This is a genomic window from Vibrio sp. Vb1026 (assembly GCF_033338745.1).
Taxonomy (GTDB): Bacteria; Pseudomonadota; Gammaproteobacteria; order Enterobacterales; family Vibrionaceae; genus Vibrio; species Vibrio alginolyticus.
In genome coordinates this window covers 646,999-762,341 of sequence record NZ_JAWOTH010000001.1, presented here as the reverse complement: position 1 = coordinate 762,341, position 115,343 = coordinate 646,999, and the positions used below count along the sequence as shown (strand labels likewise).

Sequence of the window (115,343 nt, the reverse complement as noted above, 5' to 3'; positions counted from 1 at the left end):
TCTAATAAATGATTGAGATTGTTTTGCACGCTTTCACGAGCTAAATACAAAACCTCTCCAATAACCAAGGGAATAGGCAGAAGAAAAATGATGGCTTTTTTAAAAATCGCCTTATTCAGCATATAAAAGTAACCTTTTATAAAACCGATTTACTGAGATGGTACCTCGATTCCGATACCCGCTAGCAACTCACGTTTTTTAACATTATTTGTTTGGATTAACTCAGTATGCGAAACGCTGAGTAATACCGCAAACTAAACAATGTCTTATTCACTCCTGTTCCAATTTAGTATCAAGCGCCTCAAACCTGAGACTTTAATTCGACACCATGTTATGTCTATCGGTACTTGCGAAATTCTTTACCTGTCTGTTTCTCATCATGTAAGAATTACCCATTAAAATTATTTTTCTTTTCTCAGTGATTAAGAATTATATTTGTCGTAACTCCTACAACACGTTACAACACTCTCATGACGACAAACAAAGCTAATGCTAACCAGGTAAACGAAAAATCACTGCAGTTGTTAATGCAAGTTGCAGTTAGTCCGTTCCCAGTTTCGGCGAAAACGCTAAGCGAGCAATTGAACGTTCCTTTAAGCAGCCTTTACCGACACTTAAAACTGCTTAAAGAGTGGAATTTGATCGAAGAAAGCGTTCACGACAAGACATTTGTCGTTGGTCCGGCGGCATTATTACTCATGCACAGCTATGAGACCGCGCAACATGGGCTCGACATGGTCGAAACCATACTGGCTAGGTTGGTACAACAAACCGGGGAAATGGCCGCTTATATGGTACCAGCGGGTTATCGTGCGCTTTGTGTCAGACAGAAAGAAAGTATGCAGGCGCTGCGTTGCAGCTTCGTCCAGGGTCAAAGTCAACCTCTGCTGCGCGGTGCCTCATCTAAAGTGATGCTCGCTTTTATGCCTCAAAGTCGATGCGAGAAAATCTTGAGATACTTTAATCAAGATCACCGACGCGACGAGTGGGAAAAAGAGCTCACAACCATCCGTAAACACGGATATGCCGTCAGTACTTCTGAGATTGACCCTGGTGTTTCAGGTATTAGCGCACCGGTAATGAAAGGAAGCAAACTGATTGGCGCAGTCTCGGTGATGGCTCCGGCCCACCGAGTCGAAAAGGATAAGCAGCGCATTATTTTACATGTACTGCAAGCGGCAAGGGCACTACCACCAGAAAGGTAATTCATCATGTTAAGCTTTTTCAAACGCTATAAACTCCACCACACCGTGAAACAGCCGCAGCATTACCCTTTTTCTTTTATGACAGTGTGTGAGTATTTGCCACCCATGTCTAAGGGCGCGTTTGAATTAGCTGATCAAAGTTTGGAAAATGCTAGTGATTGGCTTTACCAACAACATGATCACGAAACTGCTGAAAACTATGGGCACTTCAACCACGACAAACTGGAGAATGGCGAGTTTCAGGAAGCGTTAAGTCTTTCGCTTTCTCGTCACTCAATTCCGGTTTTAGTCACTAACTGTACCGAGGCAATCTTGTCCATGTTACCTGTGGTCGTATCCTATCGAGACGAAGTGGGTGTCGTAAATATCGGGCATAACATGAACTTGAAACCGACACTTGAGCCACGCTTAGGCTCTGCATTCCATTTTGCTCTTTCTCGCTATCAAAACGTACGATTGTTTTTTGCTGGCGTCAGTGAGCAAGAGACGAAGCAGGAAACGTGGGAATACGCGGAAGATCAAGGTTGTGATTGGGTGACCGAGAAAGAGTTTTCTTTTCGTCATCGCAATAACGTTAAGCAACAGATCGGCAATTACCTAGACCACTGCGACCAAATAATCATTAGCATCGACCTTGGATCTCTAAAAACCAAAAACAGCCTTGATGGCGCGTCAGAAATCGATATCCAAATGGTTCTACGCACGATTAGGCAATGTTTGGTTGCAGGTAAAGTGCGAGCAATTCAGCTCGTTGGCGATCGAGATTGTCTGGTGTATTCGAGACAAACGAAAGCCATACTAGAAGAGTTATATCAGATGGCCCCACTCATCGTTCACGCTGCCTAGCGTTATAAACATTCAGAATCAGGATCGCGTCCTTCCTGATTCTGAACCAACATGCTTACTTATTATCCTTAACTAACAAATAGTTACACATATAAATCGACACACATCACACTTACCTCTTGAACTAACCTGACACTTACGTTGTAATAAGGCCGCTAAACTTTGGTATGACATACGAAATAAAAAATAACCAAAGTTCAATAACTAAGCGGCTTCAAAACAAAAAAGTACCGCAGCTATTCCAATTTCAGTGAGCATTTGCTCACGCTCGCTTGATGCCATCTTGTTCCACTCATTAGGACATTTGATGATGCGTCTTTGCAGTATTTTCACTGCGGTTCTTTTTTTACCGCTAACCTCACACGCCACCACTTATGACGTAAAAGATCTATCTGAGTTAGGTCAACTTTGCTCACACAAGAGTTTTAGTATCGAAAGCGATGGCACGACTTATCGCTGTACAGGGAAACTAGTCCTACCCGCTGGTGATAAAATTGTCTCCTCATTACCGGAAAAAGAGATAACGTTAAAAGCAGATTATGGAATTGTGTTAGAGGGGAATAATACGATTGGTGAACCCAATAAACGTATCTCTCTACACGCCCTCGCTACCGGATTAACGGTTAACAATGAGAAAGCATCAAACCTCGACGATTACCAAAACAAACACACTGTCATCTATGGTGATCTTCTATCGGCTTATCCAACAAAGCTGCATAACGTTCTCATAGACGGGAATATTAAGCTAACAGGTTCGACACTTCACATTGATGGAACGTACAACACCATTATTGGTGACATTTTGACTCACAGCACGACCAATATATTTAATACAAACATCTGTGGTAAGGTCGAATCACAAGGCGAAACACTACACCTAAAAACAAACCATCCTTTACAAGACCATTTTGTCGTCGGTGATGTTTCTGCGCACAACTCTCTGATTATAAAAGATATGTCGATCTATGGTACGGCTGAATCTGTAGGATCGTCAGCTACATTAAGTGGCTCATTCTATAGTTCCACCGCAGCAATTAAATACTTCCAAACATTGAACTTCAACAACGCTCCAAATCAGCCTAGTCAAGTTTGTGGTGAAATCCAACAAACGCCAGGAAGTGCACAAACGAAAGCACAAGACAACAAATACACGCAATACTGTGGATTGGGCGAGGCTGATTGTCACTACTCTTCCCAAGTCTGTCCAATCACCCCTCAAGATGTTCCGAATTGCAGCATGCAGCCTCCATCGGAGAACGACTTAAACCTCAGCGTCACACCATCGGACGACATGGCACTGATGTGCGGCGACGATCTTCCGCAATTTACAGCAACAACAACCAATAATGGAGAAGTTGTAAGCGCAGAAGTCAGTGCTGTCCTATCACACCCTGACTTGTTCACTTTAGAGGTGGTTAAAGGTCAGCAGACATTAGGAGCCAACCAATTTATATCAGACGATAATGGTGAACTTGTTGTTCGAGTGGTTCCGAATAATATTGATACGATCTCGTTAGATACCAACTACACACTAACTTTCACTATGGCAGAAGACACGAGCAAGCATCAAACTGTTCGCTTTATGTTTACGCCATTTATGTTTGAGGCCTACTCAAAGACAAAAAGCACCGCTTTAAATGAAATACGCGTTATTGCAGGTAAGCCAGAAAACGTGCATACGCGATTACTTGCTTGTGCCATCACCGGCGAACCTGTAGTAGCAAGCAACTACAATGGTACGCCTAAAGTTTTTCATCCATTGGTTCAACCATTAGGAGGAAGTGAAGGAAACTTTAGCTATTCAGCAGAATTTGAAGATGGCTTGTCTGAACATGGCCTTATCACGAACGAATCCGGCATATTTGAAGTGACATTGTCCGATCATTTTGAATGTGAGGGATTTGAAGAGTGCCCAGAAGAAGGCAAAGTGGAAGTGAAAGGAACATTTAATGTGCACTCGCGACCATGGACACTGGCTATCTGTGACAACCAACGTGCTTTGCCTTCTGGTACCTCTGAACAAGGAGAAGGGTTTCTTGCTGCCGGAGAACTTTTCTCTCTAACGGTGAAACCAATCATTTGGCAACCTGACGGCTCTATAAGTGGGTCTGTTGAATCAGCACGCTATTGTGATGCTTCTATCACCCGTAATTTTACGCTTGATGACGCTCCAGCAGCATCGGTTGTCTTGTCGAGTGAGCAACATACGCCATCAGAGACAGCGAACCAAACCTCAAAATTGCTAAAAAGTAGTGACTCACTGGCTCAGGCGCATAATTCAGCCAAGAATGATCAATTCGTCTTTAATGGATTATATTGGGAAGAAGTCGGGAGCTTGAGAGTAAAAGCAAACCTAGAAAGTAAATATCTAGGTATGACTGTAAACGAAGGCTATCGTTACGTTGGTCGTTTTTACCCAAAATATTTTCAAGTGCAAGACCAAGAATGGCACAACCCACATGGCCAAACTTTTGCTTACATGAATCAACCTTTTGAGAAAGTCACTTACGATGTTGTCGCACTCAATGCGCATAAGGAAAACGTGAAGAATTACGTCCACTTTTCGTCTAACCTTCAACAACATTTCGATTTAGGCGAGCTAAGCTCATACTCCGATCGGTTTTTGCCGCCTAAGCCTAAGAAGGTAGAATGGAAACCACTGGGTAACGCGAGTGTTGGAACGTTTGTGATCGAGAAGCCGTCGACCAATGCGACTTGTAACAATAGCCCATGTTGGAAAAAGAACACGACAGATAAACAATACCCTGATGGCCCATTTAATAAAGGGACTAACAGTGACAGCAGCAAAATAGGTATAGTCACGACTAAAGCCGTTGATGAGGTAAACTTCTTCGACGATAGCGAAGTGCTCACAAAACAACCAGACATTCGATTCGGTCGTTTGAACTTTCAAGATGTAGGTGGCAACCAAGGCATGGTGATCAAAGTGCCACTTGATGTGGAAATTTGGCAAAACGGTCGATTTACGACTAACTTCGATGACAGCTCAACAACGGCGAATGGTGAATATTACTTCAGCACGCCAATTTGGTCTCATGCGCCAGCAAACAACGCCCTGCTTTCTGGCGTTGGAACGATGAGTATTGGCAGAATGACCGATATCGTTGCAAGCCAAATTGACTCAGCGCGAGAGCAAATACAATTCCACCTAGATTTAGACAGCTCAGGCAATCGCATCCCTTGGCTGAAATACGACTGGGATAACACGACAAGTGAAGAGGAAAATCCACCTGTTACAGTTACGTTTGGTATTCACCGAGGAAACGATCGCATTATTTATCGTGGTGAACCCAATATGCTTGGCCTAAATTAACGCGAAACGGCAAACAAAAAGAGCCCCTCAATTGAGGGGCTCTTTTCATCACAAACTGATGTAATTTACTTTGCGCCACGACGCGCTTTCAGGCGCTTCACCATAGCAAGACGACGCTCTGCCGACCCTTGGTCTGTTGCCGACTGGTTCGGATTATTACGACGACCTTGACGATTCTTGAATGCTGGTTTTGAGTGCAGCTTTTCAATGTAAGATTCACGCTGTTTTGGTTCATAGCCAGCAAGCTCAATACGGCGAATTCGCTGCTGGATTAGATTTTCAACCTGAACAACCGTGAGTTCTTCATCTCGATTTACAAATGAAACGGCATGACCTTGTTTACCTGCACGGCCTGTACGACCAATTCGGTGAACGTAATCTTCCGCTAGGAAAGGCATGTCATAGTTCACAACGTGAGGTAAATCTTCAATATCTAGACCTCGAGCAGCGACATCGGTAGCCACCATGACACGTGCTTTACCGGACTTGAACTCTTCTAACGCACGACGACGAGCACTTTGAGCACGGTCACCATGACAAACCACCGCTTTGATACCATCAAGTTTCAGCTCTTTTACCACTTCGTTTGCGGTCTCTTTGTAGTTCACAAATACCAACACTTGTTTCCAGTTCTTACGACCAATCAGCTCCGAAAGCAGTTCCGTTTTTCGCTCTTGATCAACTGGATACAACACGTGAGCAACTGTCTGTGCTGTCGTATTCGCTCGCTCAACTTCAATACGCTTAGGCTTACGCAGGATATCTTTTGCTAACAGATTTAGTTGGCTCGAAGTCGTTGCAGAAAACATCATAATTTGCGGATCAGTATCCACATCTAGCATGATCTTACGAACTGCATGAATAAAGCCCATATCCAAGATACGGTCTGCTTCATCAAACACCAAAAACTCTAAGTGTGCCACCGAGACATTACCTTGTTCGATGTGTTCTTCCAATCGACCAGGTGTAGCCACAAGGATATCAACACCATTTTCCAGTGCCGCAACCTGAGAAGACATTTTACGGCCACCGAAAATCGCCGCCACCGACAGATTGGTGTACTTCGTGTAAGCTTTGATGTTGTCAGCAATTTGTTCAGCAAGCTCGCGAGTTGGAGCCAAGATAAGTGCACGAGCAGTCTTACGAGAAGCGCTACGGTTACTGTCTAACAACTGCTGAATCATAGGCAGAGAAAACGCAGCCGTTTTACCAGTACCTGTTTGTGCTGTAGCGAAAATATCATGGCCTTTGCGAGCCATTGGAATCGCCTTCTGTTGAATTGGCGTTAACTTTTCATAACCGCATTCTGCCAGTGCTTTAACCACTTCTGGCGCAAAACCTTGAGATGAAAATGACATTGAGCGTATTCCTTAAACAAACCACTAAAAATAGCTTTAAAAATTTAGCCGTGCACTATACCCGAATTTGAGTGATTTATCTCACTTTTCTCATTGAAACGCTACAAAAGCAAAAACGGCGAACACAGACAGATTGCTGGCTCACCGTTTCCGTTTAACATTTGTTCGATTTAACGCTTGATGCCAGACAACTGAAGGAGAATTTGCTCAAGTTCATCCCATGGCAACAGCTGAGAATCTATCACTTCTAATCGTGATTCAAACCCTTCTAAGCTGATTTCATTCACCGACACGACTCGGTTGGCAACATTAAACGCGTAACACCCCTGATCCGTGTTGACCACCGCTTTAACACGTTCAGCCGTTAAGTCCGAAAGCATTGAGAAGAGTTTATCAAAATCAAACGTGTACTCTGCCCCAAACAACCACCCGCAACTAAAATACCCTTGCCCTTTGTTCTCTTTACGCACAAAGGCTTCACCTGGCGGCAACTGGAATTGAGGCTCTTGGTGAGCATGGTCATGATGATGTGACTCGATATGGGAAGGAGCGCTGCCGTAAACCCGTTCGATATCCAAGACTTCTATCGGTAACTCACCATCATGAATAAGCTTACTGAATACTTTTGAGGGAGATTGGTCCGTCACCCAGTCATTAAACACATCAATGTCGTGACTGGTACAAAGGTCAACCTTACTGCCTATAACCACATCTGCGCTGTCTAACTGGTCCACGAAATTTTGGTTAGAAAGGTATTTTTCATCACTTAAGTTACGCGGATCAACCAGAGCGATCGTCGCTTTTAGATCAACGTAAGGTTCATACTGCTGTGAGGTAAGCGTCGCGATAACCTGTTTTGGATGACCAAGGCCTGTCGGCTCAATCAATAAACGGTCCGGTTTTTGGCGCAGTAACGCGGTAATACCGACCGACATTGGCACGCCCGCCGTACAACACATACAGCCACCCGGCACTTCTTTAATCAGCGCACCTTGGTCGGTCATCAATGCACCGTCGATGCCAATCTCACCAAATTCATTGACCAAAACCGCCCAGTTTTCGTTTTCCGGTTTGTTCTTCAGTAGATTTAAAATCGTGGTCGTTTTACCGACACCCAAAAATCCGGTCAGTATGTTGGTTGGTACTCGATTTGACATGCTTATCTCCGACACGTTAGTGCATTAATGCTCCAGCAAAGTATACGGAGAATGTGACTCGCTTCAACGCTTTTTATCGCACGCATCAAGCTCATTGCGTGATGCGTTGGAACACATTTTTCGAGCTTGTTTGGGTTGACTTATCAACTCCGAACGCTTCATATCAGACAGGTATCTACTGGTATAAATAACGCAAGTAAAAAACGCGATAATAGCGACTACAATGGGAAGAACTCCGAGTGTGTTTTCGAATTTAAGCGCAGCGATAGCCAATGCGAAAACAACGACAGAGATAAGTGCGATAGACTTACTTTTGTTGCTTTTCATGATAACTCGCCTTTCGTAAGGGTAGCCCCTAATACCTCCTGTATTAGGGGAGTGCCAGTTTGAACAACATCCAACCTGACTATTCAATGCTACTCCTTTCGCTACTTGTGAAATTTGACAAAGCTAACATTTATTACAACATCAAACGATGAACTTATTACTAGCTTTCAGACACTTAGTGGACTGTAAAGCACTTACTAGCAAATCGACCCGCCGCTGACCAATATGTCGTTTTCATTGGCAATACAAACTTGCGCCACCAGCCTTAGCCCTTCGACTATCATCTCCAGAGACATGGAAGGCTGACTGCCATCTACTGCTTGTTCTGGCAATAATGGGATATGAACAAACCCATGACGAATAGGTTTGTCTTTTAGATAATGTTGGATGCCATAAAAAAGGTGGTTACATACAAATGTTCCGGCACTGTTGGAAATCTGGCTAGGTATCCCCTGCTTTTGCAGCGTTTGAACAATACGCTTTATCGGCAGTGTCGAGAAGTAAGCATCAGGAGCATCAGCCACCACGGGTTCATCAATCGGCTGATGACCAGCGTTATCTGGAATACGAAAATCATCGACATTAATTGCGACACGCTCTGGGGTTATCGCGCTACGCCCGGCCGCTTGCCCTACAGTAATCACACAGTCTGGCTGGTGCGCTTCTATTGCTTCAATAACGACTTTCACCGAGTCATATCGAACTACGGGGACTGGGCAAGTAACTATCACACCGCCTTTTATGGCCGCAGCCTCTAATTGCTTGACCGCTTCTAAGGCGGGGTTAATGGCTTCACCACCAAAAGGTTCAAAACCGGTAATCAGGACTTTCTTCATAACAGCCTTTAGGAAAAGAGTTTTACAAATTATTGCACTCCCCTTCACCCCATCCAATAGCAAAAGTATTGATGAGATAAACCAGACAACATTATGTGACTCATGTCTAACCAGAGAGTGTTTTCTGCCTCATTGAATCTAGGCAAGTTCCGGACGATCGAGACTAACTTATTGATGATTAGTGGCAGGGCAAGGTTCTCTCATTACATGACGCACGTAGAAGCTTGGTTTCCACGCTTAACTTAGGTAGAGTACGCGACCGCAATGCAATTCGAAGAGATTGAATACAATGAATATTGATAACCATGTAATCGAAACGATTGAAGAGTTAGAGGCATTTCTGCATTTAGTAGAAAGCGGCGCTCTTGGCCTTGAAGGTGTCACTGGCGTTGCGCTAGCCACCTCTAATACCGATGGTCGTCCATTTGTTGCCGTATTAGGAGAAAAGCACCAATTGCTCCTCGGTCGCTGGGTTTCGCAGCACGTATATGACAATGGTAAAGACATCGTTCGTAACGGCCCAACCAGAAAACACTAAGCGCTCGACGCCACCTATAACATCACGCCGTCTTATACACCAAGCGTATGCTTTGAAAGCAATGCGCTTGGTGTACTCAAAAAATAAAAAAGAAAAGGCTAGCCTTTATTAATTTTGTCGGTATACTGCACACCAGCTCTTACGGAAAGAGCTATTAATGTAATTAAAGATCAAAGTTTCTCTCAGTTCCACATCGAATTCCTCGTTTACGTTCCTGCGACAAAATAGTTATCTCTAAAATCATATAGTAGCACTTGATATTAGCTAAAAATTCAATATTTAAAACAATCAAATATAGAGGTATCTATGTCTAATAAATTAACTGGTTCAGTAAAATGGTTCAACGAAACTAAAGGTTTTGGTTTTATTTCTCAAGACAATGGCGGTGATGACGTATTCGTTCACTTCCGTTCTATTGTTTCTGAAGGCTTCAAAACTCTTACTGAAGGCCAAAAAGTATCGTTCGTTGTTGAACAAGGTAACAAAGGTTTACAAGCTGCTGAAGTAACTGCACTGTAATTCTTTGTGTGGCATCAACGTTGTTGGTGCCACAATCCCCTTCCACTTATTGCCGCCCTTACTATTCTCTATCTAAGTTTATATACCCAAATCACTTATCTCTCCCACACCATCATTAATCACTTTCAATAAAGTCACTTTGGTATACATCTTTAGGTAATCACACGGCGTACCTTGCAATTCCAGTTTGGAACTAAATTAATCTCATTCATATCTGAATCACTTCGCCTCATGCTTTGCTCATAAAAATAAAGTTTATAAAATAAAAGCGATTGGCGAATATAAGAGAAAAAATGAAATTAAATATATCTGCTCAATCAATAAATTCTAATAACTACGAGCACATAATCCCTAGCTGAGACGTTGAGTTAGAGGAACCGAATCGAAGGTCTCATTCCTTTATCAAGTTTCCAAAATGGTGAGTTCGAATTTGATGCAGTCAAACAAAAAATTTCCAGCCAGAGCGCCACGTTTACTTTAGGGACCAAAGTGCACGTGTTGGTTAAAGACGCCGATTCGAGACAAAGAAAGATCATGTTCAACTTAAAAGACGCGGAACACGCGGTAGGTTAGCCTGTTTTAGGTTACTTTCTAATCCATTAATCAAAAATAAAAAATAAGCTTTTAATACCGCAATTAACTTGTGACATTTCGCTGACATCGACTCATTCTAAAACCCTAATATCTGACAAAGGAAACGAATCTAATTTTTGTTTCCAGACACCATCGCAGAGTGTATTTCCAGCACTCTGTTTGCCTCGAGAGGTTCTTATGACAGCCTAGGATCTCTCGAGGCTTTTTTGCACCTATTCAAACCACCTGATTCTACATCCCAACTATTATCCCCTACCCAAGCTGTACTTCTTAACTAGTTCACTAGATCGACAATTGTTATTTAAGCAACTGATCACACAACCTCTTCCAAATTTTGGGTATAAAAGTAGCAATACTTTCGTTAACTAGGATGTAAATAATGAAAAACTCGTTTGATCTCACTATGCCCAACGAAGAAGGATACTTTGGTGAATACGGTGGTAGCTTTGTTCCACCTGAGCTTGAACAAATCATGCATGACATCAACGCAGCTTATGAGGAATGCAGAAAAGATCCTGAATTTAAAGCGGAACTCGCTCGCCTGTATAAGCACTTTGTTGGACGACCTAGCCCAATCTTCCATGCGGAAAACTTGTCTAAAAAATACGGAGCAGACATCTACCTAAAGCGCGAAGACTTAAACCATACTGGCGCACATAAAATTAACCACTGCTTAGGAGAAGCCATTCTCGCTAAAAAGATGGGTAAGAAGAAACTAATTGCAGAAACTGGCGCAGGACAACACGGTGTTGCGCTTGCTACAGCCGCGGCATTGGTTGGCTTGAAATGCGACATTTACATGGGTGAAGTTGATATCGCCAAAGAACATCCGAATGTCGTCCGCATGAGAATCCTTGGTGCTAATGTCATTCCTGCCACTCATGGGCGCAAAACCCTCAAAGAAGCGGTAGATTCTGCATTCGAAGCTTATCTGAAAGATCCTGATACACAGCTTTATGCGATAGGCTCTGTCGTTGGCCCTCACCCATTCCCTAAAATGGTACGAGATTTCCAATCAATTATCGGTAACGAAGCACGAGTTCAATTCAAAGAAATGACCGGCAAGTTACCCAATAATCTCGTCGCATGCGTTGGAGGTGGTTCTAACGCGATGGGGCTATTTACTGCTTTCTTAGAGGATAAACAAGTCGCCATTCACGGCGTTGAACCTGCGGGCCGCTCTTTGCAAAAGGTTGGCGAGCATGCTGCAACACTCACACTCGGTGAGCCAGGTATCATGCACGGATTTAAGTCTTACATGCTTAAAGATGCACAAGGTGAACCTCAGGAAGTGTACTCTGTAGCAAGTGGCTTGGATTACCCATCGGTTGGACCTCAGCATAGTTACTTAAAAGACATTGGCCGTGTCAATTACAGCTCAATCAGTGATGACGAAGCGATTGATGCCTTCTTTGAGCTGTCTCGTGAAGAGGGAATAATCCCTGCTATTGAATCCTCACACGCTGTCGCTTACGCAATTAAACTCGCGCAGCAAGGAGAAACCGGCTCGATTTTGATCAACTTATCAGGCCGTGGTGACAAAGACATTGATTTTGTCGTTGAACACTACGGCGCAAAATACGGCATTGAATCACTCATATAGCCTAGCTCCGTAGCCTAACCCTATATACAAAAAGCTACCTGGTACTAGGTAGCTTTTTGTTTGTGTCTTGTATTTTAAGAAGCAAGTCCTTTTATTCACCAATCCCACTATGCCTTAAAAGCATAATTCGATTAACCGATAAGAGCTGGAATGCCTGGAAGCTGACCAACAATAGCAAGGGAGCCTGCACAAACGATAAACGCAGTGCCAGGAATCAGATATTTATCTTTGCGCGATAGTTCGTTAGCACGCTCATGGTCGCCGATAAGCCCGAGATTATCCAGCAGCATAGTGATTGCCCAACCGAAGACTGGATTAACGAATGCACAGGCAAAAATACAGATACCTGCACTGAGTGAATCTTTATGCTTATGGATCATCTGCATACCCGCTTCAAGGAGTGGTAAGAATACACCCACAATCAAAGCAACGCGCAGAACAGGTTCCCACATTGCTAGATCCATTGGGTAGCCAATTACCGCTGCCGCAATACACATGAAACCCGTCAACAGAGCGCCACCTGGAATAGGACGCTTGGCAATTGCGGCAGGAATCATGTACGTTCCCCAAGAAGAGGCTAGGTTTCCGCCTCCTAAGAGTGAGCCAACCCCCTGACGAACAGATGCTCCGACCATCGTGTCATCGACATCCATGAGTACACCTTTCGCTTCTTTTGGGTAGTTAAGTTCTTGAAACACACGATGGCCGAGATAATCAGGGGACCACATAGCGACTGCCAGTAGAGCAAATGGAGTCACGGCAATAAAGTGCTCTAGGGTTGGCCAGCCTAGCTGCCAGCCTGTATCTTCCCCCCACCAGTAGAATGGACTGAAATTAGGCAGGCCCGGCTCTGTGGTAAAAGCAAACTCAGCGCCCATCAAATAAGCAACAATACCCGCGAGTGCAGAGCACAATGGGATAGCGAGCCAACGTTTATTGATCTTGGCTAAGTAAGCGTAAACCATAACGGTTAGGCCTATGACCACAAACGAAATGTAACCTTGGTCCGTACTTGCAGCCCACGCTTCCGTCTTATTAATTTGCCCGAGCAACCCAACAGCACCAAGGTAGATCAACAACCCTCCTCGAACCCCGATACCAGTCAGAGTCATGAGTTTAGAGCCACCTTTGGTTAAAGCGAGAATTAAACCAAAAACACATACCATCAAACCTAGCGCGAGAGGGTGCCCTCCTGCAGCTGCGATCATAGGAATCAGCGGTATCATTGGGCCATGGGTTCCCGCTAAGTTTGCATTCGGGTTTAGGATGGCAGAAAACAGGATGACGAACAGGGCTCCAGCGATAAGTAATTCGTAACGCACGTTTTCTGCAATGAATTCCGGAGATAAACCAAACTGAGCAGCAAAAGCGGAAACCATGGCAGTGACCATCACCACTTTACCAATGGTTGCTGCTAATGCAGGTACCCAGTCTTCGATTTCAATACTGTAATCACGTGAGGGCAAATGAATTCCCCAGCGACGGAAACTCATGACGGTTAAATCATGATTTAGAAAGTCTTCTCGGTTTTCAAATTCATGCGGTTTTTTGCGCACATCCCTGTAAAAAGTCTTACTTTTGTCAGACATTGAGTCATCCTTTTATGTTTCAACGTTGAACTACGTCAACTAGAGTTTCGCTTGGTAGACAGGCCTTCGACCAATACGAGACAACACCCACATCAAACTTCTAGGCCATACTAAGAAAGCGGCATGAACCAATTTTGATTTTGAGCTTATTAAGCATGTGTTGCTATGGGTAGGAATATTAGACATTAGTAAAAGAACAACAAAAATCTCACTTATTACACAATAATTTAACATCGAGCTAGGACGCTTGAACTTTTATGAGTCATTTTTGAGCAGAGAGCCAAGTAGAGCGGCCAATTCCGATTTATACTTTCAAGGTAGAGAGCACTGTGCTCGCATCCATCGCAAAGTAACTATAGATATCTCTGCATTGTATACTTTGTTAAACTCCGCCCTTTAATGAGTAAGGCCCTTAAAAATGATGACTGACGAAGAGAGAATCGAGCTGCAACAGAACAATCCACTGCACGGGTTAAAGCTAGAGACTATGTTGCAAGAGTTAGTAGATTTTTACGGCTGGGACATTCTAGATACAGCAATGCGTTTTAATTGCTTTAACACTAAGCCTTCGATTGCAAGTAGCGTGAAGTATTTAAAGAAAACCGAATGGGCGAGAGAAAAATTAGAAAACTTTTACCTTTATCGCTTTAAGCGTATGCCACGCGCGAGCGAAGAAGAATACAACTTACCACCAAGAGCTCGTACCTTCCCTCATGGCCTTGAACCTAAAGAGCCAATGCCGCTAACCGTTGACTCTATTCTTAAGTCACAAGCTAAAGCAGCGTCTGCATTTAAAAAGCGTTCACCTCGCGGACGCCCTGCTCATCGCCAATAACACTATCTTGAAAAGCAATAGAGCCCTACTGGTAGCTCCAGCAGGGCTCTATTGTTCTTAAAGGAATGGCTAGAAGCGAAGACTCAAGCTAGTGAGCATTCCCTTTCTCCAGCAACTCCCGTAAGTAAACTCACATGTAGTTTACGTTTTCTATTGATTACGCTTTTTCTTCTTTTTACCTGTACCTGCTGGCTTTGCACGCGGCTTCATCGGTAAAAAGTAGGCTTCACTTTGGTCGTCTTCCACTTCAAAGCCCTCTACCTGCTCACGTTCAAGTTGGAACTTATTTTTCTTTTCTATCACTTTGAAATGGTGATAGTCATCGTAATCGATAAGAGATAGCCCTAGACCCACTTCACCAGCACGACCACTACGCCCGATTCGATGCATATAGTCAGCAGGACTACGCGGAAGATCGAAGTTAATCACCACTGGCAGCTTTTCAATATCAAGGCCACGAGCAGCGATATCGGTGGCAATAAGAACTTGAATCTCGCCAGACTTAAAACCGTCAAGTACACGAGTACGAGCGCCCTGCCCTTTATCACCATGGAAAACTTCAGCAGTAATACCGCGTTTTGACAGTTTTTGAGCTAAATGGTTACAGGCATTCTTAGCATTCACAAAAATCAAAGTCTGTCGCCACTGATGCTGTTTGATTAAGTGCGCGAGTACCGCCGTTTTCTCACCTTTATTTACACTAAACACGCGTTGCACCAAAGTGCTGGCCTCTGCGCTCTGCAACTGAACTTCAACAGGGTCGCGGAGCAAGTGCTGAGACAGCGTCGTGACTTTATCAGGGAAAGTAGCAGAAAATAGCAGCGTCTGTTTCTTCTCTGGCAGTAACGCAAGAATCTTATTGAGTTCTTCGGTAAATCCGAGGCTCAACATACGGTCAGCTTCATCGAGCACGAGCGTTTTTACTTGGTCCAACTTAATCGCGTTACTGGATACCAGATCAAGTAATCGACCCGGCGTAGCTACGATAATGTCACAGCCACCGCGAAGTGCCAGCATTTGTGGGTTCACCGACACACCACCAAATACGGCAACCGTTTTGATCTTATCTCTAAGATGGTATGAGTAAGATTTGACGTTGTATGCCACCTGTGATGCCAACTCACGAGTTGGAACTAAAATCAGGTGAGAAACGAAGTTACCACGGCGATTGTTTGATCCGTCTTGCTGAACAATTTTTTGCAGGATTGGCAGCGAAAAAGCAGCGGTTTTACCAGAACCCGTATTGGCACCACCAATAATATCTTTCCCTTCAAGGATATCAGGAATAGCACGGGATTGAATGGGTGTCGGTTGGCTGTATTCTAACGCTTCTAGTCGCTCGACTAATGTTGGAATCAGGCCAAGATCGGCAAATGTCGCTTGCTGTGTTTTATCTGTCATTACAAAGAGTGGCTCAGTGCTAGTAAAGGCCGTGTATCTTATGCTATTTCGCGTCTGGATGTTAGAGATAATGGCCCAAACAGAAGATTGGTGAAAGAAGCACTATAGGGTTCAGGAACTTCCTTTCACTAACATGAGTTAATGGTTTCGATAACCAATACTCTACGACCAAGATGGTAGCGTTCGCGACGAATCTATTATCCACTTCGAAATTGATTTCAGCTCATTTGAGGCAGAAAGAAGCTAGAAGCACTTGCTTATGTTGGGTGAGTAAATGTATGTAAAAGCCTCAGTACATAAAAACGTACCTAATTTAGGTAAGCTCTGGCAACTATATGCCACGACTCGAAAAGTAACGCGTGGGTGAATCGCCATAGACCCGACGAAACATCGCAATAAAGTTACTGGGTGTCGAATAACCTAAAGCATGTGCAATATCTCCCACCGATTCCCCTCGAGCTATCATTTCTAATGAATGTATTAGCAGTACTTGTTGCCGCCATTCACTAAAACTCATGTTTAACTCACTTCGAATCAATCCCAGCACTCTCTTGGACAAAACCTTCTTAGTTCTATCACTTAAATTAGAGAAATACGGATAACTTTTGGTATCAGAAAGTCGCTTCTTTATATATCCAGTCCGGCTGGGCAGATCAAAAGCCTTTGATGTTAATTTTTAAAGCAAACATCAAAGGGTAAATAGTAATTCATAGGCCCTTTAAGAGTGCACGAATTATTCGATCGCGAAATATACGTAAGATAAACCATGTTATCGCTATCGTCGCTGATACCACAACCAAACTGTCTACAGCCATCACGATGTAGAATAAGCAGCCGACAATAACACCAATCAGCATCGCTACGTTAAATGGAAAAGCGTTACATTTAACTATACCGGATGAGCCTTCTCTTAGCTCTACCTTTAGTCCTTGCAAGTAAAAGAAGAGTAAAGCGCACCCACCGAAAAGACCCAATATTGCTATAATCATTATAACTCCGAAGGATTGATTAGGCCTCTGAGGATCAGTTCTTTTCTCGCATCTTTCATGCCTTTGGTTTGCATTGCATTAAAACCAATAATCATTATCACAAAAGCGCCAAGCATTCGCCCTGACTCACCTACAAGTCGCTTTCTTAATCCCAATTCTTTCGCTGTCTCTAGCACCTTATTCGAACTAGCGATACTCGTTAGACCTTTGGTCACTGTTGTTTTCATTCCTTCATTAAAAACAGAATATGCGCCAGCGGCTAACACTCCGACTGAAATCGTTGGAACATCAAAGCCAAGGCTACTGAGTAAGTCAGAGATTTTCTTGTTTGAATTATAATAACTTTTTAACTCAGAATCACTTAGTGACCAGCAGAACCAGTATGGATTTGCGACAATTTGGCCTATCATTCCATAGAGTTTAGACTTCAAGCGATTGTTCTTTAAATTCAACACACTACTCGTTACTTTTCTTTGGTCGGGCTTCGATAAATGTCTGTACAACACAATACCAGACAAAAGGCTTAACGATTGATTTTCGCGATGTAAATCATTTCTATATGGTTCTAGACCCATGAGAACAATGAAGAACTTTAACGGCTCTTGATTGTGTTGCCGGTGGGTGTATCTGGAAGATGTGACGCTTAAAGAGTCCATGCCTAAAAGTCCTTTGTTAATTTCAATACACAAACCATTACATAATAATAAGTAGGCGTTTCTTGTGTAAAATGTTATTAGCTTCTAGTGTATTGGCATCTAGCACTATATTAAAAGTGAGACCTAGTAAGCCCTGAGAGCGGTATCCACTTTTAGATTACAAAAGCTGATGCAAATTTATGAAGTTGCGTCGTTGACTGTAACTTGGCGAAAATCATTTTGGGGCACTTTTGCGTTGGAAAGTACTCAACATGAAGGCTCTCGACAAAGATGAATCAACTCGATGCTGCCCAAAAGACGTCTAAGCGAGTTTCAGATTTCAAGTAACTTTTGAGACTTTGAGCACAACTTCGAGCACTTTATGTATATCGGTGTGTTCAATCCTAATAGAGCATTGAATAGTTAGATATTGAGCAATCCATGTGAACTATGAAACTTAAGTTAACCGTTTGATTTGCTCTCTTACGATATCTAAAGCTGATTGCAATTGTAATCGGCTTAATGGACCTGCAAGTGATATCCTCACTGCTGCCGGCACTTCATACCGACCCACAGCAAACATTTCCGCTTCCCTCACTCTGACACCATGTTTCAACAACGACTGGTTAAAGTGATATCCTGTTAATGGCTCAGGCAAAGGTAGCCACACATTGTAACCAGGAACACCAATCTGGATTTCGGGAAATACTGCCTTCCAGATCCGATGACGTGCACTGAGTTCCATCGCTATCTCTTTGTCCACGGCTTGCATAGCTCCGCTAGTTAACCAACGACAAACAAGGTCGATTATCAAAGGGCTAACATACATACAACTGGCTCGTAGCGCACGTTGCAGTAAATCTTTGAACGACAAAGGCAGAATGATGAAACCCAGCCGCAATCCACCTGCAAAGTACTTAGAAAAACTGCCCACGTATAAGGTAATATCTGGAGCAATAGCAACTAAGGGACTCTTTCGATTAGACGGCGGGCAGTAGAGAACATCGTCCTCAATAATCAACACATTGTAACGACGACATATCTCTATGATTTTTAGTCTTCGGCTATCCGTTAACTGAGCTCCGGTCGGGTTCTGTATTCCCGGCGTAAGATAAAGCAGTTTTGGGCGATGCCTCTTACAGTGCAAAGCCAGATCTTCTGGATCTAATCCATGTTCATCGACTTTTACTGGCACTAGCTTTCGTTCAGATTGCTGACATGCATAGATGAACTCTGGATAACACAGCCCTTCAGCAAGAATTGTATCTTTAGGGCGGCTCAGAGATTGAATAATCAACGAGATCCCGTGTTGCCCTCCATGAGTCCACACTAGACGCCGTGCATCAATATCGATATTGAATTTGGTCATCAGCCATTGTCGAAGAGTCTCGTTATGACCCTGAATGCCATCAGCGGAGTAGTAATCCAGCACGGCTGCCTGCGCAATTTCCTCGTGTGATAGCTCTTTCAACGCATTCGCAAGAAATTTCGGCTGCGATAATAGCAAAGGTCGGCAACGTGCCAGATCAATGCCTTTTTCTTCCAATACCGGATGATAAAAGTGGTTCAGTTCAGTTTCTCTGTTACGTACATAAGTACCGCTTCCTACTTTTGGTTCCGTTAAGCCCCTCCGCTCTAGCTCCCTATATGCCCTCGTCACCGTTCCAACCGTCACACCTAAGCGATAAGATAAAATACGCTGAGGAGGTAATTTAGTGTCTGGTTCGAGTTCACCACTCTCTATCACCTCTGCAATCGCTTCAGCCAGTGCCATAAACTTAGGTCCGGAACGACCCGATATATCAGGGACTAACATTGTCTCTCTCCGAAGGGGTACAATTAACTCTTGTATTCAGGATAAATAAGGCCTGACGAAAATGAAATCAAAGAATTGTCACCATGACGCATTAACTGTAGGTCTCTCTCACTTCATCCCTTTATTCTTGGCTTATCAGCACTAACTTGAGAAGAAAAGAAATGACAACATTATGGGACCTAACTCCAGCGATGAGTTTATTTGCGTTTGTCACCGCCATAACACCCGGCCCAAACAACTTATTGCTCGCCAACTCAGGGGCACAATTTGGTATAAGGAAATCATGGCGACACCTAATTGGTATCCGTATTGGCGTAATAGGGTTAATTCTGCTTTGTGCATGTGGTGTCGGTGTTGCCCTACAAACTCATCCAAGTTGGTATCTCGCTATAAAATACATCGGTCTGGTTTACATGTTCTGGCTGATGATTAAGCTGCTATGTACTAACCCTTTCGCAGGCAAACCCACTAAAAGCAAACCAATCAACGTAACTCAGGCTACGTTGTTTCAACTGGGTAATATGAAGGCTTGGATGGCATCACTTGCTTTGGTCACAAGTTATAGTCTCCCTTCTAACTATTGGTTCTCTGTTACATTGATTACTTTCGTGTTTACGACATTCGGACTGCTTGCAAATATTACTTGGGTCTGGGTTGGTAAAAAAATTCGTATTTATCTCAATACCGTATTAAGACAGCGCGTGTTCAACATCAGCCTAGCGACGATAACATTCATATCATTGTTACCAGTTTTGGGGCACTCTGCCTGAATGGCAAAGAGCAGAGTTTTGTATGTATAAAATTGCCAATTATCTAAATTCGCATTTCGAGGCGTAACACACTTTGGGGCAAAAAAGAGTCAGCCTAACGGTCTGGCTCTTTTGAATGAAAAAATAGTCTGGTGGGAGAACTTGTAAGGCTGTGGCAGGTTACACTCACTTACTCCTTAGGCAGGTGACCAGTTTCCTTCGCAAGCTTTTGCATCGCCTCGGCAAACGTTGTTGTCCCGCCTTTAGCTTTAACCTGTATTACCTTATATCCCAACTTTTCCAACGCTTGGCGCTCTGCCAAAACAGCTTTGTCATCTTGCTGGCTACCTTGAGCTGGCTGATGAATGTAACATCCCTCTAATTTACCATCTTCGACCAATTGGTGGTGTTTCAGTGCATCGATATCAAAATTCATAATAAGTCTTTTCATTAAGAGTGGGAGTTTCTGTGGCTAGTTACATACGCTTCAAAGGCTTCACGACACTATCTAAGCCTTCAATTTTGAGCGCTAAACATAGCTTGAGCAAATCCCCTAGCTCGCCGCTTGGCCAGCCCTTTTTATCAAACCACAGTAAGTATTCTTCAGGCAGGTCGATTAACACTCGCCCTGCATATTTCCCAAATGGCATTTGCATTCTAGCGAGTTTAATGAGGTTTTCTTTTTCTAACATAAGTGACAGAGAGTTAAGGTAACTCGTCCAAGGGTAACACTGGTTCTCCCTCCTCACCAGCAAATCGCAGTCACGTTTATTTTTGGCGGCCTTGACTCGCTTTATGCTAGAGTACGCGGCATAAAAAATGAGAACGAGAAAGCAATGAAGTCACCTTGTCGAGCTGCATGTAAAAATAACGCCGGAATATGCTCTGGTTGTCACCGAACGATGGATGAAATCATCCAATGGAAAGACAAAACCGATCTCCAACGAGATGCGATTATCGAACAAATCGCAGGAGAAGATTCAACGCACAGTTGTCCTGAGTGCGGGACTCAAGCCCATTGTGATATCGCCGCAGGCAAAGAGACATGCTGGTGCTTTACTATAGAAACCCGTGATTTACCCAAGCCAAGCGCCAACCAGCTGTGTTTGTGCCGAAAATGTCTAGAAAAAAAGCCAGTCGCGTAATACGACTGGCTTACTGATCATCGTTTTCTGACTGGTGTTTATTTAGCGGTTAAAGCGGACGCTTCAAACTTAATGCCTTCCCACCCTGTCACCATAAAATTACGAATATTCTGGTGATCGCTGTTCTCTGGATACTGCAATACATCTTCACGATAAAAACGGCCAAAGCAGGCTAGCGTCGCTTCTTTGTCTAGGTTGTTTAGCAAACCGAAAGCGAAGATCTTACACGAACCGTTGTTCTCGCCTGCATTGTTTTGTGTCTCACCATTTACAAAAGCGGTTGGCTCAAACGTATAGTTATCTTCGATCACCGCCATCGTTGCTTCAAATTCGACCTGCTCTGGTGACGCTGCCAATAAATCTAAAAACGATTTTAATTCCATTATTCCTCTATCCCTATTTCATCATATTGATGACACATTAGTTTCATAAAAAGCCAATATAAGAGTCATCAATCATACATATATTCAGAGCCTTACCAAATCACACGTCATTCAGCGCTCTATCATTCCAGTTGCGGAAATGGACAGCAGCATAAAACCCATGCTGATTGACAACCTATCGGATTGATAAGGAGATATCATGATCACCCCTTTAAAGGCAATCGGTGCACTCGCATTGTCATCACTTGCCATCGCGTGTTCATCACAACCCGAAGATACCGTGGCTTCATTCGCTACACAATGCAAACCTACCACTGCACCCGTTACTGGGGAAACTTCAATTCAAGGGTTAACGTTTATCGGGACATCCGTTGCTGATGCTCCATTCGATACATCGGCAGCTGAAATCGTCAGTTATGACGCCTGTACAGATAAGCTCTATGTGGTTAATGCTCAAGAAAAACGTGTCGATGTAAGGTCTATGGATGACAACGGCGTACCAACGCAAAGCGCATTCATCGATCTCAACAGCGCTGGCGAAGCAGCGGGCATTGAAATTGGCGCAGCAAACAGTGTCGCTGTATTCAATGGTTTGGTAGCTGTTGCGATTGAAAACAGTAATAAACAAGCGAATGGTATTGTTGGCTTGTACCGCTCCGACGATTTGTCATTAGTCACGACTTTCCCAACAGGCGCATTGCCAGACATGGTTGGCTTCTCAAAAGATGGCCGATACATCGCAACCGCTAATGAAGGAGAACCAAACAGCGATTACAGCATTGACCCTGAAGGTAGTATCACTTTGATCGATCTGAGCCTTGGTGTTACTCAAGCAGAAGTGACACAAATTGGCTTTAACGAATTTGATGGTTCACGAAAAGCAGAGCTCCCAATGAATGTGCGTATTTCGGGGCCAAACGCCACCGTCGCACAAGATCTAGAGCCTGAATACCTCACTTTTGCAGATAACGGTAAAATCTATGTCGCGCTACAAGAAAATAACGCCATGGCAATCGTCAATCCAGAGAGCAAATCGGTAGAAAAAATTGTTGGCTTAGGTGAGAAGTCTTGGTCGGGCGCTAAACTCGATGCATCCAACAAAGACAAAATCATTGGGAACTTGAAAAGCTACCCACAACTGGTTGGCTTATTTATGCCTGACACTATCGACAGCTACTCAGTGAATGGGAGTACTTACATCGTATCTGCAAATGAAGGCGACGGGCGTGAGTACGGATTCAAAACCACTCAAGAACTGTGCGACAAAGCTGGCTTTATGTGGGATGAAGACGATTACCTCGGTACAGATGAATATACATCTGAGCAAGGAACCTGTTTAAGCCATATTGATGAAGTGCGCGGTAAGAAGCTGAAAGTAGCAGCAGAACACCCATTGGCAGAGGCACTAAAAGACAACAAACAACTCGCGCGTTTAAAAGTGATTAAGCCGGAACAAACGCTTTCTGCACAAGAGAATGTTCAATCATTTGGCGCGCGTTCATTCTCGATTTGGGATGAAAACGGCAAGTTGGTCTTCGATAGTGGTGACGATTTCGCGACTATCGCGCTGCTGAATGAAGGCAAGAACTTCAACAGCACCAACGATAACAATAATAGTGGCAATGACCGAAGTGATGATAAAGGTATTGAGCCAGAGGCGATTGAAGTAGCACAAATTAACGGTCGCCATTACGCGTTTATCGGCTTGGAGCGTCAAGGCGGTATCATGATTTATGACATCACAGACCCGAAACAAGCGCAGTTTATGCATTACGTAAACCGCCGTGATTACAATCAGCCAGTATGTACAGAAGTCGAAGATGGCGAATGCATGAACGACACATACAATCCAAAAGCAGGCGATTTAGGTCCAGAATCCATTAATTACTTTACCCGTAATGGTGGTCATTTTATCGCCGTTGGCAATGAGGTATCGGGCACGACATCCGTCTTCCGAATCAATCTATAAGGTAATGTAAAAGTCATTTAGAACCAAAACGCCCGACGTAAGCCGGGCGTTTTTTTGTATGAGGTAATGTCCTACTCTGCCGATGCTAGCGCGTCACACTTTGATGCGCAGATAAAATCGTTTTTATGCAGACCTTTGATAGAGTGACTCCACCACGTTACGGTAACCTTACCCCATTCCAACAAAATAGAGGGATGGTGGAACTCATCTTCTGCCAGTTCCGCGATTTTGTTACTGAAAGCCCATGCTTGTTTGAAGTTCTTAAATTTATACACCTTTTCTAGTTGAGGTATATCTTCTCTTTCAATGATCTGCCAATCAGACAATTGCAGAAGCAGAGACTGTTGCTCTTCTTTGCTTAGTGCAATGGCATCGATACTACAAGCTTCGCATTTTTGTTCATTCAACATGAGCAGGTTCCTTTGGTTCAAAAAGTGGAGGAAGCAGTCCAGCTTCAATCGCTAGATCGGCTTGTTTCAATAAATTTAACTGACTGATTTTAAAAAGCTGAGAAAAGTCATCAATCACGTAGTACTTCGGTTGCATGATGTCGATACGATAAGGCGTTCTCAGCACTGTTTGTAATTCAAATGGGTCGCGAATTGCTACATCACTCTCTAATGCGTAGAGGGTTTCGCCAGGAGATGAAAGAATACCACCACCGTAAATTTTGGTTTTGTCCCCTTCTTTCACCAAGCCAAACTCTACGGTAAACCAGTAGAGGCGAGCGAGATAGGCTCTTTGTTTTGGGGTAGCGGCTTGCCCTAGTTGACCATAATGCTCGGTAAATGCAGCAAAGTCTGGGTTGGTTAACATCGCGCAATGACCAAATATTTCATGGAAGAAATCCGGCTCTTGCAAGTAATCGAACTCTTCTCTGGTACGCAAGAATGTGGCGACGGGAAAGCGCTTATTACCGAGTAGATTAAAAAATCGGTCGAAGTCAATAAGCGCAGGAACGGGCTCCACTTGCCAACCTGTTGTCTCCATCAGGACACGATTAATTTCTGGCAATTGAGGAACGCGGTCTTGAGGTAAATCAAGCAGCGTTAAACCGTGTAAATAAGCCTTACAAGCTCTGTTTTGGATCACACCCATTTGTCGTGTTACCAAATCTCGCCAAATGGCGTCTTCTTCACGGCTCCATTCAACCCTGCCTTCCTGGTTTACGGGTTTAGAACGATACTGGGTCATGGCTCATCTCCATTAACAAATCCTTTACATTAAGCCTATCTGTAGTCTTAAGAGCTTCCAATCCCTGCGCGATTTTCTCAGCATCATCCCGATGTAACATATTGTTTACAACTCATCGTAACTGCATGATTTTTATGACACGATATAATCTCTGGCTTGTTTGACTTTATCGTGTATTCCTCTCAAACTAAAACCTGTTATCACTTTGTTATAGAGGGACCTATGCGCGAGAGCAGCAAAGTATGGCAACCGAGCGAAAGTCGTATCGAAGAAGCCAACATTACACAGTTTATTGAACACATTAATCGACAAGGAAATACCCTTGAAAGCTTCGCTGATCTGCATCAATGGTCACTCGATCATGTAGAAAAATTTTGGCAGGAAGTTTGGCTATTCTGCGACGTCATTGGCACTCAGGGAGAGACCATAAAAGAGCGAGCAGAAAGTCGCTGGCAGCAACCTGTTGAAAATAGGGATATAAAATGGTTCCCAAACGCGCAAATTAACTACGCCGAAAATTTGCTAACCTACGCGTGTCACCAACCCGATGATCTCGCGATTTGGTTTGAAAATGAACGTGAAGAAAAACAGACCTACACCTGGAAACAATTGTGCGAAGAAGTTTCGAGTGTGCAGCAATGGTTGAAAGAATGTGGAATTAAGCAAGGTGATGTCGTCGCTGGTTATTTACCTCACCTACCTCAAACGGTAATAGCTATGCTAGCAACCACCAGTTTAGGGGCGACCTGGACTTCCACCTCACCTGATTTTGGCGTCGAAAGCGTTTTGGAGCGCTTTGGTCAAGTGAAACCCAAAATCCTGTTTACTTGTGATGGCTATACATTCAATGGCAAAACTTTCGATATGTCTAAGAAAAACCAGCATATTGCGGATCATCTTGATGGTCTTAAACAAGTTTGCCAAATTAGCTACCTTAAACCACACATTTTTGAATGCGATGTCTGCACCCAAGATTGGCAAAACGTCCTGAATCAATACACACCCGAAGCGCTGACTTTTACTCGTGTGAATTTTAACGATCCGCTATTTGTGCTTTATTCTTCAGGCACAACAGGCAAACCGAAATGCATCGTTCATTCCGTCGGCGGAACGGTGCTTAATCACTTGAAAGAGCATCAACTGCATTGCGATATTCAACCGAACGAACGCGTGTTTTATTACACGACCTGCGGTTGGATGATGTGGAACTGGCACGTTTCTTCACTCGCGAGCGGTGCATGTTTGGTGATTTTTGATGGTAGCCCTGTTTACCCCACTCATGATGTGCTCTGGGACCTCGCAGAACGAGCCGAAGTGACGCTGTTTGGAACCTCAGCAAAATACCTAGAGGCGCTGGAAAAAGCATCTTTTTCTCCGCAGAAAAGTGATGCATTTCCAAGTCTGAAAACCATTTGCTCAACGGGCTCTGTTCTGTATCCAGAACAGTTTGATTATGTCTATCAGCACATTAAAGAAGATGTACACCTCGCCTCGATTTCTGGCGGAACAGACATTTGTGGCTGCTTTGTATTAGGCAACCCTATTTCTCCCGTTTATCGGGGAGAGTGCCAATCAGCAGGGTTAGGGGTCGATGTCCGAGTCTTTAACCCACAAGGTAATAGCGTAATGGGAGCGCGCGGTGAGTTGGTTTGTGCCAATTCATTACCCAACTTCCCTGCTGGCTTTTGGAACGACACCGGTGAGAGATATCATCGTGCTTATTGGGATAAATTCGACAATATTTGGCACCACGGCGATGATGTTGAACAGACACGCGTTGGGGGATACGTATTTTATGGTCGAAGTGATACCACGTTGAATCCTGGTGGCGTAAGAATCGGCACGGCCGAAATCTATCAGCAAGTGAACTGTATAGACGGTATTCTAGATTCGATCGCAGTAGGAAAAGAAGTCGATCGCAACGAACAAATATGGCTGTTTGTCCAATTAGTCAAAGGGGTAGAGCTCAATGACGAGATGATCGCTTCCATCAAAGCACAGCTAAAGTCTGCATGTTCTCCAAGGCATGTACCTAGTGCAATTTACGCAATAAGCGATATACCTAAGACACGCTCAGGAAAGCTGGTCGAGTTAGCCGTTAAGCAAGTCGTTAACAACCGAAGCGTCGAAAATTTAGGCGCAATAGCCAACCCTGAAGTGCTGGAGGAGATACGCAGGATAGTCGTCTCAAAATAACCTCCGAAGACTAAGTTGTTCGAGTATGTCCTTGCCTGCACCACGACGCTTGTTTAGAGCAAGTGAAGTTACATATATCCTCAGCAGATAAGAAAAAAGCGAGCTTGTTAGCTCGCTTTTGTCATTTTTTGTTCTTTATTCAGCGGTATTAGCGACGACCAAGCCCCATTAATACCGACATTGTTTTACCATCAGATGTAATGTCAAAAACGTGTTGCGATTCAACTTCAGTAAAACCCGCTTCTTTCAGTGCACGCTCAGACTTCGCAAGGGTAAAACCGTCTTGTTCACATTCTGCAATCCAATCAAAATGAACAAAATAGCCGCCGTGGTTAAGTAGAGAATGCGAGATCGTTAATGACGCGTCTAAGTCTTCCACAAACGCTAAAACTGATGATGCAACCACCAAGTCGAACTGTCCACGAAAGGCCGGATGCTGAGCGACTAAGCCGCGAGATAATGCATCTACCACAGGTTCTACGTTGACGAGCTCTTTTTTATCGAGTTCCTCAATCATGGCTTCCGATGCGTCTAATGCTACGATGTCTTTAACCATCGGTGACAATCGTTGACTTAACTGCCCTGTTCCGCATCCAAAATCTAGTACTTTAATGCCATCAAGCTGAGTTAGCTGTTGTAACTGCTCAAACACCGACTGCGCAAATTGCTCTGTTGCTGGATTTGATTCCCAGTTTTTTGCTAAGCCGTCCCAATCTTGTGCCATCGTGGCCTCCATGTTCACTTTTTGTAACCCACATAGATTACCGCAAAACCGTTAAAAGACCATAGACTTATCTGGCGGATTCGCGTTTTTTTCGATAATCTTTCATGGCTTTGGGAGCGCATCTGCATAATACCCAAATTATTTGAATTCATTTATTGGTTGTGTCAAATCATGAACTTAACTCAAGTAGAAGCCTTCTGCACCATCGCTGAGTGTGGTTCTGTTTCTGAAGCGGCAAGGCAACTCGACTGCAATCGTACCAAACTCAGTATGTCGATTAAGGCATTAGAGAAAGATCTCGACGTTGAATTGTTTAACCGAACTGGCAACCAGCTCACCCTCTCTGAAGCTGGGAAAGCCATTTACAAAGATTGCGAACACCTACTTATCATCGCACAACGGGTCAGAAAGACCTGCGCTCAAATCTCGGAAGGGTTTAACGCGGAAGTTTGGGTAGCACGTGACGACTCCTTACCTGATGATCTCTGGCAAGAATTATCTCATACATTGAATAACCGCTTTCCTTCAACAACCTTCAACTTAATCTTGGCATCCAGTGGCGACTTAGCCAACTTGGTCAGTACCCACCAAGTAGATTTTGCTTTCGGCGTTGATTATGAGCGAGTAGACGATCCTCGTATCGTATATAACCCATTAGGCAAGATACGTATGATGTCAGTATGCAGTGTAGAACACCGCCTAAGTAAGATGCGCCGTGTCTCAGACGAAGATCTACGTAGTCAGATGCAAGCACTAATGGTGTACCTAAATGAGAAAGACAACCCTGAACTGCAACCTTTCTCGACTCGATATATTGGTTTTTCGAGTTTTGACTACATGCTGAACACCATCTTAGAAGAAGACGCTTGGGGCGTGCTTCCAGAACCATTAATCCGCCATTACCTTCGTCAGCAGAAGCTAGCCGTTATCAAACACACATACGGATTGACGCAAGAAGACTACTGTATGTTTTCACCTAACGGCCATACTGAGCATCCAGCAATGATGTGGTTAGCAGATAAATTGAGCGAGTATTTATTTGACTTCTAAACATTTTATCAGTGAGCGTCAATTTTACTGACACCAAAAAATCACAGTAAGCCATTGTTTTATAGGAATATAAATAAAAACGCAATTTTTTAGATTAGTTACTGGTCACTTTGTGGTTGCCTAAATTACCTTATGAGCGAAGAATAGTAAGGTATTAAAATTCAAAGGCATCTTTTATGTGTGACAGGACAAGCAAAAACGAAAACCGTATTCTAACCATTTCAGCCCTTTTGGCATCTGGGTTCGCTGCTGGTGGTATGGTACTTGGCTTGCTTGTAGGATCAATTGTCATCGTGTTTGACGGTGTTTACTCTTTGGTCAGCTTACTGTTAACTTTATTGTCACTGGCCGCTTCTTACTATATTAACAAGCCTTCAAAATCTGTATTCCCATTTGGAAAAGCGGTCTTAGAACCAATCGTTATTGCGATAAAAGCAGCCGTCATTTTAGTGGTTGTAAGCTTCTCTCTCTACTCTGCGATATCAGCATTGATGTCTGGAGGTCGCGAGGTCGATGCTTCTATTGCGACCTTATTCGGCATCGTGAATGTTATCGGTTGTGGTTACGCTTGGTGGTTTATGGCGAAACGCAGCCGCCGCTTCTCATCAGGCTTGATTGAAGCGGAGAAAAAACAGTGGCAAATGGATACTTTGTTGAGTGTGGCGGTGACCGTAGGATTTATCTCGGCTTGGGCTGTTTCACTAACGCCATTCTCTGAGTATGCGGTATATGCCGACCCCATGATGATGGTTTTAATGGGCTTTTACTTCCTCAAAGTACCGTTCGATATGCTAGTAGGTGCCCTACGTGAACTACTAATGATGACACCAAGCAAAGAGCTGTGTCAGAGCGTTGGCAAAGATGTTCTTGAGATTGAAAAAGTGACTGAGCATCAATTGAAACTGGCTGGCGTAACGAAGGTGGGCCAAGAGCTACGAGTAAATGTGGACGTACATATTGATGACGACACATTGGAGCTTGATACACTAGAGCACACTCGTAAGCAGCTTATCAAGCGACTGTCGAAGCACAGATTCAAGCTTCAACTACACTTGAACGTCGCTTATTAGAGCGCCACCAAAGAGCCGTTAAAACTCAATAAAAAGCTCCCAATCTCGGGAGCTTTTTTAATTTTTTCGATTTAGTTTCTTCGTATTCGAATACAGCTCGCAAGGGAGATCTGTTCGTTGCTCACTTAAATTCTCTGATCTCGTTGGTAACTTACCCAGCCGCTTCGCGCTTCTCTTTGGTGACTAACCAACACATCAGCGAGCCCACCGTTACCATCACAACGCCCTGCCAAAAGCTATGGCTCAGAGTTACGCCAAGAATAATGGAAGAAAATAAAGCGGAAAAAATGGGTGTGAAGTAAGACAAGGTGGCGAGAAAAACCATATTGCCGCCAACGATCGCGATATTCCATAAACCATAACCACCAGCCATTAAAGCCGCAGAGGCCACTAAGTACCCCATCGCTTCCCAACTGAATGTCATTGGTGGCTCATCCGTAAACGCGTATTTGACCCAAAGCGAAACAGCTGTTGCAATGAAAAACAGGGTAATCGCATTATGTTTAGATTGCTGCCTTTGGGTTAAGTTGCAATAAAAAGCCCATATAACCGCGCCAGCGAAAGCCATAAAATACACCAGAGGGTTACTACTAACATTGGACATGATCTGAGTTATGGATAAGCCATTCTCACCGCTCACAGTCCAAGCAACCCCAACAAACGCCAGCGTAACTGCGGGATAAAGCAACCAGTTTGTTTTTTTATTGCTGCCAAGGACCGCAAATAAAACCGTCAGTGCGGGCCAAAGGTAATTGACAATCGACACCTCAATTGCCTGCGCGCGCGAGTTGGAATATCCCAAAGATAGAGCGAGAAATATTTCATAACAGACGAACATCGCACCACCAAGCGCAAGATACTTGGGAGAAAAGTAAGACAACTTTGGAATACCGACCACGATAAGAAGGAAAACAGAGCTAAGAGAGTACAACATGGCTGCCCCGCCTACAGGACCTAAACTCTCCGTAACCAACCTCGCGATGCCAAGCAGACAACTCCAAGAGAGAATCGCGATACAACCATAAAGTGTGAAACGAAATTGCACTGATTTCATGTGACCTACCACTCACGAATGCCAAAGGAAACGTCAGCTTAACTCAAAAATGATCAGGTTCAACGTACTGTTTTATAAAAATCAGTATAAAAATCATTCTATTAAGCCGTTGGAGTTGATATGAAACATTTTCTGCCCTCTAGTGTTATGCTTACACCCTTTGTTGTGCGCTACTATGATGAAGATGACAACGAGAGTGAAAACGTTGAAACACATTCGGGAACGCATGGTCTAGATAGTGAAGAACAATCTAAGGAACGTTCAGAGTAAAGGAATCCAATCATGAAAAAAGTCGCAGTCATTTTAAGTGGTTCAGGCGTTTACGACGGCTCTGAGATCCACGAAGCCGTATTGGCGCTCTACGCCATCGAGAAAGCAGGTGCAACTTGGCACTGCTTTGCACCTAACATTGACCAACTCCACGTCATCAACCACCTAACTGGTGACGAAATGGATGAAACACGCAACGTCTTGATCGAATCAGCTCGTATCGCTCGCGGTAACATTGACGATGTCGCCAAACTTAACGTTGATGAATACGATGCCCTACTGCTTCCAGGTGGATTTGGTGCCGCGAAAAACTTAACCGACTTCGCCGTTTCGGGTGCGGAGTGTTCGATTAATACTCACGTTGCCCAAGCGTGTCGTGCATTCGCTCAAGCGGGCAAACCTGCAGGTTATTTATGCATCGCACCAACTATTATCCCTATGATTTACGATCAAGGTGTAAAAGGCACAATTGGTAACGATGAAGCCACTGCAGCAGCATTCGGTCATATGGGGGGGGAGCACGTCAATTGTCAGGTGGATGAAATCCATTTCGATGAAAAACACAACGTACTTTCAACACCAGCTTATATGTTAGCGGAGAATATCTCACAAGCCGCATCAGGCATTGAAAAACTAGTAGATAAGTTAGTTAAAATCGCCTAAATCGAAAACGTTTGCTTAAAACACACCATACGAATCCCCATTGATAGACTACATATTAATGGGGATTTTTTATACTTTAGTCGAATTGAGAGATAAACCGTACGAATCTTGTTATTTTTGCCAATCGTTTGCGTGATAAATGAGATATTTCAGCTACGTTAAGTAGGTGTTGCACCATCTCACTGTGCAACAAGACTGTCATCACACTTTCAGCCCTCAAGATACCCCTAAGGGGTTAAACTTGTCCTAGATCAATCTAAATCAAGAACGGGGTATGCAAGAGTAAATGACAGATTAAGAAAGATTATTAAAAATAACGACGGAGCAATCCAATATGACAAGTGCATTTTTTATCCCTACCGTAAACCTAATGGGCGCTGGTTGTCTGAAAGACGCAGCAGACAGCATCCAATCTCAAGGCTTTAAAAAAGGTTTGATTGTTACGGATAAGATTCTTAACCAAATCGGTGTAGTAAAGCAGGTTCAAGATCTACTAACAGAACGCGACGTAGCAACTGTTGTGTTCGATGGCACTCAACCAAACCCTACTATCAGCAACGTTAACGACGGCTTAGCACTTCTTACTGATAACGAATGTGACTTCGTTATCTCTCTAGGCGGCGGTTCACCACACGACTGTGCGAAAGGTATCGCGCTTGTGGCTTCTAACGGCGGCAAAATTGCAGATTACGAAGGCGTAGACCAGTCTGCAAAACCAATGATGCCACTTATCGCAATCAACACGACTGCGGGTACTGCATCTGAAATGACGCGTTTCTGCATCATCACTGACGAAGAGCGTCACATCAAGATGGCTATCGTTGATAAGCACACAACACCGCTTATCTCAGTAAACGATCCAGAGCTAATGCTAGCTAAACCTGCTTCGCTAACTGCGGCAACAGGTATGGATGCCCTAACTCACGCGATTGAAGCTTACGTATCTATCGCGGCAACACCAATCACTGATGCGGTAGCAATCAAAGCGATTGAGCTTATCCAAGCGTACCTACGCACAGCAGTGAAAAACGGTGAAGATCTAGAAGCTCGTGAACAAATGGCATACGCACAGTTCATGGCGGGTATGGCGTTCAACAACGCGTCTCTAGGTTACGTACACGCAATGGCACACCAACTTGGTGGTTTCTACGACCTTCCACACGGTGTTTGTAACGCGATTCTTCTACCTCACGTACAGCGCTACAACGCGCAAGTATGTCCTGAGCGTCTACGTGATGTAGCGAAAGCAATGGGCGTAAACGTAGAAGGCATGTCTGCTGAAGCAGGTGCAGCGGCAGCAATCGACGCTATCGTTACTCTAGCGAAAGATGTGGGTATCCCAGCAGGTATTAAAGAGCTTGGTGCGAAACTAGAAGACATCCCAACACTAGCAGACAACGCACTGAAAGACGCTTGTGGTTTCACTAACCCTAAACAAGCAACTCACGAAGAAATCTCTAAGATCTTCGAAGAAGCGATGTAATCTCGCTACATAAACAATTCTCTAGCCTTAATTCAATCCCCGATCTCGTATCGGGGATTTTTTACATTCTTATACAATCCATGCTCTGCAAAACGTTCTCTTTTAGTGTTAGCTTTTAAGCATTAATACGATTCATATTGGAAGGAACCATGAGAACGATTGCTGCTGCCCTACTCGCTTGTTTATCCTTTTCTGCCAACGCTGCCGAATACCGCGCTAACGAAGTGGCGAATGGATTTCAGATCCCTTGGGGGATCGAGTTCTTAGATAGCCAACGCGTAATCGTCAATGAAAAGAACGGTACGGTTTCGTTGCTAGATATCACCACAGGCAAACCTCAAAAGCTGTTTAACGTTCCCGATGTGAATACCAGTGGGCAAGCTGGCTTATTGGATGTCGCGCTCGCATCGAATGCCGATACGCAAAATCCGCAACTCTTCTTTACCTACAGCAAGCGCACGAGCAAAGGCAATACGGTGGCGTTAGCGACGGCGCAATTGCAAAACAATCAGCTTGTGGGCTGGAAAGATCTCTTTGTTGCTGATGCCATCACTGACACAGGGCGTCACTACGGCAGTCGAATTTCATTTATTGACGACAAAGTTTACTTCTCAATCGGTGACCGTGGCGAACGTGATAATGGGCAAGACACTCAAACCCATGCTGGCAGTATTCTGTGCCTTAACCTTGATGGTTCGGTTCCACAAGACAACCCATTTAAACCTTCCGAAGCTCGTCCTGAGATATGGAGTTACGGGCACCGCAACCCACAAGGCATGTTTTACGACGAAGTAACAAAACAGCTATGGTCGATTGAACATGGACCACGCGGCGGCGATGAAATTAATCTAATCAAGAAAGGCGCGAACTACGGCTGGGCTAAAGTCTCTCATGGTAAAGAATATTGGGGACCGTTGGACGTTGGTGAAGCTAAGTCGTTACCGGGAATGGAAGATCCAAAGTTGGTATACATTCCTTCTATCGCACCCAGCAATATGATTTTGTACCGTGGCGATAAATACCCAGAATTGGACGGAAAAATCCTCGCCGGAGCCTTGAAACTGGCGCACATCAATGTGGTCTCTATTGAGAATGGCAAGCTCACCGAATCAAAAAGATTGATGGAGAATCTTGGTGAGCGAGTAAGAGATATAACCATCAGCCCCGATGGTTATATCTACTTTTCTACCGACAGCGGCAAAATCTTTCGTCTTGAGGAAAGGTAATCAAACACTAAAATCGTTAAGACTATTTAATTTGTGACGTACTAGTGATTTATTTTCGTACAATCTAAGCAGAAGAATCTAAACTTAACAATAACCTTTTGTTTTTTAAAACGATAGTTCGGTTAAGTTGTACGAGGTCATTATGATTCCATTCCCTTTACAGCTCGATAAAATTAAAGCCGTGGTGTTTGATTTAGACAACACCTTGGTGAGTTCTGATATGAACTTCGGCGAATTGCGACAACAGCTTGGCTGTCCGCATAGTGAAGATCTATTGGATTTTGTCGACGCACTTGAGCATCCTCACCATCGAGAGCACGCTCATAATGTGATATTTGATTACGAGATTTCTGATGCTGAGCAGTCTGCTCCAATGATTGGCTGCCATGAATTGCTAGCCCACTTGCATCAATATGAAATCAAAACCGCTATCGTGACGCGCAACTGCCAAATCGCCACGCAGCGCAAACTAGAGCACAACCAAATCTCTGTGGAGCGAGTCATCACTCGTGAATGCTTCCCGCCCAAGCCAGACCCTTTGTCTTTGCAGGTGTTGGCGAAAGAGTGGCGTTTGATGCCGGATGAAGTCCTTTATGTCGGCGATTACCTTTACGACTTACAGGCAGCGTATAACGCACAGATGCCCTCTTGCCTTGTTCATCACGGTAATCAAGAAACCTTCAATGATTCAGCCTCGTTGGCGCTTAATGAACTCAGTGATTTATTGAGCCGTTTCGAATCCTTACCACGCAAATAAAGCACACACATAAAACACGCACACAAAAAAAGGGGCACCAACGTGCCCCTTATGACTTATTCCCGATTGTTTCATGCGTTCCCAAGGATTGCTTGGGTGATGCGCTGCTTAGCCTTGTAGGTAAGCGTTAAGCATCCACATTAATTTTTCTTGCTCACGGATGTAGTCACCCATCAATGCCGCTGTACCTTCGTCATCTGCTTCACCCGCGTTTTGTAGAATCTCACGTTGTTTTAGAAGTAGAACGCTAAAGCCTTGAACCAGACCTTGTACACACTCCTCACCAGAAGTCGCGTTTTGATGTTCTTTAATTTCACTTGCTTCCAAGTAGTTGCTGAATGCGTGTGCTGGCGTATGACCCAAAGTTAGAATACGCTCTGCAAGCTCATCGATTTTTGTTTGTAGATCAGTGTAGATCTCTTCAAATTTTACGTGCAGTTCGAAGAATTGCGCACCTTTAATGTTCCAGTGGTAACCGCGAGAGTTCATGTACAACACTTGGTAATGCGCTAGCAGTTGATTTAGCTGTTGAGCTAGTTGTGCTGATTGTTCGCTGTCTAGACCAATTAGGCTTACTTGTTTGTTCATAATCTTGCTCCTAGGAGGATGATACCAATCGTAGTAACGAACGATTCTCTTACCGGGATTGGTATAAAGTTTAAAAATTCTTTTGCAGTATTTGCTGCCGATGGAGTCATATTACGACTCTGACTCGGTGAAGAAAATTTGGTTTTAACTATGATTTAAATAGCCAAATCCAATGAGCAAGTAGACGAATATCGGCGTATCATCCAACAAAAAGCCCCAACCCTTTTTGTGTAAAAAGAATTGGGGCTTTTTTTACTATTTGGTTAACGTTCAAAAGTCGATGAACAGACGTAAACCTTATCTACGCCGTTTTAAAAGTTGCCATCTGTTGATTCAGCTCGGTAACTTGCTCTTTTACTTGCAATGATGTCTCTGATGCACGTTGGCTGTTATTTGAAACCTCATCCACTGATTGAGTTATATCGGACATCAATCCAGTGATCGAGTTGGTCGCATGAGATTGCTGCTCTGCCGCTGCCGCAAGCTCTGCCATTTGTTCATTCAAAGAACCAATTTGCTCGGTCGTGACAAGCAAACGAGTTACCGCTTTTTCAATGTGCTCAGCGCCCTGTTCCGCAAGTGATTGGCTGTGTTCTATCTCCTCAACCACCGAATTGGTCGAGCGTTGAATCGCATTGATGATGCCGTTGATTTCTGTCGTCGATTGAGTAGTGCGCGTCGCTAACATACGTACTTCGTCCGCCACAACCGCAAAGCCTCGCCCTTGGTCGCCCGCACGCGCTGCTTCTATCGCGGCATTCAATGCCAGTAAGTTAGTTTGCTCTGCCAAGCCTTCAATCACTTCCGTAACTCGGCCAATGGCTTCGCTCTCTTTGCTTAACTGCGTCACTTGCGTACTCGCGGTTTCAATGCTGCCGTGCAAACTTTCCATAGTGACTTTGTTTTGCTCTAAAGCATCACGACCTTGTTCAATTTCGCCTTTTGAATCAGAAAGCTTCTGCACTGATTGGTTGGCTTGATCTAGGGTGTTACGCGCGGCTAAAGCGATTTCATCCAATTGGCTTCCCATTTCAACAATGCTGGTCTGTTGCTGTTCTACATTCGATGAAGTGACTTGCGCCGATTCCAACAAAGCCCCCATACTGGTATCTACTTGGTGCGCTTTCTCACTCACCCCTGCCACGATGCTCGCTAACGATTGGTTCATGCGGTTAATCGAATCGGTAAGGTCTGCCAATTCATCTTTCCCAACAACAGTTAACGGAGGCTGAGAAACGTCCCCTGAAGCGATCGTCTTTGCACGCTCCGATAAGTTTTTCACTCGGCGACCAATGGTGTTGCCCATGTATTTTGAAATCGCTACTGCGGCAAACAAAACCAATGCCGCGGCAATCAGCATGGTGGTGAGTACGTTTTTGATCGACTGATTAATGCCCTGTCCACTTTGATCTGCACGACTTTGCTGAGCCAATACGATCGTTTCTAAGCTTTGGTCTAGTGCATCCGCTGCTGGCAACAGTTCATTCGCCATTAACAAGTTTGATTCGTTCCACTCTGGCGATTGACGCAATGCAATTACCTGCTCTGCTAAAGGAAAGTACAGTTGCTGCATTTCTTTAAACAGTGACCACAAAGATTGGTCGTTATCAGTAAGCCTGTCGAGTTTGCTATCGATTTCCGCCACAGATTGATTGTGGTATTTAATCAAGTCGTGGTATTTGTCTAGGTGATCTTGCTGCCCGTATAACAGGAAATCTCGCAGTGCAGACAGTGCATTGGCGAGCGAGGTATAGCTGTCGGCATAAACTTTGAACAGACGTTTTCTGTTTCCACCGAATGGGTTTCCTGACTCTTCGTTGATTAAGCTTTGAAGCTGGTCAAGTGCCACTTCTGCAATGGGTGCCGCTTCGTTAATAAAGAGGTTGTGTGCGGGTAAGTTCTCATCACTGTGGCTAAGTTCAATCAGCTTGTTTAGAGAAACTTTTACCGCGTCCCACTGGGTTTGAATCGCTTGAAAATCCTGTTCAGAGATCAGAGCCTGCAACGTTGGAAGCGACTCGTCTGTAGATGCCATGATATTGCGTACGTCCTCACTCAGACGTGCGCTCGCCTCTTCATCGCCACCTAGCAACATGTAGGCTCGAATAGAAGACAGCGACGCTTGAACGGACTGTTGGATACCGCGACTGGTGTCGACGGTCGGTAAATCGGATTTAAGTAACGAAGAGGCGTATTGCTCTACGGTAGTGACGTTGCGATACGTGAATACCGCTGATGCCATAAAAAGTACGGCTAGCAGCACAAAACTGAGCTGCAACTTCCCTGATATCGTAAGGTTCATCCATAAACTCCTGACAACGATGAGCCTTAAATATAACGATGTTTAAAAAAATGTTAAATACTGGTATCAAAAGTTACTAAGAAAACCATGTAAATCACTATTTTAAGCCGATAAATAGGGCTTATTTGAAGTATGGTATGCGCTCACTACGTAAAATCAGATAATTAACGTAAGTTGTTTCTAAGCAGTCTTGATCCCACAACGAAAGAATCCGCTTAGTGGCGAAGTAGTAATCTTTATTACGCAGTAGCACACCCACCGTGCGGCTGAGCTGCTTAAAGCGCTGTTGCTCATTAGCAGAGATGTAATTGTCTTCATTTTGAATGATCGGCGCCAATCCATCGGCAAACCAATTGTTCAGAATTTCACGCATCTCTAGTTCTGACTCCGGCACATCCATACACGACAACTCACGATGCAGTGGCGGCGGTACTATGTACTTTGACGCTTTTGGCGAACTGACATAACGGTACATGTCGCTCCTCCTTGTAAATGACTCTTATACCCAAGTGACTTCAAGATGCAGGATTCAGAGCGTTGTCATTGATTCGGGGTCAAGGAAAACAACGCAGCGTAATAGTCAGCTCTTTCCAAGTTGTTTGACACAGAAGCCGAGTCAATGACACGCTCCCGAAGGGCGAGCTGTCTTGGTTTGTATACTTTGTTGTCGATTCTTGATTTAGACCCACTAGACCTTTAAATCGCCGCCGCGTCTACAAACCAAGCCATTCTCGCTGAACCTAACATCTCGAGGTTACTTGGGTATAAACTAGCTAAGAATACTTTTTTCAATTTCCAAGTTTTTTTCTAGAGCTCATAGAAAGAAGACCAACAAAAAAGCCATGCAAGTAGAACCTGCATGGCTTTGGTCCGGGCAGCAATGACACTGCCCTCGTCTATGACTAGTTACATTGAGCTTTGATCGAAATCGTTGCCTTGGTCAGTACCCGTTTGAGTATCCGAGTCGAAGCTGCCAGAGTCATCCGTGAAGTCAACACCTTGATCTTGACCTCCTGCACTTGTCCAGTCGCTGCCGCCAGATTCCATACCCGCCATATCTGGTTGCTGATCTTGAGCAGAACCTTGCATGGTGTATTGATCATCGACTTCAACTTCAACTGTGCCACTCGCACCTTCTACTGCGCTGCCCAATTCGTCGTAACCTTGGAATTGGATTTCGCTCGTACCTTCGTAACCTTCTGGTAAGTCAACCGATACTGGTTGGTTCAGGTTGCCACTTAATGTGAAGCTGCCATCGCCATTATCCAGTGCGTTGCTTACTGATGCACCATCAGGTAGACCGGACATTTCTGCATAATCCACCGATTCGTTACCACTGACCTCATCTGGAACCGAGATAGAAATGGTATCGCCTGGTGCTGCAGTCACATCAGCTGCGCTCTCCTCTTCACTGTCTGCACCGTTTGCTGCTTGCTCTTCAGGCTGTTGCGCTTCGCCAACTTGCTGCTCTGATGATGCTTGAGCAGTTTGAATTTGTGGCTCGTCACTTTGCGCTGAATCGTCCGCAACTTGGATGCTCAGATTCTGAGTCGATACTTCACCGTTGTCGTTGACCTGAACATCCATAGCCAAATTGCCATCGAAGTCATCGTTCGGCCAGTATGTCCACTCTTCGTCACCTGATTTCGCGAAGAAACCAGCATCGTTCGCATCGGCGACATCCAACACTTCTGCAGAAGGGCTAATGCCAAGCTCATCAATCAACTGTGCTTCCGTTAGTGTTAGTGAACCATCATCAGCCAATGCGTAGCCTTCGCTGGTTGTGGTTTCACCTTCACCTTGGATGTCGACATTAAAGAAGCTCTCAATGCGGTTTTCACCGTCAGTTGCAATGAAGCCAACTTGAACATCTCCGGTGTAGCCTTCTGCTGGTGTGAATTGGTAGTTACCTTGGTTATCGGTCTCTATCACACCTTGACCTTCCATTAGGCTCACTGACTCAATGCTCAAGCTGTCGCCTTCTGCATCGCTCAAGGTCGATAGCATGTCGTCATTGGTGAACGACAAGGTGCCATCCGCTGCCATTTCTGTGGTAGAAATGCTGTCGATTTCTGGTGAAACATTCTCTTGTGGTGCGTCTTCTTTCACGACCACGCCTGTTTGCTCATCATGAAGCACACCGTCTTTATCAATCACGTAAGCGATATCCGCTTCACCCGTAAAGCCTGGTGCTGGATTGAATGTCCATGTGCCATCACCGTTATCGACAATCTCACCTTGGCTGCGATCAGCTAGGTGAACGAATTTCACTTCATCACCCGCGTCAGCGTCTACGTTCTCTGCCAATCCGATTAGGTCATCAGCGGTTAGGATAACGGGCTCACCCGCTAGGGTTTCGAAGTCACCTGAATCGATGCCATCTTCGAACTCTTCTGGCTCGTCACCGTAATCCACCGTTGTTGCGGTCACGGTTACGAAGAACTCGCCATTAAAGTCAGCCGGAGGCGTCATTTGCAGGTCTGAGATATCCCACTCGTTCAAGTCGATGTATTGACCCGGTTCCGTGATGGTAATGGTGTTCACACCATCCGTAACTTCGAAGCCAACAGGGAAACCAGTCATCACTAGGTTACTTAGCGTTTCTGAATCGTCGATTAGACCGACATTCAAGCCTAAGTGACCCGTTTCGTCCTCACCGAAGACTAACGGACCATCATGGTCGGTTGTGATGACTGCGCCATCCGCAACAGGGCGAACAAACACTGGTACATCAAGTACTGTTTCAAACTCACCGTCACTTACCACAACTTGCAAGTCAGAAACCCCTGCAAAATCGCCAGTCGGTGTGAATGTCCAAGTACCGTCACCGTTGTCCGTTACCTCACCACCATCTTCACCTTCTGCGGTGATAATGCGTGATACGACTAGGTTTTCAGTATCGATGTCGCCGAACAAGTTCATCAGGTCGCCAGCGTCGAAGGTGAATGCGCCATCTTCGTCGGTTGCCATAAACGCATTACCCACATTGAATGGAGCATCATTGACTGGAATAACATCCACATTCAACGAGCCTTCAACCACTTCTTCACCATCCGTCGCGGTGTAGCCCAGTTCCACCAAACCATTGAAGTCTTGAGTGGTCACCAAGTGGTACATACCATCTGGCTGCTGAGTTAATGTCGCGTTTGCAGGAGCACGAACCGTGATGCTTTCTACGCTGATTTCGTCACCATCAAGATCCGTGACTTGATCAGCGATGTAAGCTGGGTCAATCACCATGACCACATCTTCTTCGCCTTGCATCTGGATGGTTGGCGCTTCTGGTGCATCGTTAACCGCTTCGATGTTTAGATTGCCTTCAACCGGCGTCACTAAATCACCATCGCTGACACCGAACGACATTGGCACATCACCATTGAAGTTCTCAGCCGGAGTGAATGACCAAGTGCCATCACCGTTGTCTAGCAAGTCACCGTATTGCTCATCAATCACTAGGTCGACAGCAGACAGTTCGTCGTAGGTGTTGTCGATGTCTGTTGCGTTAGCAAGCAACATGTCCTGCGTAATAAGAATGGTGGTATCTTCGGTGCCAGCAATATTCACTGGCGTTGATTGCGGCGCATCGTTAACTGGGTTCACCGTTAGGTCAACGCCCACTTCCACGCTCTCACCATCGTTATCAATCAAGTCGAAGCTTAAGTCGATATCGCCATTGAAGTTCGCATCAGGCGTAATCGTAAAGCTACCATCTTGGTTCTCAACAACGGTTGCATTGGCAACCGCGGTTAAGTTCACCGCTTCTAGATTATCGCTGTCTACGTCACCCGCTTGAGCCAGTAACTGCTCTTGACTCAATGTGATTGAACCGTCTTCATCGACGCTGTATGCCAAATCGCCAGATACCGGAGCATCGTTGACTGGCAATACATCAATGTTCGCGTTGGTTGTCGCAGTTGCACCGTCTTCATCAGCCACTACTACGTCTAGGCTTACGCCACCGTTGAAGTTTTCATTTGGTGCGAAGCTATAAGTGCCATCGTCATTCGCCGTTAGAATGCCGTCGCTACCACTGTAAGAGACGCTTTCTAGGCTCACGTCGCCTTCCACATCGCTTGATTGCGCTAGCAGTTGCTCTTCCGTGAAGATAATGACTTCGTCTTCATTGACAGAGTAACTTGTCGCACCTGCGATTGGTGGATCGTTCACCTCAAGAACGGTAATACCCGCAGTGGTTGAGTCTGCCGCACCCTCTTCATCGACAACTACAACGTCTAGGCTAACCTCGCCATTGAAGTTCTCGTTTGGAGAGAAGGTATACGTACCATCGCCATTGTCTTGGAAGACGCCATCATTGCCACTGTAAGTCACACTACTGATGTCTACGTCGCCTTCAATATCCGACGAATTAGCCAGTAGTTGCTCGTCACTGATGGTGATCGAGTTGTCTTCATGTACGGTGTAAGACGTGCTGCCCGCCACAGGTGGATCGTTCTCCGGCGTCACACTCACATCGATATTCGCGGTCACGGTATCCGTGCCATCAGAAACATCGAAGGTAAAGTTCACATCACCATTGAAGTTCTCGTTTGGAGCAAAGCTGTAGGTCCCATCACCGTTATCGGTTAGGACACCATCAGCGCCAGTGTAAGTGACACCTTCTACCGATAGGTCATCACCATCGATATCCGTTGCGCCATCAAGCAGATCTTGGTCAGTGAAGGTCAACACACCATCTTCACCAATAGTGAACGCTTGATCTTCTGGCTGCGGTAAGTCATTAACTGGGTTAACCGTTAGGTCAGCCGTTGCAACGATAGTATCGCTGCCATCGTTGATATCGAACGTGATATCAATGTCGCCATTGAAGTTCGCGTCAGGCGTAATGGTAAAGCTACCATCGTCATTAGCCGTAACCGTCGCATCACCGTCAACCACTAGGTTAGAAGCGGTTAGTGCATCACCTTCTACATCCGTTGCTTGTGCCAACAATTGTTCTTGGCTTAGCGTGATTGAGTTGTCTTCGTCGACACTGTAAGCCAAGTCACCCGATACTGGAGCATCATTGATTGGCAGAACATCAATGTTTGCCGTCGTCGAAGCGGTCGCACCATCTTCGTCCACGACTACAACATCAAGATTCACTTCACCATTGAAGTTTTGGTTTGGTGCAAAGCTGAACGTACCATCACCATTGTCGGTAAAGATACCTTCGCTGCCACTGTAGCTCACGCTATCTAGTGCTACCTCACCTTCAATATCGGAAGAGTTTGCCAACAACTGTTCTGCACTGATGGTGATGACTTCATCTTCATCAATGGTGTAACTGGTTGTGCCTGCGATTGGCGGATCGTTCACCTCAAGTACCGTGATACCTGCGGTAGTTGAATCCGTCGCGCCATCTTCGTCGATTACAACAACATCTAGGCTCACTTCGCCATTGAAGTTCTCGTTTGGCGAGAAGGTGTACGTGCCATCACCGTTGATTTCCAGCACACCATCGTTACCGCTATAGCTCACGCTATCAATCGATACATCACCTTCAATATCCGATGAGTTCGCTAGTAGCTGTTCATCACTGATGGTGATCGAGTTATCTTCATGCACTGTGTAAGACGTGCTGCCTGCCACTGGTGGATCATTCTCTGGCGTCACACTCACATCGATATTCGCGGTCACGGTGTCCGTGCCATCGGAAACATCGAAGGTAAAGTTTACGTCGCCATTGAAGTTTTCGTTCGGTGCGAAGCTGTATGTGCCATCGCCATTGTCAGTAAGAACACCGTCCGCGCCAGTGTATGTGACACCTTCTACCGATAGGTCATCGCCATCGATATCGGTTGCACCATCCAACAGGTCTTGATCAGTAAAGGTCAACACGCCATCTTCACCAATGGTGAACGCTTGATCTTCTGGCTGTGGTAGGTCGTTAACTGGATTAACCGTTAGATCTGCCGTCGCGACCAAGGTGTCAGAACCATCACTGATATCAAACGTGATATCAATGTCGCCATTGAAGTTCGCGTCGGGCGTAATGGTAAAGCTACCATCGTCATTAGCCGTAACCGTCGCATCACCGTCAACCACTAGGTTAGAAGCGGTTAGTGCATCACCTTCTACATCCGTTGCTTGTGCCAACAATTGTTCTTGGCTTAGCGTGATTGAGTTGTCTTCGTCGACACTGTAAGCCAAGTCACCCGATACTGGAGCATCATTGATTGGCAGAACATCAATGTTTGCCGTCGTCGAAGCGGTCGCACCATCTTCGTCCACGACTACAACATCAAGATTCACTTCACCATTGAAGTTTTGGTTTGGTGCAAAGCTGAACGTACCATCACCATTGTCGGTAAAGATACCTTCGCTGCCACTGTAGCTTACGCTATCTAGTGCTACCTCACCTTCAATATCGGAAGAGTTTGCCAACAACTGTTCTGCACTGATGGTAATGACTTCATCTTCATCAATGGTGTAACTGGTTACGCCTGCGATTGGTGGATCGTTCACTTCAAGAACGGTAATTCCCGCTGTTGTTGTATCAACCGCGCCGTCCTCGTCAACCACGACAACATCAAGGCTAACATCGCCTGTAAAGTTTTCGTTTGGTGAGAAGGTGTAAGTACCATCGCCATTAATTTCGAGCACACCGTCGTTGCCACTGTAACTCACGCTACTGATCGCAACATCACCCTCGATATCAGACGAATTAGCCAGTAGTTGCTCATCACTGATGGTGATCGAGTTGTCTTCATGCACTGTGTAAGACGTGCTGCCCGCAACTGGCGGATCGTTCTCTGGCGTCACACTCACATCAATGTTGGCAGAGGTTGTATCCGTACCGTCTGACACATCGAAAGTGAAGTTCACATCGCCATTGAAGTTCTCATTCGGTGCGAAGCTATATGTGCCATCGCCATTGTCAGTTAGGACACCGTCCGCGCCAGTGTAAGTCACACCTTCAACAGTTAGGTTGTCACCTTCTACATCCGTCGCACCTGTTAACAAGTCCGCATCAGTGAAGGTAAGAAGACCGTCCTCACCCACTGTGAACGCTTGATCTTGTGGTTCAGGCGCATCATTAACTGGTGTTACTGATAAGTCGAGACCAGCCGCAACCACTTCTTCCCCGTCAGTCACATCGTAGGTGAACTCGATATCACCGTAGAAGTTCTCGCTCGGTGTAATGGTGAAGCTGCCATCCTCGTTCATTTCGACCGTTGCATTTTCATCATTGGTACTCAGGTTGATTGCACTTAGATCGTCACCATCGATATCAACAGCGTGTTCAAGTAACTGCTCTTGAGTCAGCGTAATGCTGTTGTCTTCGGCAGTGACTGCGCTGATGTCACCCGTCACTTCTGGCGCATCATTAGTTGGCGAGATATGAATCGTCACATCTTGCGTCGCTGTCGCCGTTGTACCGGTATCTACATCCGTAGAGGTTGCATTCACGGTTAGCGTCACATCGCCGTTGAAGTCCGCAGAAGGGATAAACTCTAGTCCTTCTAGCTCGCCTGGTTGTAGTGACCAAGTACCATCACCATTATCAACACCCGCTGATAGCGAGCTGCCTTCTGGCACATCTTCAATCAAGATAGCGAGGTTTTCTGAACCATCGGTATCGGTTAACGCTGCATCGATATCAAGCGGCACTGGTGTATCTTCGGTACCAATAATTTGGTAATCCGCATCCGCTACCGTGATTTCGATGTTGTCGATACCAAATGATTCATCCCAAACGTCTTGATTCAAGGTTGAACCGAAGCCGAGTTGTAGTTCGCCATCCTCGACAGGAACCGTCAGATTGATTTGGTGAGCTTGGTCATTCCAGCCACTGAAGCCTTCACGTTGAGAGGCTCCGTGGATCACTTCACCCACTTCGTTACCGTCTGAGTCGTAAAGCGTTGTCGTGCCATCTTGAGTACGGAACGCTGAGTTCTCTAACGTCGTTAGCTGTTCGCCGCCGACAAAGATTTGGAACGACTCGCCATCCCAAGAATCGATTTCGTAGAAGCTAAACGAGATGTTCACTTCATTGACATCGCTTGGGATCTCGTAGGTTTTGCTGACCGCTTCATCACCGCCAGTGCCACCAATACGACCCAGCATATCGCCCGTTTCGAAGCCTTGAGAGCTTTCAGTGTTCGCGTTCCAACCGTTCGAGCCAGACTCGAAGTTATCAGAGGCAATCACCAAGTCCGAAGCAATCGACAACTCTGGCATATCAACCACAGATTGAACATCAATGTTCGCTTCAGCAGGAACCGTTGCAGTGCCATCGTTGACGTCAAACGTCACGTTCACGTTGCCATCGAAGTTTTCGTTTGGTGCGAAGTTGTACGTGCCGTCACCGTTGTCGACTAACGTACCGCTGTCAGAAGCAACGTTTTCAACCGTTAGGTTATCACCATCGATATCACCTGCATTTTGCAGCAATTGCTCTTCGGTGAAGGTGAAGCTTGTGTCTTCTTGCGTAACAAACTGTGGCTGACCAACCGTTGGCAAGTCATTCACTGGGTTCACAGTCAGATCGGCAGTGGCTTGAATGGTGGCATCGCCGTCCTTAATGTTGAAGCTCAGATCAATGTCGCCATTGAAGTCCGCATCTGGTGTGATAGTGAAGCTGCCGTCATCGTTAGCAACAACGGTCGCATTGCCGTCAACAGTGAGGTTCGCTGCGGTTAGGTCATCGCCATCTACGTCGCCTGCTTGCGCAAGAAGCTGCTCTTGGCTGAGAGTGATAGAACCGTCTTCATCCACGCTGTAAGCCAAATCACCTGATACTGGAGCATCGTTGACTGGCAATACATCAATGTTTGCATTGGTTGCTACCGTTGAACCATCTTCATCGGTCACGACAACATCTAGGCTGACATCACCGTTGAAGTTTTCGTTTGGCGCGAAGCTGAATGTGCCATCGCCGTTGTCAGTAAAGATACCGTCAGAGCCGCTGTAGCTAACGCTATCAATCGCGACGTCACCCTCAACGTCAGAAGCATTCGCCAATAGCTGCTCAGAGCTGATGGTGATGACTTCGTCTTCGTTCACTGAGTAGCTGGTCGCGCCGGCGATTGGTGGATCGTTCACCTCAAGTACCGTGATACCTGCGGTGGTTGAATCCGTAGCTCCGTCTTCGTCTACCACGACAACATCTAGGCTGACTTCACCATTGAAGTTCTCGTTTGGCGAGAAGGTGTAAGTACCATCGCCATTGTCTTGGAACACGCCATCTGCGCCACTGTAGCTCACGCTATCAACCGAAACATCGCCTTCAATATCCGACGAATTCGCTAGTAACTGCTCATCGCTGATGGTGATCGAATTGTCTTCATGCACCGTGTAAGACGTGCTGCCTGCTACTGGTGGATCGTTCTCTGGCGTCACGCTTACATCGATATTTGCGGTCACGGTATCCGTGCCATCAGAAACATCGAAGGTAAAGTTCACATCGCCATTGAAGTTTTCGTTTGGCGCGAAGCTGTAAGTGCCATCACCATTGTCGGTTAGAACACCATCAGCGCCTGTGTAGCTCACGCCTTCAACCGATAGGTCATCGCCATCGATATCTGTTGCGCCATCAAGCAGATCCTCATCAGTGAACAACAAGACGCCATCTTCACCAATGGTGAACGCTTGATCTTCTGGCTGTGGTAGGTCGTTAACTGGATTAACCGTCAGGTCAGCTGTTGCAACAATAGCGTCGGTGCCGTCGTTGATGTCGAACGTGATATCAATGTCGCCATTGAAGTTCGCATCAGGCGTGATGGTGAAGCTGCCATCATCGTTTGCCGTGACCGTTGCATCACCGTCAACCACTAGGTTAGTCGCGGTTAGCGCGTCACCTTCTACATCCGATGCTTGAGCAAGAAGCTGTTCTTGGCTTAGCGTAATTGAATTGTCTTCATCGACACTGTAAGCCAAGTTGCCCGATACTGGCGCATCGTTGATTGGCAATACATCGATGTTTGCGTTAGTTGCCGCAGTTGCACCGTCTTCATCAACAACCACAACATCTAGGCTGACATCGCCATCGAAGTTGGCGTTTGGTGCGAAGCTGAATGTACCGTCACCGTTATCGGTAAAGATACCGTCGGAGCCGCTGTAGCTGACGCTATCAATCGCAACTTCACCTTCAACATCAGAAGCGTTCGCCAATAGCTGTTCAGAGCTAATGGTGATGACTTCGTCTTCGTTCACTGAGTAGCTGGTCGCACCTGCGATTGGTGGATCGTTCACCTCAAGTACTGTAATACCTGCGGTAGTTGAATCCGTCGCACCGTCTTCATCGACCACGACAACATCTAGGCTCACTTCACCATTGAAGTTCTCGTTTGGCGAGAAGGTGTACGTACCGTCACCATTGTCTTGGAACACACCATCTGTGCCGCTGTAGCTGACGCTATCAATCGCCACTTCGCCTTCTATATCAGACGAGTTAGCCAACAGCTGTTCGTTACTAATGGTGATCGAATTGTCTTCATGCACCGTGTAAGATGTGCTACCTGCCACCGGTGGATCGTTCTCTGGCGTAACACTCACATCGATATTCGCGGTCACGGTATCCGTGCCATCAGAAACATCGAAGGTGAAGTTCACGTCGCCATTGAAGTTTTCGTTTGGAGCGAAGCTGTATGTGCCGTCACCGTTGTCGGTTAGGACACCGTCCGCGCCAGTGTAAGTGACGCCCTCAACAGATAAGTCATCCCCTTCAATATCGGTAGCGCCTGTTAGGAGATCCGCATCAGTAAAGGTCAGCACACCATCTTCACCAATGGTGAACGCTTGATCTTGTGGTTCAGGCGCATCGTTAACTGGTGACACCAATAACTCAAGGTTGGTTGAGACAACATCATCGCCGTCAGACACATCGAACGTAAAGGTGATGTCACCATTAAAGTCCGCATCTGGCGTTAAGGTGTAAGTACCGTCACCATTGTCTGTGATGGTGATGTTTTCATCATCCGTTGCCAAGTTCAGTGCTGTCAGTTGGTCTCCATCCAAGTCACGCGCATTAGCGAGCAAATCTTCTCGCGTGATTAGGATTGAACCATCTTCTTCAACCACAGCAGAAACAGGCAATGCTTCAGGCGTATGTTCAATGTGAGCACCCGTTGCATTGACGTAGATGGTTTGAGAAACGGTTTCAGAATCATTATTTGATAGCTCTGTCGCCGTTGCCGTTACATTGATTTCTAGCTGTTGGTTAAAGTCTTCTGGCAATTGAATCTGTAGCTCTTGTTCAATTGCTGTGGTTGGAAGCGTTACAGAACCATCTGGACCGACTGTTACTTCACCACTGTAGATCTGGCTGTTCACTTCACCTACATCAATGGTGAAGTTGAAGTCACTATAATCGGCATCGCCGCCACCGTAGAGATCTTCAAAGCCGTAAACCAGTTCACCGTCTTCGTTCACAGTAGTTCGAGTATGTTCAATGCCATCTTGGTTGAGCTCTGAGCTTGTGCCGCCATGGAAGACTGCATCACCAAATTGGCTTTGAATCACGGTTTCAGAACCATCAGCACCCACAAACACGAGTTGTGGGTCAACTGTATCCATGTTCGCAGGAGAGCCATCTGCTGCACGGAACTCGTACTGACCATCTTGCATGGACGCAAAGTCATTGAAGTTATGACCGTTAGGAATCAAGAATAGGTTGAAGCTTTCCCCTTCCGAGATTTGGAAGCTGAACTGATCTTGTCCCGGAATGAGGTCACCGCCTCCGCCAACTTGAGAGGCGTTTTCGTACACCACTTCAACGCCCGTGATATTGCCGTCTTCATCAACTTTGTAATAGCCAGCTGCGTTTTGGTAACCCGCGGTTTCACCTTCAAAGGTAACCGTGATTTCAGTATCATTGAAACTGGTGATACCGTTGTCTTGATCGTTAAGTACCCCTTCGTTGTCGTAGCTGATCACCGAACCTTCTGGAACACCATCAACGGTCACAGTCAGCGTTTCTGACAAGTCTTGGTCAACCAATGCTGCGGCGATGTTCACTTCAACAATACCGCCTGGCTCAACCAAGATCGCTTGGTCATCCACGTTTCGACCGTCGCCATCAGTGATGACTAGGTCTGGCGCATCTGCTACGGCTTCGACATGGACATTAATGTCTTGCTCAACTTCATCCGTACCGTCAGAAACCGTAAAGCTGAACTGTAAGTCACCACTGAAGTGCTCTTCTGGTACGAAGCTAAATGTACCGTCACCGTTGTCCGTTACAGTACCTTCATCACCCGAGTAGTTAATGCTCGTAACAGTTAGGTCATCACCATCAATATCAATCGCGCCACTTAGCAGATCTTCTTGCGTGAACAGGATGCTGCCATCCTCTTCAATGTGGTACATGCCAGGCGCAACAATTGGAATGTCATTGACTGGGTTCACCGTCAATGTCATTTCATTGGCAACACTCAATTCACCGTCGCTCACTTCATAAGTAAACTCGATGTCTCCGTTGAAGTTCTGTGAAGGCGTAACGGTAAAGGTGCCGTCGCCGTTATCCACGATAGAGGCATTAGGATCATTGGTTTCTAGTGCCGTTGCGTATAGGTCATCACCATCTTGATCGCTGGCATTTTCAAGCAGCATTTCTTGTGTCACGAGAATAGAGCCATCCTCGTCCACGTCTGCCACGATTGGCGCTGCTTCTGGTGCGTCGTTGACGAACTCAACTTTCAAGTCGATGTTTGCCGCCACCACATCGGTGCCATCACTCACATCAAACGTGAGGTCAACATTACCAAAGAAGCCCTGCTCTGGCGTTAACGTGTAGGTGCCACCGCCATTGTCTGTCACTTGAACCGTATCGCTTAAGCTCGTCACGTTCACAACAGATAAGTCATCGCCTTCGATGTCCGTCGCTTGAGCCAGCAGCTCTGCTTCAGTAACCGTGATGGCTTCGCCGTCTTCTGTGGTGAAGGACAAATCAGGTACATCTGGCAGGTCGTTCACTGGGTTAACGGTGAGGTTTAGATCCGCAGCGACGGTTTCAATCGCGTCAGTTACGTCATAAGTAAATTCGATTTCACCAAAGAAGTTTTCGCTCGGTGTAATCGTGAAGCTACCATCAGCGTTCTCAACGATGGTTGCATTAGGATCGTTGGTCGACAGGTTCACCGCTTCAAGGTTGTCACCATCCACGTCCGTCGCGTTCGCTAACAAGTCTTCTTGAGTGATGGTAATTGAGCCATCTTCATCAACGACCGCATCAACTGGACCGCTGACCTCTGGACCTTCGTTGACGATCTCAACATCGATCTTCGCAGTGCTTGGTGCGCTTGCTTGACCGTCGCTGATGTCGAAGGTCAAGTTCACTTCACCATAGAAGTTCGAAGTTGGTTCGAAGGTAAAGGTGTTGTCGCCGTTGTCTGTCAACGTACCTTGTGACTGGTCAACAAGCAGCAGATTCTCAATATGCAGAATGTCGCCATCCACATCGGTCGCACCTGATAACAGGTCTTTTGCTTCGATGATGATGGTGCCGTTTTCTAGCATTTGAGTATGTAGCGGCGCACCAGGAACTGGCACATCGTTGACTGGAATAACGGTCAGATCTAGATGGGTATCGACTTCATCGGTGCCATCGAAGACTTTGTAATCGATGTCGACTTCACCATTGAAGTTTTCATTCGGCATAAAGGTGTAAGTGCCGTCGCCATTGTCGACAAGCTCACCGTTGTCACCGCTGTAAGAGATATCAGAGATAGACAGCGCATCGCCTTCCACGTCACTTGCATTGGCAAGCAAATCATCCGCGCTAAACGTAATGCCCACATCCTCATCAGTCGACAACACAATCGGACCAGAAACGATTGGCGCATCGTTTACTGCTTCGAAGTTGATGTTGATGATGTTGTCGTCGGTGAGTTCACCATCCGTAACTTGATAGCCAAGCTCAATCTCACCGTAGAAGTTCTCATCTGGTGTGACTGTCCATGTACCATCGCCGTTGTCGGTTAACGTAGCGTGCTCCGCGTTATCCCCCACCAGCTCTAGGTTTTGAATATCAAGGACATCACTATCGATATCACTCGCTTGTGCTAAAAGCTGTTCTTCTGTGATAACCACAGAGGCAAACTGCGTAGAACCTTCGGTATCGATGGTCACATTTGGCAGATCAGCAGTCAGTTCGATTTCACTGTCACCTTCTCGGATATTCAGTTCTACCGTTTCCGTGATTTCCGTGCCGTCCACGCCAATAGATGTGAACACCGCTTCATCATGACAAGTTTGCGAAACCGTCATGTTTTGAACCACGTATGTACCGTTACCTTGAATCGTACCTAGCTCAAAGTAAGACACCGGCTCGTTCACCGTTAGGGTGTAATCCGTCTCATAGCTACCACGATCTTCTTTGTGGTAAGTCATCGAGTCGATCAAGTCACCATCAGAGTTAAAGGCGCGAATTTCGACTTCCGTAAAGTGGCGAGACTCTTCCATAAACCAGCCGCCTAGACCATCTAGGTGGAAGCTGATTTCGTTGATGTCTTGGCCTTCAACGGTCACAGTCAGTTTTTCATCACCGCTCAAGCCTTGGCGGTCAGTATCGCCAATACCGTGACCGATGTGTGTTTTACCATTCCACGCACCGAGTGGGTCATCATTACTTTGAACGGTAACTTTCAAATCACCATCAACAAACTCACGTGTGTAAGGGTCAACAGCAGTACCCCAATCATCGAGGCTAGCGTTGTCGTCAAAGGTACCAATTTGACTCGTATGCGTACCGTTCGCCAATGCATCATCATTTGGAATGAAGCGCACTTCCGTGTCTGCAGGAACCTCCTGCCCGACTTCTAGCTGTACCCATTCGTCATTTAGATTCGCTTCAATGATGCCGTTTTCAGGGGCTTGGTCGAGACGTAACGCAGGCTCTTCACGCAGAGAAACACCCACGGTTTGGTCTTCTTCCGCTTGAATAAATATCTCGTCGCCCGCTTCTGGCGCATCGTTGACAGGGTTAACGGTCAGATCCAGCGTGGTCAGAACATCATTTTCGCCATCGCTGATGTTGTAAGTGAAGTCCAACTCTCCGTTAAAGTTTTCCGTATGCGTAATGGTGAATGAACCATCGTCATTGGCTACGATCGTCGCATCTGGGTCATTGGTTTGTAGATTGCTGGCAACAAGGTCATCACCTTCAATATCTGTCGCATTCGCAAGCAACTGTTCTTGTGTAATGGTGATGGCATTATCTTCATCCACTTCAGCTTGAATGCCTGATGTTTCAGGTGCGTCGTTCACCGCGATAACATCGATGCCTGCGGTTGTCGTATCCGTTGCACCATCTTGGTCGATGACCGTAACGTCGAGCGAAATGTTACCGTCAAAGTTCTCATTTGGCGTAAAGGTATATGTGCCGTCGCCATTGTCCACGAAGCTACCGTCGTTACCAGAGTAGCTAACATTCGCCAAGGCTACATCGCCTTCCACATCAGAAGAGTTGGCTAACAACTGCTCGTCACTAATGGTGATTTGACCGTCTTCTTGAACCGTGTAAGACGTAGAACCTGCCACTGGTGGATCGTTCACTGGTGTCACGCTGACATCAATAAATGCAGGTGTTGAACCTGTGCCGTCAGACACATCGAAAGTGAACTGAACATCACCGTTGAAGTTCTCATTCGGCGCGAAGCTGTAGGTGCCATCGCCATTGTCGATAAGCACACCATCTGCACCTGTGTAGAGAACGTTTTCGATAGACAGATCATCGCCATCAATATCCGATGCACCTTCCAATAGGTCTGCATCCGTGAACAGCAAGGTGCCATCTTCTTCTACCGTGAACTGTTGATCTTGCGCTTGTGGCAAGTCATTCACAGGATTAACCGTAATGTCCAGACCAACTTGTACCGAGCCACCATCGTTATCAATGATATCGAAGGTCAGATCTAGGTCGCCGTTGTAGTTTTCATCCGGTGTGATGGTGTAACTGCCATCATCGTTGTATTGAATCGTTGCGTTGTCATCTGTCGATAGATTGATGGCTTCAAGGTTCTCGCTATCAATATCGCCCGCTTTGGCAAGCAGCTGCTCTTGGCTTAGCGTGATTGAGCTGTCTTCGTTGATGGTGTAAGCCAAATCACCCGATACTGGTGGATCGTTGATTGGCAATACATCGACATTGATGTGCGTATCAACGGTTGCCCCATTCTCATCTTGAATGGTCACATCCAACTGAACTTGACCATTGAAGTTCTCGTTTGGTGCAAAGCTACAAGTACCATCGCCATTGACGGTAAAGATACCATCCGAGCCTTCATAGCTGATGCCAACAAGCTCTACATCGCCCTCGATATCAGATGCGTTAGCAAGAATTTGTGACTCACTGAATGTCAGTACTGAATCTTCGTCAATCGTGTAAGACGTTGGACCGGCAACTGGAGGGTCATTCACTTCAATGACGGTAATGCCTGCAGTCGTTTCGTCAATCGCACCTTGCTCATCCGCCACAATCACATCAAGGCTGATATCACCGCTGAAGTTCTCATTCGGCATGAAGGTGTAAGTGCCGTCACCGTTGTCTTGGAATACGCCATCGGTGCCTGAATAGGTCACGCTATCGATGGACACTGCGCCTTCCACATCCGAAGAGTTAGCCAGAAGCTGCTCATCGGAAATCGTAATCGCGTTGTCTTCATCAACCGTGTAAGACGTAGAACCCGCAACCGGAGGATCGTTCACTGGAGTGACGCTCACGTCCACATTTGCTGGTACGGTTTCAGTACCGTCAGAAACACCAAAACTAAAGCTGACGTCTCCGTTGAAGTTTTCATTTGGTGCAAAGGTGTAAGTACCATCACCGTGGTCAGTCAGCACACCATCGCTGCCTGTGTAGCTAATGCCATCAACCGTTAAGTTATCGCCATCGATATCGGTCGCGCCAGCAAGCAAGTCTGCATCGGTAAACTGAAGCGTGCCATCTTCTTCAACACTGAACTGCTGGTCTTGAGGAACAGGAAGATCGTTAACTGGATTAACCGTTAGATCCGCCGTTGCTTGGATAGTGTCTGTGCCGTCCGTAATGTTGAATTGGATATCAATGTCACCATTAAAGTCCGCATCTGGCGTAATCGTGAAGCTGCCATCGTCGTTCGCTGTGACGGTTGCGTTTCCATCTACAGTCAAATCGCTAGCAGTCAGACCATCTCCCTCAATATCAGACGCTTGAGAAAGAAGCTGTTCTTGGCTGAGTGTAATCGCACCGTCTTCATCAACGCTGTAAGCCAAATCACCCGATACTGGCGCATCATTGATTGGCAATACATTCACATTAATGACGGTATCAACTTCTGCCCCATCTTCATCTCGAATGGTCACATCAAGTTGAACTTGTCCGTTAAAGTTCTCGTTTGGCGCGAAGCTGCACGTGCCATCATCGTTAACAGTGAAAATACCATCCGGACCATCGTAACTAATGCCAACAAGCTCTACATCGCCTTCCACATCAGAGGCATTCAACAGCACTTGCGACTCACTAAAGGTCAGAACTGAATCTTCATCAATGGTGTAAGAAGTTGGTCCTGCGACTGGTGGATCGTTCACTTCCAGTACTGTAATGCCAGCAGTGGTGACATCCGTTGCGCCTTCTTCATCAGTGACGACAACATCAAGCGTCACTTCACCATTAAAGTTTTCATTTGGAGAGAAAGTGTACGTACCGTCTCCATTGATTTGCAACACACCATCGCTGCCAGAGTAGCTCACGCTATCAATCGAGACATCCCCTTCTAAATCCGAAGAATTTGCCAACAGTTGCGCGTCAGAAATGGTAATAGAGTTGTCTTCGTGAACCGTGTAAGACGTTGAACCAGCCACAGGAGGATCATTCAGCGGCGTAACGCTCACATCTACATTCGCTGAAACTGTATCTGTGCCATCAGATACGTCAAAGCTGAAGTTCACATCGCCGTTGAAGTTCTCATTTGGCGCAAAGCTATATGTGCCATCGCCATTGTCAGTTAGAACGCCGTCGGTTCCTTCGTAACTGATTCCCGTTACAGAAAGGTCATCGCCTTCAATGTCGGTCGCACCTGCAAGCAGATCCGCATCGGTAAATTGCAGCGTGCCGTCCTCTTCCACACTGAATTGTTGGTCTTGAGGAACAGGCAGATCGTTGATTGGATTAACGGTTAGGTCAGCGGTTGCTTGAACGGTATTCGTGCCATCTGAGATATCGAAGCTGATGTCGATATCACCATTAAAATCTGCGTCTGGCGTGATAGTGAAACTACCATCGTCATTTTGAGTCACCGTCGCATTGCCATCTACCGAAAGGTTAGACGCCGTCAGTGCATCGCCTTCCACATCGGAAGCTTGCGACAACAACTGCTCTTGGCTCAAACGAATCGAGCCATCTTCATCCACCGAGTAAGCAAGATTGCCAGATACTGGTGCGTCATCGACTGGTGTGACGCTTACATCAATGTTGGCAGAAACCGTATCTGTACCGTCGGACACATCAAAGCTGAAGTTTACGTCACCATTGAAGTTTTCATTTGGCGCAAAAGTGTAAGTCCCATTACCGTTGTCGGTCAGGATGCCGTCGCCACCATCGTAACTCACACCTTCAACTGTTAGGTTATCGCCCTCAATATCCGTTGCGCCAGCAAGCAGTTCAGCATCGGTGAAGATCAGCGTGCCGTCTTCTTCCACGCTAAACTGCTGGTCTTGAGGAACAGGTAAATCGTTGATTGGGTTAACGGTTAGGTCAGCGGTTGCTTGAACAGTATTCGTGCCATCTGAGATATCGAAGCTGATGTCGATATCACCATTGAAATCTGCGTCCGGCGTGATGGTGAAGCTACCATCGTCATTTTGAGTCACCGTCGCATTGCCATCTACCGAAAGGTTAGACGCCGTCAGTGCATCGCCTTCCACATCGGAAGCTTGCGACAACAACTGCTCTTGGCTCAAACGAATCGAGCCATCTTCATCCACCGAGTAAGCAAGATTGCCAGATACTGGTGCGTCATCGACTGGTGTGACGCTTACATCAATGTTGGCAGAAACCGTATCTGTACCGTCGGACACATCAAAGCTGAAGTTCACATCGCCATTGAAGTTTTCATTTGGCGCGAAAGTGTAAGTCCCATTACCGTTATCGGTCAGGATGCCGTCGCCACCATCGTAGCTCACACCCTCAACGGTTAGGTTGTCGCCTTCAATATCCGTTGCGCCAGCAAGCAGGTCAGCATCGGTGAAGATCAGCGTGCCGTCCTCTTCCACCTCAAAGGTTTTATCTTCAGGCACTGGTGCGTCATTGATTGGACGAACGGTTAAATCGATAGAACTTGAAACGGTTTCTTGACCATCACTGATATCAAACGTTAAGTCGAGTTCACCATTAAAATCAGCTTCAGGTGTGACGGTATAAGTGCCATCACCATTATCCACAACGGATGCATTAGCACCCACTTGCACGTTAAATGCGGCAAGATCATCGCCATCAACATCACTCGCGTACCCGAGAAGTTGTTCTTGAGTGAAGGTAATAGTGCCATCTTCATCCATGATGTATGCCAGATCTTGCCCTACTTCTGGCGCGTCATTTTCACCTTCGACTTTAATTTGGAACGTCTCGCTCGTAGTTTCGGAGTCGAAAGCGTCTTCTACTTGCGTCGTGGTTTCTTCGCTGGTGTCTTGTACATCCACCGCGAAGCTCTCTTCAGTGGTTTCTGAATCTAGCTCGTCACCACCTTGAGAACCTTCAGAGTCTGAAGAAGCACTTGGCGCAGATGAAGTTTGTACCGCTTGTCCTTGCGCTTCATTGCCTTCTGCGTCCGAACCACCTTCAGAGCCAGAGGCATCACCACCACCGACCGCTTGGGCACCCGCCCCAGAATCCGAACCACCGCTGCCCAGAGCCTCGTCACCTGATTCTCCGCTAGAAGCTACACTATCAACAACATTGGATTGTGCAGCGTCAGAGTCGCTGCTACTTTCAGTATCCTCTTCTTGAACTGCGCCACCCGAGCTCACTGCTTCTTCTTCCGTACCCGCGCCACTAGGATTTTCTTCCATCGCACGATTGGCTTCATCAACAGCATCTGCACTTTCAGCACCAGTCGCTACAGTCGAAGAGACGGTCGACTGCTGTTTTTCTTCTTTTGTCCCCGTATCCTTCGTTTCTGTTTGCTCTACCGCATCGTTAAGCTTTTCATTGTCTTTTTCTTGATTAGTGTCGCCTGCCATTACAGCCTCCGTTGCTTTTAGCTAACTGATCGTATTTAGAGGCAGTAAAGGACACCATTTTTAGAAACCAACTTTTTTATACAACTTTTTTCATACCTTTCGAGTTCCATAAAAACAAAAAAATTTGAAAACCCAGTATAAAGATCCTTACTTGTTGTCATTAAAGCAATTAGTGCGGTGGGATAATGATAAATATGACAAATCTGTTGCGCTCAGTCGACAACAGCCATAAGGGGCTGCAATTGCTATTAGGCGATTTTTACCAAGATTTCAGTGATGCAGGGATTGATATTGAGATGCTGCATAAACAAAACCGTTTTGAAGCACTCAGATGTTATTCAAAAAGGCTAAAGACCATTTTCGTCTTGTTATGTGATGACGACTTACCACCAAAATTGGCAAAGCTTGAACACTTAAACAAACACCATTTCCCTGCTCCTAATGAATTGATCGAGGACGTTAAAACCGAGCTTAACAACGTAAACAAACAAATTAGCCAGCTGTTAAAAATCGAAAATTCAATCGATAGCCGCACAGGTAGTGAATCGTAGGGGTGGCTCATGAGTAATAAGCAAATAGAACATCACCTCAAAAAGGCACTCGTTTCGAACAACGAAGCTTCGAAGGTAACAGCAGACGATACAATCGTGCTAGCCAGTGCAATGACCAGCGTACACAAAACCTTGCTGGTTATCTTTTTGCTTTCCATGGTGGCTATCGCCGTGGCATCTCAGGCTCGTATCGACATTGTGGTGTCGGTGCGCGGTGAGCTATTGCTCGAATCTGACATCGAAAAAGTGCAACACCTTGAAGGCGGTATTCTAGAAGAAATGCTAGTGCGCAAAGGCGAAGTGGTTTATGAAGGTCAACCTATTGCACGCCTTCGCTCTCTGGATAGAAACACTCAACTTGATACGGTAAACACAGAGATCATTCAGCTTGAGCTAGACAAGATTCGTTACGAAAGCCTGCGCGATATGGTGGAACCCGATTTTTCTGCCTACATCGAAAAGTACCCAGAATTAGTGCAAGTCAACATGAATACCTGGCAGCAAGAATTTTCTAAAAACCGTTCCAATGAAGAGTTGATCACTCACGATATCCAACATAAGAATTCGCTTATTGATTCAATGCTCAAGCGCCGTAAAAGCTCCGAGAACCAGCTCTCCTTAATACGCAAGCAGCTCAATATTAAGAACACCTTGTACAAAGAGGAAATGGCGTCTTACGTCGATGTTCTGAATATGCAGGTTCAAGAGTCAAACATGGTGCGTGAGATTGAAAACCTTGATGAGTCGGTCATGAATGAGCGCTTCCAACTCGACAAACTAGAGAAGCAGTACCGAGACTTGGTGGAGAATCGTAATGCCGAGTATCAAGCACAAATCATTCAAGCAAACAAGGACTTAAAGTTGAAACGTATATTACGTCCTCAACACTCAGATAAAGTGGATCGCCTCGTGGTTTACGCCCCTATTGACGGTGTAGTAGATAAAGTGCACTTCAATTTCCGCTCCGCTGTGATACCGCCAGGTGAAAGCATCGCGGACATTGCACCGATCAATAACGCCCTTCACGGAGAGGCGAAGATCCCGCGTAAAGACATGGGTTTTGTAGAAATCGGACAAGCGGTCAAAGTGAAGATGGATACCTACAACTTTGCCAAATACGGATTTTTGGAAGGTCGAATTGCATCGATCAGCCGTTCTTCTTATGAAGAAGAAGACGCTGAATTCTATCTCGCGGAAATCCAAATCAGTCAAAACTATCTAGAGCGCGGAGGCACACAATACAAGCTGTCCCCTTATATGGAGTTTACCGCAGACGTGAAAACAGGTTCACGCCGGGTGATCGAATACGCAGCGAAGCCGGTTATGTCGGCTATCGAAGACGCATTCGATGAGAGGTGATGGATGAGTAGCAAACCTTCTTACAATATTTCCGTTCCTGTTATGCGCCTAAGCATCGCTTTCAGCTTGATGCTGGCTGCCCTCGCCTTTTATTTGTATATCTCTTGGGAAAAAGTGGATTCAGTCGAGAAAGTGCAAAACGCGCCTCTGTTGGTTCAAGCTCAACAGCTCAACCAAACTATCGAGTTTGATATTCAAACGCTTCAACGCTGTTTAAGCGCGCGTTATTGCAGTACAACAGAGCTTGATTTTGAGGTTCTGAAAGACGAAATTGACCAATTTAAGTCGCTCGCGTCACTCAACAAAACCGAGTTTAGCTTGGTGGGCGCGACCGAATACACGCAGCTTGAACTGGCAATCAATCGCTTCTCAGACAGCCAAAAAACACGCGACGATGTGTTGGCACTGTACCTCTCGCTCACCAATAACTACCTACAAATGGACGACAACTACCGGACCATATTTAACAACCATGCGAGTGACCTAATGATGGAGAAAAACGAGTTCTTCATTTGGTTGTTTGTGGTCGTTGTCGTACTGGTTGGTATCGCAGTGCTATCGAACTTGGTGGCAATCCTTAAACTGAAAAAATCCAGCTCGAATGAGCGTGACATTGACCAAGAATTCGATGAGCTTTATCAAGAACTCAAACTACTGGATTTACAAAGGTTGGAAGAGTTGCTGAATGAAGTGAGCATCAATCCTAAGCAGCGTCAGATCTACTCACACCTAAAACTGATTTTCAGCAAACTCGAAGAGCAAAAACGCAATAACGATCTCTACAAGCAGCTCTATGCTCTGATTGGTTACGAGATTCGTGGCATCACCAACACCATTAACGGCGGCGTGCAATATCTCGTTCAAGAGACCGATGAGAGCGGAGTGTTGATGGCGCAAGATATAACCTCGGCTGCCAATACCCTGTCTGAATTGGCAGAGAACTACAACCGACTCATTTCACAAGGGACCGAGAGCAAATCGAAAGAGTTTTCACTGCTGAATGTACTGTCTGAATTGATGATTCACATCAGTTCAAAAGTGCAGCGAAATGAAGGTGAGCTAGACTGCTTTATCTCAGATAACTTACCAAACCGTGTTGAAGGACAATCTACCAGCTTATTCTGGGTGTTGTTCCTACAGCTATCAAATGCCATCCAACTCAAAGCCGACAAGAAACTGTTTGTCACCATTGAATCAGGTGCGGCGACAGACATTGAAAATACCCGCTTGACCATCAATCTAAACTTCTTAACCACACTGGATGTGCCGTTTGCCAAGCTCAATACCCTACACTGGAGCGACCATAAACAGCACACTGCAACCAAAGACGATTTGGCTAAAAGCGTACTGAAAGATTATGGCTATTACGAGAGCCATTGGTATCAATCGGGCAATCAGGAACGTTTTCAAATTCAGCTCGATTTGAAAGCCAAAAGCTTCCACACCGAGAAAACTCGCTTCGACAATAAGCGTTTGTTGCTGTGTGCCAACTCTCAGCTGCGCATTGATGTAATGAACAAAATGTTAGTCAACTTGGGCTTGGAGATCACGCCAATTCGAACGCCGAACGAACTCTTCTCTGCTGCAAAAACCTTTGGCGAATACGATGCCATCATGCTGACCGACACGTTCGAGCCAAACAAGCTGCCCTCACTGAGCAAAACGGTGAAATCGCAACTGCGCAATCACCCGAACACGAAGTTGTTGCTTTCAGTCACTAGCACTCAGCAAGCACAAGAGAGTCATACCTTTGTCGACAAGATTCTGAACTCCCCCGCGATTCCGTATGAGTTCATCCCTAACCTATTAGCAATCATGGAAGCGGAAGCCTCTGAAGAACAGATGGAGAACAGCTCATTCCTGATTGTGGAGGATGACCGTGTTCAACAGATTCTACTCAAACGTATTTTGAGCAAGCAAGAATACGAAGCCGACACCGTTGGCGATGGCGCAGACGCCGTTCAGCATTTCATGAATCAGCGCTCAGACATCATTTTTATGGACTGCATCATGCCGGGCATGGGCGGCATTGAAGCGACCAAACGCATTCGACAATACGAACAAGAGAGCGGACAGAACCCTTGCACCATTATAGGTGCGACAGCATTGACCAGCAGTAATGAACACCAAGCTTGTATCGAAGCTGGAATGGATTACGTGATCAGCAAACCTTATAAAAACGACGAAATCATCAAGGTGATCAACAAGTATGTGGCGGTACAGAAACTTAACTAGCTGTGTATTGGCAGCGCTTACATTGAGCAACGCTCCTTCGGCAATGGCGACCACCTTGCTTGAGGCGGTCAAACTCGGCTTGGAAAACAATTTATCTCTGCGCGCTAGTGACAAAGGCGTGGAAGAAAACGAATACAACATCGACATTAGCCGTTCTAAGTTTCTACCCTCTTTAAACGGTGCTGCTGATACCACATGGAATGAAAACGAAACCATATTAACGGGAACACCGGATACACGTTCTAGCTACAACTCGAACAGCTACAGTGTGTCTTTATCCCAATCGGTGTTTAACCTTGGTGACATCTTTAAATACGGCACCGCGAAGCTTGATTTCAACATTGAAGAAATCAAACACGAGAACAAAATCCAGAGCACCATTTCTGAAATCGCGACGCAATATTTCGAATACCTCAAAAACAACGCGCAAATCAAAGCCACCCAAGTAGAACTTAAATCGTCTGAAACACGTGAGCGCCAAATGCGTCGCAACGTGGAACTTGGCAACACTGCGGCGAGCGAGTTGTATGAGGTAATTGCCCAGAAAGAAGGCATTGCCAATCGCTTAAGAACCTTAGAGAAAGACCGGCGCGTAATTTTGAACGGTTTAGAGATTCAAGTTCAATACCCAGTCACCCCATCACAGGACATCTACGAAAGCGTGCCCTTGGCGGAAATCAGCGAATCCGAACAACGTGAGATTCTTGAACAAGCTTTGAAGCTCAATAACGACTTATTGGTTGCGAAGAAAACCGTCGAGCGCAGCCGAAGAGGCTTGAAAGAAAGCGGTTCAAACTTTGTGCCGACCGTATCGCTCTCTGCCAGTTACCGTTACGACGATGCGAACAACTATGACCGAACCGACCCAACCGCAACAGGGGACAGTAACTCGACCAGCGTCGGGTTGAACTTGAATGTGCCAATTTTCTCCGGCGGTTCGGATTACTACGGTTATCAAAAATCGTCGACTGCCATCGAGCGAACCGAGCTGCTGTACCAAGATTCATTGTTCGCGACGCGCAATAGCGTTAACACCTCAGTACTCAACATTAACGACTTCTCCCGCGCCATCAGCAGTTACGAGAACATCATCCGTGCCAACTACTCTTCCTACAAAGGCATTCAACGCGCCTATCAGCTTGGTACGCGAACCATTACCGACTTACTGGCAGCGGAAAGTAAACTGTTCAGCGCACTACGTGATTACGAGAGCGCGCGCTATGACTACATCATTGAATCGATCAATCTTGAGCAAATCAAAGGCATGCTATCGGTTCAATCTATCGAAAGCATCATGCAGTTGATGAGCGATATCGAAGGCAGAAGCAATCAAGACTTAGTTCCAAAACACCTTCTCTCTAAACCATCGATTAAGAAAGGAGGTCGCAATGCAAACTGAGCACTTTTCCCAAAAGATTAACTTTGCTGACAAGTGTTATCTGACTTTCTCAACGGTCATCTCAACACTGTTTGGTTTAGTGCTGCCCTTTTCGATTCTTATTATCTTTGACCGTGTTTTACCTAACCAAGCCAAAGACACGCTGTTTCTTCTGTTTGCCATTATCTTGATCACCATCTTCCTCGACTATCACTTAAAGAATCAGGAAGAGAAGATTTCGTCGGTGATCATGAAGCAATTCGAAACCAACTTAACCAACAAGGTGTTTCAATCAATCTGTTTGGCTGAGATATCGAAGTTTCGTCGTCTAGAACCCGGTGAATACCTAGAGCGTATTGCGACCATTCCAGAGATTAAATCCTTCTTTGGCGGAGAATCTGTACGGGCATTGATCAACCTTGCCGTCAGCATACTGACCATTCTGATTATCGGTGTGATCAACATTTGGGCGGGAGTGACCATCTTGCTCGCCTCCATCATTTTGGCGGTGTTCGCACTCAGTCTTTCCAAGCAGAAAATCAACAGCTTAGAAAACAAATCCGACATCGAAGGCTTAACTACTTCTAAAATCATCGAGATCATCTCTAGCCCACTCGATATCAAAGCGCGCAATATGGAATATCGCGTTGAGAGCTTGATGACACAAATGGTGGAAGAACGTGAAGTCGAGAACATCAAATACGAGCAAATTGAATCAAACTTCAACCTTATCTTGTCGCTCATACAACAGCTCTCCATCGCTTGTGTGGTGGTGGTTTTGGCAACGGCAGTTATCAACATGCAATCGAGCCAAGGCATCATGGCTGCCATCATCATGCTTACCAACCGCTACTTCGCGCCATACCAGCAAGTAATGCGCACGGTGAGTCGATGGGAGTTGAACAAGCTTCATATTCAACGTATCGCCGAGCTGCTTGAGCTTGCTGCATCTATAGAACAACAAAACGACACGACGGAAGTCGAGCGCATCTCGGTGAAGTATTCGGAAAAACAACGCATTGAGTTTGAACGCGGTCAGGCTTACTTGCTGACGGGGAAAAGCGGCGCAGGTAAAACCCACCTCGCCAATTGCATTACGCGGCAAAACACCGACAGCAAGCTCGATATCCAAATCAACGAGACACCGCTCGATGACGTCAACTACAACGTCTGGCGTAATAGCGTGCTCATGGTCGACAAAACCAGTTCGTTCGTCGAAGGCACCATCATCGACAACTTGACTTGTTTCCGCCCGAGCTTAAATAACACGGCATTTGCGCTTTGCGAAACCATGAACATCAAGGCACAAATCGATGCCCTTCCCGCTGGTTTTTACACCGAGCTTAAAGGACATTTACGCAACCCATTCTCGCGCCAAGTCGCTTATGCCTTGTTGTTAGTGCGTGCCTTACTCGCGAACAAACGTGTGTTGATCTTCGACGACATCGACTGTGTTTATGATGACGACTTTGCTCGATTGGTTTTGACCAGCACCGCCTATCGCGCCAACGACAAAATCCTCATCATCGTCAGCAACAAGATGGACAAACTCAATCATCGCCTCAAACGCGTCAAACTTACCGGAGGTGACCAATGAGTATTTTGGTTGATTTTAATAATGTCCCTCAGCGCTTGTTGGACTTTGAGGCTCGCAGTTATGACGAGCGATACAATGAGTCACCTTTGATTCGTGGTTTAGCTTACACCCTCATAGCGCTTGAATGGGAAGGCACACCTTCTATCCTCAGCGACGCTTTTATCCCTAAACCAAAAGACAGCGACAGTTTTATCGCTACGATTGAACGCCTTGGTTACCGTTGTGACGTCACCAAACTAAAAACGTTGGAGCACATCGAGGGGCATCCTCATCCTTGTTTTATCGAGATAGAAAACCTCACTGCGATTTTCTTGGGCACTAAAGACGGCAAACTGATCCTGTTTGATTACACAAATAACAACACCATTGAATACCCGCTCTGCAAGAAGCCGTGCTTGTTGGTCTCGATCAGCGAATACTCCCGCTTATTCCGAGAACCGCCACCTGAATCTCAAGACCGCAGTAACTGGATTAAATACGCGTTTTATCGCTACAACAATGAACTCAAAAGCCTGATTATTCTCAGCTTCGTGGTCAGCATTCTCGGCGCACTCCAGCCCTTTTTTATTATGAGTGTGTACAACTTCGCCTTAACCTCTAGCTCGCAAGCCACGCTTTATTGGCTCACGTTATTTGCTGTGATTGTTGGGTTCTCGGAATACTTTTTCAAGAAAATGCGGGTCAACATCATCGCCACATCAGGAAAGGATTTGGCGGTGCATATTTCTCAAAACGTAATATCCAAACTGTTGTGGCTTCCTTATTCGATGACATCTACCGCTGGTGTCTCTTCTCAGTTAGCACGATTGAAGGACATCGACACTTTCCGCCGTTTGGTAACCGCAGAGTCAACATTAAGCTACTTCGACATGCCGTTTGTTATCGTATTCATTATTGCCATTGCTCTTATGTCTGGTACCGCAGCGCTAGTCGTTATGGCGGGGTTGATTCTAATGTTGGTGTTCTGTGTTTATTCTCGTTACATCTACTCGCAAGCCACGTCCAAGAGCTCTCGCGCCAACGCCATGGTTTCTTACCAATGGAATGAGATTCTTCGTGGTATAAAAACCATCCAAGGCTTGCCATTATTGCGTGTTATCCAGTCCCGCTTTAGCGCATCGCATTTACAAAGCACCAGCGATGCAGAACATGTTTCAGTGACTAATAGCAGGGTTCAGGCAGCAGGCGGGAGTTTGATTCAGGTTATTGGTACCGCAAGTATCGTCGCGGCCGTTATCGGCGTGATGGACGGCACCTCCGATGCAGGTGCAATGCTTGCTACCGTAATTTTAGTCTGGAAGGCGTTGGGGCCTATTATGGGCATCTACAACTCTATTTCTAAGTTCCAATCCATTAAGGCGTCTTCTGCGCAAATCAACAACCTTATGGCGATGAATGACGATAAGCTAACGTTAGAGAAAAGCCCCCCTATTCGCCTCTTTCAAGGTAGTATCGTCGGCTCTGGTGTGAGCCATCGTTATAGTGGTGCGGCAACAGGCTTAACTAATCTTGGTTTTAAAATTCCACCGGGCGCAAAAGTTGTGATTTGTGGACCAACAGGTTGCGGTAAAACGACGCTCATTTCTATTATCGCTGGGCTAGAGGAACGCTATCAAGGCTCAGTTTCGGTGGACGGTTATAACATCAAACAATTCAACAGTTACCGCTATCGAACCTCGATTAACTACATCCCGTTTAACCTGCATATTTTTGAAGGCTCCTTGGAGACTAACTTCATCTTGCATAATGGGTTAATCCCAACAGAAAAAATGCGTGAAATGGTGAGTTTCTTTGAGCTCGATACATGGTTGCCACAAGGCCTGGACACTCAATTGAGCGTTGATATCTGTAAAAGTTTACCAAATGGTATTCAACAAAGACTGCGGCTCGCATTAGGGCTAGGCAACTGCGAACAATCTTTGATTATCATTGACGAGCCATTTAATGGTGCAGAGCAAGAAAATTCCCACTACTTCAAGCGGTTATTTAGCGACAAACTACTCAATAAGACCGTTATTTTCTCAACGAATGATCCGGGCATGATCTCTACATCCAATATGAGCTTAGTCTTGGAGCCAGATGGCAACCTGAAGTATTTCGGGTTAACCGATAAGTACTTAAAAAGTCTAAGTTAAGTTCGGAATGTGGTGTGGTTCATCATTCATACTTGAGCACGGTCATTGACAAAAATGTAAACGATGAGACTATTTACTCTGTAAGCGCGTACACTAAGGAATCCGATGTATACATTTGTTGCAGACAAATTGGATGTGGTTTATTTATCAACGATACCAGAAAACTACCAGTTACAAGACTTCGACGTGCCTGAAGAAGAACTCGAAATTCGTGAAATTGTAGAGGTATGGTATGAGTGTGCGTTTCTTCCTGACTTTAACCTTCAACACATCGACATCGAAAACAAAACTGCTTTGGTCGAGACACAAGCGCAAGTCGTAAACAACTACACAAGTACGCTCGCTTTTTTACTCAAAAGTCGTACTTATCGCGCAGCACTTAACCGATTATTGAGTGTATGGAGATTGGAGGCAGCAGCTAAAGCACAGCTTGAGCTGCTGTTACTTACGGAAGAACAGAGTAGCAAGCCAGTAAATTAATCAGCTAGGATAAGGGGCTAAAAATCTTAAACCCAACCATCGAATCGGAGACGTTTCTGCACGCGTTCAACCGCCTCTATCTGCATCTGACGAACACGCTCGTTAGATACGTTTAATAACAGGCCTATTTCCGACAAGGTTTTCACTCTCTGGTCAAATAATCCGAATCGATGGATTAAGACTTTCTGCAACTTAGTTGGCAAGGTTTTAATAATATTTTCAATAGCTTGAGTAAAGCACTGGTTTTCACAGTCTTGTTGTGGATCTGGCGTATACTCACTTTCACACAGTTCAAGAACAAATGGAACACGATGAAGGTCCGCAGTGGTCGATACATCAATAAAACCACTAAGAGCAACAAGTTCATCTATACGCTCTGCTTTCACCCCTGAGCAGCGTGAGAGTTCAGAAATAGACAACTCCTTGCTCTCACTTTTTGACGCATCGAGCTTTTTTAAAGCCAGGCTATTTATCTCTTTGCACACATGAGCAGGTAAACGTACCGTGCGGCCATTGTTCATTAATGCCGCTTCTATATTCTCGCGAATCCACCATACCGCATAAGTAGAAAAACGGTAGCCTGGCTCAGGATCGAACTTATCGACCGCTTTTATCAAACCAATGTTACCTTCTTCTATTAAATCGAGCAGAGTAAAGTTATTGCCTGGCCGTTTGAGGTAGCCTTTTGCGATTTTCACAACAAGTCGAAGATTAGACTCAATCAACATTTCGCGCGCTTCTTCATCACCAGCTCGATTAAGTTTGGCGTAATGCAACTCCTCTTCACGAGACAACAAATCAATCCCCACAATATCTTTGAGATAGTGAGCATAAGGGTCTTTCCCAACTGACAACGATTCTTTCATTGACAGTTCATCCGTGACAGCTCGGAACCTAGCAAAGCATTCGTTGTTCATTCCCCGTCCTTCTCAAGCCAACTTATTTCTTATCTTCTTTAATTGTTTTTGTACAACACCGTATGCATCATGCTTTATATGCATTACTTTACACTGAGTGTAGACAGGGGTTCTGATCTTTACCAAGAAATCGCTTATCACTTTAAAACAATTACTGCTTCTATGATAAAAACGTGAGCAGGTGGGGGGTTATATATATGAAAGTGCGAATATTTGTACGCAAATTGGCCTCAAAGAAAACAACGCAACGTAATCGTCAACGCTTACCACGTTACTCTGACTAAACCTTTGAGGCTTGAGGATGGTTTGAAGTATCAGTTGAATTAGCGAGACCTAATTCACTTGACGAAGCGCAGGTTGAAGCTGACAGTCTGTTATAACTTGGAAAACTGCACGATTCTTTCCTTCAGACTTACCTTGATACATCAACTCGTCAGCATCTTGCAAGCTCACGATGTGGGTAAACTCAGGATAGTAAGCACAGCCCAAACTGATACTCAAATGAATTGCTTGTCCACCCAGTATAACAGGCTGATCGTAAACGGCTTTACAAAGCATATTGGCAAAATTGAGTGCTTCTCGCTCTGACAGAGACGACGTAACGAGTGCGAACTCTTCTCCTCCAATTCTCGCCAATGTCATTCGGTCATCAATCATCGACTTAGCGGCTTCTGCGATGGCAACTATTGCTCGGTCTCCAGCAAGGTGGCCATATCGATCATTGATTGATTTAAAATCATCAATATCAAACACCATCACCGTTAAGTTTCGCTTCAAATGATTCAGTAGCGCCAATTGCTCAATCAGGTGTCTACGGTTGTATAGCTTTGTGAGAGAATCCGTCAACGTCATCTCCAGCAATTGCTGATTGGCAATCGTTAATTGCCTTGTCCGAAGAGCAACCATACGTTTGAGGGCAAAAATATGATAAAGCGTTGCAATCGCCATAATGAAAATAGCAATAGGGAAAAGATAAAGTGGATAAACCGTTTTCACCACACTCCAACGGGTGAGGATCCGCTCACGATCCGTATCGATGACTTTTTCAAACGCTCTTGATACCTCTAAAATGGAAGTTGCACTGTGCATTCCTGCTGCAATCCGAAGATCTTCACTATATAAGCTAATTGTCGGGACAAACATACCCGCTCCCGGCGTGGTTGCCATATAAAAGTTAGCAACTTGCAGGTCTGCAACAAAGTACAGCACCTTTTTATCGACGGCGGCTTGTATCATCGAATCATTGTTAATGTATTCTGCGATAGGTGCATTCGGATAATTCGTCTGAACAAACTCAGACTCGTAACTTCCTTTAACAACGCCAATTGGCAGCGTCATTTCGCCAGTTAAAACACTCCTGATATCAACCGAAAGTACATCTTTATTTACGTACAATTTGGTTTGGATAGGCATTATGACTGCGCCAAAGTCCATATACTTCGCTCTTTCGGGCGAGTAGACAAGTCCTCCGTGAAAGTCAGCCTTACCCTCTTTTACGGCTTGTAAAGAAGCATCCCAATCCAAAAGGAGAAACTGAACGTCGATTTGGTTGTTCGCCGCGTACTCTTTCCAAAAGTCGATTAAAACACCTTTAGGTTCACCATCTGGGCTAAGGTAAGAGAACGGCTTCCACGCTTTGGAGTTAGCAACAATTAAAGAATGAGACTCTGCCTTGTGTGCATGCGCCATCGGACAAATGGACAGCCACAGTAGTAATAAAGAAGCACACGCTTTTTTACATTTGCAACCATAAGTACCATAACTCGTCGATGACATACCTACTTCTCACCAGTCTTTTTAAACCATAATCTCGGCTGTTTGATTAGACTAAAGATATAGTAGAGTTGCATAAGACAGGAAGTGACGCTTATTGATATGAATCTAACTTAGTAAGTTTTAGTACTTAATTGGTACTTTCAACGCCTAGTTCGCTGAAGCAGTTGAAGCAGTTGAAGCAGTTGAAGCAGTACATGATAAATTAGGAAAACTTATCTGGTACTAAAAATTGAATATCATCAGTTTTGCAAACACCTAGTACCAACAAAAAAGCCCTATTCAAAATCCACCTTGGGGAGAACTTTGAATAGGGCTCTTTGCCTCTATGCTTCATTTTACGGCTGAAGCTACCTTTACCTTTTTTCGCTTTAACGACTCGTGTTTGGAACAGCTGACTGGTAACAACCGCTTTTAACGCGTTGTCTTTGATTTCACCTCTGCCGAAGTCGGTCTCATGTTGTGAGCCACTCGGTTGAGGACTGATTTTACGCTTTGCCATAAATCCTCCTTAATGGTCGAACCAGATTGGACAATAATTATATAAATAAGTCAAATTTATAGATTTAGTTGAATTTTATGCTAAAAAACTTCACATCACCGTCATTTATTTGAAATTTAATCAAAAACATGCTGGTTAAATAGTGACTAAATACAAATATTTGTCCATAAAGCACTAATATATGTTGACTCTTCGTGGAATTAACCTAGACTCAAACACGGCTAGAAAGAAAGTTCTTTGTTTTCACATTTCGTTGGATTACTTGTAACCCGTCGTCCTGTGGTACGCAATAGCAATTTATTTTTCCACGCTATAAGCGCCGTTGAGGCGAAAGATTACATTATTTAGATATTTAGGAAATAGACATGTCTAACACAGCTACTGGCACAGTTAAGTGGTTCAACGAAACTAAAGGCTTCGGTTTCATTCAACAAGAAAACGGTCCTGACGTATTTGCTCACTTCTCTGCAATCACTGGTGACGGCTTCCGTACTCTAGTTGAAGGCCAGAAAGTAGAATTTGTTATCTCTCAAGGTCAAAAAGGCCCTCAAGCAGAGCAAATCAAAGTACTTTAATTCTTAAAGAATTTGATACGATAGCCAGCTTTTAAAGCTGGCTATTTTTTTGCCTAAAACTTATTTTGCCAACAAAACGATATAAATCTATGGCTCTTAAACCAACCATTTACAAATTTCGTATCGCCATTTCCGATATGAATAATGACTATTACGATTCTAAAAATCTAACTATCGCCCTTCATCCTTCTGAAAAGCCGCAAAGAATGTTGGCTCGCATTCTAGCTTACTGTTTAAATGCTCAAAGCAATCTGGAGTTTACAAAAGGACTCTCTACGATTGAAGAGCCTGATTTATGGCATGTTGGCGATGATCAAAGCATTACTCACTGGATTGAAATTGGCGAACCAGAACCAGACAGAATTAAGAAAGCTTCTCGCCTAGCAAAGCATGTAAAAGTTTACACTTATAACACCAAAGCGGCTGTCTGGTGGGACAAAATGTCAGGAAAGTTCTCAATGTTTCCCGTCAACGTAGAGAGCTTTGACTATGACGCTATCGACTTGATTTGTCAGCACCTTGACCGAGGTACTAGCCTTTCTGTTATGATTACTGGCAGCTCAATTTTTGTTGATATCAATGATCAGCATATCGAAGTAACGGTGAAGGAACTAAAAAACCATGACGTCTCTTAGTGAACTGAGTCAAGAGATGGGATTTGAAGAAATCCCCTTTGTTAAAGAACATAAAGCAGCAAAGCGACGTTGGTTAAAAGAACAGTCACAACTATTTACAAAAGTCTGTGAGAACAAACCCACAACAGCACCTACTCTTCACCTGCTTGGCCTTTTGACCAAATCACATATTGAAGCAAGTGCTAACTACGAGCAACATGCTCACTCTACCCAGCGTATGCAGCAAGTTCTGACTGACTCCTTGGGTAATGAGCTCGCGGATAAGTTTACTAACCAATCTGCTGAAGACCTAATCTTAGTCACCCACCTTTGGTTATACACGCAAGGCTATTTAAATATGGATTTCAGCTTGGCGCACGATCATGCCGAGCAGACTCAAAATACATTGCAGCATGAGCTTGTCATAAAACGCATGGACGTTGATGCATTCAGAACCGAACTCATGCAAAGTTTTTATCAAGGTAAAGAAGCCCGTCCGGCTTCAGCAAGTGGCTTTTGGGGTTGGTTTAAACGTCTATTTTCCGCATAAAGTACATGGTTTTATCCATTTCAAACAACTGATAGACTTCACGTTCAGTGCAACAAGCATCATGATTGCATTCTTAAAGGACAATTACCCAATGAACAGCAAGGGATCATTATGAAGTTTATCCGTTGGATTTTAGGCAAGGTTATCTTATTGCTGAACGTGGTGTTCTCACCTCGTGGTATTAAGCGCACCGCAGAAGAACAGCAACGTATTGATAAAAAAGCGAAACAATACGCACTTTACCAATTTGAAGCCTGCCCTTTTTGCGTAAAGGTCCGCCGTGCAATGAAGCGTCAATCGGTGAACATTGAGCTACGTGATGCAAAAAATAACCCGACTCATCGAGCTGAACTAGAGCAAGGTGGTGGGCGAGTTAAAGTCCCTTGTCTGCGTATCGAAAAAGATGGCGAGACACAGTGGTTATACGAGTCATCTGACATCGTCGCTTACGTTGAAAAAGAATTTGCCTAAGTTCCCCCTATGAACATTGGCGGATGTAAAAGAGGCACCTAACGGTGCCCCTTTTCTATTTTTTCTAGCTAGATGTTGCCGTGCGAGCTTTCCTTATTCAGTCTTCTTGCTCAACTCCAAACTTAAACTCCACTAAGCAAATAACGGGTATGCAAGAACAACACAACGAAGATTACCACCCAACGTCTGCGTTATTCATCCACGATCAATGTTAGCTCTACGCGCCGATTGCAAGCTTTACCACTCGCTGTCGCATTGCTGCACTTCGGTACATACTCTCCGAAGCCTCTAGAAAACACTCGTTGACGTGGAATACTCGTCGCCAATAGTTGTTTTTCTACTTCACGAGCTCGCTTTTCAGATAGCGTGTCATTGAAGCTTTCAGCTCCCGTGCTATCCGCATGACCATCAATCACGACATCAACATCAGTTCTTCCAGCCAGATAGTGACCAATGTTTCGAATCCAGTCTTGAGATTGAGCAGATAACCGTGCAGAACCCGTTTGAAAATGCACTTGCTCTTTCAAACGTATCATCAGGTGACCACCACTGAGCGTCTCGTGAGGAATGTTATGCCTGCTCAGGAACATTTCCAGAGAGGTCACGTTTTGCGACTTTTTTACTGACGCCCTCGCCGTTTGATATGAACGAGGGGAAGAAGCCACATTGGATGCGCTCGGGTATCCCCACTCTGGGTGTCTCAGCTCAGTGTTTGATTTAGGAGCTGTATCTAAAATGTTCCCACCAGGGACCATATCTTGATCGAGGCTGCTGCACCCGGCCAGAATGCCACAAACAATTAAAAACCAATGCTTCATACCATTACCAACGTAGAAAAACTCTTGTTCATTGTGTCGACAAAACACGCCGAATCTTTAGCGCTTTTGTCCACCGATTGGTTTGTCTATGCAGCGTTCATGCCACTGGAGTCAATGCAAAATCATCTCTCAAGTAAAACGCAACACTAAAATACCCTACCCTTACAGTCCATACGTCAGGCAAAGTCTGTTACCAATGGTCTCACTTTATTGTTATTTAATGGTTTTAGTCACTATCGTTAACCGATAAACTAACGCAAATTTCTCATTTAGAGCACTACTATGTTAAAAACCATATCGAAAGGCTTTGCTGTTGTTGTTGCCGTAATGGCTTTGTCGGCATGCGATAGCGGCAAGAGTCAGCCTCAGCAAGGCAAACAATACGAAGTTTTGCCAGTATCCCTTGAAGAGTATGATTTAGCTCCCCTGACTGAAGCATTCTCTTTAACTTGTGGCCACTGCCGCTCAATGGAAGAGTTTGTCCCTCAAATTGAATCATTGACCGATCAAAGCGTTGAAAAAATGCATGTAACGTTCAATGAAAGTGCACAAGTGAGCGCCATCATCTTCTATACTGCCGTAATGCAGCTTGAATCAACACCAGATAAAGCGTTTATGGCGGATCTTTTTACTGCTGTGCAAATGGGTGCCGATGCAACGGCTGAGGAACGCCAAATCGCCGTAGAGAAAGCCTTTGAGTCTCGCAACCTTATCAGCCCTTACCATTTAGATGAAGCACAGCAAAAAGCGCTGTTTGAGTACATCACTAAGGCAGAAGCGATCACGACTCGCGGCCAAATGAACTCCGTTCCAGCCTTTATCGTAAACGGAAAATATCAAGTGATTACTGGTGGTCATGACAGCGTTGAAGCCATGGCAGAAACCATCAAATTTTTGCTAAAACAACCTAAATAGACAAGGAGATTACGTGTCTAAATTTTTGTTTCCTCTTATTATTTTTATTTTGGCGGGCTTTTTCATTTACCGTACTTGGACAAACCATAAAGTAGCAGATGAAAACTTTGCCAAAGGCCAAGCATTCTTACTAGAAAATGCGAAAAAAGAAGGCGTCATCACAACAGAAAGTGGCCTTCAATACATGGTTCTTGAAAAAGGCGAAGGTGAGGTTCACCCAACTGCAACAAGTAAAGTAAAAGTACACTACCACGGCACCTTGATTGATGGCACGGTATTCGATAGCTCTGTTAATCGTGGTGAGCCGATTTCATTTGGTCTTAACCAAGTCATTAAAGGCTGGCAAGAAGGTCTACAATACATGGTAGAAGGTGAGAAAATCCGCCTTTTCGTACCAAGCACGCTTGGCTATGGTAAGAGTGGCTCTGGCCCAATTCCACCAGCAAGTGTTTTGATCTTTGATGTTGAACTGCTAGAAATTCAATAAATCTAGAAAGCTTTGTCTTAAAGCCAAAGTATCAAAACCAAAAACGCCGTGAACCACGCGGCGTTTTCTGTTTTAAGAGAGGTTAAAAACCAATATAGTGATCCGAAAGCAATGCAATGAACAACGCCAAAAGATGATAGATAGAGAATTTAAACGTCTCCATCGCGGTATTTGGCTCTGGTGCATATTTTAGCTTCCATGCATGGTACATAAAGCCAGCATTGAGGAGTAGCGAGGCAAAAAGATACACCACGCCGACCATACCAACCAAAACCGGTAGGACACAAACCAAAGTCAATAGCACCGTATACAACAGAATAGAAGTTTTGGTGTACTCAATGCCGTGTGTCACTGGCAGCATGGGAATATCTACCTTGCGGTAATCCTCGACACGATGAATAGCCAGAGCCCAAAAATGTGGTGGCGTCCAGATAAAAATGATCATCACGAGCAGCCAAGCATTCGCATGTAATTGCCCTGTTACAGCAGTCCAACCGAGAAGAGGCGGCATCGCACCGGCAATCCCAGCAATGACGATATTTTGGGGCGTAGCACGTTTGAGGTACATTGTGTATACCATCGCATAGCCGAGCAAACTCATCAAAGTCAACCATGCCGTCAGCGGGTTGACCATCGCATAGAGAAGTACAAACCCTAAGACACCTAAAACTGTAGCGAAGGCTATCACCGATGATGGTTTAGTCTCACCCGATGGCAATGGTCGTTTGTGTGTACGTGCCATTCTCGCATCAATTCGGCGGTCAATTAGATGATTAAACGCTGCCGCAGACCCTGCCATCAGACCAATCCCCGTTAGGCCAACTACCGCGTGCAACCAGGGGAAATCATCAACCGGGGCTAAGCTCATCCCTACTACTGCCGTCACCAACATTAACGCCACCACTTTAGGTTTCGTTAACTTCAAATAAACGGAACTTAGTCGCTTTCGCCCATTTAACGACAGCGCGATTTCTTTACTCATAGCGAACTCCTTTCGCGGTGTAATTCCAAGCCGTTTTACCCTGCCACAAGTAAAACTGACTAACACAAACGAGACTCAACATAACAGCGGCACCAAGGTTGTGCGCCACCGCGACATAGATAGGAAGTTGAAATACTACGTTGCTTACACCCAGCATAATTTGGCACACCAGAGTGAATAACAACCACCCTCCGATTCTCTGTGAATGATGAGAATCTTGCCTCATAAGCCCAATACTATAAGCCAATACCACGGTGGCGGTAACAATAGCGCCTATACGATGAGTGACGTGTATAGTCATTCTTGCCGGATACTCCAAGACACCAAATTCATAATTCTCGAATCCAGTTTGCCAGAAAGAAAACGCTTCTTTCCATGAGAGATGGCTCATCCAGTCTCCCTCACAAATCGGCAGTGTGGTACACATCAGCGCAGCATAATTTGACGAAGTCCATCCTCCAAGGAGCACTTGCACCAAAACAACCAGAAAAACCAACAATGAAAAGCCTCTCAGAGAGCTAGAAGATGGAGAGAAATAGAGATTGTTTTGCGCTTTTAATTGGCAGTAAAAAATCGCCTGTAACGCCAATAAAACAAAACCACCGAGCAAGTGAAGCATCACGATGACGGGCATTAATTTAAGAGTAACTGTCCACATTCCCAAAAGTGCCTGCCCAATCACCAATACGCTTAGCAACATCGGAATGGTTGAATTTACACGCTCAGACCTTATTGATATCGCTGCCATCGCAAAAATGACTAAACCTAACGTTCCTGCAAAATAGCGATGAATCATCTCAAGCCATGCTTTCTCATGCTCTACTGCCCGCTCGGGGAAGTTCAGGTTAGCACGTATGACGTCTTCTTCTTGATGCGGCACAGAAAAGTGCCCATAACAACCAGGCCAATCCGGGCAACCTAACCCTGCATCTGAAAGGCGAGTATATGCTCCTAACATGATCACCACGAGAGTTAGCAGCAAACTGAATCTAACCAACTGAATTAATTTCATATGCACTTCCTCTAACCGACTCGTGACAGTTTTAAGAGCTTGCGTAAGTCCGCCAACATACCTTTATTCAATAGGACTAAGTCCTCATTTGGTTTCGGCGAGTAAGACATCACCAGTTGCCCAAGAGGATCAACGATCAACATTTGCCCAGGTTTCACTTTTGCGGTAACCAATTCATTCATTTGCATCGCTAACATCGATACTTCTATGGGATCTGAATGCTCAGTCTGCCAAACGACTGGCACTACTCGCTCTTGATACTTACCTAAAGCAACATGGCTTTGCTGAAGCAGGTAAAGCTGCTGTTTACACTCTTCAGTGCATTCGTTAGGCAATACATAAGCGAGCTGCCAAGCATGGTCTTTGAGAGGTGACTCTTGACCAAGTTGCTCTAACGTCGTGTATGGTTCGACTAACTCGCCTCTATTGGTCACTCCGCTTTGATACCACCCTTGTGTGAGAATGACTTTTGCAATGACAGCGGGAAGCGCGAACGTACAAACCAGCGCAATCAACATTAGTCGTCCTTTGGTTACTTTAGATGTCATGCTTCACCTCCATGTGACGCAACTTTTTTTGCCAACGAACAAAAACAATTAAAGTCAGTAATAAGAAAACACCTGCCATCGAAAACCATTGAATCGAATAGCCAAAATGTTTGGCACTATTGAGTGGTAATGGATTCCAAGGAAAGTCATAGGGCCAACGAGTTAAATTGTCTGGCTGCAAGACTGCGGGCATAAGTTCAATGTTCAGTAGCTGATTCAATTGCGCGATGTTTAGGTTTTGCACGCGAATAACATCGCCAACTTCCGGCATTAACTCTGAGCTCAGTGGATTAGTAGATTTTCGGTACAGGCGTCCTGTGATGAAAATCGAATTATCGAGTTTGGTGACCGTTGGTAACATTGAGCGATCTGCTCTTCCCTCGACAAAACCAAGCTCCAATAACGCATAGGTACTAGGCTCATCGCTCGTCAATACAATCTGAAATGCTAAATATCCCACACTGCCTTGATGCGTTTGGTTGTCTAACAAAATTACGGGAAACGCCTGAGGAACAACATTAACTTCCACTTTTTTCCCGAGGATACTTTCCTCTCGCCAGTCGTTGTCTTCAAGAACGACGCTTAGTGCTTGGTACGCACTATCCGCACGCGCGAGAATGGCTTGTTCCAATGCTTGTTTTTCTTGCCCTCTCTCAAACTGCCAAAAACCCAGTTTGACCAAAAGAGAAAACACAACCACAGTTAAACCAACTGCAACCCAAAACCGTTTCGATAGCCATAATTGTCTTGATAACAACAATGATGAAACCGGAGGTGCCATGTCCACCGTATTTCTATTCAAACTGACGCTTGTCCTTTTGCTGCTTTTCATTATCTTCAACCTCGCAAAAGCGCTTATCGAAATGGTTCGTGAAGACCCAGATAATCCTGAAAAAAGAGACAAACCCATGAGTCATTACTTAGGCCGTCGAGTCATGTTCTCCGCTTTGGTGGTCGTCCTTTTGCTTATTGCGCTCAGCTCGGGTTGGCTAGCACCAAACCCTCGCCCTTATTAGTCGAACCAAGAGTTCACACTGCGCCTAAAGTACGTAAACAAACACAAACAGACATAACCAAACCACATCCACGAAATGCCAATACCAGCTGCCGGCTTGAAAGGCAAAATGGTTCTTTGGCGAAAAGTGATCTTTAGCGATTCTGAACAGCAGCACGATCAAGAAGATAGTCCCAAGACAAACGTGTAAACCGTGGAACCCCGTCAACATGAAGAACGTGTTACCGTAAATACCGGACTGCAACGTGAGCCCTATGTCTTGATAAGCATGAACATACTCAACCGCTTGGTAATATAGAAAAAAGCCAGCAAGTACGATGGTTATCTCTAACCAAACAATCAGTGCCGTTCTTTTGTCCTGTTCAAGGCTTATATGCGCCATATGTAGCGTAATAGACGACAATAGCAGCAAGATAGTATTGGTAAGGGGTATGCCCTGCCACGGCATAGCTTGTGTTGTTTCTCCTCCCGGTGTCAGTGTTAGTGGCCACATCGCTTCGAAGGTTGGCCACAGGACTTCGTTAGTCATGAAGTTATTATCTGCCCCACCTAACCAAGGCACAGAAATCATTCTGGCGTAGAACAAGGCACCAAAAAAGGCACCAAAAAACATCACTTCAGAAAAGATAAACCAGCTCATTCCTTGGCGAAAAGAACGAGTAATTTGCGAGCTGTATTTTCCACTCAGTGATTCAGTAATCACATTACTAAACCAACCAGCCAACATGTAAAGCAAGAACAAGAAGCCCACCGCTAGCACAATGCCACCAATGGTTCCCACTGCACCGTCACTTTGTGTCCCCTGGACGGTCATGCCCGCGCCAACAGCAACCAAAAACAGAGCAAATGCACCGATGATCGGCCAGCTACTTTGAGCGGGAACATAATATGTTCCTGGCTTGTTACTCATAATTTCTCTCCTTACTGACCAACCTTGGTCTGTATCTCTCTCCCTGAGTGGCTAAGAGCCTGTAGGAGGGGGAAGTTTATAGAGTGTGTAAGACAGCGTTAACGTGTGTATAGACTCCGGCAAGTCCGGTTCGATATAAAAAATCAACGGCATTTGAGCTTGCTGTTTACCATCCAGAGGCTGCTGATTAAAACAAAAACACTCAATCTTATTGAAGTAAGCAGCTCCAGTCCCGGGAGAAACAGAAGGAACGGCTTGCCCCACCAACTTCTGCCCGCTTTCATTAAATGCAAGGTATTCGGTTTGCACGACTTCACCTGGGTGAACATCCATCGAAATCACTTTGGGTCTAAACTCCCAAGGCATATCTGGGCTTACATGCGCCATAAACTCCACGCGAACAGTTCTGCTCATGTCCGGTTGCATACCTGTCGGTTGAATGGCGGCTACTTCACTTGTCTTTCCATTGATTCCCAGTGCGTCGCACATCACGTCATAAAGTGGGACCAGTGCATAGCCGAAGCCAAACATTAACAGGGTCGCCAAAAATAACTTCACTGTGAGCTTCTTGTTTGATGGATTCGGTTTCATGTCACTCACCCCACTTGCTAGTCAATCTTAGGCGGTGTAGTAAACGTATGATGTGGCGCAGGGCTTGGCACTGTCCACTCTAAGCCTTCCGCACGTTCCCATGGTTTTGCAGAAGCCTTCTCCCCGCCACGAATACACTTGATCACCAACCATAAGAAGATCAGTTGTGACAACCCAAATGCAAACCCACCAATTGATACTATTTGATTAACATCAGCAAACTGAATGGCGTAATCCGGTATGCGTCTTGGCATGCCCGCTAAGCCTAGGAAGTGCATTGGGAAAAACAGGACATTGACGGAAATAATTGAGCACCAGAAATGCCATAAACTCAGCTTGTGGTCGTACATATTGCCCGTCCACTTAGGTAGCCAGTAGTATGCCGCTGCCATGATCGAGAATACCGCACCAGACACCAACACATAATGGAAATGGGCAACCACGAAGTAAGTGTCATGATATTGGAAATCCGCCGGCACAATCGCCAACATCAGTCCCGAGAAGCCGCCAATAGTAAACAGCACAATAAAGGCAATGGCAAACAACATTGGCGTTTCAAAGGTCAGAGCTCCACGCCACATGGTGGCAACCCAGTTAAAGACTTTAACCCCCGTTGGTACCGCAATCAGCATAGTGCAATACATGAAGAAGAGCTCAGCAAAAACTGGCATCCCCGTGGTAAACATGTGGTGCGCCCACACAAGGAAAGATAACAATGCAATGCTGCACGTCGCGTAAACCATCGAATGATAACCAAACAGCTTCTTACCACTGAAAGCAGGCAGAATTGCGGAGATGATTCCAAACGACGGTAAAATCATGATGTACACTTCTGGGTGACCAAAGAACCAAAAGATGTGTTGGAACATTACCGGGTCACCACCACCAGCTGCGTCAAAGAAGCTAGTCCCGAAATATTTGTCAGTAAGAACCATGGTCACAGCACCTGCTAGTACCGGCATAACCGCGATCAACAAGAAAGCGGTGATTAGCCAAGTCCAAACAAACATTGGTAACTTGAACCAAGTCATTCCCGGAGCTCGCATATTTACGATCGTCACGATAACGTTGATCGCGCCCATAATGGAGCTGATACCCATGATATGAACAGAGAATACAAACAGCGCAGTGCTATCCGGGCCATAAGTCGTGGACAGCGGAGCATAAAACGTCCAACCAAAATCAGGACCGCCACCAGGTAAAAACAACGAGCTCAACAAAATAAGAAATGCAAAAGGTAAGATCCAAAAGCTCAAGTTGTTCATACGCGGCAGCGCCATATCTGGAGCGCCGATCATCATCGGGATCATCCAGTTAGCAAGACCCGTAAATGCTGGCATCACCGCACCAAATACCATTACTAAACCGTGTACCGTGGTCATTTGATTAAAAAACTGCGGATCGACTAGCTGTAGCCCTGGCTGGAACAGTTCGGCACGAATGATCATAGCCATCGCACCACCTGTTAGAAACATCGCAAAGCTAAACCAAAGGTAGAGGGTGCCTATGTCTTTATGGCTTGTAGAATACAACCAACGAGTGATGCCCTGGGGTGCATGATGCTCGTGACCATCATCAATCGCAATGGTACTGTTCGCACTGGCTTCTGCTGGCGCAGACTTCACTGCCTTATCTATTGGCTTACTCATATTTCCTCCTTAGCACTGCCTTGTGCCTTAAAGGCATTCACATCGGATGCTTGCACTGTATCGCCAGTATCGTTGCCCCATGCATTTCGTTGATATGTGATAACCGCGCCAATTTCTTTGTCACTTAACTGATTAGAAAAAGCCTGCATTGCGGTACCAGGGCGACCGTTGACAATAATATCTATGTGCTCTGTAACATCTCCGGTTGCAATAGGACTGCCTTTAATCGCGGGAAATGCACCCGGAATTCCCTCACCATTTGCCTGATGACACACAGCGCAACGCGCCGTGTATATCGATTCGCCTTGCGACATCAATTCGTCCATAGATAAGTCTTGAGAGAGCGCTTCTTGTGCCGCCGCTTTTTGAAGTGCGAGTTCTTGCTTCTTACTCGCTAGCCATTCATCGAACTTTTCTTCTTCCATCGCATGCACCACCACTGGCATAAATCCGTGTGCACGACCACATAGCTCCGCACATTGGCCGCGATATACGCCTGGCTCATCAATTCTTGTCCATGCTTCATTAATAAAACCTGGAATGGTGTCTTTCTTGACGGCAAAGTCCGGTACCCACCAAGAGTGAATGACATCATCAGAAGTCATCAAAAAACGCACTTTGCGATTCACAGGCAACACCAAAGGGTTGTCTACTTCCAGTAAGTAATGTGCGCCTTTAGCTTCGATTCCATCAATTTGTTTTTGGCTGGTGGCAAGCAAACTAAAAAACTCAACATCTTCGCCAAAATAGCTGTAATGCCATTTCCATTGCGAACCTGTGATCTTGACCGTGATATCCGATTGGCTTGTATCTTCCATTGCTACTAGAGTTTTTGTTGCGGGAATCGCCATAGCGACAAGAATGATGATGGGTATGACCGTCCAAATAATTTCCACTTTTGTACTTTCATGGAAATGTGCGGCAACTGCTCCTTTTGACTTGCGATGGCGGAAGATGGAATAGAACATCACACCAAAAACAATCAAAGCAATTACACAGCAGATATAGAAAATCAGCATATGTAATTCATACACTTGCCCACTTATCTCTGTGACCCCTTTTGTCATGTTGTAGTCATTTTCCTTTGACCAACCAAAAGAGGAAAATGTGATTAAAATCACATTCAGTGATAAGGCTAGAGTAGTCGTTAATCTTTTCAAAAGATCTCTCCTCTGCTCAGCCGCTACGCCTAAGCGAGCTTCCTTGCGTCCCGATGCAAATATCGAACAACTTTACGAAAAATCACAAAAACTACGATTTCGACACGGTTTGTTATATTTATGTTAAAAGGCTAGTTATAGTTCCAAGGTTCTTCAAGAAATTAAATATGATTAAATTTTGTTCGGATAAGAAAAATTAATTCGGTTTATCGATTGCCCTCTTTGAAATGTAATTGAGAACCATTTACATTGATTTAAAAGAAAACATTGAGATACTTACCAAACGAAGTGTCCAAGAAAGTAGGCTCCCCCTACTAAGGAATGACTGATATGACAGCACTAATTACGCAATGGCTAGAACGAGACCCTGACCCTAAGACTCGTGAAGAGCTACAACACCTCGTCGATACGAACAATGAACAAGAACTTACTGATCGCTTTGGCTCACGCCTTGCCTTTGGTACTGCAGGCTTACGTGGCAAAGTGGGCGCAGGTCCAAACCGAATGAACCGCTTGGTGATTCAAGAGACCGCCACTGGTTTAGGGAACTATTTGCTTGAGCAAGTCAAAGATGCCGCGAGTCGTGGTGTCGTTATTGGCTACGACGGTCGTCCCGATTCAAAGCAATTCGCGCATGATACCGCATCCGTACTGACGGCCCTTGGTATCAAGGTTTACCTAACGTATGACGTTGCAGCAACCCCAATTGTCGCGTTTGGTGTCCGTACATTGAATGCGGCGGCCGCTGTTGTTGTTACTGCCAGTCACAATCCACCAGAATACAATGGCTTTAAAGTATATTGGGAGAATGGCGCACAGATTATTCCTCCGCACGACTCTGGAATCGCAGCGAAAATTGATGACGCAACAACGAAGCCATTACCTTTAATGTCTCTCGATGATGCAAAACAGCACGGTTTGTTAGTTTGGTTGGAAGACGACTACTACCAAACTTACCGTAAGACAATGAACGAAAACGCGCTGCTTACTCCTGACAACAATACCGATATATCTATTGCTTACACAGCAATGCATGGCGTTGGCGCGAATATGGCGGAAACGCTACTTGCCGACGCAGGCTTCCAAAAAGTGGCAAGTGTTAAGGAACAGCGCGAACCTGATGGAAGCTTCCCAACCGTCAACTTCCCAAACCCTGAAGAAGCCGGTGCAATGGATATGGTGATGGCATTAGGTAAGTCCGTAGATGCCGATATCGCTTGCGCGAACGATCCAGATGCAGACCGTTTTGCCGTGGCAGTTAAACGCCCAGATGGCGAGTATCAAATGCTAACAGGTGATCAGGTGGGCTCACTGTTTGGCGATTACTTGCTGGAACAGCAACCTAACGCTTTGGTTGGCAACACCATCGTATCCTCAAGAATGCTGAGCAGCATCGCTAAGGCGCATGGCGCACAATACTATCAAACATTAACTGGCTTTAAATGGCTTACTAACGTTGCCATGGAACAAGAGACTGAAACCAACCCATTCTTGTTTGCTTATGAGGAAGCGCTCGGTTATACCGTGGGTAACAAGGTGTGGGATAAAGATGGTTTATCTGCAATCGTCGCGTTTTCACAGCTAACAGGCAAGCTTAAAGCGCAAGGCAAAACACTGTGGGATAAACTGGAAGAGCTGTACCGCGAGCACGGTTTCTACTTCAACGCACAACGCAGCATCGCTCTCGACCCGAACTCTCCACCAATCGGCGACAAACTCCGAGCAAATCCACCAACAGAGATTGCTGGTAAAAAAGTTGCAGTAACCGAAGATCTTAAAACATCGGTTCGCATGTTTGACGACGGCTCTGAAGAATCCATTGACTTACCAGCAAGTGACGTATTGATTTATCACCTAGAAGATCAATCTCGCGTGATTGTTCGTCCTTCTGGTACTGAGCCAAAACTAAAATGTTACTACGAAGTCATCAACCTCTTCCCTGCGGATATGAGCTATGAACAAGCACAGCAAGCAGCAGAAGCGAAGATGAACGAACTTATCGACGCGCACCAGCAAAGTTTGTAAGTCAAAGAGAAACATAGATATTTGATACAACAAGAGGCGCAAATTCGCGCCTCATTTTTTGATTTTAACGAGAACAAGTCAAGCTAACCCGTGCTTTCCCTAGCCTACAATTTCCTTTTGTAGAAAGTACTTGTGGATGCCCTCTGCAGGATAGCCTGAGTACTGCCCCACTTTCTCAAAACCCAATTTGAGATAGAACTCAAGAGCTTGAAAGCTGTAGGTATCCAAATAAACATGGGTAACCCCATGAGGCTTTACTTTTTGTTCTAGCATCGACATTAATTGGCTACCGAGACCAGAGGTTCGACTTTCAGCGTCTACCCACAAAAACTCAACAAATACCGTATTTTTAAACATTTCGCCAGTCAAGCCACCCATGATCTTGCCATTCTCATCTTTTGCGAAACAGCCTACAGCATGCACTTCCCCTCCAGGTAAATGCAGTCGGTTATAAGATCGAATACCTTCACGAACAAAATCAAGGTCTGTTTGATCTGGATTTAAACAAAATTCAAGCTTCATATATCCTCTCCTTAGGAAACACCAATATCCTAAAACAAAAAGCCAGCAATTGCTGGCTTTCTGATGGAATATGATAACTTTACAAGGCGAAACTACTCAGCATCCACAACGCCAGAATAACAAACACTAACCCCATTAGTTTATGTTGATACGTGCGGAATTTTTCGTTCTCGAGCAGCCCTTTGCCCAATGTGCCTGCTAACCCAACAAGTAATAAATTGAATGACAAGCCAAGAACGTTCAACAATAACCCTAGCGCTAGCATCTGCTCACCAGAAGATGCCGTGATATTGCTTGAGACAAACTGCGGCAAAAACATCACAAAAAAGACCAAGGCTTTAGGGTTGAGCAAATTACTCATCAAAGCACGTTGATAATAAGTTGATGCCATTTTGTTTTGACCATCAAGCTCTGGAGCCGAAGATGCCTCAGCTCGTAAGCAGTCCCAACCCATTTTTAACAAGTAAGCGCCACCTAGTAGATGAAGGACTTTAAGGGCTATTGGGCTCATGGCAATCAGGGTAGATACACCCATTGCTGCAAGCAAAGTAAGAATAACACCAGACGTCGCATTGCCTAAGCTAGCAAACAGACCGACCTTCTTACCGTAACTCATACTAGAGCTCGCTATCAGCAACATATCGGGCCCTGGTAACAGCAACAAAGCCACTACTGCGGTGAGATAAACAGGAAGTACAGATAAATCAATCATGATGGAACCGCTTTTCTACAACAAGGCGGCGAATGTTATACCAACAAAATGACATCATCCAGCCCAAAATAGCCAAGATAATTCAAAAAATAAAAATCATAGTTTGCCCATATGAAAAATAGCAATCAATTCGCCTATTTATCAAAATCGAATAGCAATTTTGTACAAAAATAAGCACGATGGATCCGTTACACTTCTAAAATGATTTTCTTGAGCAGACCGGATAAAGATGAAAGAAAAGAATAAGGAAATCGCTACCTTCAAGATAGCTCAAGAGCTCGGAGGTTTAGAGCTTCTCGATGCAAAGTATGAGAAGCAGAATTTTTCACGCCATAGCCACGAAGGTTACACTATTGGTGTCATCGAAAAAGGGGCACAACAATTTTTTAGGACGGGCGGGAATCATATCGCGCCACAGGACAGCATCATCCTTGTTAATGCAGATGAAGTACACAACGGGCATTCAGCCTCGGAAGGCGGCTGGGAATACAAAGCAATGTACCCCGTACCTCAGCAGTTTCAAACTTTAGGACAAGAGCTTGGCTCACCAAATGTAGCTCTGCCCTATTTCCCTCAACCTGTGGTTTACGATCCTGAACTGGCTAGTCAGTTACGATTGGTATTTGAAACACTAGAAAAATCAGACAACCGTTTATTGAGAGAAACTTTGGTTTACGGCACGTTGATCAAGCTAGCCAGTAAACACAGCACTCATCGGGCACCACTGAAAGAGTCAACCAGAGCTCAGCGACAAGTGCAGCTCGTCAGAGAATTTTTGGAAGACTTTCCACAAACGGACGTCTCACTAGAAGAACTCGCGAAACTGTCTGGATTAAGCCCTTTTCATCTGCTGAGAGAGTTTCAAAAGCAATTTGGCTTTCCGCCTCATGCCTATCAAATTCAGCAACGTTTACGTATGGCGAAGAAGCTACTAAAAATGGGACAAAAAATTTCAGACGTGGCACAAGAATGCGGCTTCCATGATCAAAGCCATCTGCATCGACACTTTAAAAAAGCCATGGGCGTCACTCCAGGCCAATACGTCCGTCATAGCTAAAGCAGCAATATTGTACAAGGCGTTATGCGACTACCGAGCTATCTTGGTAATCTGATTTAGGAATAAATAAGAAGAAACTATGGACCACACTTTGCCGTTACAAAAAGAATCAAAAGCCACGCTATTTTGGCAAGGTACACTTGCGATGATGCCTCTGAGTATCGCAGTGCTCCCTTGGGGCTTACTCGCAGGCTCATTCGCAATTGATACTGGGCTTCACCCTTTGGAAGGGCAAGCACTATCCGCCATTTTGTTCGCAGGTTCTGCACAGCTCGTCGCGATGGGAATGATTAAAACGGGAGCAGGTCTAGTGACCATGTTACTGACAACGCTTTTTATCACCTCTCGACACTTCCTCTACAGTGTATCGATGCGCAGTAAAATTGCACCGCTCCCTCTAAAATGGCGATTATCACTCGGCTTCTTACTTACTGACGAGCTGTTTGCGATTGTAGGCCACCATTCCGATAAACAGTTTAATCGCTGGTATGCACTTGGGGCTGGTCTGAGTTTTTACCTGTTTTGGAATGTCGCGACATTGACGGGCATTATTGCGGGAAGTCTAATCCCTGAACTGAACGAAATGGGTTTGGAATTTGCTGTAGCCGCAACTTTTATCGCGATAGTAGTACCCACCATTAAAAATGCAGCAGTGCTCGCGAGTGTTATTGTGGCTTTGGTGAGCTCAGTTGCCCTAACCTATTATCAAATTGAGGGAAGTTTGATGATTTCAAGCATTTTAGCCATGCTTACTGGTTACTTTGTGGAACAAGTAAAGGAGAAACGCTAATGATCATGTTGGCTATTTTGCTGATGACGGTACTTGTTTTCACCAGCCGCTACTTGTTTTTAGAACCCAAGCTACCATTGCGATTAGGGACGCGCACTCAAAAAGTACTCAATTACGCTAGCCCCGCAGTACTGACTGCGATCTGGGCACCTATCGTTTTCATTCCCGATGGGGAGCTCAGCGTCAATGTGCAAAACCCATTTTTACTGGCTGCCGTACTGGCTGCTTTAATCGCGTATTTTACTAAAAATGTTCTTTTAACGACGGTTATCAGTATGGTGGTATTTCTCGTTCTACGAATTTGGCTTTAATCCGCCAACCACTCAATCTCCAACAAGGTGACATCGCCACACTTTAATCGACCAAGGAAGATGTCACCTTCATGTACCTCACCAACGCCCTTTGGTGTACCAGTCATCACTACATCGCCATCTTGAAGTGTTGTGTAACTGGTTAATTCATCCAGGATAGTTAGCGGCGGGTAGAGCATTTGGTTAACGTGACCTTTTTGTACACGAACACAGTTAATTAAGAGCTCAAGGTTAAGATCATTGATATCAATGTTATCCAAAGAGACAAACCGACTAAACACAGCAGAGCCATCAAATGCCTTAGCACGCTCCCACGGCAACCCCTGATTTTTAAGCGAGGATTGCAAACCACGCTTGGTCAGATCCAATCCCAAACCAACCGCTGAATAACGTCCATCCTTGATCAAAAAGCAGATTTCAGCCTCATAATGAAGGGGCTCTTGATGGAATGAACGCAGAGTTGTTGATACGGAAGTTGCGGGTTTATTAAATACCACCATTTGCTCAGGCATTGCATTATTAAGCTCATGAATATGTTCAACGTAATTTCGTCCAACACAAAGCACTTTACCCACTTCTACTTTCTTTTCTTCAACTTGAATAACACTCATCATTCTTCCCTGCAAAACAAAAATCCCATCATAATCTAACCTATTGACTTAACGACACTAAATAGCAACCTCTAGTGTAAAAAATAAGACATTCACCCCGTTTTGAGTTTTGTATCATCTAATTGAAACAGCAAAGTATTTGTAAAACAAATAGACAAAAAAGCCAGCACGAGGCTGGCTTTAGATCAATGAGCTTGAATAATAGTTCTCGCTAAACCCTATTATAGGTAGTAACGAGCACCTAACGCCCATTTGTCATCAGTTTCACGACCATTGTCGTCATTTAGGTCAAACTGGTAACCCGCGTAACCAACAAATTTAGGCGTGAAGTTATATTCTGCTTGTAGTGCCATTTCTTCACGAGCAGTTTCTGTTTTAGAGCTCTTAAACTCTTTACCTTCCACCATCTCATAGTTAACACTCAAGTTTAGGCTGTTCGCCAGAGCGTATGCGATGATCGCTTCGTACACATCACTTTCTTCTAAACGGTCGCCTTTTGCACTGAAGTTCATGTTTTCGTTTGAACCATAAACCGCAGCAAGGAATAGGCCTTGGCCGTACGCACCGTAAGATGCTGATACAACGTGTGATTCCGCCGTGTGCTTACCTGCATATGCAGGGTGCTGGAAATCACCGCCATTGTATGAATAACCGATTTTAGCGCCCATGATTGAGTAAGAAAGCGCAGCTTGCACACGGTCATCGTATTTAGCACCGCCAGTTATAACTCCAGCATCGTTGCGCGTGTAATCATCGTTTGCACCCTGCCAACCAAGACCAAAGTTGATCACACCCGCTTCACCCAACTCGATGGCATTACGGTAAGAAAGCATTTTATCCGCACGGCCAGTGCCAAGGTTTCCATGATCGTCATAGATGAAGTCGTTGGCAAACGCGATTGGCATATCTGCAATACCTGCGACATCGTAGTAAGGTGACCATTGCGTACCACCTACTGCACGACCATAAACCTCATGAGTTATACCTAAGTAACCTAGACGAGTTTTAAACGACTCTTCACCACCGTCTAAGTAGTTTAGCGCCCATTCACCACGTGCGTCTGCGGTGAAGCCATTACCCAAATCCTGTGTCGCAGAGATATTTATACGAGGAGAGTTAGTACCCACATCCGTGTCACCTTGCTCTGATCCATTTAAATTAACAGAAACGTGGCCGCCCATCGAAAATGTTGTGCCATCGTTATTATATAGTTCCACTGCAACTGCTTGAGTACCGAAGGTTGCTGCCGCGATTGCCGCTGCTAATAATTTTTTATTCATTTCTAAATCCATTACTTATTAGTTGGTTAGTCAGTTTTAGACCCGGCTTTGGTTCACTTTCGTAAAAACGAAATGATGAACAAAGAGAGGAATACAAAGGCTATCCGAGGCATCGTTTCCACCAGATTAGTTTTACCTTTGTGTAACAACTGCCGACACTTTATTTGATTAGTTCCTGACAACCGAGTGAAAAGATCTCAGACAAAACCTAAAAAGCAATCGTTTACTTAGCCTTCAAGAAATCGAGAAATAAAAACCTTACAATAAGAAATGCTTTAGAGAGAGTTAGCTCACAAATAGCTGATGATTCGCTATTTTTAGGCCAAACTTCCCTGCCAAATTGAAATGTTTACTTACATTTAGGGTCAAGAAACAATTCAGGAACTTTTTGAAAAAAACACAGTCTTCAACGGAGAGGAAAAAACCTCAAAAAAGATAAACCTTTCTTTTTATAAGTGGTATGAGAAGGGGCACTTATTCTCGCCAGCAATAAAAGTGCAATCAAATCATAACTTAACAGAAATCTATCTTTCATTTTCAGCCTTTACCTTAGCGTCATCAACACATCGGGCAAGAAAGCCCATCGATTACAACTAGGGTAATAAGAAAATGAAAAAGGCAGCACTAACTACTGCAATTCTTACAGCATTGGTATCAGCACCATCATTCGCAGCAACTGTATACAAAAACGACGGTACTGAATTAAAAGTTGGCGGCCGCGTTGAGTTTCGTGGTGACTTCATCGGTTCAGACGGTGCTGAAGTTGAAGGTTCCATGGAAGATAAAAGCCGTGCTCGTCTTAACCTAAAAGGTAAAACAGACATCGGCAACGGCCTTTCTGCTTTCGGTGTTTACGAAGCCGAACAAAAAACGGGCAAGAGTGAATTCAAAAACCGCTACATGTATGCAGGCGTCGACTCTGATATCGGTGCTTTCTCTGTAGGTCGTCAAGACATGGCTGCAGTCATCATCTCTGACATGACGGATATCACAGAATTCTCTGGTGTTCAGCAAGTTATTGATTCGTCTTCTGATAAGCAAGACAGCGTTTTCGCATACCGTGGTGCGTTTGATGCACTACAACTTCAAGCAACCTACCAAGCAAACTCTAGCGATAACGAAGATAAATACGGCATCTCTGGAATGTACTCACTACCAATGGGCCTCGACTTTGGTCTTGCATACTCTGGTGGCGATGTAGATAAAGATAACTCTGAAGATCAAATTCTAGGTGGTATCGCTTACTCGATGGACAACCTTTACCTAGCAGGTACTTATTCTCAAGGTTCCCTGACTGACTCTGAAGACTTTACGGCTTACGAGCTAGTCGCAAGCTACAAAGTAGCAAGCAAAGTGACACTTGCAGCTCTATACACAGCTCAAGAGAATGATCCAGACAACGGTTCAAAGTACGACACCGTTGAAGGTATCGAGCTTGTTGGTTACTACAAACTAAACAGCAACTTCCGTACTTACCTGTCTTACTACATCAACCAACTTGATGAAGCAAAAGATGCAACAACAGGTCTAGTAACAGAAGGCGAAGATACACTGCGCCTAGGCGTACGTTACGATTTCTAATTCACTCTTGTCCTAAGAGCGAGTCCACTTGGCCAGCACCTTTGCTGGCCATTTTTATTTAACCCAACACAACTCGATAAGTTTTCACACTATCCAAGCATCGCTCAGCAATGAAAAACGAGCGTAACGACGCCTACTTCTGCCCTCTTTTAATGCGATTGATCACTAAGTTAGTGCATTTCATCTAATCGACAACACAGAAAAACAAAAAAACCATTTAAAATCAAACACATAAAAGTTGGCACGTGTTCTGCAATATTATTTATGCAAATGCATGGCAGCGTTTGTGCTTCTCGTTCTTTGTACCTGTTATAACAGGCACGTCCTTTGAATTGGTAATGTCGCCTCCCTCTGGGAGGCATTTTTTTATTGGCGCGAAAAACAATAGGACGTATGATCCCGCCACCTCTATCAAACTGGAATTTTTCAATTGAATCATCATCCTGTTCAAGGTGCGTCCTGGATGCTAACAGCTGGCTTGGCATTCGCCATAGTGAACAGCTTCGCCCAAATTGCTAGCATCAACTTTGGTGTCTCCTCCACCACATTTGCGTTATTCCAATATGCAATCGCCTTATTTGTTATTCTGCCCTACCTACGTACACTTGGGATTAGACGTTCTTTAAGAACCCAACACTTTGGCTGGCATGCATTCCGCATTTTTCTCTCTGTTATCGGGATTCAACTTTGGTTATGGGCTCTCGCTTACCCAGTTCCAATTTGGCAAGGTATTGCACTTCTCATGACCTCCCCGTTATTTGCCACAGTTGGTTCTGGCTTGTTACTCAAAGAGAAAGTAGGTACTGCACGCTGGTTAGCGACATTGACGGGGTTTGTTGGTGCCATGATCATTCTTGAGCCTTGGGCAGACTCATTTACATGGGCGACCCTGCTCCCTGTTGGCGCCGCATTTTTCTGGGCAGCGTATTCATTAATGGTAAAAAAAATGTCGGTAAACGATCCGCCATCAACCATGGTTGTCTATTTATTGCTGCTGATAACACCATTTAATATCTTGTTAGCGATACCGACGTTTACTATGCCAGATACGTGGACGATATGGGGTGTGCTTTTAGCCGCAGGTGCACTTACAGCACTCGCTCAATGGGCTATCGTTAAAGCATATGCAGTAGCAGACGCCTCATTTGTGCAACCATTTGATCACGCCAAACTGCCTTTGAATGTTGTTGCTGGTTGGTTGGTGTTTGGTTGGGTGCCACCTGGTCGTTTATGGTTAGGTGCTGCGATTATTATTGCATCTATTGCGTTTATTACGCATTGGGAAGCGAAAAAGACAAAGTTAGTTGAAAGAAAAATCTAATTTAAAAGTTCTATATTTTCAGGAAAGGAAATGAGGAACCCATATGAGTCAACCAATCAAAATTACACTGTATCGCTGGGCTGGTAGTTGGGGCCCATTCAAAGTCAATATTCCTTGTGGTGAATGTACATTAACCAAAGATATTTTAAAGGATACTTTTGAAAACGAACTAGCCGATGTGCCCGTTGAACTTGAAGTAAAAGATTGGTTATCGCACTGGTGGGAACCATTAAAAGCTGGTGCTTGGCATGCACCCATTCTTCTTGTCGAAGGGAAAGTTATCAGCCAAGGAGAAGCATTGAATCGGGGTGTGCTTGTACAGTCTGTTATTGCTGAGTGGGTAAAACGCGATGAGCTAAAAGGCAACATTGTTTATGGTAAAGCAACTTGCCCTTACTGTGTCAAAGCCAAACAATTACTTGACGAGGCTGGCGTTCAGTATGAGTACCATGATGTAGTTAAAGACAGCGCCGCCTTATACCGCATGATTCCTGAAGTAAAAGCCATCATTGGCGAAAAAACACCGGTAACAGTGCCGCAAATCTGGTTAGATGGAAAATATATTGGCGGCGCTGACGATTTAGAAAAGTGGTTATCAGCAAAGGGGCTAGATAAAGTGCCTAACAATGTTGTGGAGATACCAAGCCAATCCGCGTAATTCTAGATTTAAATGTCATCAGTCTTTGAGTAGCGTTTTGCCAATGTTGTGCAATATGTTGGCTACTTACTAACAACAAAACAGAGAAAAGCAAAAAGCCCTGATTTTTCAATCAGGGCTTTTTAAATTATTTCGCCAGTTTTTTAATAACACGAGCAAAAACAGAAGCTTTTTTCTTCTTCGCTTTACCGTAAAGCGCTTTGTGCATCGCGTCTTTTGCAATCATCTGGCCAATATAAGCACCACCAAGTTCGTTACCCATGACCTTCTCCTGAATGTATTGACTTAACTATGTTGTAATTTTACACCACAATTAGATAAAAACAAGACTCCAGTCACATTTATTTTGTAATTAACTTTCAGTTTGATTTTCGTGGATTTCTTGAAATGAGCGTCTATCGCTTAGGTTGTTGGTATGTTTTACCCGCTGCGACGTACGTATCTTTCTGTTTGATTTCAAAGAATGTTTCAAAGAACCACGCAGCAAACTTGATCAAGTGATCGCCTTCATTCATGACGTGCTCTACGTATTCTTGCTCTTCTCCGGACTCATCTTCTTGAGTGGTAATATGGTAAATACGTTTCTCACCATCAACTTCTGCAAGGCCAAACTGACCCGTTAGGGATTGCGCCGCTTGTGCAACTTCTTCTTCCTCACACGCCTTCAAGATTTCAAGTGCCTTTGGCATACTTTCTTGCTGAGTAATTTCTTTTACCAGTGTTTCAAATTCGTTTTGTTGCATTCTTTCACCTAACGATTAGAGATCGGATAGCCATTGGGCAGAAATGTATTCCAAGCTTGAGAGAAGTATCAAGGTTCGCCCTCTTCCTTTCAAACCAAGTAATTCAGTATACACAACAGGCCAGACTTAATTTAGCTGCGCATTTTAGAAAGCCGACCTTCTGGTTGCAAGTATATTCAGATGGAAGTTTCTGCTTGAACCGTCCCTTCTGGCACTTTACGAAATTGGCTTAGTACAAGAACAAAGCAAGAAAGTAACGCAATAAACAAATAAAACACCCCAAGCTGCTGCTGATTCGTAACCCATGAGTCTACTAAGTACCCACCAAACAAACCTGCTAAACACATTTGAATAGAACCAGATAGCGCAGAAACCGCGCCTGCCTGTTGCTTATGTGGTGAAAGTAGCAAACTGATCGATACCGGGAATGACATTCCTTGAGCAAAACTTAAACACGTGAATGCCGTCAGCAATGAAAATACACTGAAGGGGGTAACCAACAACATGAAGCCTGCAACAGCAACAATCGCGAAACTCATCAGCAAGATTTGCTGAGCTTTGTAACGAGCATTGATCAAGTTCAGCACTAAGCTACCCGTCAGCAAACCAACTGATGGTATGATCATTAAAGAGCCGTAATCTGCCGCCGTTAATCCTAACTCTTGTTGCATTAAAAATGGATACAAGGAGAGCGTAACCAGAGCCGATAAATAACTAAGCCAGTTGTAGCTCGCACTACCAATCACTTGTGTATTCGTTAACAGACGCAAATAGTTCGCGCTTACTTCGCCTACTTTAAATTTTCTCTTCGGATAAGGCAGCGTTTCTGGCAGCACCAATAAACCAAGTGTAAAAATTGCCATTAAGTAAATCAGTACAAACACGAAGACAGCATGCCAACTCAGGTGAAAAGCAATCCAGCCACCAAACAGCGGAGCAATAATTGGCATCACTGAAGCAGTGACTGAAATATAAGATAGCGCTTTGGTTAATTGCATACCGTCATAACTATCACGCAGTACTGACCGACCAAGTACCGAAGCGCTGCCCGCTCCTAGGCCTTGCAGTAACCGTCCCGCTTCAAGGGCAACAATGTTGTCCGAAAACGCGATGCAAATAACCGTACCAACTAGATATACACTTTGCCCCAGAATAAACACCGGCCGACGACCAATCGCATCAGACAATGGGCCGTAAAAAAGCTGAGAGATACCGAAGCCAACGAGAAATAGCGTGACGAGATTCTGAATCGAATGTTGCGGCAAATTCAAGTCATGACCAATCAATGGCAAAGAAGGAAGATAAATACTAACGCCAACTTGGCCTGTGGCAATGATCATCATCGCTAATAACAATGGTGTTTTACGCAAACGTTCCTCCTACTTTGTGACAGATTGATGGCAAACAGTGTATATTTGATACTCAAAGATGATAATCAGCTAAGTTGGAAAGGAATTAATTCCCAAGGAGATACAATGGACTGGATTCAAAGCGTGAAGAGTTATATTCGTGTGGTCGAAGAAGGTAGCTTTAATGCAGCAGCGCGGAAACTCAATACCACCAGCTCAGCTATCAGTAAGCGAGTTCAATGGCTAGAAGATAAAATTGGCGTTCAACTACTCAAACGTACGACCCGCTCAATTAGCCAAACTGAAGCTGGTGCTCTGTTTTATCAACGAGCAAAAAGTCAGCTTGATTCATGGCAATCGGTATTAGATGAAACTCGCTCAGTCAACCAATCACCAGCGGGGCTATTAAAAATTGGGGCAACGCTGGCCGTTGGTTCCAAGTTTCTAGTTCATTATCTTGATGATTTTCTTGAGAAATATCCAGACATCACACTTCAATTAACAACAACGCTACCAGGCCAATTGCCAGAGCTAAGCTTAGACCTGTTTATTAGCCGGGAATTAGAGCAACTGAACTCTCTAAGTTTCAAAGCTACTGCACTTTTCGAACATAAAGCCCAGTTTTACGCCGCGCCTAGTTACCTAAAGAAATATGGCACACCACAATGCGTTGAGGATCTGACAGAGCATAATGTCCTGATTTGGGGAGAAAAACCCTCACGAGAAATCAAAACAAATCGAGGCAAACGTATCAGCTTGTCCGGTAACTTTGCCACGACCAACCCAGAAGCGCTGTTTCATGGCGCCAAAAGAGGCATGGGTATTTTGATGACGAACAACGTCATGATCAAAGATGATCTCAAATCCGGCGCGTTAGTCCCTATCCTGCCCGATATCACAGCGGATAAAGCCACTGTATATGCCTACTATCCAAAGCTGGATTATCAGCATACCCGAACTAAGCTATTCCTCGATTATCTCAAATCACGATTAGAAGAGGAGAAGCGAGCCTAGCTTAGCGTTTTTATCGCTATAGCTTTAAAAGGTTCAAGCATAAAAACATGAAAATAATGATTTGTTCGTTCACAAAATTTGAAAAATTCGCCTTAGTAACCGATAGTTTATTTGATGCATATCAAATAATAATTCGTCGTGTCTTACACGATATGTTAATAACAACGCTAGGTGAAATGCTCAATGGGTCAGGTACAAATCAGTTTCCACAAAATTGATGAGATATTGAAGCTAAACGGCACGGCTCAGCTAAACCGAGTCACGCTAGATATTCATCAACACTTGCAGAGCCATTGCACTTGCGTTGTAGAAGTTGCGCATCTTCAGCATTCGGCTCATACCATTTCCTTCGCCAGCAATGGAAAAATTACAGACAACCTAAGCTACCACCTTTCAGGCACCCCCTGTGAAAAAGTGGCGAAAGACATTGGCGAACATATTTTCTATCAAGACCAGGTATACAAGCGTTTTCCTGAAGATAAGATGTTTCAAGAAGATGGCACTCAAGCTTACATTGGCCTGCCATTGAAGACACAAAATGGCGAAGTTCTGGGAATTTTACTATCTACCTTTACCCGAAGCATCCACGCGAAAGAAGCGCAAGATATCCTCGACTTCCACCGATTTTATGCCAATGTCATTATTCATAGCTTACGTGAAAAGTGGGTCAGTGAACGTTCAGATAAGCTTCTTAATCAGCTTAGCTATGAGGTATCGCATGATAACCTAACTGGACTGCTCAACCGTAGCTGTTTAGCTGATACCTTGGAGACATTAACGCAGCAGGCGACTCGCCCATTCAGTTTGGCGTATCTTGATATCGATAATTTCAAATCGATCAATGATATCAACGGAAACTATATCGGCGACCAAATCATTAAGTTCACAGCTAACGCCATTCAACAGAGCTTGTCGTCGCCAAACAATGCGTTCCGTGTCGCAGGAGATGAATTCGCCTTCATCACGTACGACGAAGATCCTGTAGCCGTGTGTCAGGAAGTACTCGACAAAATTGAAAGTGGCTACAGCGACAAATCTAACCGGATTTCTTTCACCGTTAGTATTGGTATTGCGCGTGCCCCAGTACATATGTTGAACAGCGATGAGCTGATTTTGAATGCCAGTCTCGCTCTCAAAGATTGTAAAAAACACCGCGATACACGGATTCAGCATTACGACACACACCTTAGTGCGTTATACCACCGTAGGACGCAGCTTATTGAGGCAATGCGAATCCAGCTAAGTACTGATATACAAGACAGCGATGAGTTGTATGTAGTGGTTCAACCGATCGTCGATATCACGAGCGACCGCTGGAATTACTTTGAAATTTTGACTCGTTGGAATAGCAATATCTATGGAAATATCTCTCCAGCGGAGTTCATTGAAGCTGCCGAACAATCAGGCCTGATTATCGAGTTAGGTGAACGGATTATTGAACTCGCGTGTATCGCAAAGCAAGAACTCGAAGCGAACCTAGGCTATAAAGTCAAACTCTCCATCAATTGCTCAGCGTATGAGCTGGTTGATTCCAACCGTTATATTAATCACTTAACCAACATGGTTGAAAAGTATCAGCACGAAGCAAAAGACTTTGTTATAGAGCTCACCGAGACCGTCTTACTCTCACAAAGTGGCCGTGAACAGATGGTACTTAACTCGTTGCGATACTTGGGTTTTAAAGTCGCACTGGATGATTTTGGTACGGGATACTCAAGCTTGAACTATATACACAATTATCCGATTGATAGCATCAAAATCGATGCTACCTTTGTGCAGAACATGCTCTCAAATACAACCTCTGAACAAGTGGTGTTTTTGATAGCGCAATTGGCAGAGCTGCTTGATGTGGATTTGATTGCCGAAGGCGTAGAAGACGATAGAGCACTGCAAAAGTTAATTGAAATGGGCTGCCACTACATCCAAGGTTATTTTTACTCTCGTCCACACAGTGTTGAAGAAATCGTACACCTGATAAATGAACGTGAAGTGCGGAGTGCCTAACGTACTGAACAGACTGCTGTCATAGAATTCAAATCTAGTTAATGCACAAAGTAAAAGAGACCAAGCTATGCTTAGTCTCTTTTTGTTTTTTAAGCGAAGTACTTTATTACAGCACTGCTTTCTCTTTATCGCGTAATAGTCTATCCATTTCATCTCTGTTCGCGACAAAAGTAGCCATCTCTTTCTTAGGAACAGAACTCGCCATTGGGATATTTGCTCGCATAGCGTTAACTGGACGGCCGTATTCAATCAACTCATAGTGAAGGTGTGGCCCAGTCACTCGACCTGTTTTACCAGAAAGACCGATACGCTGGCCTCGAGAAACCTTTTGCCCTTTCTTCACCAAAATCTTACTTAGGTGTAAGTAACGGGTTTTGTATTTGCTGCCGTGCTCAACAACCACGTAGTTACCCGCATATGGGTGTTTACGAGTCATGATCACTGTACCATCACCAGTAGAAACGACTGGTGTACCGGTTGGTACAGCAAAGTCAGTGCCGTTGTGCGGCGCAACACGCCCCGTTACTGGATGTAAACGATTAGGATTGAAGCCAGAACTGATACGCCAACGACTACTTACAGGGTAACGCTGGAATGCGCGCTGTAAGCTTTCACCTTTGGCATTGTAGAATTGACCATCAGTATGAAGGTAAGCGGTGATCTCGCGGCCGCGATTATAAATCTTAATCGCCTCAATTTCGTTCTTACCTGTTGGTACACCATTGATGCTTTGTGAGCGGCGAACAACTTCAAATCGATCACCTGCACGAAGATCACGTCCAAAGTTAAGTTGTTCTTTGAGTAAGCTTACGACTTGACTCACTTCCGCCGACGTTAAACCTAAACGACTCGCAGAAGAAGAAAAACTGCCTTGAATAACGCCAACTAAAGGTTCTTGGCTCCACACGCCAGGAATGGAAATATCAGTAAAGTCATAGCTACCATCACTATTCAGCTTGTAGACCACTTTATCTGCAATAGAAAATTGCAGTTCCATTTTCGCTAACTCGCCTGTCGCATCATCACGCCAGAAACGGAGCGTATTGCCCGGCTTAAGTGTATCAAGTGCCAAGTAGTTCAAATCCGTTTCCATTACTTTCATTAACGAGCTGTAACCGAAACCGAGCTGACTAAAAATAGTGCTTAGGTTGTCACCTGCTTGGATTTGATATTCGAAGTTCGGGGGAGTGACAACTTCGGCAGTTGTCGCATCAAGAATTTTTTCAACGACCTGAGATTCAGGTAGGTTCAATGCGATGGTTTTGGTTAAAGATGACTCTTTGAGAGAGTGAGAAACACCAATCGCAACTAAAACTGGCAAGGAGTATAACAGCAGCGCTCTACGACTTGTCAGATTCGGCAACCGTCTTGTAATTTCATTTGTAGACACGGGAATTACTATCTCCTTTCAAACAAGGCTCATAGCTTATGCATTCCCGAATAAGAAATCACTAGGAAATTTCGAGATCTAGCGCAGAAAATACTGAATTTTTACAGAACTCAAAAAAAATTCATCACTGTTGCATATGTAAGTTATTCCCTACACGCTGTAATGTGGATGAATTGAATTGATTTGGCGTGTCTGCCATTGCTTGATCGTCACCGTGCGCTAAATATGAAAGCGTGATAGTTGTATCACTTTTCCATTCGAGCTGAGTAAATTTCACGCGGTCACCAACAAAAATACTGTCTAAAAGTACAACTCGGCTCGGCACGGGGTCAAACTTGAACAAGCCAACATAGTTAAACGAACCGCTACCTTGTGTCGTTACAATCATCGGTGCAACAACCCATGAAACACCTTCAATCTCACGCTGACTAATCGACGCAGTTGGAACAAGTACCTGACCTTTTGTCGCACCTGCATCATAGTCACCTATCAAATAGCCGTTTTCTTTATCCCACTCATCAAGAAAAGTGACCGCACTCTGCTCGGGTACTTGGATCGTCCAAGGATTACGTGCAGTGATACCAAGCGTCTCTTGCACAATAACGTTCGTTTCGACTTCTGTTTGAGGAAACTTAGCCATGATCTCGTCATCAGACAAACTAAAACGATAAACACCTGCGATCACAACCACAACTAATAAAACGATTGGAATAAGTAGAATAAGTGGTATCGGCAGGATTTTTTTGTGAGTCATGAAAGCTTCCTTGTTTCAAGGTATAAACGAAAAGCGAGTATACCATTGTATACCCAAATGATTTCACCTCTTCAAGTGTTTCAAAATTAAACTAAACTGATTGTATCCAAATAGTTTCAAGTCCAGAGCTCATAACGAGCTAGTGACACAAGCTCTGTGCTCTAGGTCTATTGGTGTATTGGTGTATTGGTGTATTGGTGTATTGGGACAAATAGGTAATCACGATGACAAAAACCATTCATACATGCGAGTGCGCCTGCGGTTTAGTTGAGATCCGTTGTAAGGGAGAGCCCACCCACACGTCTGTCTGCCATTGCTTCGAATGCCAAAAACGAACTGGCAGTGTTTTTGGGGTTCAAGCTCGCTTTGAAAAAGAGCACGTCACTTTAAACGGTGAAGTCACTAGCTATACCCGAATTGGCGATGATGGCAGTGAGGTTCAGTATGACTTTTGTCCATCCTGCGGCACGACAATGAGGTTGTTCGTTGCTGCATACCCAGAAATCATGATCATTCCCGTCGGTCTATTTACCGATAAAGAGTTCCACCAACCTACCGTTTCAGTCTATGAACAAATGAAACACGGGTGGGTGAGTTTCGAATGCACAACGGGACACATCTGCTAGCGAGCAATCCGCGTTCACGTATTTACTTTGGCTCGGACAAACGACCTATAAGTGAGATTTTTTTGAGAATGATCAATCGAGTTTTACTGTAAAGGGTTTCGTAACTCGGTGTGAGCGTTATAATCGGCTCCTAATATTTGGTGGGGGTTTATTGTGATTTCCAGACTTCCTCGTTGGGTGGAATATGGCGCGTTTCTACTAGCTCTTCTCGCGGGCTGCGTCAACGCCGTTGGTCTTCTCGGCTTTCAACACCAAGCGATAACTCATCTTTCGGGAACCGTAACTCAGCTAGGGAACAGCTTGCTAACAGGTGTGGATAGCTCCATTCACCTGCTCTTCATCGTATTTAGCTTTTTGATTGGCGCTGCCTTTAGCGGCTTTTTTATTGAAAGCAGTGCGTTAAAACTAGGGCGAAGATATGGTGTTGCACTGTGCATAGAAGGGAGCTTGCTCTTACTCAGCTTGGGCTTTTTGGTGCAAGGGGATTTGTACGGCCAATATCTAGCATCAGCAGCATGTGGATTACAAAACGCCATGATCACCACGTTTAGCGGCGCAGTAGTCAGAACCACACATATGACCGGAATCATCACCGATCTAGGGATTATGATTGGAGAGAGCTTGAGAGGTCGTCAATTTGACCGACGTAAAGCAAAATTATTCCTATTCATTTTCTTTGGCTTTTTGTTTGGCGGCGTCGCGGGAGCGGCTCTATTTATGGTATATGGTTTATATACGCTGGTTTTCCCAGCAATATTGGCTTTTTCTACGGCTCTGATTTACTGGAGTTACCTATACATACTTAGCCGTCAACAAAAAGCATAAAATTTCGATCCGATTGAAGCGACATGCTTCAATCGGATTTGGCTCAATAGGTTCACACTGCAACGGTACAAGAAACGCTGAACGGTATTTTGACACCACTAAAAACCTTAGAATAGATAAGGCTAACTGAATTTCTGGCAAAGAAGTTAGTTAGATCAAAATCACATTTGTTTACCATTTTATTATTCCAGTCACAATGCGCCCCATAATTCACTGCGCAATTCGCCTCTCGTGCTACAATTTTCTAACACAAGCAACATATTCGCATACACTTAGACGTTATTTGACCAATTACCCGACAAATCGGCTGAATAACTAGATGTATTTAATGAATAGTATTGCAATGGATGCAGTTTGCGGGTACCCTCCGCAAAACTGTGATTAAATACGGATGTTTAGTGAATATTTATGTCATGGAAATGGCAAGTATTGACTAGTAGTAACACGAGACAACTATGCATAACACCACTAATGCTACTGAAGCTCCTAAGGGCAACTTTTGGATGTTTTTCATCCCTTCCCTAATTGGTCTTCTACTCTTTATGGCTCCGATCTCTTACGATGGCGGCCTAACCATTCCCGTTGCCGTGATGGCAAAAGTCATCCCAGCGGTGTTAGGCGATACCTTGATTGCTATCGTCACCAGTATCATCGCTTTCATGGCCGTTGCTTCTGTTCTTTGCAAAATTTTTAAGCCAGCTGCAATTTTACGTAATGGTTTTTTAAACGGTCTCTTCAACCCATCTCCACTTTGGCTCGTTGTTCGTTTAATCGGCGGCGCTGCCGTGTTAATGACGTTCTTCCAAGTGGGTCCAAAAGCAATTTGGGAAGAGAACACTGGCGGGCTTGTTCTTACTGGTCTTCTACCTACTCTGTTTGCCGTTTTCATTTTCGCGGGTTTACTGCTTCCGCTTCTTTTGAACTTCGGTCTTCTGGAGCTATTTGGTGCGTTACTCAGTAAAATAATGCGTCCGGTATTCAACCTACCTGGCCGCAGTGCAATTGACTGTATGGCATCTTGGCTAGGCGACGGAAGTGTTGGTATCTTGCTAACCAGCAAGCAATACGAAAATAAGTTCTATACTCAGCGTGAAGCGGCTGTTGTCGGGACCACTTTCTCAGCAGTATCGATCACGTTTAGCTTAGTTGTTATCGCTCAGGTAAAACTAGAGCACTTATTTTTGCCTTTCTACGGCGCTATCTGTCTAGCTGGTATCGTAGCTGCGATTGTCATTCCTCGCCTGCCTCCGCTTAGTCTGAAGAAAGATCGCTACATTGACGGCAGCAACCCTGATAAAGACGCAGATGCAGTGCCAGAAGGCCACACCACATTCTCTTGGGGTATGGATCTAGCTCTTAAGCGTGCTGGTCAAGTCACATCGGTTCAGTCTGTATTTAAAGAAGGCGTACACAACGCAGTCGACATGGTATTTGGCGTATTACCTGTAGTGATGGGTCTTGGTACCGTTGCATTGGTGATTGCAGAATACACACCTGTATTTGCAATTCTGGGTCAACCGTTTATCCCATACCTAGAGCTACTGCAAGTCCCTGAAGCTGTTGCAGCATCACAGACAATCGTTGTTGGCTTTGCGGATATGTTTATTCCAGCAATTTTAGCGGCCTCAATCGATAACGAAATGACACGTTTTGTTATTGCAGCAATGTCAGTAACTCAGCTTATCTACATGTCGGAAGTAGGTGCCCTACTGTTAGGCAGCAAAATTCCAGTAAACATTGTAGAGCTCTTCGTAATTTTCATTTTACGTACGTTAATCACGTTACCTGTGATTGCTGGCGTTGCTCATCTTATTTTCTAAAATCGAGACGTCAATTAACAAAGGCTCCGCATCGTCGGGGCCTTTTTTATACCTAAAACTCCGTCCACATTAGGCTTTTAGTAAAAAGCTCATAATTTACAAAGACAAAACTTCAACAAAACACCTTTCAGCACCAACAAAATTTTCATCACCTCACCTGTAAAGCCAGTTAATGCCACTGTTTGTTAAGCAATTCTTTTCATTATGACGATTTCATTAATTGAGCTCGCAAACATGATCACACTCACAAGTTTTAACGTAAATTGTCGGTTTGTTTAAATTTAGTTAAAAAAGACGACAAATGAGTTCATGTTTTTGACAAAGATGTCGATAAAAATATAACCAAACACAATAGGTTTCTCTTTACGCCCAATTCGCTCGGTTTAAAAGAGGCGAAAGCAAAGTGGAACCAACCGGGAGAATCAGAGGAAAGCTCATGAAATTCAGACATAAGGTTGTCACAGCCTCTTCATTTTTGCTGCTAATTACCGTGTCGTTATTGTCGACACAACAAGTTATGACCATCCGCTCCCAAACTCAGGAGCAAATCGACTCAAGTGTAAACGAGATATTGACCAGTGTTGGTAACACTGTGCAATCAGAAATGAATGCAAAGAAGGATCTCGCTCGCTCCATTACTGAAGTGATTGAGCTTGATCCCAGTTCACATAGCTATGTTCAAAACATACTTGAAAGACCCACGCCAAAAAGCAGCTTCCTTGCCATCGGTTTTGGTTATGAAAGTAATGGCTTTGTGATTGAAAATGACGACGGCTGGGATGCGGGTCCAGACTACGACCCACGTCAGCGTCCTTGGTTTATTGCAGCTAAGAGCAAAGGCGATTTGGTCGTAACCGATCCGTACGTCGATGCGTCTTCGAAAAACGTTATCATCTCTGTTGGTACGCCAGTAAAAGAAAATGGCCAGTTTTTAGCCGGTATGTTTTATGACCTCGAATTAACTACCCTTTCTGATCTGGTCAACCAAGTGAATCTGTTTGATGCTGGTTACTTATTTCTGATCACCGCTGATGGCACAACCATTGCTCACCCTCAAAGTAAGTATAACGGCGAGAAAGTCGGTAGCTACCTCCCGCAAATCGAACTTACGCAATCAGCACAACATGTTGAGATTGATGGCAACCGCTACATGGTTAACCTGACTCACATTCCTGGCGAGAACTGGTACGTAGGTTCGGTGATCGATGAAGCTGTTGCCTATTCTGCCGTAGGAGAGCTTCGTAACAACGCTATTATTTATTCAATCATTGCCGTGATTGCATCTATTATCGCCCTAACTCTGTTGATTCGCACTCTCATGCGTCCTTTGGACACGCTAAACAATGCGATTAAAGATGTAGCATCAGGGAAAGGCGACCTTACACAACGCCTCGAAACAGATACTGACCAAGAGTTTTCTGAGCTTGCCACAAACTTCAATACGTTCATGGAGAACTTACAACAGCAAATCATTGAGTCGAAACGTATTTCTGATCAAATTTTAAACGGAACTCAAATCACCGCTGAGGGCGCAAAAGACTCGGCAGGCGCAATTCACACTCAGCTGCAAGAGCTAGAACAACTTGCTACCGCGATGCATGAGATGTCTGTCACCGCGACAGAGGTTGCTAATAATGCGCAAGGTGCGGCAAGTGCAGCTAAAGAAGCCGACCAAGCAACGGTTGAGGGGTCTTCTATCGTTGGTGAATCGACACAAACGATAAACATGCTTTCCGATAGCATTGACCTTGCAGTCGAAGAAGTACAAGTGTTGGAATCTGCTACCGCCAATATCGAAACGATTCTAAAAGTCATCAACGATATTGCGGACCAAACAAACTTACTCGCGTTGAATGCCGCAATCGAGGCTGCACGTGCGGGAGAATCTGGCCGAGGCTTCGCCGTTGTTGCAGATGAAGTACGTACACTGGCACAACGTACTCAAGAGTCGACAACAGAGATTCGTACTATGATTGAGCAACTACAATCTGGCGCTTCATCTGTGGCAAATGCCATGCATCAAAGCAAAGGTAGTGCTATAGAGGCCGTTGAAAAAGCGGGTTTAGCAAATAGTGCGTTACAACGCATTCGTGACGCGATTCAGCGTATTTCCGATATGAACTTGCAAATTGCCTCAGCAGCGGAAGAGCAAAGCCTTGTCGCTGAAGAGATCAACAACAATACGGTGAATATTAAAGACCTATCGACTCAAGTCGCCGAATCGGCAAATCGAACCAACGACGCGATGCAGGCGCAACAAGAAGATGTACATAAACAAGATCAAATCTTAAATAGATTTACTGTCTAACACTCATCTAAGCAAAAGCAGCGAGCACCGGCTCGCTGTTTTTGTTTTTAACCCTCAACCCTAGTATTGGTCGATGTTACATGTGCCATGTTGTTGCTATTAAGCTCAACATTACAAGAACGCCGACTATGTGCCCTTTCAAGTTTAATTGAACTCGACATGGATATAGCGATCATTAGAACGGCGATAATAACGGTCGTCCACTTTTAGATAAGTGAAATCTCCAATCTTTATGTAGGTACTATTCCGAGGAATTCGGTCATGGTAATAGTAACTGCGCCTTGGTCGTCTGGTCTCCACATAAATAACGTCACGATGTTTTTGTTTATGCTTGTGCTTGCGCTTGTGTTTATGATGGTGGTGATGCGCATGATGGTGATCGTACCGATGTCCATGCTTATGCTTCGGGTCAGCCACCGCTTCTGTACTCAACACACCTAAAGACAACATAACGCCAACCATGGCAAAAGATAATTGCTTTGACACAACAGAGCCTCTTATTCATATCAACATCGATATAATAGAAGGGTGAATCACTGTACATGTCAGCCTTTCGCTAAGGAGTTTTACTAAAAAGTCAGCGCTAACCGTGATTATCAGAGAAACGTCAAACATCACAAATGCTGATGACTTCGAGTGGCCTGGGTTCGGCTATGAATATAAAAAAGCCGCCCGTTTGACTACGAGCGGCTCAGTTTTTAAATAAGCTAGCGTGATTTTATACTGCTTGGGCAAACAGCAAGAAACAGCCGAATAGGAAGATCATGCTCATTCCCATTGCGCCGCCACCAGCTTCATAAATATTGTCATCTTCTACCGGCACTCGGCGCACTTTCATGGTCATTGATAATGGGACAAAGACCGCGAGAAACACAAGAATAATCCCCGCGTAGCTGAGAATAGCTAGGAAGTGTTCTGGCGCAAATACAGCACCTAATAGTGGTAGCACAAAAGTAGTAACAAAAATCACTGGCTTACTTGCTTTCAGTAGGTCTGCATTTTGATCGTATAGCGCCATTGCAACACCTAAGAACGACGTTAGTAGTGCCAAACCAGTAAACATGGATAGGATGAACTCTAAGCCCTCGTATTGCTGACCTAGTACCGATATCAACTCTGTTACGTTGGAGTATTGAACAAGCTCATGAGGTGGTAGGTTGCCGACAACCGCTAACAACCATAATAGGTAACAAACAAGCGGAATAGTTGAGCCCACGATAATCATATTACGCAGCTGTGTTTTACTCGCTTCTTTGTTGTAAGTTACAAGCGATGGGATCACGACCATAAAACCGAAACTGGTGAAAAGCACCGAACTGGTTTTGATAAGTGCCATTTTATCGTCGCTCACAACCTCATCAAGTCCTTCAAACGAGACGCTTGGTGCAAGCGCAAAAAGTGTCAGGATCAGCGCTACGATCATGCCTAGGAACAAACCGCGATTCAGCTTATCTACTACCCCTGTACCTGCCGAAACAATGATACCAACTAAAAGAGTAAAACCGACTTGGCTTGCGATCGTGGATGTTGGAAGCCCAATTGAGGCTGTTACTTTTTGTACCAGATCACCCGCACCAATGATGTAAGCCATTAATAGACAAACTAACAGGGCGTAAAGCAAGCTGTTGGTTACCAACTGGCCTCCTTTACCAAGCGTTTCGCGAGCAATTGCATTCATGCTCACACCACCACCTACTTTGCAACTGGCTTCAAGAAGGAGCAGCGCAGCATAAGTCGTTCCAGCCCAGATGAACAACATAAGAAGAGTGCCCCAAAGGAGGCCAAATTGAGCAAGCACCATTGGTATAGCAAGCATACCAGCGCCAAGAGCAGTACCTGCAACGATCAGGGAGCTGCCGACAAGTTTTAGGTTCACGGTTAATACCTCTAAATTCAATCCGTTAATTTCTCGCCAGTTGTGCTTTATCTAAAGCACACAACAAAACGCTCCGACTTAGTCAAAATTTGGTTACAAGAGCACTATGTTACAAGAGCCCTGTATGGCTAAGAAAACATGCAACAAAAGGTGGTTAATCATTTGCACATGAACACTTGAGAGTCGTTTTTGGCGATGTCATCGTTGATGAAATGTGCGCAACTTTGGGTTCGAAGCAAAATTGTTCATCTTAATTCATCAACCCCATTCGTTATGAATGGATTTGGTTCGAAAAGATTGTAAGGCATAAGCAGGACGATTGAAAAGCAAAAGGTCAATCTTATAGCGATATATTTTAACAACTCTTATCTTTTACCTAAGATGTGTTGTTTTTTTCGTCACTAATTAGTCTTTTATCGCTTAAAGAGAAGGCAGAACGTGCTCAATGGCTCAATTTGGCTGGGTGTACAGATTAATTTACAGTTTAAGTGAAGGTGTTAGATTCCAAGGACGTAGCCTAGATCGGACAATATCGCTATTATTCGCTGCGTACCGACACGTTCGGTTCACATACCTCTAAACACTGATTTACGGTTCGAAAATATAGGTAAATGAGTGTCCGAATGCTGGGTGTGGTTCCCCAGCATTTGCATCCTTTCTTTTAGATGTCATCAATTGATCGAAATTGCATAAATCTTGTATCGCCCGACTTTACGGCTGTGTTAATACGCTTTATCTAGCGCACCAATGATATAAGTTAACACTGGAATACCCATATCGGCGACCTGCTTCTCAGTCTCACTCATATTTTCATGCGCCACCCGCAGCTCTACTTCACTTATCGACTCTTTGTGAAGGTAAAGCTCTTTGTAGTTCATCAATCGCTGTTGTGACTGTTGAATCAGTGTCACAACATTCTCTTTAGTCTCACGATGTTGCTGATCAATTTCACTAAGTAAATGATCTAAAATGCGTTGCATTTTGCGAATAGAAGCTTTCGTTTCTATTGATTTGTATGATTGATACTTTTCCATTGAGTTAATAACTGACTAAAATATTTACGTTTTTATAAGACAGTTATTTTTATACTGATTGCAAAGCAGGTAAATATGTGGTGGTTAAACTGGTCCACTTCTTGCTCCGTTTAGGTCAAAACTGTCCTTTCAGGAGAGCACATGCAGGTAGACCCTATAATTCAAGCACTGATCGCAAGACGAAAATCGAATGGCCTCTCCCGTGAGCAAATGGCAAACATCGCTGGAATGAGCGTAAAAACATATCAAAGGATCGAGCGCGGAGAGTCCGATCTTAAACTCTCACAATATCGTGCCATATTGCGTTCGCTTCATTTGACTGACCTAGATATTGCTTTAGATGTACGTGATGTTCAGCATGTCACAGCAAATGACCTAACGGCCGTGGCGAGATTGCTCTCACCGGAAGCTCAGTCCCTGCTCGTTCGCCTATTATCGTTAGTCCTTGAACAAAAGAACAAGAAAGGTGATTAACGACATTGCTCATACCCAAACGATGAATGCCCTGTTGAGCGTTGAAACATGAATCGTTTAGACAAAAAAACTCGTCAAATGACGAGTTTTATTCTTTATATCAGTCCGTTACTCTAGGCTTTTCAATTCCGATGTATCAACGCCTTTTATTGCATCTTTCGCCACTTTATCAGGATCAAAGACATCACGTTCTTCATATGAATTATCAATCATGCCTTGTCCTATCGCGGTCGCCTGCTTTTGTAACTTGTTACCCTCTACCTCACCAGCATCCCAGCCTTGTCGATAATCTGAGTCGGTTTGATACCTTGTTTCGTCCTTAATATAGTGTTCAAAATCATTCCCTGCCTCTTGCATACCACTATGCCGACCGTCATGAAAGCCTTGGATATAAGCTTCATCATAACCGCTCTCTTTTAACGCGCTGTCACTCGTACCACAGCCTGAGAGGAGAACAAAAAATAGCGAAACGAATACCCTATGAAACATATTTAGGCCTCAAAGCTTTCAAATAAATTAATCATAGTTCGCGATTTCAACTTCTGCTTACTTCAGGCTATTAGATAGCATTGTGACTCGACGAAGCCTGTGAACTTGAGTCCCTACAGTGAGTACAAAGCTGGACAAAGCATCACACCTACTGATAAACGTTATACTCACGCGCGTTTAATACTTCCATCGCCAGTGCTTCATCATCTTGCTCAGCTAAACCGCTAATGCCAATTGCACCGACGACTTTCTCCTCTTGTTCTACAGGTACACCACCCATAAAGCCAGTGATCTTTGGGTCAGTCCAATAACTCAACTGCTTACCTGTCTCACGAGCCCAAGCGCCCAGATTGCCACTAGGCTGACGGTCTCTAGCCGAGGTGTAAGCTTTGTTCTGTGCCAACAAACCTGCTTGCACACTCACATCATCCATTCGGGCAAAACCGAGCAATTCTCCATGTGTATCAACCACGGCAACCGCAATGTTTTGCTTGCGAGCAGTCGCAATTTCCAATGCCGTTTGAATCAGAGTTTGAACTTGTACGTATTTCATTTTTCTCTCCTACGGGATCTCATGACCAAGGGTTTTCTCGAACAAGCCATACCAATGGCTACGTGATAGCGTGACGTTCTCTACTTGAGCACAAGCGCGAATACGCTGTGGGTTTGCAGTACCAATAACAGGCTGAATTTGGTTTGGATGACGCGTCAGGAAGGCTAAAACAATCGCTTCAGACGACACGCCATATTCAGCTGCTAGCGCCATTACCATCTCCGCCGTCTGTCTGGTGTTGTGATCATCAGAATGTAAACCACGCTCTGAGAATCTTCCTTGCGCCATACTGCCCCACGCTTGCAGTTGGATATTATGCTTACGGGCATGTTCCAGTGTTCCCGCAACGTAGTCAGATTCCGACGAAGGAAGCCCCATGCCTTGCTTAATAAACTCAGACTTAGCCAGACTCATTTCCAACTGGTTCGCCACAACAACTTCGCCCGTTGCTTGTTGAAGAAGGTCAATTTGAGCACTGTTCATGTTAGAAACACCGAAGTGGTTAACTTTGCCAGCTTGTTTCAGTGCTTGGAGCGCTGTGCCCAGTTCTTCAAATTCAACCAGAGGATCAGGACGATGCAGCATCAAAACATCAAGGTTTTCCACGCCAAGGCGCTCAAGAATGCCCTCAACAGAAGCCGTCACCCATTTGGCAGAGAAGTCATACTGCTTAACACCTTGCTCATCTCCTAGACGGATGCCGCACTTGGATTGCAGATAAATTCGCTCTCGTAAGGTTGAGTCATTGGCTAAGATGCACCCAAACACTTCTTCTGCCTTACCGAATTTGTAGATATCCGCATGATCAAAGAGATTGATGCCAACCTCTAATGCAGCCTCGACAGCGGCATAAGCTTGGTTTTCATCTTGGGCGGTTAATGGGTTGCGATTCCACTCCCCTCCAAGTCCCATACAGCCGAAGACCAAGCGGCTAACGTTAGGTAAGGTTTTGGCGAGCGGTAGTGTTGGATTGTTCATCGTTATTCTCACTTTTCCGATTTCTGCATCTTCAATTTCTTAAGTTAACTCTAACCATCTTACCGTTCGTAAAAATTAGTTTAATACCGTAAAATCGAATTCATTATCCTCGCTACCGAACAATTAAAGCGAACAATAAAGACGAGCAATCAAGATGGCAGATTATAAGAGAATCGAAAAACTGATGCTGTTTGCTGAAGTGGCTCAAACACTTAACTTTTCTAGGGCAGCGGAGCAACTTGGCATTTCTAAAAGTTACCTGTCGGAACAAATCAAGCGCTTGGAATCGGAACTCGCAACGCCTTTGATTGTTCGAACCACACGCAGCGTGAGATTGACGGCAGAAGGTGAATCGATCTTTGCACAAGCGGAAGATCTCAAACGCCGCGTAATGGAAATGGAAAAGAGTTTAAGTCAGCGATCTGAACAAATAGACGGTCTGATTCGTCTTACCGCTCCCAAGATGTTTGCTGAAGCGGTGCTGCATGATTTGTGCGTAGCGTTTCGCGCTTTACATCCAAACGTAGAGTTCGAGATCCTTTCTAGCTATCAAGCGTTTAATCTGACAGAAACCAGCGTTGATTTTGCGTTTCGAGCGACAAGAACGCCGCCAGAGAATATGATTGCTCATCACCTTTTGGACTACCACCACTGGCTGGTTGCCTCTCCTCAGTATCTGCAAGAAGAAGGTACGCCGGAGACATTAGATGATTTACAAGAGCATCAATGCTTAACCACATTGCATCAAAAAGAGTGGCCGTTAAAAACGGGAACAGTCCAAACCCAAGGTTGGCTTTCAAGCAATGAAAACCGCTTACTCAAAGAATCAGCCCTGTCTGGCAATGGCATTGCTCGGTTAGCAAGTTACTTTGTCGAACAAGACGTTGAGCACTGCCGTCTAGTGCAGGTTCTATCGGAAGAAACCGACCACCAGCACAACGCGGTTTACTTGGTGTACCCACAACTTATCTATCAATCGGCGAAAACCAGAGCCTTCATTGAATTTGTGAAGCAGCACTTTGCTCAATAACTAAAGTAGTTAATCCGCTGACCACACCGAGCGAATATCTGGCCAACCCCAGTTAGTAAGAGCGACGTCTTCTAAAACACCTTGGAAACGCAAAGTTTGTGTATGGTGGAACATGGGTGCAATCCAGTATTCGCTGATCAACGTCGATGCAATTGGCTCCAATGCATTAAGGTAGTCCTCAAGTGGAACGAAAGATCTGACTCTCTGTAGTTGTTCATCCAACCATTGTGCGTTCTTTTCTCCCAAAGTGTGGAATAGCACAGCGTTGCTGAAGAAGTTCGTGAACGCAGAGGCATGACGATTATCATCTAGGTTTATGTTCGTCACGACCATCGTCTCATTTAGCTCACCATTCTTAGCTTTCTCGTTCAGCTCACGATAGGAATACATAACAATTTCTACTTTACTGCCAACACTCGCCAAACGATTAGAAATAGCCCGCGCACAGCGACGCAACGCGGTATAGTTATATCCGGCTATCGTAATGTGTTTAGGTAACTTAAGCGGCTCACTAAACGGACGGAGCACTGGCTTCCAACCTGGTAGCAGGTTATAAGCGGGTATACTCCCAAATACAATATTCTCGCGGCGCATCACTTCGGCCAAGTGCTCAGGTTGAATTAGCTCACTAATATAACGGCGCTGCGCTAAAGAGAGTTTGTGCTTAGCGTGCTGATTAAATAAGGCGAATAAGCAACCATCTTCTATTCGACTACGCTTGCTCGCCGATGAGTTTTCTCGGTTTTGCGTCGACATATAGTGTCCACACAAATCCTCCTCGGGCGAAGCATCCCTTTGCAACGTATTTGCTGCCAATGACGGGTTCTCCATTTGCTCGTCATTAACAATCCAGATAGTCACCAAATCCGTTAGAACTCTACATGCATAGTAACCATTAAATGCTTGCAGTTTTAAACGACTTTCATTGTGCTCGACAACAGAGAATGGGCCACTTCCGACCACCAGCTTGTTATTCGCTACGTTAACTTGGCTTACTGGTTGAATGCCGTATTTCACTCCAGAAATAAGTCCAGCAAAGCCCAAGTCAGCTCGATTAAGCTTAAAAACAACTTTCAATGGCGTTGGCGCAGTAATGTTAGCAACATGTGCCAACTCTTTTTCGTAATACTGTAGTGAACTCAACTTTGCAAACAAGCTAACCACTGTTTCTGCATCAATGGAATTACCATTATGAAAAGTCAGACCTGGACGAAGGTAGAAAGTCCATTCGTAGGTGTCTTCGTCATAACGCCAGTGATGTGCGAGTTCTGGTTGCACTTTCCCATTGTGATCACTCGAAACTAAGCAACAATAGATTTGCCTTAATAAGAAACGTTCGCTGCTACGCTGAAGTTGATGTGGAACGACGCGCTCAAACATTCGCTTATAGGTTAATTGAATATTGAGCTGTCCTTCTTGCAC

Annotated in this window: 96 protein-coding genes and 1 pseudogene (2 of these 97 only partly in view); 48 read left to right on the top strand and 49 right to left on the bottom strand. The window is 44.9% G+C overall.

Annotation, left to right across the window (positions count from 1 at the left end; all coding sequences use genetic code 11):
• Positions 1-122: the start of an EAL domain-containing protein gene (locus R7E47_RS03445; protein ID WP_005375659.1), read on the bottom strand. Its footprint begins 1,351 nt before the window's first position; 122 of the gene's 1,473 nt are visible here — the first part of the coding sequence; its start codon is at positions 120-122; its stop codon lies off the left edge, out of view.
• A 348-nt stretch (positions 123-470) separates the two neighbouring features.
• Between R7E47_RS03445 and R7E47_RS03440 the strand changes: the two genes are divergently transcribed.
• The 3 genes from R7E47_RS03440 (at position 471) to R7E47_RS03430 (ending at position 5,385) form a co-directional block, all read left to right on the top strand.
• Positions 471-1,205, top strand: a complete 735-nt coding sequence (locus R7E47_RS03440) for an IclR family transcriptional regulator (RefSeq protein ID WP_005386192.1) — start codon at positions 471-473, stop codon at positions 1,203-1,205.
• Between the two features lie 6 nt (positions 1,206-1,211).
• Complete coding sequence (locus R7E47_RS03435) at positions 1,212-2,051, top strand: arginase (protein ID WP_005375657.1); 840 nt, start codon at positions 1,212-1,214, stop codon at positions 2,049-2,051.
• A gap of 307 nt (positions 2,052-2,358) precedes the next feature.
• Positions 2,359-5,385, top strand: coding sequence for a DUF6701 domain-containing protein (locus R7E47_RS03430; protein WP_318083740.1), 3,027 nt, complete (start codon positions 2,359-2,361; stop codon positions 5,383-5,385).
• Positions 5,386-5,450: 65 nt separating this feature from the next.
• Here the strand turns inward: R7E47_RS03430 and R7E47_RS03425 are convergent, their stop codons facing one another.
• From R7E47_RS03425 to pcp, 4 genes are all read right to left on the bottom strand, one after another.
• Entirely contained in the window at positions 5,451-6,743 is a 1,293-nt protein-coding gene (locus tag R7E47_RS03425) for a DEAD/DEAH box helicase (protein ID WP_005386186.1), read from the bottom strand.
• Positions 6,744-6,913: 170 nt separating this feature from the next.
• Positions 6,914-7,900 carry a GTP-binding protein gene (locus R7E47_RS03420; RefSeq protein ID WP_318083737.1) on the bottom strand — a complete coding sequence of 329 codons (987 nt, stop codon included), beginning with the start codon at positions 7,898-7,900 and terminating at the stop codon, positions 6,914-6,916.
• Between the two features lie 63 nt (positions 7,901-7,963).
• Positions 7,964-8,227, bottom strand: a complete 264-nt coding sequence (locus tag R7E47_RS03415; RefSeq protein WP_005375648.1) for a hypothetical protein — start codon at positions 8,225-8,227, stop codon at positions 7,964-7,966.
• Between the two features lie 197 nt (positions 8,228-8,424).
• The gene (gene pcp / locus R7E47_RS03410; protein WP_258670088.1) at positions 8,425-9,063 is read right to left on the bottom strand and encodes a pyroglutamyl-peptidase I; all 639 of its coding nucleotides are present in this window, start codon (positions 9,061-9,063) and stop codon (positions 8,425-8,427) included.
• A 289-nt stretch (positions 9,064-9,352) separates the two neighbouring features.
• Here pcp and R7E47_RS03405 point away from each other — a divergent pair, with 289 nt between their 5' ends.
• The 4 genes and pseudogenes from R7E47_RS03405 to trpB all read left to right on the top strand — a co-directional run bounded on the left by R7E47_RS03405 (position 9,353) and on the right by trpB (position 12,317).
• Entirely contained in the window at positions 9,353-9,601 is a 249-nt protein-coding gene (locus tag R7E47_RS03405; protein WP_005375646.1) for a hypothetical protein, read from the top strand.
• 306 nt (positions 9,602-9,907) lie between these two features.
• Positions 9,908-10,120, top strand: coding sequence for a cold-shock protein (locus R7E47_RS03400; RefSeq protein ID WP_005375644.1), 213 nt, complete (start codon positions 9,908-9,910; stop codon positions 10,118-10,120).
• A 375-nt stretch (positions 10,121-10,495) separates the two neighbouring features.
• A pseudogene (locus R7E47_RS03395) lies at positions 10,496-10,693 on the top strand (hypothetical protein); the annotation flags it as partial.
• A gap of 400 nt (positions 10,694-11,093) precedes the next feature.
• Positions 11,094-12,317, top strand: a complete 1,224-nt coding sequence (gene trpB, locus R7E47_RS03390) for a tryptophan synthase subunit beta (RefSeq protein WP_258670085.1) — start codon at positions 11,094-11,096, stop codon at positions 12,315-12,317.
• Positions 12,318-12,448: 131 nt separating this feature from the next.
• On the opposite strand, the gene R7E47_RS03385 is transcribed toward trpB, so the two are convergent.
• A complete protein-coding gene (locus R7E47_RS03385) occupies positions 12,449-13,906 on the bottom strand; it encodes a DUF3360 domain-containing protein (protein ID WP_005375642.1) in 1,458 nt (485 codons plus the stop codon).
• Between the two features lie 418 nt (positions 13,907-14,324).
• Between R7E47_RS03385 and R7E47_RS03380 the strand changes: the two genes are divergently transcribed.
• Positions 14,325-14,741 (top strand): VF530 family DNA-binding protein, encoded by a 417-nt coding sequence (locus R7E47_RS03380; protein WP_318083735.1) that lies wholly within the window; start codon positions 14,325-14,327, stop codon positions 14,739-14,741.
• A 150-nt stretch (positions 14,742-14,891) separates the two neighbouring features.
• Here the strand turns inward: R7E47_RS03380 and R7E47_RS03375 are convergent, their stop codons facing one another.
• The 4 genes from R7E47_RS03375 to R7E47_RS03360 all read right to left on the bottom strand — a co-directional run bounded on the left by R7E47_RS03375 (position 14,892) and on the right by R7E47_RS03360 (position 19,582).
• Positions 14,892-16,142, bottom strand: a complete 1,251-nt coding sequence (locus R7E47_RS03375; protein ID WP_258670083.1) for a DEAD/DEAH box helicase — start codon at positions 16,140-16,142, stop codon at positions 14,892-14,894.
• A gap of 331 nt (positions 16,143-16,473) precedes the next feature.
• Positions 16,474-16,689 carry a helix-turn-helix domain-containing protein gene (locus R7E47_RS03370; protein WP_258516144.1) on the bottom strand — a complete coding sequence of 72 codons (216 nt, stop codon included), beginning with the start codon at positions 16,687-16,689 and terminating at the stop codon, positions 16,474-16,476.
• A 441-nt stretch (positions 16,690-17,130) separates the two neighbouring features.
• Positions 17,131-17,787, bottom strand: coding sequence for a hypothetical protein (locus tag R7E47_RS03365; protein ID WP_171344112.1), 657 nt, complete (start codon positions 17,785-17,787; stop codon positions 17,131-17,133).
• A gap of 436 nt (positions 17,788-18,223) precedes the next feature.
• Positions 18,224-19,582: a PLP-dependent aminotransferase family protein gene (locus tag R7E47_RS03360; RefSeq protein ID WP_258670079.1), complete on the bottom strand. Its 1,359-nt coding sequence runs from the start codon at positions 19,580-19,582 to the stop codon at positions 18,224-18,226.
• A 161-nt stretch (positions 19,583-19,743) separates the two neighbouring features.
• Here R7E47_RS03360 and R7E47_RS03355 point away from each other — a divergent pair, with 161 nt between their 5' ends.
• Positions 19,744-20,352, top strand: a complete 609-nt coding sequence (locus R7E47_RS03355; RefSeq protein WP_258670077.1) for a LysE family translocator — start codon at positions 19,744-19,746, stop codon at positions 20,350-20,352.
• A 169-nt stretch (positions 20,353-20,521) separates the two neighbouring features.
• Here the strand turns inward: R7E47_RS03355 and R7E47_RS03350 are convergent, their stop codons facing one another.
• Positions 20,522-20,767: a hypothetical protein gene (locus tag R7E47_RS03350; RefSeq protein WP_017821096.1), complete on the bottom strand. Its 246-nt coding sequence runs from the start codon at positions 20,765-20,767 to the stop codon at positions 20,522-20,524.
• 40 nt (positions 20,768-20,807) lie between these two features.
• The gene (locus tag R7E47_RS03345) at positions 20,808-21,023 is read right to left on the bottom strand and encodes a DUF3820 family protein (RefSeq protein ID WP_005375557.1); all 216 of its coding nucleotides are present in this window, start codon (positions 21,021-21,023) and stop codon (positions 20,808-20,810) included.
• A 144-nt stretch (positions 21,024-21,167) separates the two neighbouring features.
• On the opposite strand from R7E47_RS03345, the gene R7E47_RS03340 reads away from it, so the two are divergent.
• Positions 21,168-21,476: a cysteine-rich CWC family protein gene (locus tag R7E47_RS03340; protein ID WP_080276966.1), complete on the top strand. Its 309-nt coding sequence runs from the start codon at positions 21,168-21,170 to the stop codon at positions 21,474-21,476.
• Between the two features lie 38 nt (positions 21,477-21,514).
• On the opposite strand, the gene R7E47_RS03335 is transcribed toward R7E47_RS03340, so the two are convergent.
• Complete coding sequence (locus tag R7E47_RS03335; RefSeq protein ID WP_017634382.1) at positions 21,515-21,859, bottom strand: HopJ type III effector protein; 345 nt, start codon at positions 21,857-21,859, stop codon at positions 21,515-21,517.
• Positions 21,860-22,058: 199 nt separating this feature from the next.
• Between R7E47_RS03335 and R7E47_RS03330 the strand changes: the two genes are divergently transcribed.
• Positions 22,059-23,828 (top strand): choice-of-anchor I family protein, encoded by a 1,770-nt coding sequence (locus R7E47_RS03330; RefSeq protein ID WP_318083728.1) that lies wholly within the window; start codon positions 22,059-22,061, stop codon positions 23,826-23,828.
• Between the two features lie 71 nt (positions 23,829-23,899).
• On the opposite strand, the gene R7E47_RS03325 is transcribed toward R7E47_RS03330, so the two are convergent.
• Positions 23,900-24,238 carry a 4a-hydroxytetrahydrobiopterin dehydratase gene (locus R7E47_RS03325; protein ID WP_005375563.1) on the bottom strand — a complete coding sequence of 113 codons (339 nt, stop codon included), beginning with the start codon at positions 24,236-24,238 and terminating at the stop codon, positions 23,900-23,902.
• Positions 24,228-25,022, bottom strand: coding sequence for a phenylalanine 4-monooxygenase (gene phhA / locus R7E47_RS03320; RefSeq protein WP_005391119.1), 795 nt, complete (start codon positions 25,020-25,022; stop codon positions 24,228-24,230). Before phhA ends, R7E47_RS03325 begins: the two co-directional genes overlap by 11 nt.
• Positions 25,023-25,244: 222 nt before the next feature.
• On the opposite strand from phhA, the gene R7E47_RS03315 reads away from it, so the two are divergent.
• Positions 25,245-27,218, top strand: a complete 1,974-nt coding sequence (locus R7E47_RS03315; protein WP_222711925.1) for an acetoacetate--CoA ligase — start codon at positions 25,245-25,247, stop codon at positions 27,216-27,218.
• 148 nt (positions 27,219-27,366) lie between these two features.
• Here the strand turns inward: R7E47_RS03315 and R7E47_RS03310 are convergent, their stop codons facing one another.
• On the bottom strand, positions 27,367-27,942 hold the full coding sequence (locus R7E47_RS03310; protein ID WP_017821100.1) for a class I SAM-dependent DNA methyltransferase: 576 nt from the start codon (positions 27,940-27,942) through the stop codon (positions 27,367-27,369).
• A 171-nt stretch (positions 27,943-28,113) separates the two neighbouring features.
• Between R7E47_RS03310 and R7E47_RS03305 the strand changes: the two genes are divergently transcribed.
• Both R7E47_RS03305 and R7E47_RS03300 read left to right on the top strand, forming a co-directional pair.
• Positions 28,114-28,992 carry a LysR family transcriptional regulator gene (locus R7E47_RS03305; protein WP_053350623.1) on the top strand — a complete coding sequence of 293 codons (879 nt, stop codon included), beginning with the start codon at positions 28,114-28,116 and terminating at the stop codon, positions 28,990-28,992.
• A 176-nt stretch (positions 28,993-29,168) separates the two neighbouring features.
• The gene (locus R7E47_RS03300) at positions 29,169-30,062 is read left to right on the top strand and encodes a cation diffusion facilitator family transporter (protein WP_005389400.1); all 894 of its coding nucleotides are present in this window, start codon (positions 29,169-29,171) and stop codon (positions 30,060-30,062) included.
• A gap of 151 nt (positions 30,063-30,213) precedes the next feature.
• Here R7E47_RS03300 and yddG read toward each other — a convergent pair whose 3' ends face one another.
• Positions 30,214-31,116, bottom strand: a complete 903-nt coding sequence (yddG, locus tag R7E47_RS03295; protein ID WP_005389394.1) for an aromatic amino acid DMT transporter YddG — start codon at positions 31,114-31,116, stop codon at positions 30,214-30,216.
• Positions 31,117-31,236: 120 nt separating this feature from the next.
• Between yddG and R7E47_RS03290 the strand changes: the two genes are divergently transcribed.
• The 5 genes from R7E47_RS03290 (at position 31,237) to R7E47_RS03270 (ending at position 35,515) form a co-directional block, all read left to right on the top strand.
• Positions 31,237-31,386, top strand: coding sequence for a hypothetical protein (locus R7E47_RS03290; RefSeq protein WP_318083724.1), 150 nt, complete (start codon positions 31,237-31,239; stop codon positions 31,384-31,386).
• A gap of 12 nt (positions 31,387-31,398) precedes the next feature.
• Positions 31,399-32,049 (top strand): isoprenoid biosynthesis glyoxalase ElbB, encoded by a 651-nt coding sequence (elbB, locus tag R7E47_RS03285; RefSeq protein WP_005442612.1) that lies wholly within the window; start codon positions 31,399-31,401, stop codon positions 32,047-32,049.
• A gap of 334 nt (positions 32,050-32,383) precedes the next feature.
• Positions 32,384-33,532: an L-threonine dehydrogenase gene (gene yiaY, locus R7E47_RS03280; protein WP_005442614.1), complete on the top strand. Its 1,149-nt coding sequence runs from the start codon at positions 32,384-32,386 to the stop codon at positions 33,530-33,532.
• 149 nt (positions 33,533-33,681) lie between these two features.
• Positions 33,682-34,758, top strand: a complete 1,077-nt coding sequence (locus R7E47_RS03275) for a PQQ-dependent sugar dehydrogenase (RefSeq protein ID WP_318083721.1) — start codon at positions 33,682-33,684, stop codon at positions 34,756-34,758.
• A 142-nt stretch (positions 34,759-34,900) separates the two neighbouring features.
• On the top strand, positions 34,901-35,515 hold the full coding sequence (locus R7E47_RS03270) for an HAD family hydrolase (RefSeq protein WP_318083719.1): 615 nt from the start codon (positions 34,901-34,903) through the stop codon (positions 35,513-35,515).
• 108 nt (positions 35,516-35,623) lie between these two features.
• Here the strand turns inward: R7E47_RS03270 and R7E47_RS03265 are convergent, their stop codons facing one another.
• The 4 genes from R7E47_RS03265 to R7E47_RS03250 all read right to left on the bottom strand — a co-directional run bounded on the left by R7E47_RS03265 (position 35,624) and on the right by R7E47_RS03250 (position 58,562).
• Complete coding sequence (locus tag R7E47_RS03265; protein WP_005388254.1) at positions 35,624-36,103, bottom strand: Dps family protein; 480 nt, start codon at positions 36,101-36,103, stop codon at positions 35,624-35,626.
• Between the two features lie 301 nt (positions 36,104-36,404).
• A complete protein-coding gene (locus R7E47_RS03260) occupies positions 36,405-38,405 on the bottom strand; it encodes a methyl-accepting chemotaxis protein (protein ID WP_318083717.1) in 2,001 nt (666 codons plus the stop codon).
• A 121-nt stretch (positions 38,406-38,526) separates the two neighbouring features.
• Complete coding sequence (locus R7E47_RS03255; protein WP_005388258.1) at positions 38,527-38,880, bottom strand: hypothetical protein; 354 nt, start codon at positions 38,878-38,880, stop codon at positions 38,527-38,529.
• Positions 38,881-39,311: 431 nt separating this feature from the next.
• Entirely contained in the window at positions 39,312-58,562 is a 19,251-nt protein-coding gene (locus R7E47_RS03250; RefSeq protein WP_318083715.1) for a tandem-95 repeat protein, read from the bottom strand.
• Between the two features lie 182 nt (positions 58,563-58,744).
• Here R7E47_RS03250 and R7E47_RS03245 point away from each other — a divergent pair, with 182 nt between their 5' ends.
• The 7 genes from R7E47_RS03245 (at position 58,745) to R7E47_RS03215 (ending at position 68,297) form a co-directional block, all read left to right on the top strand.
• Positions 58,745-59,113, top strand: coding sequence for a hypothetical protein (locus R7E47_RS03245; RefSeq protein WP_170893388.1), 369 nt, complete (start codon positions 58,745-58,747; stop codon positions 59,111-59,113).
• A gap of 9 nt (positions 59,114-59,122) precedes the next feature.
• The gene (locus R7E47_RS03240) at positions 59,123-60,472 is read left to right on the top strand and encodes an HlyD family type I secretion periplasmic adaptor subunit (RefSeq protein WP_033906830.1); all 1,350 of its coding nucleotides are present in this window, start codon (positions 59,123-59,125) and stop codon (positions 60,470-60,472) included.
• 3 nt (positions 60,473-60,475) lie between these two features.
• Complete coding sequence (locus R7E47_RS03235; RefSeq protein ID WP_104980814.1) at positions 60,476-62,707, top strand: response regulator; 2,232 nt, start codon at positions 60,476-60,478, stop codon at positions 62,705-62,707.
• Positions 62,682-64,106, top strand: a complete 1,425-nt coding sequence (locus tag R7E47_RS03230) for a TolC family protein (protein ID WP_025768454.1) — start codon at positions 62,682-62,684, stop codon at positions 64,104-64,106. Before R7E47_RS03235 ends, R7E47_RS03230 begins: the two co-directional genes overlap by 26 nt.
• Positions 64,096-65,682 carry an ATP-binding cassette domain-containing protein gene (locus R7E47_RS03225; RefSeq protein WP_005389021.1) on the top strand — a complete coding sequence of 529 codons (1,587 nt, stop codon included), beginning with the start codon at positions 64,096-64,098 and terminating at the stop codon, positions 65,680-65,682. The genes R7E47_RS03230 and R7E47_RS03225 overlap by 11 nt, the downstream gene beginning before the upstream one ends.
• Positions 65,679-67,817, top strand: a complete 2,139-nt coding sequence (locus R7E47_RS03220) for an ATP-binding cassette domain-containing protein (protein ID WP_053307837.1) — start codon at positions 65,679-65,681, stop codon at positions 67,815-67,817. The genes R7E47_RS03225 and R7E47_RS03220 overlap by 4 nt, the downstream gene beginning before the upstream one ends.
• Before the next feature lie 105 nt (positions 67,818-67,922).
• Positions 67,923-68,297 carry a hypothetical protein gene (locus R7E47_RS03215; RefSeq protein ID WP_005375619.1) on the top strand — a complete coding sequence of 125 codons (375 nt, stop codon included), beginning with the start codon at positions 67,923-67,925 and terminating at the stop codon, positions 68,295-68,297.
• Positions 68,298-68,323: 26 nt separating this feature from the next.
• Here R7E47_RS03215 and R7E47_RS03210 read toward each other — a convergent pair whose 3' ends face one another.
• The 3 genes from R7E47_RS03210 to R7E47_RS03200 form a co-directional block, all read right to left on the bottom strand.
• Complete coding sequence (locus tag R7E47_RS03210) at positions 68,324-69,214, bottom strand: RNA polymerase sigma factor RpoD/SigA (protein ID WP_017635872.1); 891 nt, start codon at positions 69,212-69,214, stop codon at positions 68,324-68,326.
• Between the two features lie 333 nt (positions 69,215-69,547).
• Positions 69,548-70,990, bottom strand: a complete 1,443-nt coding sequence (locus R7E47_RS03205) for a sensor domain-containing diguanylate cyclase (RefSeq protein ID WP_318083711.1) — start codon at positions 70,988-70,990, stop codon at positions 69,548-69,550.
• A 202-nt stretch (positions 70,991-71,192) separates the two neighbouring features.
• Positions 71,193-71,489: an alternative ribosome-rescue factor A gene (locus R7E47_RS03200; RefSeq protein ID WP_017635870.1), complete on the bottom strand. Its 297-nt coding sequence runs from the start codon at positions 71,487-71,489 to the stop codon at positions 71,193-71,195.
• A 365-nt stretch (positions 71,490-71,854) separates the two neighbouring features.
• Here R7E47_RS03200 and R7E47_RS03195 point away from each other — a divergent pair, with 365 nt between their 5' ends.
• The 4 genes from R7E47_RS03195 (at position 71,855) to R7E47_RS03180 (ending at position 73,699) form a co-directional block, all read left to right on the top strand.
• Positions 71,855-72,064, top strand: coding sequence for a cold-shock protein (locus tag R7E47_RS03195; RefSeq protein ID WP_005375625.1), 210 nt, complete (start codon positions 71,855-71,857; stop codon positions 72,062-72,064).
• An 89-nt stretch (positions 72,065-72,153) separates the two neighbouring features.
• Positions 72,154-72,699: a YaeQ family protein gene (locus tag R7E47_RS03190; protein ID WP_151515430.1), complete on the top strand. Its 546-nt coding sequence runs from the start codon at positions 72,154-72,156 to the stop codon at positions 72,697-72,699.
• Complete coding sequence (locus R7E47_RS03185) at positions 72,686-73,228, top strand: hypothetical protein (protein ID WP_053303766.1); 543 nt, start codon at positions 72,686-72,688, stop codon at positions 73,226-73,228. Before R7E47_RS03190 ends, R7E47_RS03185 begins: the two co-directional genes overlap by 14 nt.
• A 111-nt stretch (positions 73,229-73,339) precedes the next feature.
• Positions 73,340-73,699: a glutaredoxin family protein gene (locus R7E47_RS03180; protein ID WP_053350481.1), complete on the top strand. Its 360-nt coding sequence runs from the start codon at positions 73,340-73,342 to the stop codon at positions 73,697-73,699.
• 191 nt (positions 73,700-73,890) lie between these two features.
• Here R7E47_RS03180 and R7E47_RS03175 read toward each other — a convergent pair whose 3' ends face one another.
• A complete protein-coding gene (locus R7E47_RS03175) occupies positions 73,891-74,517 on the bottom strand; it encodes an OmpA family protein (RefSeq protein ID WP_025768460.1) in 627 nt (208 codons plus the stop codon).
• A gap of 282 nt (positions 74,518-74,799) precedes the next feature.
• Here R7E47_RS03175 and R7E47_RS03170 point away from each other — a divergent pair, with 282 nt between their 5' ends.
• Together R7E47_RS03170 and R7E47_RS03165 are read left to right on the top strand one after the other, a co-directional pair.
• Positions 74,800-75,432 (top strand): thiol:disulfide interchange protein DsbA/DsbL, encoded by a 633-nt coding sequence (locus R7E47_RS03170; RefSeq protein WP_054574392.1) that lies wholly within the window; start codon positions 74,800-74,802, stop codon positions 75,430-75,432.
• Positions 75,433-75,445: 13 nt separating this feature from the next.
• Positions 75,446-75,919, top strand: a complete 474-nt coding sequence (locus tag R7E47_RS03165; RefSeq protein ID WP_005375638.1) for an FKBP-type peptidyl-prolyl cis-trans isomerase — start codon at positions 75,446-75,448, stop codon at positions 75,917-75,919.
• A gap of 82 nt (positions 75,920-76,001) precedes the next feature.
• On the opposite strand, the gene cyoE is transcribed toward R7E47_RS03165, so the two are convergent.
• From cyoE to R7E47_RS03145, 4 genes are read right to left on the bottom strand one after another with little or no spacing between them, the layout of a single operon-like run.
• On the bottom strand, positions 76,002-76,901 hold the full coding sequence (gene cyoE / locus R7E47_RS03160) for a heme o synthase (RefSeq protein WP_138939610.1): 900 nt from the start codon (positions 76,899-76,901) through the stop codon (positions 76,002-76,004).
• The gene (locus R7E47_RS03155) at positions 76,894-77,913 is read right to left on the bottom strand and encodes a COX15/CtaA family protein (protein WP_033906821.1); all 1,020 of its coding nucleotides are present in this window, start codon (positions 77,911-77,913) and stop codon (positions 76,894-76,896) included. The genes cyoE and R7E47_RS03155 overlap by 8 nt, the downstream gene beginning before the upstream one ends.
• A gap of 11 nt (positions 77,914-77,924) precedes the next feature.
• A complete protein-coding gene (locus tag R7E47_RS03150; RefSeq protein WP_138939611.1) occupies positions 77,925-78,461 on the bottom strand; it encodes a cytochrome oxidase biogenesis cluster protein in 537 nt (178 codons plus the stop codon).
• Positions 78,451-79,242, bottom strand: a complete 792-nt coding sequence (locus R7E47_RS03145; RefSeq protein ID WP_199267669.1) for an SURF1 family protein — start codon at positions 79,240-79,242, stop codon at positions 78,451-78,453. Before R7E47_RS03145 ends, R7E47_RS03150 begins: the two co-directional genes overlap by 11 nt.
• On the opposite strand from R7E47_RS03145, the gene R7E47_RS03140 reads away from it, so the two are divergent.
• On the top strand, positions 79,241-79,477 hold the full coding sequence (locus tag R7E47_RS03140) for a DUF2909 domain-containing protein (RefSeq protein WP_005375504.1): 237 nt from the start codon (positions 79,241-79,243) through the stop codon (positions 79,475-79,477). The genes R7E47_RS03145 and R7E47_RS03140 overlap by 2 nt on opposite strands.
• Before the next feature lie 24 nt (positions 79,478-79,501).
• Here R7E47_RS03140 and R7E47_RS03135 read toward each other — a convergent pair whose 3' ends face one another.
• Genes R7E47_RS03135 through coxB form a run of 4 tightly spaced genes read right to left on the bottom strand, consistent with a single transcriptional unit; the run spans position 79,502 to position 83,786 of the window.
• Positions 79,502-80,386 (bottom strand): cytochrome c oxidase subunit 3, encoded by an 885-nt coding sequence (locus tag R7E47_RS03135; protein WP_005385214.1) that lies wholly within the window; start codon positions 80,384-80,386, stop codon positions 79,502-79,504.
• A 51-nt stretch (positions 80,387-80,437) separates the two neighbouring features.
• Positions 80,438-80,977, bottom strand: a complete 540-nt coding sequence (locus tag R7E47_RS03130; protein WP_205461316.1) for a cytochrome c oxidase assembly protein — start codon at positions 80,975-80,977, stop codon at positions 80,438-80,440.
• Between the two features lie 17 nt (positions 80,978-80,994).
• A complete protein-coding gene (gene ctaD / locus R7E47_RS03125; RefSeq protein WP_005375510.1) occupies positions 80,995-82,626 on the bottom strand; it encodes a cytochrome c oxidase subunit I in 1,632 nt (543 codons plus the stop codon).
• Positions 82,623-83,786, bottom strand: coding sequence for a cytochrome c oxidase subunit II (coxB, locus tag R7E47_RS03120; RefSeq protein ID WP_017821602.1), 1,164 nt, complete (start codon positions 83,784-83,786; stop codon positions 82,623-82,625). Before coxB ends, ctaD begins: the two co-directional genes overlap by 4 nt.
• 330 nt (positions 83,787-84,116) lie before the next feature.
• On the opposite strand from coxB, the gene R7E47_RS03115 reads away from it, so the two are divergent.
• Positions 84,117-85,811 carry a phospho-sugar mutase gene (locus tag R7E47_RS03115; RefSeq protein WP_025768465.1) on the top strand — a complete coding sequence of 565 codons (1,695 nt, stop codon included), beginning with the start codon at positions 84,117-84,119 and terminating at the stop codon, positions 85,809-85,811.
• Positions 85,812-85,910: 99 nt separating this feature from the next.
• Here R7E47_RS03115 and R7E47_RS03110 read toward each other — a convergent pair whose 3' ends face one another.
• Both R7E47_RS03110 and R7E47_RS03105 read right to left on the bottom strand, forming a co-directional pair.
• Positions 85,911-86,333, bottom strand: coding sequence for a GNAT family N-acetyltransferase (locus tag R7E47_RS03110; protein ID WP_256900406.1), 423 nt, complete (start codon positions 86,331-86,333; stop codon positions 85,911-85,913).
• A gap of 79 nt (positions 86,334-86,412) precedes the next feature.
• Positions 86,413-87,045: a LysE family translocator gene (locus R7E47_RS03105; RefSeq protein ID WP_005375522.1), complete on the bottom strand. Its 633-nt coding sequence runs from the start codon at positions 87,043-87,045 to the stop codon at positions 86,413-86,415.
• Positions 87,046-87,274: 229 nt separating this feature from the next.
• Between R7E47_RS03105 and R7E47_RS03100 the strand changes: the two genes are divergently transcribed.
• The 3 genes from R7E47_RS03100 to R7E47_RS03090 all read left to right on the top strand — a co-directional run bounded on the left by R7E47_RS03100 (position 87,275) and on the right by R7E47_RS03090 (position 89,203).
• The gene (locus tag R7E47_RS03100; RefSeq protein ID WP_005385198.1) at positions 87,275-88,102 is read left to right on the top strand and encodes an AraC family transcriptional regulator; all 828 of its coding nucleotides are present in this window, start codon (positions 87,275-87,277) and stop codon (positions 88,100-88,102) included.
• A gap of 79 nt (positions 88,103-88,181) precedes the next feature.
• The gene (locus R7E47_RS03095) at positions 88,182-88,892 is read left to right on the top strand and encodes an AzlC family ABC transporter permease (protein WP_213885957.1); all 711 of its coding nucleotides are present in this window, start codon (positions 88,182-88,184) and stop codon (positions 88,890-88,892) included.
• Positions 88,892-89,203, top strand: a complete 312-nt coding sequence (locus tag R7E47_RS03090) for an AzlD domain-containing protein (protein WP_005385193.1) — start codon at positions 88,892-88,894, stop codon at positions 89,201-89,203. Before R7E47_RS03095 ends, R7E47_RS03090 begins: the two co-directional genes overlap by 1 nt.
• On the opposite strand, the gene R7E47_RS03085 is transcribed toward R7E47_RS03090, so the two are convergent.
• Both R7E47_RS03085 and R7E47_RS03080 read right to left on the bottom strand, forming a co-directional pair.
• On the bottom strand, positions 89,200-89,814 hold the full coding sequence (locus R7E47_RS03085; protein ID WP_017635857.1) for a fumarylacetoacetate hydrolase family protein: 615 nt from the start codon (positions 89,812-89,814) through the stop codon (positions 89,200-89,202). The genes R7E47_RS03090 and R7E47_RS03085 overlap by 4 nt on opposite strands.
• Before the next feature lie 221 nt (positions 89,815-90,035).
• A complete protein-coding gene (locus R7E47_RS03080; protein ID WP_047101621.1) occupies positions 90,036-91,094 on the bottom strand; it encodes a porin in 1,059 nt (352 codons plus the stop codon).
• A 609-nt stretch (positions 91,095-91,703) separates the two neighbouring features.
• Here R7E47_RS03080 and R7E47_RS03075 point away from each other — a divergent pair.
• The 3 genes from R7E47_RS03075 (at position 91,704) to R7E47_RS03065 (ending at position 94,654) form a co-directional block, all read left to right on the top strand.
• A complete protein-coding gene (locus R7E47_RS03075; protein ID WP_005375535.1) occupies positions 91,704-92,675 on the top strand; it encodes a porin in 972 nt (323 codons plus the stop codon).
• A gap of 463 nt (positions 92,676-93,138) precedes the next feature.
• Positions 93,139-93,996, top strand: coding sequence for a DMT family transporter (locus R7E47_RS03070; protein WP_005375542.1), 858 nt, complete (start codon positions 93,139-93,141; stop codon positions 93,994-93,996).
• A 43-nt stretch (positions 93,997-94,039) separates the two neighbouring features.
• The gene (locus tag R7E47_RS03065; RefSeq protein WP_005385185.1) at positions 94,040-94,654 is read left to right on the top strand and encodes a glutaredoxin domain-containing protein; all 615 of its coding nucleotides are present in this window, start codon (positions 94,040-94,042) and stop codon (positions 94,652-94,654) included.
• A gap of 127 nt (positions 94,655-94,781) precedes the next feature.
• Here R7E47_RS03065 and R7E47_RS03060 read toward each other — a convergent pair whose 3' ends face one another.
• The 3 genes from R7E47_RS03060 to R7E47_RS03050 form a co-directional block, all read right to left on the bottom strand.
• The gene (locus tag R7E47_RS03060) at positions 94,782-94,916 is read right to left on the bottom strand and encodes a hypothetical protein (protein ID WP_017635854.1); all 135 of its coding nucleotides are present in this window, start codon (positions 94,914-94,916) and stop codon (positions 94,782-94,784) included.
• Between the two features lie 133 nt (positions 94,917-95,049).
• Entirely contained in the window at positions 95,050-95,397 is a 348-nt protein-coding gene (locus tag R7E47_RS03055) for a hypothetical protein (RefSeq protein ID WP_005375501.1), read from the bottom strand.
• A gap of 176 nt (positions 95,398-95,573) precedes the next feature.
• Positions 95,574-96,767 carry a multidrug effflux MFS transporter gene (locus tag R7E47_RS03050; RefSeq protein WP_017821607.1) on the bottom strand — a complete coding sequence of 398 codons (1,194 nt, stop codon included), beginning with the start codon at positions 96,765-96,767 and terminating at the stop codon, positions 95,574-95,576.
• Positions 96,768-96,872: 105 nt separating this feature from the next.
• Between R7E47_RS03050 and R7E47_RS03045 the strand changes: the two genes are divergently transcribed.
• Complete coding sequence (locus R7E47_RS03045) at positions 96,873-97,760, top strand: LysR family transcriptional regulator (protein ID WP_017635852.1); 888 nt, start codon at positions 96,873-96,875, stop codon at positions 97,758-97,760.
• A 183-nt stretch (positions 97,761-97,943) separates the two neighbouring features.
• The gene (locus tag R7E47_RS03040; RefSeq protein WP_262645025.1) at positions 97,944-99,764 is read left to right on the top strand and encodes a putative bifunctional diguanylate cyclase/phosphodiesterase; all 1,821 of its coding nucleotides are present in this window, start codon (positions 97,944-97,946) and stop codon (positions 99,762-99,764) included.
• 106 nt (positions 99,765-99,870) lie between these two features.
• Here the strand turns inward: R7E47_RS03040 and R7E47_RS03035 are convergent, their stop codons facing one another.
• Positions 99,871-101,154: a peptidoglycan DD-metalloendopeptidase family protein gene (locus R7E47_RS03035; RefSeq protein ID WP_025768471.1), complete on the bottom strand. Its 1,284-nt coding sequence runs from the start codon at positions 101,152-101,154 to the stop codon at positions 99,871-99,873.
• Positions 101,155-101,278: 124 nt separating this feature from the next.
• The gene (locus tag R7E47_RS03030) at positions 101,279-101,908 is read right to left on the bottom strand and encodes a hypothetical protein (protein WP_054574420.1); all 630 of its coding nucleotides are present in this window, start codon (positions 101,906-101,908) and stop codon (positions 101,279-101,281) included.
• 224 nt (positions 101,909-102,132) lie between these two features.
• Here R7E47_RS03030 and R7E47_RS03025 point away from each other — a divergent pair, with 224 nt between their 5' ends.
• The 4 genes from R7E47_RS03025 to R7E47_RS03010 all read left to right on the top strand — a co-directional run bounded on the left by R7E47_RS03025 (position 102,133) and on the right by R7E47_RS03010 (position 107,487).
• Positions 102,133-102,534 (top strand): GFA family protein, encoded by a 402-nt coding sequence (locus R7E47_RS03025; protein ID WP_054574421.1) that lies wholly within the window; start codon positions 102,133-102,135, stop codon positions 102,532-102,534.
• A gap of 153 nt (positions 102,535-102,687) precedes the next feature.
• Positions 102,688-103,359, top strand: coding sequence for a YoaK family protein (locus R7E47_RS03020; RefSeq protein WP_054574422.1), 672 nt, complete (start codon positions 102,688-102,690; stop codon positions 103,357-103,359).
• Positions 103,360-103,814: 455 nt separating this feature from the next.
• A complete protein-coding gene (locus R7E47_RS03015; RefSeq protein WP_005385171.1) occupies positions 103,815-105,179 on the top strand; it encodes a YjiH family protein in 1,365 nt (454 codons plus the stop codon).
• Between the two features lie 436 nt (positions 105,180-105,615).
• Positions 105,616-107,487, top strand: coding sequence for a methyl-accepting chemotaxis protein (locus tag R7E47_RS03010; protein WP_025768473.1), 1,872 nt, complete (start codon positions 105,616-105,618; stop codon positions 107,485-107,487).
• 144 nt (positions 107,488-107,631) lie between these two features.
• Here the strand turns inward: R7E47_RS03010 and R7E47_RS03005 are convergent, their stop codons facing one another.
• The 3 genes from R7E47_RS03005 to R7E47_RS02995 all read right to left on the bottom strand — a co-directional run bounded on the left by R7E47_RS03005 (position 107,632) and on the right by R7E47_RS02995 (position 110,397).
• Positions 107,632-107,973, bottom strand: a complete 342-nt coding sequence (locus R7E47_RS03005) for a hypothetical protein (RefSeq protein WP_318083703.1) — start codon at positions 107,971-107,973, stop codon at positions 107,632-107,634.
• A gap of 232 nt (positions 107,974-108,205) precedes the next feature.
• Positions 108,206-109,363 (bottom strand): amino acid permease, encoded by a 1,158-nt coding sequence (locus tag R7E47_RS03000; RefSeq protein WP_005385167.1) that lies wholly within the window; start codon positions 109,361-109,363, stop codon positions 108,206-108,208.
• Between the two features lie 722 nt (positions 109,364-110,085).
• A complete protein-coding gene (locus R7E47_RS02995; RefSeq protein WP_031780946.1) occupies positions 110,086-110,397 on the bottom strand; it encodes a hypothetical protein in 312 nt (103 codons plus the stop codon).
• A gap of 141 nt (positions 110,398-110,538) precedes the next feature.
• Here R7E47_RS02995 and R7E47_RS02990 point away from each other — a divergent pair, with 141 nt between their 5' ends.
• Entirely contained in the window at positions 110,539-110,871 is a 333-nt protein-coding gene (locus tag R7E47_RS02990; RefSeq protein ID WP_031780945.1) for a helix-turn-helix transcriptional regulator, read from the top strand.
• 108 nt (positions 110,872-110,979) lie between these two features.
• Here R7E47_RS02990 and R7E47_RS02985 read toward each other — a convergent pair whose 3' ends face one another.
• The 3 genes from R7E47_RS02985 to R7E47_RS02975 form a co-directional block, all read right to left on the bottom strand.
• Positions 110,980-111,360: a hypothetical protein gene (locus R7E47_RS02985; RefSeq protein WP_031780944.1), complete on the bottom strand. Its 381-nt coding sequence runs from the start codon at positions 111,358-111,360 to the stop codon at positions 110,980-110,982.
• Between the two features lie 148 nt (positions 111,361-111,508).
• Positions 111,509-111,913, bottom strand: a complete 405-nt coding sequence (locus R7E47_RS02980; RefSeq protein ID WP_005385161.1) for a GlcG/HbpS family heme-binding protein — start codon at positions 111,911-111,913, stop codon at positions 111,509-111,511.
• A gap of 9 nt (positions 111,914-111,922) precedes the next feature.
• Complete coding sequence (locus tag R7E47_RS02975) at positions 111,923-112,891, bottom strand: aldo/keto reductase family oxidoreductase (protein WP_318083702.1); 969 nt, start codon at positions 112,889-112,891, stop codon at positions 111,923-111,925.
• Between the two features lie 154 nt (positions 112,892-113,045).
• On the opposite strand from R7E47_RS02975, the gene R7E47_RS02970 reads away from it, so the two are divergent.
• Positions 113,046-113,921, top strand: coding sequence for a LysR family transcriptional regulator (locus R7E47_RS02970; RefSeq protein WP_186585181.1), 876 nt, complete (start codon positions 113,046-113,048; stop codon positions 113,919-113,921).
• Between the two features lie 9 nt (positions 113,922-113,930).
• On the opposite strand, the gene R7E47_RS02965 is transcribed toward R7E47_RS02970, so the two are convergent.
• Positions 113,931-115,343, bottom strand: partial view of an SgrR family transcriptional regulator gene (locus R7E47_RS02965; RefSeq protein WP_186585179.1) — the 3' portion only. It continues 345 nt past the right edge of the window; only the last 1,413 of its 1,758 coding nucleotides appear in the window; its start codon lies beyond the right edge, outside the window — the gene reads right to left on this strand; it ends in the stop codon at positions 113,931-113,933.

What these genes read in the sequence shown, in the direction of transcription:
- R7E47_RS02990 (WP_031780945.1), top strand. Translation starts at nt 110,539, where the DNA reads ATGCAGGTAGACCCTATAATTCAAGCACTGATCGCAAGACGAAAATCG.
- R7E47_RS03425 (WP_005386186.1), bottom strand. Translation starts at nt 6,743, where the DNA reads ATGTCATTTTCATCTCAAGGTTTTGCGCCAGAAGTGGTTAAAGCACTG.
- R7E47_RS03200 (WP_017635870.1), bottom strand. Translation starts at nt 71,489, where the DNA reads ATGGCAAAGCGTAAAATCAGTCCTCAACCGAGTGGCTCACAACATGAG.
- R7E47_RS03150 (WP_138939611.1), bottom strand. Translation starts at nt 78,461, where the DNA reads ATGACATCTAAAGTAACCAAAGGACGACTAATGTTGATTGCGCTGGTT.
- R7E47_RS03065 (WP_005385185.1), top strand. Translation starts at nt 94,040, where the DNA reads ATGAGTCAACCAATCAAAATTACACTGTATCGCTGGGCTGGTAGTTGG.
- R7E47_RS03180 (WP_053350481.1), top strand. Translation starts at nt 73,340, where the DNA reads ATGAAGTTTATCCGTTGGATTTTAGGCAAGGTTATCTTATTGCTGAAC.
- yddG (WP_005389394.1), bottom strand. Translation starts at nt 31,116, where the DNA reads ATGAAATCAGTGCAATTTCGTTTCACACTTTATGGTTGTATCGCGATT.
- R7E47_RS03055 (WP_005375501.1), bottom strand. Translation starts at nt 95,397, where the DNA reads ATGCAACAAAACGAATTTGAAACACTGGTAAAAGAAATTACTCAGCAA.
- R7E47_RS03045 (WP_017635852.1), top strand. Translation starts at nt 96,873, where the DNA reads ATGGACTGGATTCAAAGCGTGAAGAGTTATATTCGTGTGGTCGAAGAA.
- R7E47_RS03105 (WP_005375522.1), bottom strand. Translation starts at nt 87,045, where the DNA reads ATGATTGATTTATCTGTACTTCCTGTTTATCTCACCGCAGTAGTGGCT.
- R7E47_RS03360 (WP_258670079.1), bottom strand. Translation starts at nt 19,582, where the DNA reads ATGTTAGTCCCTGATATATCGGGTCGTTCCGGACCTAAGTTTATGGCA.
- R7E47_RS03335 (WP_017634382.1), bottom strand. Translation starts at nt 21,859, where the DNA reads ATGGAATTAAAATCGTTTTTAGATTTATTGGCAGCGTCACCAGAGCAG.
- R7E47_RS03215 (WP_005375619.1), top strand. Translation starts at nt 67,923, where the DNA reads ATGTATACATTTGTTGCAGACAAATTGGATGTGGTTTATTTATCAACG.
- R7E47_RS03010 (WP_025768473.1), top strand. Translation starts at nt 105,616, where the DNA reads ATGAAATTCAGACATAAGGTTGTCACAGCCTCTTCATTTTTGCTGCTA.
- R7E47_RS03300 (WP_005389400.1), top strand. Translation starts at nt 29,169, where the DNA reads ATGTGTGACAGGACAAGCAAAAACGAAAACCGTATTCTAACCATTTCA.
- R7E47_RS03340 (WP_080276966.1), top strand. Translation starts at nt 21,168, where the DNA reads ATGAAGTCACCTTGTCGAGCTGCATGTAAAAATAACGCCGGAATATGC.
- R7E47_RS03415 (WP_005375648.1), bottom strand. Translation starts at nt 8,227, where the DNA reads ATGAAAAGCAACAAAAGTAAGTCTATCGCACTTATCTCTGTCGTTGTT.
- R7E47_RS03305 (WP_053350623.1), top strand. Translation starts at nt 28,114, where the DNA reads ATGAACTTAACTCAAGTAGAAGCCTTCTGCACCATCGCTGAGTGTGGT.
- R7E47_RS03060 (WP_017635854.1), bottom strand. Translation starts at nt 94,916, where the DNA reads ATGGGTAACGAACTTGGTGGTGCTTATATTGGCCAGATGATTGCAAAA.
- R7E47_RS03195 (WP_005375625.1), top strand. Translation starts at nt 71,855, where the DNA reads ATGTCTAACACAGCTACTGGCACAGTTAAGTGGTTCAACGAAACTAAA.
- R7E47_RS02985 (WP_031780944.1), bottom strand. Translation starts at nt 111,360, where the DNA reads ATGTTTCATAGGGTATTCGTTTCGCTATTTTTTGTTCTCCTCTCAGGC.
- R7E47_RS02970 (WP_186585181.1), top strand. Translation starts at nt 113,046, where the DNA reads ATGGCAGATTATAAGAGAATCGAAAAACTGATGCTGTTTGCTGAAGTG.
- R7E47_RS03185 (WP_053303766.1), top strand. Translation starts at nt 72,686, where the DNA reads ATGACGTCTCTTAGTGAACTGAGTCAAGAGATGGGATTTGAAGAAATC.
- R7E47_RS03330 (WP_318083728.1), top strand. Translation starts at nt 22,059, where the DNA reads ATGATCACCCCTTTAAAGGCAATCGGTGCACTCGCATTGTCATCACTT.
- R7E47_RS03250 (WP_318083715.1), bottom strand. Translation starts at nt 58,562, where the DNA reads ATGGCAGGCGACACTAATCAAGAAAAAGACAATGAAAAGCTTAACGAT.
- R7E47_RS03270 (WP_318083719.1), top strand. Translation starts at nt 34,901, where the DNA reads ATGATTCCATTCCCTTTACAGCTCGATAAAATTAAAGCCGTGGTGTTT.
- R7E47_RS03430 (WP_318083740.1), top strand. Translation starts at nt 2,359, where the DNA reads ATGATGCGTCTTTGCAGTATTTTCACTGCGGTTCTTTTTTTACCGCTA.
- ctaD (WP_005375510.1), bottom strand. Translation starts at nt 82,626, where the DNA reads ATGAGTAAGCCAATAGATAAGGCAGTGAAGTCTGCGCCAGCAGAAGCC.
- R7E47_RS03100 (WP_005385198.1), top strand. Translation starts at nt 87,275, where the DNA reads ATGAAAGAAAAGAATAAGGAAATCGCTACCTTCAAGATAGCTCAAGAG.
- R7E47_RS03405 (WP_005375646.1), top strand. Translation starts at nt 9,353, where the DNA reads ATGAATATTGATAACCATGTAATCGAAACGATTGAAGAGTTAGAGGCA.
- R7E47_RS02995 (WP_031780946.1), bottom strand. Translation starts at nt 110,397, where the DNA reads ATGGAAAAGTATCAATCATACAAATCAATAGAAACGAAAGCTTCTATT.
- R7E47_RS03040 (WP_262645025.1), top strand. Translation starts at nt 97,944, where the DNA reads ATGGGTCAGGTACAAATCAGTTTCCACAAAATTGATGAGATATTGAAG.
- R7E47_RS03260 (WP_318083717.1), bottom strand. Translation starts at nt 38,405, where the DNA reads ATGAACCTTACGATATCAGGGAAGTTGCAGCTCAGTTTTGTGCTGCTA.
- R7E47_RS03325 (WP_005375563.1), bottom strand. Translation starts at nt 24,238, where the DNA reads ATGTTGAATGAACAAAAATGCGAAGCTTGTAGTATCGATGCCATTGCA.
- R7E47_RS03265 (WP_005388254.1), bottom strand. Translation starts at nt 36,103, where the DNA reads ATGAACAAACAAGTAAGCCTAATTGGTCTAGACAGCGAACAATCAGCA.
- R7E47_RS03145 (WP_199267669.1), bottom strand. Translation starts at nt 79,242, where the DNA reads ATGGCACCTCCGGTTTCATCATTGTTGTTATCAAGACAATTATGGCTA.
- cyoE (WP_138939610.1), bottom strand. Translation starts at nt 76,901, where the DNA reads ATGAGTAAAGAAATCGCGCTGTCGTTAAATGGGCGAAAGCGACTAAGT.
- R7E47_RS03135 (WP_005385214.1), bottom strand. Translation starts at nt 80,386, where the DNA reads ATGAGTAACAAGCCAGGAACATATTATGTTCCCGCTCAAAGTAGCTGG.
- R7E47_RS03140 (WP_005375504.1), top strand. Translation starts at nt 79,241, where the DNA reads ATGTCCACCGTATTTCTATTCAAACTGACGCTTGTCCTTTTGCTGCTT.
- R7E47_RS03220 (WP_053307837.1), top strand. Translation starts at nt 65,679, where the DNA reads ATGAGTATTTTGGTTGATTTTAATAATGTCCCTCAGCGCTTGTTGGAC.
- R7E47_RS03290 (WP_318083724.1), top strand. Translation starts at nt 31,237, where the DNA reads ATGAAACATTTTCTGCCCTCTAGTGTTATGCTTACACCCTTTGTTGTG.
- phhA (WP_005391119.1), bottom strand. Translation starts at nt 25,022, where the DNA reads ATGACCCAGTATCGTTCTAAACCCGTAAACCAGGAAGGCAGGGTTGAA.
- R7E47_RS03350 (WP_017821096.1), bottom strand. Translation starts at nt 20,767, where the DNA reads ATGAATTTTGATATCGATGCACTGAAACACCACCAATTGGTCGAAGAT.
- R7E47_RS03355 (WP_258670077.1), top strand. Translation starts at nt 19,744, where the DNA reads ATGACAACATTATGGGACCTAACTCCAGCGATGAGTTTATTTGCGTTT.
- R7E47_RS03070 (WP_005375542.1), top strand. Translation starts at nt 93,139, where the DNA reads ATGCTAACAGCTGGCTTGGCATTCGCCATAGTGAACAGCTTCGCCCAA.
- R7E47_RS03375 (WP_258670083.1), bottom strand. Translation starts at nt 16,142, where the DNA reads ATGACAGATAAAACACAGCAAGCGACATTTGCCGATCTTGGCCTGATT.
- R7E47_RS03170 (WP_054574392.1), top strand. Translation starts at nt 74,800, where the DNA reads ATGTTAAAAACCATATCGAAAGGCTTTGCTGTTGTTGTTGCCGTAATG.
- R7E47_RS03210 (WP_017635872.1), bottom strand. Translation starts at nt 69,214, where the DNA reads ATGAACAACGAATGCTTTGCTAGGTTCCGAGCTGTCACGGATGAACTG.
- R7E47_RS02975 (WP_318083702.1), bottom strand. Translation starts at nt 112,891, where the DNA reads ATGAACAATCCAACACTACCGCTCGCCAAAACCTTACCTAACGTTAGC.
- R7E47_RS03155 (WP_033906821.1), bottom strand. Translation starts at nt 77,913, where the DNA reads ATGAAATTAATTCAGTTGGTTAGATTCAGTTTGCTGCTAACTCTCGTG.
- R7E47_RS03435 (WP_005375657.1), top strand. Translation starts at nt 1,212, where the DNA reads ATGTTAAGCTTTTTCAAACGCTATAAACTCCACCACACCGTGAAACAG.
- R7E47_RS03110 (WP_256900406.1), bottom strand. Translation starts at nt 86,333, where the DNA reads ATGAAGCTTGAATTTTGTTTAAATCCAGATCAAACAGACCTTGATTTT.
- R7E47_RS03315 (WP_222711925.1), top strand. Translation starts at nt 25,245, where the DNA reads ATGCGCGAGAGCAGCAAAGTATGGCAACCGAGCGAAAGTCGTATCGAA.
- yiaY (WP_005442614.1), top strand. Translation starts at nt 32,384, where the DNA reads ATGACAAGTGCATTTTTTATCCCTACCGTAAACCTAATGGGCGCTGGT.
- R7E47_RS03420 (WP_318083737.1), bottom strand. Translation starts at nt 7,900, where the DNA reads ATGTCAAATCGAGTACCAACCAACATACTGACCGGATTTTTGGGTGTC.
- R7E47_RS03310 (WP_017821100.1), bottom strand. Translation starts at nt 27,942, where the DNA reads ATGGCACAAGATTGGGACGGCTTAGCAAAAAACTGGGAATCAAATCCA.
- elbB (WP_005442612.1), top strand. Translation starts at nt 31,399, where the DNA reads ATGAAAAAAGTCGCAGTCATTTTAAGTGGTTCAGGCGTTTACGACGGC.
- R7E47_RS03015 (WP_005385171.1), top strand. Translation starts at nt 103,815, where the DNA reads ATGCATAACACCACTAATGCTACTGAAGCTCCTAAGGGCAACTTTTGG.
- R7E47_RS03095 (WP_213885957.1), top strand. Translation starts at nt 88,182, where the DNA reads ATGGACCACACTTTGCCGTTACAAAAAGAATCAAAAGCCACGCTATTT.
- R7E47_RS03240 (WP_033906830.1), top strand. Translation starts at nt 59,123, where the DNA reads ATGAGTAATAAGCAAATAGAACATCACCTCAAAAAGGCACTCGTTTCG.
- R7E47_RS03365 (WP_171344112.1), bottom strand. Translation starts at nt 17,787, where the DNA reads ATGGACTCTTTAAGCGTCACATCTTCCAGATACACCCACCGGCAACAC.
- pcp (WP_258670088.1), bottom strand. Translation starts at nt 9,063, where the DNA reads ATGAAGAAAGTCCTGATTACCGGTTTTGAACCTTTTGGTGGTGAAGCC.
- R7E47_RS03130 (WP_205461316.1), bottom strand. Translation starts at nt 80,977, where the DNA reads ATGAAACCGAATCCATCAAACAAGAAGCTCACAGTGAAGTTATTTTTG.
- R7E47_RS03380 (WP_318083735.1), top strand. Translation starts at nt 14,325, where the DNA reads ATGATGACTGACGAAGAGAGAATCGAGCTGCAACAGAACAATCCACTG.
- R7E47_RS03345 (WP_005375557.1), bottom strand. Translation starts at nt 21,023, where the DNA reads ATGTTAGAAAAAGAAAACCTCATTAAACTCGCTAGAATGCAAATGCCA.
- R7E47_RS02980 (WP_005385161.1), bottom strand. Translation starts at nt 111,913, where the DNA reads ATGAAATACGTACAAGTTCAAACTCTGATTCAAACGGCATTGGAAATT.
- trpB (WP_258670085.1), top strand. Translation starts at nt 11,094, where the DNA reads ATGAAAAACTCGTTTGATCTCACTATGCCCAACGAAGAAGGATACTTT.
- R7E47_RS03400 (WP_005375644.1), top strand. Translation starts at nt 9,908, where the DNA reads ATGTCTAATAAATTAACTGGTTCAGTAAAATGGTTCAACGAAACTAAA.
- R7E47_RS03230 (WP_025768454.1), top strand. Translation starts at nt 62,682, where the DNA reads ATGTGGCGGTACAGAAACTTAACTAGCTGTGTATTGGCAGCGCTTACA.
- R7E47_RS03175 (WP_025768460.1), bottom strand. Translation starts at nt 74,517, where the DNA reads ATGAAGCATTGGTTTTTAATTGTTTGTGGCATTCTGGCCGGGTGCAGC.
- R7E47_RS03440 (WP_005386192.1), top strand. Translation starts at nt 471, where the DNA reads ATGACGACAAACAAAGCTAATGCTAACCAGGTAAACGAAAAATCACTG.
- R7E47_RS03225 (WP_005389021.1), top strand. Translation starts at nt 64,096, where the DNA reads ATGCAAACTGAGCACTTTTCCCAAAAGATTAACTTTGCTGACAAGTGT.
- R7E47_RS03030 (WP_054574420.1), bottom strand. Translation starts at nt 101,908, where the DNA reads ATGACTCACAAAAAAATCCTGCCGATACCACTTATTCTACTTATTCCA.
- R7E47_RS03235 (WP_104980814.1), top strand. Translation starts at nt 60,476, where the DNA reads ATGAGTAGCAAACCTTCTTACAATATTTCCGTTCCTGTTATGCGCCTA.
- R7E47_RS03075 (WP_005375535.1), top strand. Translation starts at nt 91,704, where the DNA reads ATGAAAAAGGCAGCACTAACTACTGCAATTCTTACAGCATTGGTATCA.
- R7E47_RS03115 (WP_025768465.1), top strand. Translation starts at nt 84,117, where the DNA reads ATGACAGCACTAATTACGCAATGGCTAGAACGAGACCCTGACCCTAAG.
- R7E47_RS03080 (WP_047101621.1), bottom strand. Translation starts at nt 91,094, where the DNA reads ATGAATAAAAAATTATTAGCAGCGGCAATCGCGGCAGCAACCTTCGGT.
- R7E47_RS03275 (WP_318083721.1), top strand. Translation starts at nt 33,682, where the DNA reads ATGAGAACGATTGCTGCTGCCCTACTCGCTTGTTTATCCTTTTCTGCC.
- R7E47_RS03090 (WP_005385193.1), top strand. Translation starts at nt 88,892, where the DNA reads ATGATCATGTTGGCTATTTTGCTGATGACGGTACTTGTTTTCACCAGC.
- R7E47_RS03255 (WP_005388258.1), bottom strand. Translation starts at nt 38,880, where the DNA reads ATGTACCGTTATGTCAGTTCGCCAAAAGCGTCAAAGTACATAGTACCG.
- R7E47_RS03190 (WP_151515430.1), top strand. Translation starts at nt 72,154, where the DNA reads ATGGCTCTTAAACCAACCATTTACAAATTTCGTATCGCCATTTCCGAT.
- R7E47_RS03085 (WP_017635857.1), bottom strand. Translation starts at nt 89,814, where the DNA reads ATGAGTGTTATTCAAGTTGAAGAAAAGAAAGTAGAAGTGGGTAAAGTG.
- R7E47_RS03385 (WP_005375642.1), bottom strand. Translation starts at nt 13,906, where the DNA reads ATGTCTGACAAAAGTAAGACTTTTTACAGGGATGTGCGCAAAAAACCG.
- R7E47_RS03025 (WP_054574421.1), top strand. Translation starts at nt 102,133, where the DNA reads ATGACAAAAACCATTCATACATGCGAGTGCGCCTGCGGTTTAGTTGAG.
- R7E47_RS03205 (WP_318083711.1), bottom strand. Translation starts at nt 70,990, where the DNA reads ATGTCATCGACGAGTTATGGTACTTATGGTTGCAAATGTAAAAAAGCG.